Origin of the sequence: Dactylosporangium sp. CA-092794, assembly GCF_050948465.1 — a bacterium.
Taxonomy (GTDB): domain Bacteria; phylum Actinomycetota; class Actinomycetes; order Mycobacteriales; family Micromonosporaceae; genus Dactylosporangium.
Window position 1 is genome coordinate 1,602,569 of sequence record NZ_CP192044.1, and the last position, 112,658, is coordinate 1,715,226.

General features: G+C 72.7%; 100 protein-coding genes, 2 tRNA genes, 2 pseudogenes and 1 riboswitch (2 of these 105 running past the window's edge). Of the genes and pseudogenes, 74 read left to right on the top strand and 30 right to left on the bottom strand.

Features of this window, described 5'->3' with window-relative positions:
• From ACQPXD_RS07025 to gatA, 3 genes are all read left to right on the top strand, one after another.
• A protein-coding gene (locus tag ACQPXD_RS07025) for a putative bifunctional diguanylate cyclase/phosphodiesterase (protein ID WP_432835963.1) crosses the window boundary here: on the top strand, positions 1-1,226 show its 3' portion. Its footprint begins 856 nt before the window's first position; 1,226 of the gene's 2,082 nt are visible here — the last part of the coding sequence; its start codon lies beyond the left edge, outside the window; the stop codon is at positions 1,224-1,226.
• An 81-nt stretch (positions 1,227-1,307) separates the two neighbouring features.
• On the top strand, positions 1,308-1,607 hold the full coding sequence (gene gatC / locus ACQPXD_RS07030) for an Asp-tRNA(Asn)/Glu-tRNA(Gln) amidotransferase subunit GatC (RefSeq protein ID WP_432835965.1): 300 nt from the start codon (positions 1,308-1,310) through the stop codon (positions 1,605-1,607).
• A 3-nt stretch (positions 1,608-1,610) separates the two neighbouring features.
• On the top strand, positions 1,611-3,086 hold the full coding sequence (gene gatA, locus ACQPXD_RS07035; protein WP_432835967.1) for an Asp-tRNA(Asn)/Glu-tRNA(Gln) amidotransferase subunit GatA: 1,476 nt from the start codon (positions 1,611-1,613) through the stop codon (positions 3,084-3,086).
• Positions 3,087-3,125: 39 nt separating this feature from the next.
• On the opposite strand, the gene ACQPXD_RS07040 is transcribed toward gatA, so the two are convergent.
• Positions 3,126-3,302, bottom strand: a complete 177-nt coding sequence (locus tag ACQPXD_RS07040) for a DUF4236 domain-containing protein (protein WP_432835968.1) — start codon at positions 3,300-3,302, stop codon at positions 3,126-3,128.
• Positions 3,303-3,360: 58 nt separating this feature from the next.
• Here ACQPXD_RS07040 and gatB point away from each other — a divergent pair, with 58 nt between their 5' ends.
• Positions 3,361-4,857, top strand: a complete 1,497-nt coding sequence (gene gatB / locus ACQPXD_RS07045; protein ID WP_432835969.1) for an Asp-tRNA(Asn)/Glu-tRNA(Gln) amidotransferase subunit GatB — start codon at positions 3,361-3,363, stop codon at positions 4,855-4,857.
• A gap of 928 nt (positions 4,858-5,785) precedes the next feature.
• Here the strand turns inward: gatB and ACQPXD_RS07050 are convergent.
• On the bottom strand, positions 5,786-7,438 hold the full coding sequence (locus ACQPXD_RS07050) for a metallophosphoesterase family protein (RefSeq protein WP_432835970.1): 1,653 nt from the start codon (positions 7,436-7,438) through the stop codon (positions 5,786-5,788).
• Positions 7,435-8,622: a PQQ-dependent sugar dehydrogenase gene (locus ACQPXD_RS07055; protein ID WP_432835971.1), complete on the bottom strand. Its 1,188-nt coding sequence runs from the start codon at positions 8,620-8,622 to the stop codon at positions 7,435-7,437. The genes ACQPXD_RS07050 and ACQPXD_RS07055 overlap by 4 nt, the downstream gene beginning before the upstream one ends.
• Before the next feature lie 73 nt (positions 8,623-8,695).
• Between ACQPXD_RS07055 and ACQPXD_RS07060 the strand changes: the two genes are divergently transcribed.
• Entirely contained in the window at positions 8,696-9,613 is a 918-nt protein-coding gene (locus ACQPXD_RS07060; protein WP_432835973.1) for a 2-hydroxyacid dehydrogenase, read from the top strand.
• A gap of 272 nt (positions 9,614-9,885) precedes the next feature.
• Here ACQPXD_RS07060 and ACQPXD_RS07065 read toward each other — a convergent pair whose 3' ends face one another.
• Complete coding sequence (locus ACQPXD_RS07065; protein WP_432835975.1) at positions 9,886-10,314, bottom strand: PH domain-containing protein; 429 nt, start codon at positions 10,312-10,314, stop codon at positions 9,886-9,888.
• 271 nt (positions 10,315-10,585) lie between these two features.
• Between ACQPXD_RS07065 and ACQPXD_RS07070 the strand changes: the two genes are divergently transcribed.
• The gene (locus ACQPXD_RS07070; RefSeq protein ID WP_432835977.1) at positions 10,586-15,340 is read left to right on the top strand and encodes a hypothetical protein; all 4,755 of its coding nucleotides are present in this window, start codon (positions 10,586-10,588) and stop codon (positions 15,338-15,340) included.
• Between the two features lie 113 nt (positions 15,341-15,453).
• Here ACQPXD_RS07070 and glyA read toward each other — a convergent pair whose 3' ends face one another.
• Together glyA and ilvD are read right to left on the bottom strand one after the other, a co-directional pair.
• On the bottom strand, positions 15,454-16,716 hold the full coding sequence (gene glyA, locus ACQPXD_RS07075; protein ID WP_432835979.1) for a serine hydroxymethyltransferase: 1,263 nt from the start codon (positions 16,714-16,716) through the stop codon (positions 15,454-15,456).
• A gap of 25 nt (positions 16,717-16,741) precedes the next feature.
• Positions 16,742-16,824, bottom strand: a riboswitch (ZMP/ZTP riboswitch).
• A gap of 76 nt (positions 16,825-16,900) precedes the next feature.
• A complete protein-coding gene (gene ilvD / locus ACQPXD_RS07080; protein WP_432835981.1) occupies positions 16,901-18,754 on the bottom strand; it encodes a dihydroxy-acid dehydratase in 1,854 nt (617 codons plus the stop codon).
• A 218-nt stretch (positions 18,755-18,972) separates the two neighbouring features.
• Between ilvD and ACQPXD_RS07085 the strand changes: the two genes are divergently transcribed.
• The 3 genes from ACQPXD_RS07085 to ilvC are packed head-to-tail and all read left to right on the top strand — an operon-like array spanning position 18,973 to position 22,376.
• Positions 18,973-20,805, top strand: coding sequence for an acetolactate synthase large subunit (locus tag ACQPXD_RS07085; RefSeq protein ID WP_432835983.1), 1,833 nt, complete (start codon positions 18,973-18,975; stop codon positions 20,803-20,805).
• Between the two features lie 16 nt (positions 20,806-20,821).
• Positions 20,822-21,340: an acetolactate synthase small subunit gene (ilvN, locus tag ACQPXD_RS07090; RefSeq protein WP_344613581.1), complete on the top strand. Its 519-nt coding sequence runs from the start codon at positions 20,822-20,824 to the stop codon at positions 21,338-21,340.
• Positions 21,341-21,362: 22 nt separating this feature from the next.
• A complete protein-coding gene (ilvC, locus tag ACQPXD_RS07095; protein WP_432835985.1) occupies positions 21,363-22,376 on the top strand; it encodes a ketol-acid reductoisomerase in 1,014 nt (337 codons plus the stop codon).
• A 661-nt stretch (positions 22,377-23,037) separates the two neighbouring features.
• Here ilvC and ACQPXD_RS07100 read toward each other — a convergent pair.
• The gene (locus ACQPXD_RS07100; RefSeq protein WP_432835987.1) at positions 23,038-23,478 is read right to left on the bottom strand and encodes a TipAS antibiotic-recognition domain-containing protein; all 441 of its coding nucleotides are present in this window, start codon (positions 23,476-23,478) and stop codon (positions 23,038-23,040) included.
• A 62-nt stretch (positions 23,479-23,540) separates the two neighbouring features.
• Positions 23,541-23,753 (bottom strand): hypothetical protein, encoded by a 213-nt coding sequence (locus ACQPXD_RS07105; RefSeq protein ID WP_432835989.1) that lies wholly within the window; start codon positions 23,751-23,753, stop codon positions 23,541-23,543.
• A 275-nt stretch (positions 23,754-24,028) separates the two neighbouring features.
• On the opposite strand from ACQPXD_RS07105, the gene serA reads away from it, so the two are divergent.
• The 3 genes from serA (at position 24,029) to ACQPXD_RS07120 (ending at position 28,025) form a co-directional block, all read left to right on the top strand.
• The gene (serA, locus tag ACQPXD_RS07110; protein WP_432835991.1) at positions 24,029-25,639 is read left to right on the top strand and encodes a phosphoglycerate dehydrogenase; all 1,611 of its coding nucleotides are present in this window, start codon (positions 24,029-24,031) and stop codon (positions 25,637-25,639) included.
• A gap of 128 nt (positions 25,640-25,767) precedes the next feature.
• Positions 25,768-26,796 (top strand): 3-isopropylmalate dehydrogenase, encoded by a 1,029-nt coding sequence (locus ACQPXD_RS07115; RefSeq protein WP_432843691.1) that lies wholly within the window; start codon positions 25,768-25,770, stop codon positions 26,794-26,796.
• Between the two features lie 131 nt (positions 26,797-26,927).
• The gene (locus ACQPXD_RS07120; protein ID WP_432835993.1) at positions 26,928-28,025 is read left to right on the top strand and encodes a branched-chain amino acid aminotransferase; all 1,098 of its coding nucleotides are present in this window, start codon (positions 26,928-26,930) and stop codon (positions 28,023-28,025) included.
• 1,054 nt (positions 28,026-29,079) lie between these two features.
• Here ACQPXD_RS07120 and ACQPXD_RS07125 read toward each other — a convergent pair.
• Together ACQPXD_RS07125 and ACQPXD_RS07130 are read right to left on the bottom strand one after the other, a co-directional pair.
• The gene (locus ACQPXD_RS07125; RefSeq protein WP_432835995.1) at positions 29,080-29,349 is read right to left on the bottom strand and encodes a hypothetical protein; all 270 of its coding nucleotides are present in this window, start codon (positions 29,347-29,349) and stop codon (positions 29,080-29,082) included.
• 177 nt (positions 29,350-29,526) lie between these two features.
• Entirely contained in the window at positions 29,527-30,057 is a 531-nt protein-coding gene (locus tag ACQPXD_RS07130; protein ID WP_432835997.1) for a carboxymuconolactone decarboxylase family protein, read from the bottom strand.
• Positions 30,058-30,392: 335 nt separating this feature from the next.
• On the opposite strand from ACQPXD_RS07130, the gene cimA reads away from it, so the two are divergent.
• On the top strand, positions 30,393-31,991 hold the full coding sequence (cimA, locus tag ACQPXD_RS07135; RefSeq protein ID WP_432835999.1) for a citramalate synthase: 1,599 nt from the start codon (positions 30,393-30,395) through the stop codon (positions 31,989-31,991).
• 51 nt (positions 31,992-32,042) lie between these two features.
• On the opposite strand, the gene ACQPXD_RS07140 is transcribed toward cimA, so the two are convergent.
• Positions 32,043-32,528 (bottom strand): hypothetical protein, encoded by a 486-nt coding sequence (locus ACQPXD_RS07140; RefSeq protein ID WP_432836001.1) that lies wholly within the window; start codon positions 32,526-32,528, stop codon positions 32,043-32,045.
• A 315-nt stretch (positions 32,529-32,843) separates the two neighbouring features.
• Complete coding sequence (locus ACQPXD_RS07145; protein ID WP_432836003.1) at positions 32,844-33,857, bottom strand: endonuclease/exonuclease/phosphatase family protein; 1,014 nt, start codon at positions 33,855-33,857, stop codon at positions 32,844-32,846.
• Positions 33,858-34,624: 767 nt separating this feature from the next.
• Between ACQPXD_RS07145 and ACQPXD_RS07150 the strand changes: the two genes are divergently transcribed.
• The 6 genes from ACQPXD_RS07150 to ACQPXD_RS07175 all read left to right on the top strand — a co-directional run bounded on the left by ACQPXD_RS07150 (position 34,625) and on the right by ACQPXD_RS07175 (position 41,131).
• Positions 34,625-35,419 carry a prolipoprotein diacylglyceryl transferase gene (locus ACQPXD_RS07150; RefSeq protein ID WP_432836005.1) on the top strand — a complete coding sequence of 265 codons (795 nt, stop codon included), beginning with the start codon at positions 34,625-34,627 and terminating at the stop codon, positions 35,417-35,419.
• A complete protein-coding gene (locus ACQPXD_RS07155) occupies positions 35,416-35,796 on the top strand; it encodes a hypothetical protein (RefSeq protein WP_432836007.1) in 381 nt (126 codons plus the stop codon). Before ACQPXD_RS07150 ends, ACQPXD_RS07155 begins: the two co-directional genes overlap by 4 nt.
• On the top strand, positions 35,793-37,397 hold the full coding sequence (locus ACQPXD_RS07160; RefSeq protein ID WP_432836009.1) for a radical SAM protein: 1,605 nt from the start codon (positions 35,793-35,795) through the stop codon (positions 37,395-37,397). The genes ACQPXD_RS07155 and ACQPXD_RS07160 overlap by 4 nt, the downstream gene beginning before the upstream one ends.
• A 65-nt stretch (positions 37,398-37,462) precedes the next feature.
• Positions 37,463-37,768: a hypothetical protein gene (locus ACQPXD_RS07165; protein ID WP_432836011.1), complete on the top strand. Its 306-nt coding sequence runs from the start codon at positions 37,463-37,465 to the stop codon at positions 37,766-37,768.
• A 321-nt stretch (positions 37,769-38,089) separates the two neighbouring features.
• A complete protein-coding gene (locus ACQPXD_RS07170) occupies positions 38,090-38,818 on the top strand; it encodes a hypothetical protein (RefSeq protein WP_432836013.1) in 729 nt (242 codons plus the stop codon).
• A 21-nt stretch (positions 38,819-38,839) separates the two neighbouring features.
• Positions 38,840-41,131, top strand: coding sequence for a glycogen debranching N-terminal domain-containing protein (locus ACQPXD_RS07175; protein WP_432836015.1), 2,292 nt, complete (start codon positions 38,840-38,842; stop codon positions 41,129-41,131).
• On the opposite strand, the gene ACQPXD_RS07180 is transcribed toward ACQPXD_RS07175, so the two are convergent.
• Positions 41,128-42,465 (bottom strand): PQQ-dependent sugar dehydrogenase, encoded by a 1,338-nt coding sequence (locus tag ACQPXD_RS07180; protein WP_432836017.1) that lies wholly within the window; start codon positions 42,463-42,465, stop codon positions 41,128-41,130. The genes ACQPXD_RS07175 and ACQPXD_RS07180 overlap by 4 nt on opposite strands.
• A gap of 33 nt (positions 42,466-42,498) precedes the next feature.
• On the opposite strand from ACQPXD_RS07180, the gene ACQPXD_RS07185 reads away from it, so the two are divergent.
• The 4 genes from ACQPXD_RS07185 (at position 42,499) to ACQPXD_RS07200 (ending at position 45,696) form a co-directional block, all read left to right on the top strand.
• The gene (locus ACQPXD_RS07185; RefSeq protein WP_432836019.1) at positions 42,499-43,326 is read left to right on the top strand and encodes a 3-methyladenine DNA glycosylase; all 828 of its coding nucleotides are present in this window, start codon (positions 42,499-42,501) and stop codon (positions 43,324-43,326) included.
• An 83-nt stretch (positions 43,327-43,409) separates the two neighbouring features.
• Positions 43,410-43,865 carry a hypothetical protein gene (locus ACQPXD_RS07190; protein ID WP_432836021.1) on the top strand — a complete coding sequence of 152 codons (456 nt, stop codon included), beginning with the start codon at positions 43,410-43,412 and terminating at the stop codon, positions 43,863-43,865.
• 107 nt (positions 43,866-43,972) lie between these two features.
• Positions 43,973-44,893, top strand: a complete 921-nt coding sequence (locus ACQPXD_RS07195; protein WP_432836022.1) for an ABC transporter ATP-binding protein — start codon at positions 43,973-43,975, stop codon at positions 44,891-44,893.
• Positions 44,890-45,696, top strand: a complete 807-nt coding sequence (locus ACQPXD_RS07200) for an ABC transporter permease (RefSeq protein ID WP_432836024.1) — start codon at positions 44,890-44,892, stop codon at positions 45,694-45,696. Before ACQPXD_RS07195 ends, ACQPXD_RS07200 begins: the two co-directional genes overlap by 4 nt.
• 38 nt (positions 45,697-45,734) lie before the next feature.
• Here ACQPXD_RS07200 and ACQPXD_RS07205 read toward each other — a convergent pair whose 3' ends face one another.
• Positions 45,735-46,658 carry an FAD-dependent oxidoreductase gene (locus tag ACQPXD_RS07205; RefSeq protein ID WP_432836026.1) on the bottom strand — a complete coding sequence of 308 codons (924 nt, stop codon included), beginning with the start codon at positions 46,656-46,658 and terminating at the stop codon, positions 45,735-45,737.
• 140 nt (positions 46,659-46,798) lie between these two features.
• Between ACQPXD_RS07205 and ACQPXD_RS07210 the strand changes: the two genes are divergently transcribed.
• Entirely contained in the window at positions 46,799-47,674 is an 876-nt protein-coding gene (locus ACQPXD_RS07210) for a LysR substrate-binding domain-containing protein (RefSeq protein ID WP_432836028.1), read from the top strand.
• Between the two features lie 198 nt (positions 47,675-47,872).
• On the opposite strand, the gene ACQPXD_RS07215 is transcribed toward ACQPXD_RS07210, so the two are convergent.
• Positions 47,873-48,694, bottom strand: coding sequence for an alpha/beta fold hydrolase (locus ACQPXD_RS07215; RefSeq protein ID WP_432836030.1), 822 nt, complete (start codon positions 48,692-48,694; stop codon positions 47,873-47,875).
• Between the two features lie 399 nt (positions 48,695-49,093).
• On the opposite strand from ACQPXD_RS07215, the gene ACQPXD_RS07220 reads away from it, so the two are divergent.
• Together ACQPXD_RS07220 and ACQPXD_RS07225 are read left to right on the top strand one after the other, a co-directional pair.
• On the top strand, positions 49,094-49,870 hold the full coding sequence (locus ACQPXD_RS07220) for a lytic polysaccharide monooxygenase (protein WP_432836032.1): 777 nt from the start codon (positions 49,094-49,096) through the stop codon (positions 49,868-49,870).
• A 73-nt stretch (positions 49,871-49,943) separates the two neighbouring features.
• Complete coding sequence (locus ACQPXD_RS07225) at positions 49,944-50,501, top strand: DUF305 domain-containing protein (protein ID WP_432836034.1); 558 nt, start codon at positions 49,944-49,946, stop codon at positions 50,499-50,501.
• A 122-nt stretch (positions 50,502-50,623) separates the two neighbouring features.
• Here ACQPXD_RS07225 and ACQPXD_RS07230 read toward each other — a convergent pair whose 3' ends face one another.
• Positions 50,624-51,433, bottom strand: coding sequence for a hypothetical protein (locus ACQPXD_RS07230; protein WP_432836036.1), 810 nt, complete (start codon positions 51,431-51,433; stop codon positions 50,624-50,626).
• Positions 51,434-51,759: 326 nt separating this feature from the next.
• On the opposite strand from ACQPXD_RS07230, the gene ACQPXD_RS07235 reads away from it, so the two are divergent.
• The 4 genes from ACQPXD_RS07235 (at position 51,760) to ACQPXD_RS07250 (ending at position 54,073) form a co-directional block, all read left to right on the top strand.
• The gene (locus tag ACQPXD_RS07235) at positions 51,760-52,998 is read left to right on the top strand and encodes an FAD-binding protein (protein WP_432836038.1); all 1,239 of its coding nucleotides are present in this window, start codon (positions 51,760-51,762) and stop codon (positions 52,996-52,998) included.
• 9 nt (positions 52,999-53,007) lie between these two features.
• Positions 53,008-53,796: a fumarylacetoacetate hydrolase family protein gene (locus ACQPXD_RS07240; RefSeq protein ID WP_432836040.1), complete on the top strand. Its 789-nt coding sequence runs from the start codon at positions 53,008-53,010 to the stop codon at positions 53,794-53,796.
• 74 nt (positions 53,797-53,870) lie between these two features.
• Positions 53,871-53,942: transfer RNA gene (locus tag ACQPXD_RS07245), tRNA-Gln, on the top strand.
• Positions 53,943-54,000: 58 nt separating this feature from the next.
• Positions 54,001-54,073 (top strand) — tRNA-Glu (locus tag ACQPXD_RS07250).
• A gap of 1,270 nt (positions 54,074-55,343) precedes the next feature.
• Here the strand turns inward: ACQPXD_RS07250 and ACQPXD_RS07255 are convergent.
• Both ACQPXD_RS07255 and ACQPXD_RS07260 read right to left on the bottom strand, forming a co-directional pair.
• Positions 55,344-55,616 carry a hypothetical protein gene (locus ACQPXD_RS07255; RefSeq protein ID WP_432836042.1) on the bottom strand — a complete coding sequence of 91 codons (273 nt, stop codon included), beginning with the start codon at positions 55,614-55,616 and terminating at the stop codon, positions 55,344-55,346.
• Positions 55,617-56,616: 1,000 nt separating this feature from the next.
• The gene (locus ACQPXD_RS07260) at positions 56,617-57,303 is read right to left on the bottom strand and encodes an IclR family transcriptional regulator (RefSeq protein WP_392799587.1); all 687 of its coding nucleotides are present in this window, start codon (positions 57,301-57,303) and stop codon (positions 56,617-56,619) included.
• 49 nt (positions 57,304-57,352) lie between these two features.
• On the opposite strand from ACQPXD_RS07260, the gene leuC reads away from it, so the two are divergent.
• The 3 genes from leuC (at position 57,353) to ACQPXD_RS07275 (ending at position 60,106) form a co-directional block, all read left to right on the top strand.
• Positions 57,353-58,771: a 3-isopropylmalate dehydratase large subunit gene (gene leuC / locus ACQPXD_RS07265; protein WP_432836044.1), complete on the top strand. Its 1,419-nt coding sequence runs from the start codon at positions 57,353-57,355 to the stop codon at positions 58,769-58,771.
• Between the two features lie 16 nt (positions 58,772-58,787).
• The gene (leuD, locus tag ACQPXD_RS07270) at positions 58,788-59,375 is read left to right on the top strand and encodes a 3-isopropylmalate dehydratase small subunit (protein ID WP_432836046.1); all 588 of its coding nucleotides are present in this window, start codon (positions 58,788-58,790) and stop codon (positions 59,373-59,375) included.
• Between the two features lie 134 nt (positions 59,376-59,509).
• Positions 59,510-60,106 (top strand): HU family DNA-binding protein, encoded by a 597-nt coding sequence (locus ACQPXD_RS07275; RefSeq protein ID WP_432836048.1) that lies wholly within the window; start codon positions 59,510-59,512, stop codon positions 60,104-60,106.
• A gap of 63 nt (positions 60,107-60,169) precedes the next feature.
• Here ACQPXD_RS07275 and ACQPXD_RS07280 read toward each other — a convergent pair whose 3' ends face one another.
• From ACQPXD_RS07280 to ACQPXD_RS07300, 5 genes are all read right to left on the bottom strand, one after another.
• Positions 60,170-61,045 (bottom strand): NUDIX hydrolase, encoded by an 876-nt coding sequence (locus ACQPXD_RS07280; protein ID WP_432836050.1) that lies wholly within the window; start codon positions 61,043-61,045, stop codon positions 60,170-60,172.
• Positions 61,033-62,553, bottom strand: a complete 1,521-nt coding sequence (locus tag ACQPXD_RS07285) for a CHAD domain-containing protein (RefSeq protein WP_432836052.1) — start codon at positions 62,551-62,553, stop codon at positions 61,033-61,035. Before ACQPXD_RS07285 ends, ACQPXD_RS07280 begins: the two co-directional genes overlap by 13 nt.
• A 26-nt stretch (positions 62,554-62,579) precedes the next feature.
• Positions 62,580-64,796: an RNA degradosome polyphosphate kinase gene (locus ACQPXD_RS07290; RefSeq protein ID WP_432843693.1), complete on the bottom strand. Its 2,217-nt coding sequence runs from the start codon at positions 64,794-64,796 to the stop codon at positions 62,580-62,582.
• Between the two features lie 462 nt (positions 64,797-65,258).
• Entirely contained in the window at positions 65,259-65,456 is a 198-nt protein-coding gene (locus ACQPXD_RS07295) for a cold-shock protein (RefSeq protein ID WP_432836054.1), read from the bottom strand.
• Between the two features lie 5 nt (positions 65,457-65,461).
• A complete protein-coding gene (locus ACQPXD_RS07300; RefSeq protein WP_432836056.1) occupies positions 65,462-66,310 on the bottom strand; it encodes a 2-phospho-L-lactate guanylyltransferase in 849 nt (282 codons plus the stop codon).
• Positions 66,311-66,383: 73 nt separating this feature from the next.
• Between ACQPXD_RS07300 and ACQPXD_RS07305 the strand changes: the two genes are divergently transcribed.
• From ACQPXD_RS07305 to ACQPXD_RS07315, 3 genes are all read left to right on the top strand, one after another.
• Complete coding sequence (locus ACQPXD_RS07305; RefSeq protein ID WP_432836058.1) at positions 66,384-67,112, top strand: lysophospholipid acyltransferase family protein; 729 nt, start codon at positions 66,384-66,386, stop codon at positions 67,110-67,112.
• Positions 67,109-68,140: an NAD(P)H-dependent glycerol-3-phosphate dehydrogenase gene (locus ACQPXD_RS07310; protein WP_432836060.1), complete on the top strand. Its 1,032-nt coding sequence runs from the start codon at positions 67,109-67,111 to the stop codon at positions 68,138-68,140. Before ACQPXD_RS07305 ends, ACQPXD_RS07310 begins: the two co-directional genes overlap by 4 nt.
• Positions 68,141-68,211: 71 nt before the next feature.
• On the top strand, positions 68,212-69,330 hold the full coding sequence (locus ACQPXD_RS07315; RefSeq protein WP_432836062.1) for a cystathionine gamma-lyase: 1,119 nt from the start codon (positions 68,212-68,214) through the stop codon (positions 69,328-69,330).
• Between the two features lie 76 nt (positions 69,331-69,406).
• Here the strand turns inward: ACQPXD_RS07315 and ACQPXD_RS07320 are convergent, their stop codons facing one another.
• The gene (locus ACQPXD_RS07320) at positions 69,407-69,946 is read right to left on the bottom strand and encodes a DUF3515 domain-containing protein (protein WP_432836064.1); all 540 of its coding nucleotides are present in this window, start codon (positions 69,944-69,946) and stop codon (positions 69,407-69,409) included.
• The gene (locus tag ACQPXD_RS07325) at positions 69,946-70,179 is read right to left on the bottom strand and encodes an Lrp/AsnC family transcriptional regulator (RefSeq protein ID WP_432836066.1); all 234 of its coding nucleotides are present in this window, start codon (positions 70,177-70,179) and stop codon (positions 69,946-69,948) included. The genes ACQPXD_RS07320 and ACQPXD_RS07325 overlap by 1 nt, the downstream gene beginning before the upstream one ends.
• Before the next feature lie 144 nt (positions 70,180-70,323).
• Between ACQPXD_RS07325 and ACQPXD_RS07330 the strand changes: the two genes are divergently transcribed.
• Together ACQPXD_RS07330 and ACQPXD_RS07335 are read left to right on the top strand one after the other, a co-directional pair.
• Entirely contained in the window at positions 70,324-71,286 is a 963-nt protein-coding gene (locus ACQPXD_RS07330) for a thiamine-phosphate kinase (RefSeq protein ID WP_432836068.1), read from the top strand.
• Positions 71,287-71,338: 52 nt separating this feature from the next.
• The gene (locus ACQPXD_RS07335; protein ID WP_432836070.1) at positions 71,339-71,806 is read left to right on the top strand and encodes a GNAT family N-acetyltransferase; all 468 of its coding nucleotides are present in this window, start codon (positions 71,339-71,341) and stop codon (positions 71,804-71,806) included.
• Positions 71,807-71,886: 80 nt separating this feature from the next.
• Here ACQPXD_RS07335 and rpmB read toward each other — a convergent pair whose 3' ends face one another.
• Positions 71,887-72,078, bottom strand: coding sequence for a 50S ribosomal protein L28 (gene rpmB, locus ACQPXD_RS07340; RefSeq protein WP_223101777.1), 192 nt, complete (start codon positions 72,076-72,078; stop codon positions 71,887-71,889).
• Positions 72,079-72,271: 193 nt separating this feature from the next.
• Here rpmB and ACQPXD_RS07345 point away from each other — a divergent pair, with 193 nt between their 5' ends.
• The 11 genes and pseudogenes from ACQPXD_RS07345 to mutM all read left to right on the top strand — a co-directional run bounded on the left by ACQPXD_RS07345 (position 72,272) and on the right by mutM (position 84,514).
• Positions 72,272-74,047: a DAK2 domain-containing protein gene (locus tag ACQPXD_RS07345; protein ID WP_432836072.1), complete on the top strand. Its 1,776-nt coding sequence runs from the start codon at positions 72,272-72,274 to the stop codon at positions 74,045-74,047.
• A gap of 29 nt (positions 74,048-74,076) precedes the next feature.
• The gene (gene recG, locus ACQPXD_RS07350; protein ID WP_432836074.1) at positions 74,077-76,275 is read left to right on the top strand and encodes an ATP-dependent DNA helicase RecG; all 2,199 of its coding nucleotides are present in this window, start codon (positions 74,077-74,079) and stop codon (positions 76,273-76,275) included.
• 1,107 nt (positions 76,276-77,382) lie between these two features.
• Positions 77,383-77,961 carry a 16S rRNA (guanine(966)-N(2))-methyltransferase RsmD gene (rsmD, locus tag ACQPXD_RS07355; RefSeq protein ID WP_432836076.1) on the top strand — a complete coding sequence of 193 codons (579 nt, stop codon included), beginning with the start codon at positions 77,383-77,385 and terminating at the stop codon, positions 77,959-77,961.
• A 46-nt stretch (positions 77,962-78,007) separates the two neighbouring features.
• A complete protein-coding gene (gene coaD, locus ACQPXD_RS07360) occupies positions 78,008-78,493 on the top strand; it encodes a pantetheine-phosphate adenylyltransferase (RefSeq protein WP_432836078.1) in 486 nt (161 codons plus the stop codon).
• A gap of 90 nt (positions 78,494-78,583) precedes the next feature.
• Positions 78,584-79,084: a hypothetical protein gene (locus tag ACQPXD_RS07365; RefSeq protein WP_432836080.1), complete on the top strand. Its 501-nt coding sequence runs from the start codon at positions 78,584-78,586 to the stop codon at positions 79,082-79,084.
• A 98-nt stretch (positions 79,085-79,182) separates the two neighbouring features.
• Positions 79,183-79,746 (top strand): YceD family protein, encoded by a 564-nt coding sequence (locus ACQPXD_RS07370; protein ID WP_432836081.1) that lies wholly within the window; start codon positions 79,183-79,185, stop codon positions 79,744-79,746.
• Between the two features lie 5 nt (positions 79,747-79,751).
• Entirely contained in the window at positions 79,752-79,925 is a 174-nt protein-coding gene (rpmF, locus tag ACQPXD_RS07375) for a 50S ribosomal protein L32 (RefSeq protein ID WP_259861936.1), read from the top strand.
• Between the two features lie 13 nt (positions 79,926-79,938).
• Entirely contained in the window at positions 79,939-81,003 is a 1,065-nt protein-coding gene (locus ACQPXD_RS07380) for a phosphate acyltransferase PlsX (RefSeq protein WP_432836083.1), read from the top strand.
• Positions 81,004-81,053: 50 nt separating this feature from the next.
• A pseudogene (rnc, locus tag ACQPXD_RS07385) lies at positions 81,054-81,680 on the top strand (ribonuclease III); the annotation flags it as partial.
• Positions 81,681-81,939: 259 nt separating this feature from the next.
• The gene (locus tag ACQPXD_RS07390) at positions 81,940-83,649 is read left to right on the top strand and encodes a mannosyltransferase family protein (protein WP_432836085.1); all 1,710 of its coding nucleotides are present in this window, start codon (positions 81,940-81,942) and stop codon (positions 83,647-83,649) included.
• A gap of 10 nt (positions 83,650-83,659) precedes the next feature.
• Positions 83,660-84,514: a bifunctional DNA-formamidopyrimidine glycosylase/DNA-(apurinic or apyrimidinic site) lyase gene (gene mutM / locus ACQPXD_RS07395; protein ID WP_432836087.1), complete on the top strand. Its 855-nt coding sequence runs from the start codon at positions 83,660-83,662 to the stop codon at positions 84,512-84,514.
• Here mutM and ACQPXD_RS07400 read toward each other — a convergent pair.
• Both ACQPXD_RS07400 and ACQPXD_RS07405 read right to left on the bottom strand, forming a co-directional pair.
• Positions 84,450-85,229 carry a spherulation-specific family 4 protein gene (locus ACQPXD_RS07400; RefSeq protein ID WP_432836089.1) on the bottom strand — a complete coding sequence of 260 codons (780 nt, stop codon included), beginning with the start codon at positions 85,227-85,229 and terminating at the stop codon, positions 84,450-84,452. The genes mutM and ACQPXD_RS07400 overlap by 65 nt on opposite strands.
• A gap of 26 nt (positions 85,230-85,255) precedes the next feature.
• Positions 85,256-85,906: a CAP domain-containing protein gene (locus ACQPXD_RS07405; protein WP_432836091.1), complete on the bottom strand. Its 651-nt coding sequence runs from the start codon at positions 85,904-85,906 to the stop codon at positions 85,256-85,258.
• A gap of 300 nt (positions 85,907-86,206) precedes the next feature.
• Here ACQPXD_RS07405 and ACQPXD_RS07410 point away from each other — a divergent pair, with 300 nt between their 5' ends.
• From ACQPXD_RS07410 to ACQPXD_RS07420, 3 genes are all read left to right on the top strand, one after another.
• Positions 86,207-86,401, top strand: coding sequence for a hypothetical protein (locus tag ACQPXD_RS07410; protein WP_345124836.1), 195 nt, complete (start codon positions 86,207-86,209; stop codon positions 86,399-86,401).
• A 232-nt stretch (positions 86,402-86,633) separates the two neighbouring features.
• Positions 86,634-90,206: a chromosome segregation protein SMC gene (smc, locus tag ACQPXD_RS07415; RefSeq protein ID WP_432836093.1), complete on the top strand. Its 3,573-nt coding sequence runs from the start codon at positions 86,634-86,636 to the stop codon at positions 90,204-90,206.
• The gene (locus ACQPXD_RS07420) at positions 90,203-90,820 is read left to right on the top strand and encodes an HAD-IA family hydrolase (RefSeq protein WP_432836095.1); all 618 of its coding nucleotides are present in this window, start codon (positions 90,203-90,205) and stop codon (positions 90,818-90,820) included. The genes smc and ACQPXD_RS07420 overlap by 4 nt, the downstream gene beginning before the upstream one ends.
• A gap of 174 nt (positions 90,821-90,994) precedes the next feature.
• Here ACQPXD_RS07420 and ACQPXD_RS07425 read toward each other — a convergent pair whose 3' ends face one another.
• The gene (locus ACQPXD_RS07425; protein ID WP_432836096.1) at positions 90,995-91,477 is read right to left on the bottom strand and encodes a glutathione peroxidase; all 483 of its coding nucleotides are present in this window, start codon (positions 91,475-91,477) and stop codon (positions 90,995-90,997) included.
• Positions 91,478-91,688: 211 nt separating this feature from the next.
• On the opposite strand from ACQPXD_RS07425, the gene ACQPXD_RS07430 reads away from it, so the two are divergent.
• Positions 91,689-92,123, top strand: coding sequence for an NUDIX hydrolase (locus tag ACQPXD_RS07430; protein ID WP_432836097.1), 435 nt, complete (start codon positions 91,689-91,691; stop codon positions 92,121-92,123).
• A gap of 16 nt (positions 92,124-92,139) precedes the next feature.
• Here ACQPXD_RS07430 and ACQPXD_RS07435 read toward each other — a convergent pair whose 3' ends face one another.
• On the bottom strand, positions 92,140-93,783 hold the full coding sequence (locus tag ACQPXD_RS07435; protein ID WP_432836098.1) for an alkaline phosphatase D family protein: 1,644 nt from the start codon (positions 93,781-93,783) through the stop codon (positions 92,140-92,142).
• Between the two features lie 122 nt (positions 93,784-93,905).
• Here ACQPXD_RS07435 and ftsY point away from each other — a divergent pair, with 122 nt between their 5' ends.
• The 21 genes and pseudogenes from ftsY to ACQPXD_RS07540 all read left to right on the top strand — a co-directional run.
• Positions 93,906-95,093, top strand: coding sequence for a signal recognition particle-docking protein FtsY (gene ftsY, locus ACQPXD_RS07440; protein ID WP_432836100.1), 1,188 nt, complete (start codon positions 93,906-93,908; stop codon positions 95,091-95,093).
• A gap of 87 nt (positions 95,094-95,180) precedes the next feature.
• Entirely contained in the window at positions 95,181-95,969 is a 789-nt protein-coding gene (locus ACQPXD_RS07445; protein ID WP_432836102.1) for a phosphotransferase, read from the top strand.
• Between the two features lie 174 nt (positions 95,970-96,143).
• Positions 96,144-97,520, top strand: a complete 1,377-nt coding sequence (locus ACQPXD_RS07450; RefSeq protein ID WP_432836104.1) for an ammonium transporter — start codon at positions 96,144-96,146, stop codon at positions 97,518-97,520.
• A gap of 27 nt (positions 97,521-97,547) precedes the next feature.
• The gene (locus ACQPXD_RS07455) at positions 97,548-97,886 is read left to right on the top strand and encodes a P-II family nitrogen regulator (RefSeq protein WP_432836106.1); all 339 of its coding nucleotides are present in this window, start codon (positions 97,548-97,550) and stop codon (positions 97,884-97,886) included.
• Positions 97,887-97,913: 27 nt separating this feature from the next.
• Positions 97,914-100,169, top strand: coding sequence for a [protein-PII] uridylyltransferase (locus tag ACQPXD_RS07460; protein WP_432836108.1), 2,256 nt, complete (start codon positions 97,914-97,916; stop codon positions 100,167-100,169).
• A gap of 409 nt (positions 100,170-100,578) precedes the next feature.
• The gene (gene ffh, locus ACQPXD_RS07465; protein WP_432836110.1) at positions 100,579-102,117 is read left to right on the top strand and encodes a signal recognition particle protein; all 1,539 of its coding nucleotides are present in this window, start codon (positions 100,579-100,581) and stop codon (positions 102,115-102,117) included.
• Positions 102,118-102,289: 172 nt separating this feature from the next.
• Positions 102,290-103,387, top strand: coding sequence for an amidohydrolase family protein (locus ACQPXD_RS07470; RefSeq protein WP_432836112.1), 1,098 nt, complete (start codon positions 102,290-102,292; stop codon positions 103,385-103,387).
• Positions 103,388-103,593: 206 nt separating this feature from the next.
• Positions 103,594-103,953, top strand: coding sequence for a hypothetical protein (locus ACQPXD_RS07475; protein WP_432836114.1), 360 nt, complete (start codon positions 103,594-103,596; stop codon positions 103,951-103,953).
• 198 nt (positions 103,954-104,151) lie between these two features.
• Positions 104,152-105,095: pseudogene (locus ACQPXD_RS07480) on the top strand (IS110 family transposase); the annotation flags it as partial.
• A gap of 30 nt (positions 105,096-105,125) precedes the next feature.
• On the top strand, positions 105,126-105,266 hold the full coding sequence (locus tag ACQPXD_RS07485) for a hypothetical protein (RefSeq protein ID WP_432844386.1): 141 nt from the start codon (positions 105,126-105,128) through the stop codon (positions 105,264-105,266).
• A 332-nt stretch (positions 105,267-105,598) separates the two neighbouring features.
• Positions 105,599-106,249, top strand: a complete 651-nt coding sequence (locus ACQPXD_RS07490; RefSeq protein WP_432836115.1) for a DUF402 domain-containing protein — start codon at positions 105,599-105,601, stop codon at positions 106,247-106,249.
• Positions 106,250-106,278: 29 nt separating this feature from the next.
• Positions 106,279-106,902, top strand: a complete 624-nt coding sequence (locus ACQPXD_RS07495) for a DUF402 domain-containing protein (protein ID WP_432843695.1) — start codon at positions 106,279-106,281, stop codon at positions 106,900-106,902.
• A 207-nt stretch (positions 106,903-107,109) separates the two neighbouring features.
• On the top strand, positions 107,110-107,574 hold the full coding sequence (gene rpsP / locus ACQPXD_RS07500) for a 30S ribosomal protein S16 (RefSeq protein WP_432836117.1): 465 nt from the start codon (positions 107,110-107,112) through the stop codon (positions 107,572-107,574).
• Positions 107,549-107,806 carry an RNA-binding protein gene (locus ACQPXD_RS07505; RefSeq protein ID WP_033357826.1) on the top strand — a complete coding sequence of 86 codons (258 nt, stop codon included), beginning with the start codon at positions 107,549-107,551 and terminating at the stop codon, positions 107,804-107,806. Before rpsP ends, ACQPXD_RS07505 begins: the two co-directional genes overlap by 26 nt.
• A 4-nt stretch (positions 107,807-107,810) precedes the next feature.
• Positions 107,811-108,416: a ribosome maturation factor RimM gene (gene rimM / locus ACQPXD_RS07510; protein WP_432836119.1), complete on the top strand. Its 606-nt coding sequence runs from the start codon at positions 107,811-107,813 to the stop codon at positions 108,414-108,416.
• Positions 108,413-109,129, top strand: coding sequence for a tRNA (guanosine(37)-N1)-methyltransferase TrmD (gene trmD / locus ACQPXD_RS07515; RefSeq protein ID WP_432836121.1), 717 nt, complete (start codon positions 108,413-108,415; stop codon positions 109,127-109,129). The genes rimM and trmD overlap by 4 nt, the downstream gene beginning before the upstream one ends.
• 130 nt (positions 109,130-109,259) lie before the next feature.
• Positions 109,260-109,622 carry a 50S ribosomal protein L19 gene (rplS, locus tag ACQPXD_RS07520; RefSeq protein ID WP_432836123.1) on the top strand — a complete coding sequence of 121 codons (363 nt, stop codon included), beginning with the start codon at positions 109,260-109,262 and terminating at the stop codon, positions 109,620-109,622.
• A gap of 739 nt (positions 109,623-110,361) precedes the next feature.
• Complete coding sequence (lepB, locus tag ACQPXD_RS07525; protein ID WP_432843697.1) at positions 110,362-111,177, top strand: signal peptidase I; 816 nt, start codon at positions 110,362-110,364, stop codon at positions 111,175-111,177.
• A gap of 21 nt (positions 111,178-111,198) precedes the next feature.
• Positions 111,199-111,840: a signal peptidase I gene (gene lepB, locus ACQPXD_RS07530; RefSeq protein WP_432836125.1), complete on the top strand. Its 642-nt coding sequence runs from the start codon at positions 111,199-111,201 to the stop codon at positions 111,838-111,840.
• Between the two features lie 21 nt (positions 111,841-111,861).
• Positions 111,862-112,323 carry an NUDIX hydrolase gene (locus ACQPXD_RS07535; RefSeq protein ID WP_432836127.1) on the top strand — a complete coding sequence of 154 codons (462 nt, stop codon included), beginning with the start codon at positions 111,862-111,864 and terminating at the stop codon, positions 112,321-112,323.
• 2 nt (positions 112,324-112,325) lie between these two features.
• Positions 112,326-112,658 carry the 5' portion of a ribonuclease HII gene (locus ACQPXD_RS07540; protein WP_432836129.1) on the top strand. It continues 414 nt past the right edge of the window, so the window shows 333 of its 747 coding nt (coding positions 1-333); its start codon is at positions 112,326-112,328; its stop codon lies off the right edge, out of view.

Consider the following 112,658-nt stretch of genomic DNA (forward strand, 5'->3'; position numbering starts at 1 on the left):
TGCTGCTGCTCGATCTGGACGCGTTCAAGCAGGTCAACGACGCGCTCGGGCACCGGGTCGGCGACCGGCTGCTGGTCGAGGTGGGCGAGCGGCTCACCGCGGCCGCGCGCGCGTCCGGGCCCGGCAATCTCGTCGGGCGGCTCGGTGGCGACGAGTTCGCCGTGGTGGTACCCCATCTGAAGGACACGGCGGACGCCCGGCGCAGTGCCGCCGAGATCATGTCGGCGCTGGCCGAGCCGGTGCTGCTGGACGGGCTGCCGATCGACGTCGGCGCGTCGGTGGGGGTGGCGGTCTATCCCGAGCACGGCACGGACTTCGCCGAGCTGATGCAGCACGCCGACGTCGCGATGTACGACGCGAAGGGCCGCGGCGACAACCTCGCCGTCTACGCGCCCGAGTCCGACCACAACACGCCCGAGCGGCTCAGCCTGCTGGCCGACCTGCGCCGGGCGCTGGAGTCCGAGCAGGACGGCGGCATCGAGCTCTACTACCAGCCGCAGGTCGAGCTCGGCACCGGCGCCGTGGTCGGCGTGGAGGCGCTGCTGCGCTGGCGGCACCCGCAGCGCGGCCCGGTCGACCCGGAGGAGCTCATCCGGGTCGCCGAGCACAGCGCCGTGATGCGCCTGCTGACCCTGCGCATCGTCGACGAGGCCATCGGGCAGCTCGCCGCCTGGCGCGGCAGCTCACCGGCGGCCGAGGGGGTGCGCGTCGCGGTGAACGTCAGCGTCCGCGACCTGCACACCGGCGAGATCGCCGACCGGATCGCGGCCCGGCTGCACCAGATGTCGGTCGACCCGTCCCGGCTGGAGCTGGAGATCACCGAGAGCGCGCTGATGGCCGACCCGCGCCGCGTCCTCGCGACGCTCGCCCGGCTGGAGAAGCTCGGCGTCGCGATCGCGCTCGACGACTTCGGCACCGGCTACTCCTCGATGCTCCACCTGCGCCGGCTGCCGCTGGCCGAGGTGAAGATCGACCGCTCGTTCGTGCTGGGCGTGGCCACCGACCCCGACGACGCGGCGATCGTCCGCTCCATGATCGACCTGGCCCGGGCGCTCGGGCTGCGCGTGGTCGCGGAGGGCGTCGAGGACGAGCGCACCTGGCGCATGCTCGTCGAGGCCGGCTGCGACCTGGCCCAGGGCTGGTACTTCGCCCGCCCGATGCCGCCGGCCCAGCTGCTGGACTGGCTGGCGCGGCGCCCCCGGTCCACCGTCGCGCACAGCGGGTGACAGCCACGAAATAGACTCGTCGGGTCGACGCCGGCATGTCACGCTGCGTCGAAGCCGACGACCTGAAGGAGATGCGCGCCGATGGCCACGATATCCCGCGAGGAGGTGGCGCACCTCGCGCGCCTCGCGCGGCTTGCCGTCACCGATGAAGAGCTCGACACCTTCGCCGGGCAGCTCGACGTCATCCTGCAGGCCGTAGCCCAGGTGGGCGAGGTGGCCGCGGCCGACGTGCCGCCGACCTCCCACTCCGTGCCACTGACCAACGTGTACCGCGACGACGTCGTCGTGCCGGGCCTGTCGCGCGCGGACGCGCTGGCCGGCGCGCCCGACGCCGAGGAACACCGCTTCCGCGTCCCGCGGATTCTCGACGAGGAGGCCTGAGCCGTGTCCGACCTCATCAAGCTGTCCGCGGCCGAGCTCGGCCGCCGCCTCGCCGCGAAGGAGGTGTCGGCCGTCGAGGTCGCCACCGCGCACCTCGAGCGCATCGAGGCCGTCGAGGGCAAGGTCCACGCCTTCCTGCACGTCGACCGCGAGGGCGCGCTGGAGGCCGCCCGGGCCGCCGACGAGCGCCTCGCCCGCGGGGAGGCGGCCGGCCCGCTCGACGGCGTGCCGATCGGCGTCAAGGACGTCATCGCCACGCGCGGCGTGCCGACGACCGCCGGCTCGAAGATCCTCGAGGGCTGGCGCCCGCCCTACGACGCGACCATCACCGGCCGGCTGCGCGCCGCCGGGCTGGTCATGCTCGGCAAGACCAACATGGACGAGTTCGCGATGGGTTCGTCGACCGAGTATTCGGCCTACGGCCCGACGTACAACCCCTGGGACACCTCGCGCATCCCGGGCGGCTCCGGCGGCGGCTCGGCGGCCGCGCTGGCCGCCTACGAGGCGCCGCTGGCCATCGGGACCGACACCGGCGGCTCGATCCGCCAGCCGGCCGCCGTCACCGGCACCGTGGGCGCGAAGCCGACCTACGGCGGCACGTCGCGGTACGGCCTCATCGCCTTCTCCTCGTCGCTGGACACGCCCGGCCCGTGCGGCCGCACCGTCGAGGACGCCGCGCTGCTGCACGCCGTCATCGCCGGCCACGACCCGCGCGACTCGACGTCGGTCCCGCAGCCGGTGCCCGACGTCGTCGCGGCCGCGCGGCTCGGCGCCACCGGCGACCTGAGCGGCGTGCGCCTCGGCCTGGTGAAGGAGTTCGCCGGAGAGGGCGCGGAGCCCGGCGTCGCCGCGGCCTACCGCGAGTCGATCGACGCCCTGGTCAAGCTCGGCGCCGAGGTCGTCGAGGTGTCCTGCCCGAGCTTCAAGTTCGCGCTGCCCGCGTACTACCTGATCGCGCCCAGCGAGTGCTCCTCCAACCTGGCGCGCTTCGACGGCGTGCGCTATGGCCTGCGCACCGGCGACGACGGCAAGCGCTCGCTCGAGGAGGTCATGTCGCTGACCCGCGCCGCGGGCTTCGGCCCGGAGGTGAAGCGGCGCATCATGATCGGCACGTATGCGCTGTCCGCCGGCTACTACGACGCCTACTACGGCCAGGCGCAGAAGGTGCGCACGCTGATCACGCGCGACTTCACCGCCGCCTTCGAGTCCGCCGACGTGCTCGTCGCGCCGACGACGCCGTTCGTGGCGTTCCCGCTCGGCTCGCGCACGTCGGACCCGTACCAGATGTACCTCGCCGACCTCTACACGATCCCGTCGAACCTCTACGGCGGCCCGGCCATCTCGGTGCCGGCCGGCCTGTCGGAGGGGCTGCCGGTCGGGTTCCAGATCATGGCGCCGACGATGGCGGACGACCGGATGTACCGTGTCGCGGCCGCGCTGGAGTCCACCCAGCCGCCGCTGACGCCGCCCGCGCTGTAGACGGTGACCCCGGGGCCGTCGCCGGCCCCGGGGACCGGCTCAGCCGCGGCCGCCCTGCCGCCAGGAGAACGGGCCGGGCAGGTCGACGCGGTTCTTGCGGCTGCGGGAGTTCCACGACCAGGGGCCGAGCTTGAAACTCCACGAGGAGAAACCCTCCTGCGTGAAGTGGAAGATGAACGGGCCGAACTTCTTGTTCTTTCGAAACTGCACCGGCATGGGCGCTTGATACCCAATGTCGTGCATGGATACACCAGAGGCTGAAAGCAGGCAGATCATGAGCACCGTGACGCAGCTGACCTACGAGGAGGCGGTGGCCCGGTTCGAGCCGGTCATCGGCCTGGAGACGCACGTCGAACTCGGCACCAACACCAAGATGTTCTGCGGCTGCCCGACCACGTTCGGCGCCGAGCCCAACACCCAGGTCTGCCCGGTCTGCCTCGGCCTGCCCGGCGCCCTGCCGGTCGCCAACCGCGCCGCGATCGAGGCGACGATCCGCATCGGCCTCGCGCTGAACTGCTCGATCGCGCCGTGGGGCCGATTCGCGCGCAAGAACTACTTCTACCCGGACATGCCGAAGAACTTCCAGATCAGCCAGTACGACGAGCCGCTGTGCGTGGACGGCTACCTCGACGTGGAGCTCGACGGCGAACTGGTGCGCATCGGCATCGAGCGCGTCCACCTCGAGGAGGACACCGGCAAGACCCTCCACGTCGGCGGCGCGACCGGGCGCATCCACGGCGCGACCGAGTCCCTCGTGGACTACAACCGGGCCGGCATCCCGCTCGTCGAGATCGTCACCAGGCCGGTCCCCGGCACGGGCGCCCGCGCGCCGGAGATCGCCCGCGCCTACGTCACCGAGCTGCGCGACGTCATCCGCACGCTCGACGTCTCGGACGTGCGCATGGAGCAGGGCTCGCTGCGCTGCGACGTCAACACGTCGCTGAACCGCACGGGCGAGGCGTGGGGCACCCGCACGGAGACGAAGAACGTCAACTCCCTGCGCAGCGTCGAGCGCGCCGTCCGCTCCGAGATCATCCGCCAGGCCGGCGTGCTCGAGTCGGGCGGCAAGATCATCCAGGAGACCCGCCACTTCCACGAGGAGACCGGCGACACCACCTCGGGCCGCAGCAAGGAGACCGCGACCGACTACCGCTACTTCCCCGAGCCCGACCTGGTCCCGCTGGCCCCGCCGGCCGAGTGGGTCGCCGAGCTCAAGGCCGCGCTGCCCGAGCTGCCGCGCGTGCGCCGCGCCCGGCTGCAGGCCGACTGGGCCTTCTCCGACCTCGACATGCAGTCCGTGGTCAACGCGGGCGCCGTCGAGCTCATCTCCGCCACGGTCGAGGCCGGCGCCACCGCCGCCTCCGCGCGCAAGTGGTGGCTGGGCGAGCTGGCCCGCCGCGCCAACGAGACGGAGACCGAGCTCGACGCCCTGGGCGTCACGCCCGCCGCCGTCGCCGAGCTGCAGTCCCTGGTCGACTCGGGCAAGATCAACGACAAGCTCGCCCGCGTCGTCCTGGAGGGCGTCATCGCCGGGGAGGGCACGCCGGCGCAGGTCGTGGCCGCCCGGGGCCTCGAGGTCGTCTCCGACGAGGGCGCCCTGACCGCCGCGGTCGACGAGGCGATCGCCGCCAACCCGGACATCGCCGCGAAGGTCCGCGACGGCAAGGTGGCCGCCGCGGGTGCCCTGGTCGGCGCGGTCATGAAGGCCACCGGCGGCAAGGCCGACGCGAAGACGGTCCGCGAACTGATCATCGCCCGCCTGACCGCCTGACCGGCTGGGTTCGTCCAGGCCGCCGCGTGGTTTCGCGGCGGCCCGGCCGCCCCCGAGCCGGCGTTGCCGGTCCGCGCCGCGGACCGACCCGTGGCCGTACCCGAATTTTCGGAAATTCCGTATTACTCCGGTCCGTGCAACTCGCGACCGTTGCTCCCGTCAGACACCACTCGGGCCTGGCGGCCCTCCCTGCCAGGCCCGCGGTGCCAAGAGCGAATCGAAAAGTCGGGCGCTCCGCGCCACGACTTTTCGGACTTATACCCCGGCGGCCGACATATCCGCTGAAGTCACCATAAGACTGCTCGTGGGCCGGTCGTAAGTCTCCGTGATCATGCGCTCATCGCTGTCGACACCACGGTTTTTCATGATCGTGGAGACTTTTGGTACTGATAGGTACGTTTTGTCTCCGCGATCACGAAAAAGTCGGTGAACGGCGGCGGGTCGCGCATGATCGCGGAGAGTTGTGGTCGGGCGCCGATCGGTGCGGAGCACGCCGCGGTCTGGCTGGCGCCGGCGGCATGGTGCTCGGCGGGGCTTGCGGTGCGGAGCGCGCTGGGGTTCGGCCGGCGGCGTCCCTCACCGCGCGGCCTCGACGGGCTGCGTGCGTCGTCGGTCGCCCTCCACCGGCAGGTATGGTCCCCGCCGCCGAACGGTCGTGGCCCGGCTGGTCGAACGATCGGCCACCTCGCGCCCGCGCAGCACGGTGGTGGGTCGCGGAGCCCGTTCCTGGGGGCCGGCGCAGGCGTCGTGCTCGGCCGGGTTGCGGTGTCGGATGCGCGGTGGGGGCTTGGCACCGCGGACCTGGCAGGGCCCGGGCGCCCGTTCAGGGCAGGCCGGGCCCGGTGTCTGGCGGGAGCAACGGTCTGGAAGTGACGCGGCCCGAGTCATCTGATGCTTGGTCGGCAGGTGCCGCAAGTCTCCGTCGGGGCTAGGAGGAGGGGGACAGCGACGGCGCGGGGGCGGGCGTGGACGGCTCCGGGGTCGGCGGGGCCTTCGTGTCCTCGGGGACGATGTGCCGCTGCAGGGACACCTCGGTCAGGCCCGTGCCGCCGACCGTGATGTCGTCGTAGGCCGACAGGTGGCGGTCCTGGTCGAAGTACAGGATGGAGAGCGCCAGTGGCGTGGGCTTCTCGTGCTCGAGGCCGCGCAGGCCCGCGCCGCCCGTGGAGCCCTCCACCATCAGCAGGGTGCGCTCCCGCGCGGGGGGCTTCGGGGCGGGCGAGCCCGACGCCGACGGGACCGGGGCGGCCACGGGCGGCTTCGCGTCCAGGCGGGACACGGAGCGCTGGTGCAGGTGGCCGGCCAGGACGAGGGGGCACGCGCCGGCCAGCTCCTGCGCGGCGACCGGGTCGTGGACCAGCGCCACGTCGACCGGCTTGGGGCTGGAGCGGATCTTCTCGGCGAGCAGGTCGCCCGAGGCGACGACCTGCTGGTGCTGCTCCTCGTTGGTCGCGTCCGTGGACTTGTCGGGGGTGAAGCGCGGGTCGCCGATGCCGGCGAAGGTGAGGCCCTTGACGGTGGCGATGTTGTCGTCGAGGACGATCGCGTTGGGCTGCCGCGCGACCGCGGCCGCGGTGACCGTCGAGTCGTGGTTGCCGCGGATGTAGATGTACGGGACCTTCAGGTCGGAGATGACGTTGACGTACGACGCCTCGGGCTCGCTGCCCCAGTCGTTGATGTCGCCGGTGTCGACGATCATGTCGATGCTGAACTGGTCCGCGACCGAGCGCACCACGCCCCAGGCGGCCGGGTTGAGGTGCATGTCGGAGATGTGGAGGACCTTGGTGGCGCTGGTGTTCGGCTCGTACACCGGCAGCGCCGAAATCGTGCCGTAGAGCTTGCTGACGTTGAGCACCAGCTTCTGCAGCTGCGCCCGGTACTCCTCGTAGCGGTTGGCGATGCGCTGCGCGTCGCCGATGATGGCGGGGGCGTTGACGAGCAGGCCGCGGTAGGTCGGCTCCTGGATCGCCGCCGGCTTGAAGGTCAGCAGCGTCGCGGCGCCGGTCGACGCGAGGACGCCGATGACCACGAGGCCCGCGATCGCGGTCTCCCGGCGCGCGCGGAACACCAGCAGGACCAGGGCCATGCCGCCGAGGACGCCGCAGCCGGCGGTCTGCAACGCCAGCCGTCGCACGCCGAGGTTGAGCTGGTCGACGGCGTCGTGGCTGATCTGCTCGAGGTTGCCGGACTTCGCGGCGAACGCGCGGGTGCGCGTCTCGTCCAGCGACTCCAGCCGGATGCGCAGGTGCGCGGGCCCGTCGTGGCTGTCCAGCTCCAGCGAGCCCAGCGGCGGGATCTCCACCGACGTGTCGCCCACCCACGACGGGGTGAGCGACAGCTGCGCGCGGAAGGGGCCGATGTCCTGCGTCGTCGTGCCGCCGAGCTGGACGCCGATGAGCATGCCGATGACGGCCACCGCGACCACCAGCAGCAGGCGCGCGACCCGTCTCAGGCGTGGGTGCCCGGGCGCGGACGCGCGGGCGCCGAGCGGGTGGTGGCGCCGCCCGGCGGCCATGACGATCGCGCGGCGCCGCTCCCGTCGGGCGGCCAGCGCGGTACGGCGGGAAAAGGGCGAGATCAACTCTTGCCGGCCTCGCCGACGTTGCTGATGACCAGGCGCAGGAGGCGGTCGTCGTCGGGCTTCGGGTCGCCGCGACCGTCCTTGTTGGACGTCGACACCCACAGACTGCCGTCCGGCGCGACCGCGGCCGCGCGGAGGCGCCCGTACTCGTCCTGCAGCAGCGGCGTGGGCGCGCCGAGGAGGCCGCCGGTCGCGGTTACCTGCATCACGTACAGCCGGGCGCCCTTGAGGCAGGCGGCCACCAGGTAGCCGTCCAGATACGCCAGGCCGGAGCACGACGCGTCGGCCGTCTTCCATACCTGGATCGGGTTCGTGTACTTCGGGTCCGAACCTTTGCCCTCTACGGCGGGCCAGCCGTAGTCCTTGCCGGCCTCGATCACGTTGAGCTCATCCCAGTCGTTGGCGCCGTACTCGACGGCGTACATCCGCTTGTTCCCGTCCCAGGCGAACCCTTGCACGTTGCGATGTCCGTAGCTGTACACGGCGGTTCCGAACGGGTTACCGGGCGCCGGCTTGCCGTCGGGCTGGATGCGAAGGATCTTGCCGGCGAGGCTGCTGAGGTCCTGCGCCGACTCGGGCTTGCTCGCGTCGCCGGTGGCCACGTAGAGGAAGCCGTCCGGGCCGAAGCGGATCTGCCCGCCGTTGTGCACGGATGACTTGGGGATGCCGGTGAGGATCGGGGTCGGCTGCTGCCCGAGCGTGAGCTTCGAGACCCGGTTGTCCTCCTGCGTCGTGTAGTACACGAAGACTGTTTTGTCCGTGTCGTACTCCGGCGAAACCGCGATGCCGAGCAGCCCGCCCTCGCCCCCGGGCACCGCCGCGTCGATCTTCTGCAGCTCCGCCACGAGCAGCCCGTCCGACGTCGTCTCCTTGCCGACCTTCAGCAGCCGCTTGCTGTCGCGCTCGGTGACCAGCCCCGACCCGTCCGGCAGGAACGCGATGCCCCACGGCACCGCCAGGCCCTTCGCGAGCACCGTCACCGACACCTCGTTGCCGCCGTCGTCGCTGCCCCCCGAGCCGGACGGCGACGGATACGGCGAGAGCTTCGGCGGCGACCCCAGCTCGTCCGGCGGCGGCGGCCCGAACGAGCAGCCCGCCAGGGCCAGGGCGACCGCGGCCGCGCAGAGGGCGGCAACAGTCCGGCCGGCATGCCGGCCTGCGAATCGGTGCGTCCGGGCGCTCACCCGGCCAAGAGTAGCGTTGCCGAACAGTCCGGCATCTTTTCCCACGGTACTTCCCGGCCTGCATCATCGACCCATGGTCAAAATCTGGATCGCCCATGGCACGGGGCTGCCACTGCTGGGCCCGCTCCCGCGCGAGGGGGTGCGGGTCGAGGTCGCGAAATCCGTGGCCGAGCTGCCCTCCGACCCGTCCGGGGTGGTTTTCTGGGTACCCCCGATCCCGTCCGGCCCCGGCCTCACCGATCTGGCCGCGCGGATGCCCGACCTGCACGTCGTGCAGCTGCTCAGCGCGGGCGCGGACGCGTTCGCGGGTCGGCTGCCCGCCGGGGTGACCCTGTGCGACGCGCGCGGCGTGCACGACTCGTCCGTGGCCGAGTGGGTCGTGGCGGCCGTCCTGGCATACGTGCGTGACCTGCCGCTGTTCGTGCGGGCGCAGGAGCGGGGCGAGTGGGCGTACCGCGGCACCGGCGAGCTCGCCGGCAAGCGGGTCCTGATCGTCGGCGCGGGCTCGATCGGCCACGCGGTCCAGGCGCGGCTGCTGCCGTTCGGCGTGACGGTCACCCGGGTGGCCCGCCGCCCCCGCGCGGGCGTCCACGGGGTCGAGGAGCTGCCGGACCTGCTGCCCGCCGCCGACGTGGTGATCCTGCTGGTACCGCTCACGCCCGGCACCCTGGGCCTGGCGTCGGCCGGCTTCCTGGCCCGCCTGCCCGACGGCGCCCTGCTGGTCAACGCCGCCCGCGGCCCGGTCGTGGACACCGCCGCCGTGACCGCCGAGGCCCTGACCGGCCGGATCGGCTTCGCGACCGACGTCACCGACCCGGAACCGCTGCCGCCCGACCATCCCCTGTGGCACCTGCCGAACGTCCTGATCACACCCCACATCGCCAGCGCGGTCCCGGGCCTGCTCCGCCGCGGCTACTCCCTGGTCGGCGACCAGCTACGCCGCTACCTGGCGGGCGAGCCGCTCGACAACGTGGTCTCCGACGGCTACTGACCTTGCGCCTGCGCCTGCGCCTGCGCTTCCGCGCCCCGGCTCCCGCGCGACGCCCTGGTGCGGGCTCCCGGAGTGCCTTTCGCGCGGTCCGTGCGCTTCCGCGCGTGGTCCTTTCACGCTGGCGCGTTCGTGGGCGGCTTGGCGCCTCCGCGCGCTGTGTCCGCTTCGCGGCCCGATCCCTATTACTTCCGCATTACTTCCGCTTTGTTTCCGCGCCCCGCATCCCGCCCTTGTGACCGTGCGTCGCCCAGGAATGGCGGTTCGTGGCGGGGTCAGGCGGTGGGCCGGGCCGGTTCCGCGGGCTCCTCCGCGTCCGCGCGGTTGTCGGCCGGGCGGTCGGTCTCGAGGTCGCGGCCGCTGGCCTGCACGACGCGGGGGAGGTCCTCCGGGCGCACTGCGTCGAGGGTCACAAGGTGGCCGTTGGCGAGGCGGGCCTGCACGGTGCGGCCGTCGGAGACGAGGCCGTCCACCGCCGTCCACGGGACGGTGCGGCTGGCCAGCAGCGCCCGCACCGTGAAGCCGCGCGCATCCACGTCGGTGCCCGCCCGCCAGGCCCAGACGGTGGCGGCGAGCGGCACCAGGAGTACCGGAAAGAACCAGGCGCTCTCGGCGAGCAGCGGAACGGCGCCGATCACGGTGATGCCGGCCGCGACGGCGAGGGCTGCGCTGCGTCGGAACTTGACCTTGACCTGGTTGCTCACCCAGCCATCCTCCCACCTTCGAGGAACTGCCTCCGCGCGGTGGGACAGGCATACTGAGCGCCGTGGGGGATGGGAACTGGTGTCCGAGAGACGGCCTGGCCGCCTCTCGCTCACGCTGGCGGCCGGGGTTACGCTCGGTGCCGTGTTTGACGAGATCGCACCCGGACGGCGGGTCTGTCCGGACGGTCTGCGGAGATATGTCGAAGTTTGCCGGCTGCCGGCCGTGGCGGGAGGCTAGGACTTGACCACCGCATTCCGCCGCGACGCGCCCGTGACGTGGGCCGACGGCGTCAAGAGCAGCAGGCGGGTCGGGGTGCGCCCGACCGGCATCGTGGCGGGAGTGTTGCTGTGCGTGGCGACCGTGGTCGCCCTCGCGGTGGCCGGCTGGGGCATCACGGCGCTGAGCGTCCTGTGGGGCGCGGTCGCGATCGCCGCCCTCGCCGGTGTGGTGGTGCTCACTCTGCGCGGGTTCCCCCTGTTCGCCATCCTCACCGTGATCGCGGGCGCGGTCGCGTGGGGCGCGGCCACGCGCGGGCGCCTGCCGGAGAGCTGGTTCGACATCTTCGGCGTGCTGAAGTTCCTCGGCATCAATCTCGCTTTTGTGGTACCGCTCGCCGGCGCCTTCCTGTCCGCCCTGCTGCTCGACGCGCGCCGGGTCTCCCGCCTGGCCATCGACGAGTCGGTGAGCGGCCGCCGCTGGTGGGGCAAGCCGGACGACCAGCTCCCGCGCCTCAAGGAGCTCGAGGCGATCCCCAGCGCCCGCTTCTTCGCCCTCGGCGAGGGCGGCTGCACCCACCTCGTCGCCGCCGGCCGCCGCGTCGCGCTGTTCCTGCCCACGGTGTGGCCGCACGGCGAGTTCACGATGGACGCCGCGGGTCAGGTGCTGCGCGGGGGCCGCCTGTTCGTGCCGGGCTCGGAAGACGTCGACGGCCTCGCCGCCGAGGTCCACACGTGGCGCGAGCAGCTGGCCGAGGTTGGCGGCTCGGTGCGCGGCTACCTCGTGGTCGCCCCCTCGCGCGGCGACGTGAGCGGGGACCTCGTCATCTCCGTCGCCCCCGGCGAGCACCTGCACCTGGTCCACGCCCACGAGATGGTCGAGGCCGCCGGCCGCTGGCTGGCCGCCGAGCCGTACCGCGTGGATCTGCACGTCATGGAGCGCCTGCTGATCATCGCGGCCGGCAACAAGCTGCCCGAGCCGCTGTCGCTCCCGCGCACCTTCGCCCGCGAGGCCTCCGCGCCGTCCGCCGGCCGCACGGCCTCACCGACCGACGCCGCCTTCGCGGCCGCGGCCGGCGAGGAAGCCCCACCGCCCCTCATCGGCGGCGCCGCGGACGCGTCCGCCCCCACCACCTGGCGCCCCGGCAGCGGCGCGATGAGAGCCCGCCTGGGCCGCCTGGCCCGCGGCGCTCAGACCCGCGGCGACGCCCTCGACCACGACACCTTGCCCGCCGACGCCTCGGCCGACGACCTCCTGCCCGGCGACGCCTCGGCCTACGACCTGCCCGCCGACGCCTCTGACTACGACTTCCCGCGCGGTAGCGCTTCCAACTACGACGCGCTGCGCGGCGGCGCTTCCGAGCGTGACTCGCTGCGCGGGGGCGGCTCCGACTACGACGCGTTGGGCGGCGGCGCGTCCGACCGCGGCTCCTTGCGCGGGGGCGGCTCCGATTACGACGCGCTGCGTGGCGGTGCTTCCGAGCGTGACTCGCTGCGCGGGGGCGGCTCCGATTACGACGCGTTGGGCGGCGGCGCCTCCGACCGCGGCTCCCTGCGCCGGGGCGCCGTCGGGCCGACCGGTTTTGCCCGCGATGATTTCGGCCGCGAAGACGCGCAGACCGGCACGCGCGGGCGCGGCGGCCTGGGAGCCGAGTCCTGGGAGCGCGGCGACTTCGGCACCACCTTCGGCGACGAGGCGGCAGGGGCGGCGCGCGGGCGCGGCGGCGCGGGTGGCGACGGGTGGTCTCGCGGCGATGCCGGCGCGGGCCTGGGTGGCGACGTGGCGGAAATTGCGCGCGGGCGCGGCGGCGCGGGTGGCGACGGGTGGTCTCGCGGCGACTTCGGTGCCGACCCGCTCGGTGACGCCTCCGTGCGCGAACGCTGGGCACGGGACGACCTTGGCGGCGACCCGCTCGGTGACGCCTCCGCGCGTGAACACCGGGCGCGCGATGACCTTGGTGGCGACCGGCCGGCCGACCTGGGCGCGGACCGGGGCGACCGCACCGACCCGCGGCGAGACCCGTTCCGACCTGATCAGCTGGGTGGCGACGATTCGCGTCGTGGTTCGGGGTCGCCGCGCGATACGAGTTCTGAGGCCCGCGCGGGCGCGGATCGCGGCCCCGATGCGTCCTGGGAGGCCCGGTCGACCCGGGAGCTGGTCGGGAACTGGGACAACGACTCGGCCAGCCGACTGGCGGCGTGGGCGGCGGAGGGCAGCGCCTCAGCCGACGCATCCTACGATGCGCCGGCCACCCGCGCGACCGCGCCCGGTCGCGGGCGCGGCGACGAGGATGCCGCGCCCGCCGCGTGGTCGCCGAGCACGGGCGACACCACGCGCGGACCCGCATGGCCGCCGGCTTCGGCCGACGACCCGCGCGAGGACGCGTGGACGCCCGGCGGCGGTAGTGCGCGCAACGATGCGTGGTCGCCGACGGCGAACGGCGGCTTGAGGGACGACTCTTGGGCGTCCGCGTCAGGCAGTGGTTCGCGCGCGGAGGCGTCGGCGTCCGGCGCTGCGGATGACGTCCCGGCGGAGCGGTTCCGGTGGAGCAGCGGGGCCGACGACTTTCCGGTGACCTATGAGGCGGGTACCTGGTCCGGTAGCGCCGGAACCGCGTCCGAGCAGCCGGCGGAATCGCGGAGGGACGGCTCTGCGTCCGGGCGGTCGGTGGAGTCGTGGCGGGACGGTGCCGGGTCCGAGCGGCAGGCGGAGTCGTGGGAGCGTTCGGCGTCCGAGCGGGCGGGAGAGTCGTGGCGGGGCGGTTCCGCGGCGGAACAGCCGGCGGCGGCGTCCTGGAGCGGGGGCTCGGCGTCCGAGCCTGCCGCCGCGTCGGCGGATAGGGCGTTCGAGCGGGGCGCGGGCGCGCGGGACGGCGCGTTCGGGCGTGTGGATCGGGCCGGCGGTGACGAATCGGTTGCCGGTGGTCAGCGGCGAGCGTCTGGGCGGCCGGACGCGGCGTCGATCGAGTGGCGTAGCGCGGGCGATACGGCGGCCGGGGCGGTTCAGGGGCGGCCGAGCGCGTTCTTCTCGGATGCGGGCGGCCGCGCGGGTGGTTCGACGGAGCCCGTGCTTGGGGCCGACCGGCCTGCGAGCGACCGGCCTGCGAGCGACCGGACGGCGAGCGACCGGACGGCGAGTGAGCGGACGGCGAGTGAGCGGACGGCGAGTGAGCGGCTAGCGGGTGAGCGGCTAGCGGGTGAGCGGCTAGCGGGTGAGCGGGGCGCGCGGGAGCGGGGCTCTGCGGAGCGGGGTGCGGGGGAGCGGCCCTCGTGGGGTGGGAGCCTGTTCGACGGAGAGGCGCACGAGCTTGTGGCCAAGCCGCTGGAGTTGCGGCGGTCCTGGGAATCGGATCCGGCGGCGCGGTCGATTCGGCGGCGGGATCGGGCGCAGGAGGCGCCGGCGGATGCGCGCGGGAGCGTGGGTGAGGCTGGATCGGGCGTTGCCGGTCCGGATGGTGCTGGCGGTGGTCGTGACGACGCTTGGCCGAGCGCGCCGGAGGTGCGGGAGCAAGGGCGCACGGAGGCGTGGCCCCGGGTGCCGGCCGGCGACGGGTCGCTGGGGCGGGGCGAGCGGCGCGGGTCGTCCGGGGCCGGCACTGACGCCGGCTTGATTGCGGGCGCGGCCGCCGGGCCGGGGCGTGCGGATGCGGGTGCTGGGTCGGGGCGTCCGGACGCGGGTGCCGAGTGGGGACGTGCCGAGGCGGGTGCTGGGTCGGGGCGCGAGGACGCGTGGGCGGGGTCGTCGGAGGCGGCTGGGCGGGCGGCGAACTTGCCGGCGCAGGGCGCGGTTGACGAGGAGCCGTGGTGGGATGCGCCTGGACCGGCCTCGGGCAAGGCGGCGCCGGTCGAGGAGGTTGCGAAGCCGAAGCGGTCCCGGTGGGGGCGGAACAAGGGCGCTGGGAGCGACTCGGGCAAGCGTGGTAGCGGCGATGTCGGGGCGGGTGCGGAGCCGGCGGGGCAGGGTGGCGCTGCCGGCTGGGCCACCGAGCCGACCAGCCGGTGGGACCGGTCGGCGGAAAGACCGGGCGCCGGAGCGGCCCGCGCGGAAGCCGAGCAGTCGAGTGGTCGGGTGGGCCGCGAAGCGGAGTGGTCGGGCGGCGGGGTCGCCCGCGCGGAAGCGGAGCAGTCGAGTGGTCGGGCGGCCCGCGAGGCGGAGTGGTCGGGCGCCGGGGCTGCCCGCGCGGAAGCGGAGCGGTCGAGTGCTGGGGCGGGCCGTGAAGCGGAGTGGTCGAGTGGTGGGGCGGCGGCCCGCGAGGCGGAGTGGTCGGGCGCCGGGGCTGCCCGCGCGGAAGCGGAGCGGTCGAGTGCTGGGGCGGGCCGTGAAGCGGAGTGGTCGGGTGGCGGGGCGGCGGGCCGCGACGCGGAGAGGTTGGGCGGCGGGGTGGCGCGCGCGGAAGCGGAGCGGCGCTGGGACGCGGGGGCGGGGCGGGGCACGCTGCCTGGTCAGGGCGGGCAAGCGGGTCCGGGCGGGCAGTCGGGTCCGGGCGGGCAGTCGGGTCCGGGCGTGGAGGCGGAGGACGGAGCGGGGCGGAGTGGTGGCTGGGGGGACGGTGGGCGCGAATCGCGGTGGGAGCGGGCTCAGGCCAGCCGGGACGCCGTGCCGCAGCGGCCCGCGTGGGGTGGTGAGCCTGTTGCGGGGCCGGACCAGGAGCCGGAGGTCCGGGACCGGCGCAGCAATAGTGAGCCGGAGCGGATTCCCGAGCAGCGCAAGCATGATGCGGGGGCGTTCGACGATCTCGCGCCGCTTGAGCTGAATCTGGATGAGGAGCCCAAGGCTGAGCGGTCGCGGCGGTTCCTCCGGCGCAAGTGACCAGGGGAAACCGCGCGGAAGAGAGAACAGCAGAGACCAAAGAAACGCCGGAAAGTAGGGACCAACGGAAAGGGCGCCCGCTGTGGCGGGCGCCCTTTGTCGGAACGGCGAGGCTAGCGCCAGCCGGCCATCGGGTACGACGAGAGTAGTTCGCGGACCTCGCCGGCGATGGTGTCCAGGGACGGTTCGTCGTCCTTGAGGGCGGCGTCGACGGCGCGGGAGATCCAGTCGGCTACCTGGGGCATCTGGGCCTCGGTGAGGCCGCGGGTGGTGAGGGCGGGGGTGCCCAGGCGGACGCCGGACGGGTCGAAGGGCTTGCGGGTGTCGTACGGCACCGTGTTGTAGTTGGTCTCGATGCCGGCGCGGTCGAGGGCCTTCGCGGCCGGCTTGCCGCCGATGCCCTTGCCGGTCAGGTCCAGCAGGATCAGGTGGTTGTCGGTGCCGCCCGAGACCAGGTCGAAGCCGCGGTCGATGAGGGCGGCGGCCAGGGCCTTGGCGTTGGCGACGATCTGGTGGGCGTATGCCTTGAACTGCGGCGTCGACGCCTCGCCCAGGGCCACCGCGATGCCCGCCGTGGTGTGGTTGTGCGGGCCGCCCTGCAAACCGGGGAACACCGCCTTGTCGACGGCCTTGGCGTGCCGCTCGTCGGACATGAGCATCGCGCCGCGGGGGCCGCGCAAGGTCTTGTGCGTCGTGGTCGAGATGACCTCGGCGTGGCCGACCGGGGACGGGTGGGCGCCGCCGGCGATCAGGCCGGCGATGTGGGCGATGTCGGCGACCAGGACGGCGTCGACCTCGCGGGCGATCTCGGCGAAGCGCGGGAAGTCGATGGTGCGCGGGATGGCGGTGCCGCCGGAGAAGATGAGCTTCGGGCGCTCCCGCAGGGCGATGTCGCGGACCTCGTCGAAGTCGATCCGGCCGTCCTCGCGGCGGACGGTGTACTGCACGGCGCGGAACCACGCGCCGGTGGCCGAGACGTTCCAGCCGTGGGTGAGGTGGCCGCCCATCGGCAGCGCCATGCCCATGACGGTGTCGCCCGGCTTGGCCAGGGCCATGTACACGGCCAGGTTGGCCGGCGAACCCGAATACGGCTGGACGTTGGCGTGCTCGACGCCGAACACCGACTTGGCCCGGGCGACCGCCAGCTCCTCGATCGGGTCGATGAACCGCTGGCCCTCGTAGTACCGCTTGCCGGCGTAGCCCTCGGAGTACTTGTTGGTCAGGACCGTGCCGGTCGCTTCGAGCACGGCCTGGGAGACGTAGTTCTCCGAGGCGATCATCCGCAGCGTGTCGTGCTGCCGCTCGGCCTCGCCCTCGATCAGGGCGGCCAGCTGCGGGTCGGCCTCGGTGAGTGCGGTCAGGGCTGGGACGTGCATGCGCTTCCTCCTGGCAGATGCCACGATCGGGCACCCAGGCGCGCGGTGCCGGATTCCTTGGGAGCTCCCCGGTGGTCGGTTCCACCTTGTGTGCGCCAGTCGCAGATGACGCCGCCGATGGTAGTGGAACCGGGCGGCTGGTAGTGGAACCGGCCACCGGAAATGGCATTGTCGAACGGGTCGGTTACGGCACCAGGCGGTACGCCCCGTCGCTGGCGGAGGTGGCCATCGACGCGTAGGCGCGCAGCGCGGCCGAGACCGGGCGGTCGCGGTCGGCCGGGGTGTACGGGTGGTCGCGCTTCTCCTGGGCGATCCGCCGGGCGGCGAGCTGCTCCTCGGGCACCCGCAGCTCGAGCGAGCGGGCCGGGATGTCGATCTCGATCGGGTCGCCGTCCTCGACCAGGGCGATCAGGCCGCCGCCGGCCGCCTCCGGGCTGATGTGGCCGATGGAGAGTCCCGAAGTACCCCCGGAGAAACGGCCATCGGTGATCAGGGCGCAGGCGCGACCCAGGCCGCGGCCCTTGAGGAACGAGGTCGGATACAGCATCTCCTGCATGCCCGGCCCGCCCTTCGGGCCCTCGTAGCGGATGACCACGACGTCGCCGGGGACGACCTGCTTGGCCAGGATGCCGTCGACGGCGGCCTCCTGCGACTCGAACACCCGGGCGGGGCCCGCGAAGCGCAGGTTCTCCTCGGGCACGCCGGCGGTCTTCACGACGCAGCCGTCGGGCGCGAGGTTGCCGAACAGGATCGCGAGGCCGCCGTCGGCGGTGTACGCGTGCTCGACGCTGCGGATGCATCCCTCCGCGCCGTCCGTGTCCAGCGAGCTCCACCGGTTGGTCGTGGAGAACGGCTCGGTCGTGCGGACTCCGCCCGGCGCCGCGTGGAACAGGTCGATCGCCTCCGGCGAGGCCTTACCGCCGCGAATATCCCAATTGTCCAGCCACTCGCCCAGCGTCGGACTGTGCACGGAATACACCGACTCGTTCAACAGGCCCCCGCGCGACAGTTCACCCATGATCGCAGGAATGCCACCGGCGCGGTGGACGTCCTCCATGTGGTACTTCTGCGTGTTCGGCGCGACCTTGGCCACGCACGGCACGCGGCGGGAGATCGCGTCGATGTCGGCGACCGTGAAGTCCAGCTCGGCCTCGCGGGCGGCGGCCAGCAGGTGCAGCACGGTGTTGGTCGACCCGCCCATGGCGACGTCGAGCGCGACGGCATTCTCGAACGCGGGGCGCGACGCGATGGCCCGGGGCAGGACCGAGGCGTCGTCGCCGTCGTAGTAGCGCTTGGCGAGCTCCACGACCAGCGAGCCGGCCCGGGAGAACAGCTCCCGGCGGGCGGCGTGGGTGGCCAGCGTCGAGCCGTTGCCGGGCAGCGCGAGGCCGATCGCCTCGGTCAGGCAGTTCATGGAGTTGGCGGTGAACATCCCGGAGCACGAGCCGCACGTCGGGCAGGCGGAGCGCTCGATCTGGCCGAGCTGCTCGTCGCTGACGGCCTCGTTGGCGGAGGCGATCATCGCGTCGATGAGGTCGAGCTTGGCGTCCTGGCCGTGCACCACGCCCTCGATCGCGACCGTCTTGCCGGCCTCCATGGGGCCGCCGGAGACGAACACGGTGGGGATGTTGAGGCGCAGCGCGGCGAGCAGCATGCCGGGCGTGATCTTGTCGCAGTTGGAGATGCACACCAGGGCGTCGGCGCAGTGGGCCTGCACCATGTACTCGACGGCGTCGGCGATGAGCTCGCGACTGGGCAGCGAGTAGAGCATCCCGCCGTGGCCCATGGCGATGCCGTCGTCGACGGCGATGGTGTTGAACTCCTTCGCGACCCCTCCGGCCTCGGCAACCGCGTCGGCGACGATCATGCCGAGGTTGCGGAGGTGGACGTGGCCCGGCACGAACTGCGTGAAACTGTTGGCGATGGCGACAATCGGCTTGCCGAAGTCGGAGTCGGTCATGCCGGTGGCGCGCCACAGGGCGCGGGCGCCGGCCATGTTGCGACCAGAAGTAGAGGTCTTGGACCGCAGCTCGGGCATACCTGTCAGCATGCCACGGTCCGCATGATGGGATCGGTTGACTCAGGCGATGAGATGCGTCAGAGTGGGCTCATGTCGTCCAGGTCGCTCCGAGTACTTATCATCTAGCGCGCCGACGCCCCGCCGTCAGCGCGCTAGCCCCTCGTGCCCCGCACGTGGGGTTTTTTCATGTCCGGAGCTGGAGACCTAGACACCTTCGAGGGAAAGTGCGTACTGCGATGACGAGACCCACGCCAGAAGTCCTCGCCCACCGAGCGCATCCGACGCCGCCGGCGGCCGACAAGAAGCCTCAGTCCACCCAGGCGGAGCAGCTCACCGGGGCGCAGGTACTCGTCCGCTCGCTCGAGGCGCTCGGCGCCGACGTCGTCTTCGGCATTCCCGGCGGGGCGATCCTGCCCGCCTACGACCCGCTGTTCGACTCGCAGGCCGTCCGGCACATCCTGGTCCGTCACGAGCAGGGCGCCGGGCACGCGGCCACCGGCTACGCCCAGGCCACCGGCAAGGTCGGGGTGTGCATGGCCACCTCCGGCCCGGGCGCGACGAACCTGGTCACCCCGATCGCCGACGCCTACATGGACTCGGTCGCCGTCGTCGCGATCACCGGCCAGGTCGCCTCGCAGTACATCGGCACGGACGCCTTCCAGGAGGCCGACATCGCCGGCATCACGCTGCCGATCACCAAGCACAACTACCTGGTCAAGTCCGGCGAGGAGCTGCCCCGGGTGCTCGCCGAGGCGTTCCACCTGGCCGGCAGCGGCCGGCCCGGCCCGGTCCTGGTCGACATCCCCAAGGACGTGCTGCAGAAGCCGACGACGTTCAAGTGGCCGCCGGTGCTGGAGCTGCCCGGCTACCACCCGACGCTGCACCCGCACGGCAAGCAGATCCGCGAGGCGGCCCGGCTGATCGCCGCCGCCAAGCGGCCCGTGCTCTACGTCGGTGGCGGCGTGATCAAGGCGCAGGCCTCGGAGGTGCTGCTCAAGCTCGCCGAGCTGACCGGCGCCCCGGTCGTGACCACGCTGATGGCCCGCGGCGCGTTCCCCGACTCGCACCCGCAGCACCTGGGCATGCCCGGCATGCACGGCGCGGTCGGCGCCGTCTACGCGCTGCAGAAGTCGGACCTGCTCATCGCGCTCGGCGCCCGCTTCGACGACCGGGTCACCGGGGAGCTGTCCACGTTCGCGCCGAACGCGCACGTCATCCACGCCGACATCGACCCGGCCGAGATCGGCAAGAACCGCACCGCCGACGTGCCGATCGTCGGCGACGCCAAGCACGTCATCGAGGAGCTGATCGCCGCGGTGACGGCCGAGCACGCGGCCGGGCACCGGCCCGCGCTCACGGACTGGTGGACGTCGCTGGACGACATCCGCGGGCGGTACCCGCTGGGTTATGAGGAACCGGCCGACGGGACCCTTTCCCCGCAGTACGTCATCGAGCGGATCGGCCAGATCGTCGGGCCCGACGCCATCTACACCGCCGGCGTCGGCCAGCACCAGATGTGGGCCGCCCAGTTCATCAAGTACGAGCATCCGGCCACCTGGCTGAACTCGGGCGGGCTGGGCACCATGGGCTACGCGGTCCCGGCCGCGATGGGCGCCAAGGTCGGCATGCCGCACAAGACGGTCTGGGCGATCGACGGCGACGGCTGCTTCCAGATGACCAACCAGGAGCTGGCCACCTGCGCGCTGGAGGGCATCCCGATCAAGGTCGCCGTCATCAACAACGGCAACCTGGGCATGGTCCGGCAGTGGCAGACGTTGTTCTACGACCAGCGGTACTCCAACACGGAGCTCGGCACCCACAAGCACCGCATCCCCGACTTCGTGAAGCTCGCCGACGCGCTGGGCTGTGTCGGGCTGCGCTGCGAGAGCCGGCGCGACGTCGACGCGACGATCGAGGCCGCGATGAAGGTCACCGACCAGCCGGTCGTGGTCGACTTCGTGGTCGGCAAGGATGCGATGGTGTGGCCGATGGTCCCCGCCGGCACGAGCAACGACGAGATCTTGTTTGCGCGGGGCGTCCGCCCCGCGTTCGACCAGGACGACGTGTAGGAGACGACGACCGATCATGGCCAAGCACACCCTCTCCGTCCTGGTGGAGAACAAACCCGGCATACTGGCTAGGGTCGCCGGGCTGTTCGCCCGGCGCGGCTTCAACATCGACTCCCTGGCCGTCGGCGAGACCGAGCACCCCGAGGTCTCCCGGATGACGATCGTGGTCAACGCGGACGAATCGCCGCTGGAACAGGTCACCAAGCAGCTCAACAAGCTCGTGCAGGTCCTGAAGATCGTCGAACTCGACACCACCGCCAGCGTCCAGCGCGAGCTGCTGCTGGTGAAGGTGCGCGCGGAACGCCCGGTGCGCTCACAGGTCCTGGAGACCGTGAACCTGTTCCGGGCCCGCGTGGTCGACGTGGCCGCCGACGCCCTCACCATCGAGGCCACCGGCACGTCGGAAAAGCTGGACGCGCTGCTTCGTGACCTGGAGCCGTTCGGTATTAAGGAAATGGTCCAGTCCGGAGTCGTGGCCATCGGCCGCGGCTCGCGCTCCATCACGACCGGCCCGGCGCTCCGCGCCGCCTCTTGAAAACGTTGAAAGGAACTGACTGATGCCCGCCGAGGTGTTCTACGACGATGACGCCGACCTGTCGGTGATCCAGGCCCGCAAGGTGGCGGTGCTCGGGTACGGCAGCCAGGGGCACGCGCACGCGCTGAGCCTGCGCGACTCCGGCGTCGACGTGCGCGTCGGCCTGCCCGAGGGATCCAAGAGCCGCGCCAAGGCCGAGGAGCAGGGCCTGCGCGTCCTCACCCCGGCCGAGGCGAGCGCCGAGGCGGACGTGATCATGATCCTCGCGCCCGACACCGCGCAGCGCTCCCTCTACGCCGACCACGTCGCGCCCAACCTGACCGCCGGCAAGGCGATCTTCTTCGGCCACGGCCTGAACATTCGCTTCGGCCTGATCACGCCGCCGGCCGACGTGGACGTGGCGATGGTCGCCCCCAAGGGCCCCGGCCACCTGGTCCGCCGCCAGTTCGTCGACGGCAAGGGCGTGCCCTGCCTGGTCGCGGTGGAGCAGGACGCCACCGGCAACGCGCTGCAGCTGGCGCTGGCCTACGCGGCCGGCATCGGCGGCACCCGCGCCGGCGTGATCAAGACGACCTTCAAGGAGGAGACCGAGACCGACCTGTTCGGCGAGCAGGCCGTCCTGTGCGGCGGCGCGTCCGCGCTGGTCCAGACCGGTTTCGAGGTGCTCACCGAGGCGGGCTACGCCCCGGAGATCGCCTACTTCGAGTGCCTGCACGAGCTCAAGCTGATCGTGGACCTGATGTACGAGGGTGGCATCGCCCGGATGCGCTACAGCGTCTCCGACACGGCGGAGTACGGCGACTACACCCGCGGCCCGCGCGTCATCGACGCCCGGGTCAAGGAGGAGATGCAGCGCATCCTGGGCGAGATCCAGTCGGGCGAGTTCGCCCGCGAGCTGATCGCCGAGGACGACGCCGGCCGCCCGAACTTCACCAAGTACCGCGAGCAGGGCGCCAACCACCCGATCGAGGAGACCGGGCGGAAGCTGCGGGCTATGATGAGCTGGGTCGACCGGCCGATCACGGAAACCGCCTGATAAGCAACTCTTCGCTCCGGTCCGTGCAACTCGCGACCGTTGCTCCCGTCAGACACCACTCGGGCCTGGCGGCCCTCCCTGCCAGGCCCGCGGTGCCAAGAGCGACCCGAAAAGTCGGGCGCTCCGCGCCACGACTTTTCGGACTTATACCCCGGCGGCCGGCATATCCGCTGAAGTCACCATAAGACTGCTCGTGGGCCGGTCGTAAGTCTCCGTGATCATGCGCTGATCGCTGTCGACACCACGGTTTTTCATGATCGTGGAGACTTTTGGTACTCATAGGTACGTTTTGTCTCCGCGATCACGAAAAAGTCGGTGAACGGCGGCGGGTCGCGCATGATCGCGGAGAGTTGTGGTCGGGCGCCGATCGGTGCGGAGCGCGCCGCGGTTTGACCGGCCCCGGCATGGTGCCCGGCTGGGCTTGCGGTGCAGAGCGCGCCGGGGTCTGGCCGGCGTCGGCATGGTGCTCGGCTGGGGTTGCGGTGCGGGGTGCGCTGGGGTTGGCCGGCGCCGGCGTCGTGCTCGGTGGGGTTGTCGGTGTCGGGTGCGCGGTGGGGGCTTGGCACCGCGGGCCTGGCAGGGTCCGGCCGCCCGTTCAGGGCAGGCCGGGCCCGGTGTCTGGCGGGAGCGACGGTCTGGAAGTGACGCGGCCCGAGCCCGTCTATGGCTTGTTCTGCTGGCGGTCGGCGTTGGCGTGGATGGCGTCGCGGACGTACCGGGCCAGGCCCGGGTGTTCGGCGTCGTAGCCGGCGGTGAACCGCGGGTCGGTGACATACAGCTCGCCCAGGCCACGGTGCATCTCCGCCGGGCAGTCGTAGAACCACCGGCCGATGTGCCGCCGGTGCGCCTCGGCGAGGTCCATGGCGCGCGGGTCGCCGGCCGGCACCCCGCTGTCGAATGCCGCCGTGAACGCCGCGACGTTCGCCGCCGCCTCGGCCTTGATCGCCGCCCAGTCCTGCTTGGTGTGGTTCGCGGTCCGGTGGGCAGACTGCCGGTACGCCTCGGTGTCGCCCCACCGTTCGCGCGCCTCCTCGGCGTGCGCGCCGGGGTCGAAGTCCCCGAAGAGTTCCCATTTGTCCTCGGGGGTCAGGTTCGTCGTCATGCCCTCAAGCCTGGAGTCTCCAGCCGCTGGAGAGTCAAGGCCTGAGGGCGCGACGACGGGCATCAGGACCGGACGTATTCGCTGGCGTCGCCGTCGTAGTCCTTGTCGGCGTCGTCGTAGTTCTGGTCGGCGTCGTAGTGCGCGAAGTCGTGGACCCGCTCCTCGATGGCCTCGATCTGCTCGTGGATCCTGTCCTCGATCGACTCGAAGCCGTGGCCCTCGTTGACGTGCGGCTCGTAGCCGGGCTCGTGGCCGCCGTCGTAGTACTCGCTCATCGTGCTCTCCTCGCCGGGAAGGTGTCGCTGACGCCCGGGGACACGGCCCGTGCGGCGCGGCGGGTTCAGGACCGGCGGGTCAGGAGTGCGACACCCGGACGAGGGGCTGTGATCGCGGTCACGTCTTCGCGGCCTGCGGGGCACTGGAGCTGCGGGCCTACCATCGCGTGAAGAGGCCGACCGCCCGGCTTCCTTCGCCGTTTCCCCTGCGTTGGCGGGCAATGCCGCGCGCCCCGCAGCCGACGCCAACCGCAGCCTGGAAGTCGAGGACGCCGATGACCCTCCCTCCCGACCGCCCGGTGGTGCTCATCGCCGAGGAGCTGGCCCCGTCCGCTCTCGAGGTGCTCGCCGACGACTACGAGGTCCGCCACATCGACGGCACCGACCGGCCCGCGCTGCTCGCCGCGCTCGCCGACGCCAGCGCCGTGATCGTGCGCAGCGCCACCCAGATCGACGCCGAGGCGGTCGCCGCGGCGCCCCGGCTGAAGGTCGTCGCCCGCGCGGGCGTCGGCCTCGACAACGTCGACGTAACGTCCGCCACGGCCCGCGGCGTCATGGTGGTCAACGCACCCACCTCCAACATCGTCTCCGCCGCCGAGCAGGCCGTCGCCCTGCTGCTCGCGGTCGCCCGCAACACCGCCGCCGCGTCCGCCGCGCTCAAGGCGGGGGAGTGGAAGCGGTCGAAATACACCGGCGTCGAGCTGTCCGGCAAGGTCGTCGGCGTGATCGGGCTGGGCCGCATCGGTGTGCTGTTCGCCCAGCGCATGTCCGCTTTCGGGGTACGGCTGGTGGCCTACGACCCCTACATCCAGCCGGCGCGGGCCGCCGCGCTCGGAGTACGCCTGCTGGGTCTTGACGAACTGCTGCGGGAGAGCGACTTCATCTCGATCCATCTGCCCAAGACGCCCGAGACCATGGGACTCATCGGCGTGCGCGAGCTCGCGCTGGTCAAGCCCGGCATCCGGATCATCAACGCGGCCCGCGGCGGCCTGATCGACGAGCAGGCCCTCGCCGACGCGATCGCCGACGGGCGGGTCGCCGGCGCCGGCATCGACGTGTTCGCGAAGGAGCCGTGCGTCGCCTCGCCGCTGTTCGCGTTCGACAGCGTGGTCGCCACGCCGCACCTGGGCGCCTCGACGGTGGAGGCGCAGGACAAGGCCGGCCTCGCCGTGGCGCGCAGCGTCAAGCTGGCCCTCGACGGCGAGTTCGTCCCCGACGCGGTCAACGTGCAGGTCGGCGGCGTCGTCGCGGAGGAGGTCCGGCCGCTGCTGCCGCTGGCCGAGCGGCTCGGCGCCGTGTTCACCGCGGTCGCCGGCGGCGTCGCCTCGGCGGTGACCGTCGAGGTGCACGGCGAGGTGGCCAAGCACGACGTGTCGGTGCTCAAGCTGGCCGCGACCAAGGGTCTCTTCGGCGGCGTGGTGGCCGAGCAGGTCACCTACGTCAACGCCCCGCACCTGGCCGCCGACCGGGGCGTCGAGGTGGCCCTCGCGGTTTTCACCGACTCCACCGACCAGCCGGACCTGGTGACCGTGCGTGGAGCGCTGCCGGACGGGCGGGTAACCTCGGTGTCCGGCACGTATGTCGCCGGCCCGCGCGAGGCGCTGAAGCTCACCGAGATCGACGGCTTCAGTCTTGAGCTCGCGGCCGAGGGCGTGCTGCTGTTCTTCCGCTACGCCGACCGCCCCGGCGTGGTGGGCACGGTGGGGTCGATACTGGGCTCGGCGGGGGTCAACATCGCCGCGATGCAGGTCGCCCGGCGCGAGGCCGGCGGGGAGGCGCTCATGACGCTGACCGTCGACACCGCCGTGGAGGCCGACCTGCTCGGCGAGGCCCAGCAGGCCATCGGCGCGACCGCGGCGAGCACGGCGGACCTGTCCGCCGTCTAGGGACTTTCCTCACCGGAGGGCGGGGAGCGTGGCGGCGCTCCCCGCCCTCATTCTCATGTACTGGGACGCGCGTCCACGAGTTAGGACAGCGGCGTACCGTGGAGCGGTCGAGCGGAGAGGGGCCAATGGTGGCGAAGATCGCGGTTGTGGCCGGTGACGGCATCGGTACCGAGGTGGTGACGCAGGCGCTGAAGGTCCTGCGCGTCGTGCTTCCCGGCGTCGAGACGACCGACTATGACCTGGGCGCCGCCCGGTACAACCGCACCGGCGAGGTCCTGCCCGGCAGCGTGCTGGAGGAGTTGCGCGGCCACGACGCGATCCTCCTCGGCGCGGTCGGCGACCCGAGCGTCCCGCCGGGCGTGCTGGAGCGCGGCCTGCTGCTGAAGCTGCGGTTCGACTTCGATCAGTATGTCAACCTGCGCCCGTCGCGGCTGTGGCCCGGCACCACCAGCCCGCTCGCCGGCGTCAAGCCCGGCGAGATCGACCTCGTCGTCGTCCGCGAGGGCACCGAGGGCCTCTACGTGGGCGCCGGCGGAAACCTGCACCCCGGCACCGCCGCCGAGGTCGCCACCGAGGAGAGCCTCAACACCCGCCACGGCGTCGAGCGGGTCATCCGCGACGCGTTCGCCCGGGCCGGCCGCCGCCCCCGCCGCAAGGTGACGCTGGTCCACAAGACCAACGTCCTGACCCACGCCGGCGGCCTGTGGGCGCGCACCTTCAACGAGGTCAAGGCCGAGTTCGCCGACATCGAGACCGAGTATCAGCACGTCGACGCCGCCGCCATGTTCCTGGTGAGCAACCCCCAGCGCTACGACGTCATCGTCACCGACAACCTCTTCGGCGACATCCTCACCGACATCGCCGCCGCCGTCACCGGCGGCATCGGCCTGGCCGCCAGCGGCTCGATCAACCCGGAGCGGACGTTCCCGTCCATGTTCGAGCCGGTCCACGGCTCGGCGCCGGACATCGCGGGCAAGGGCGTCGCCGACCCGTCGGCCGCCGTGCTCTCCGCCGCGCTGCTGCTGGAGCACCTCGGCCACCCCGAGGCCGCGGCGCGGGTGTCGGACGCGGTCGGCGCCGAGGTGGCCACGCGGACCGCCGGCTCGCCGCTGTCCACCGAGGCGATCGGCGACCGCCTCGCCGCCGCCGTCGCCTGACCCTCTGACCGCAGCCCGGCGCGCCATTCGTCCGGCGCCGCGCGCGGTAGCTGCGGTTGAACGTCCGTTCGGGTAAGTTGCAGGCACGGCGCGCCGCATCGGTGTGCCCGCGCAACCAAGTGGAGGCATGCATGAGCGGCGGTGAAACGCTCGATTTCGAGATCCGTCCGAATCCGCAGCCCGTAGCCGCCGTGGAGCGGTCGGCGCTGATGACCAACCCCGGCTTCGGCCGGATCTTCACCGACCACATGGTCACCATCCGCTACGCCGACGGCAAGGGTTGGTACGACGCCCGCGTGGAGGCGCGCGCGCCGATCCCCATGGACCCGGCGACCGCGGTCCTGCACTACGCGCAGGAGATCTTCGAGGGCCTCAAGGCGTACCGTTCGGCCGGCGGCGGCGTCACCATGTTCCGCCCCGACGCCAACGCCGCCCGCTTCCGCGCCTCCGCCCAGCGCCTGGCCATGGCCGAGCTGCCGGAGAAGATGTTCCTCGACGCGCTCGACGCGCTCATCCGCACCGACCGCGACTGGGTCCCCGACGACCCGGAGGGCAGCCTCTACCTGCGCCCGTTCCAGTACGCGAGCGAGGTTTTCCTGGGCGTCAAGCCGTCCTCGGAGTACCTCTTCGTGATCATCGCCTCGCCCGTCGGCAGCTACTTCAAGGGCGGCGTCCAGCCGGTCAGCGTCTGGGTCTCCCGCGACTACAGCCGCGCCGCCCCCGGCGGCACCGGCGCCGCCAAGTGCGGCGGCAACTACGCCGCCAGCCTGGTGGCCCAGGCCGAGGCCATGGAGCACGGCTGCGACCAGGTCGTCTTCCTCGACGCGGCGGAGCAGCGCTACGTCGAGGAGCTCGGCGGCATGAACGTCTTCTACGTCTTCGACGACGGCTCGATCGCCACGCCCCCGCTGGGCGGCACGATCCTGCCCGGCATCACCCGCGAGTCGGTCCTGCGCCTGGCCGCCGACCGCGGCCACGAGGTCCGCGAGGAGCAGTATTCCTACGACCAGTGGCGCGCCGACGCCGCCAGCGGCCGCCTCCGCGAGGCCTTCGCCTGCGGCACCGCCGCCGTGATCACCCCGATCGGCACCATCCGCGACACCGCCGGCGAGTTCACCATCGCCGACGGCAAGGCGGGCGAGGTGACGATGGGGCTGCGCGAGCAGCTGGTCTCCATCCAGCGCGGCACGGCCCCCGACCCTTACGGCTGGGTCCGCCGGGTCCTGTAGCACCCACCGGCCCTCGGGGTCAGGGCCGTCAGCCACCGGCCGCGCGTCGGGGCCAGGGCCGTCAGCCGCAGGGCCACGGCCGTCAGCCGCGGGGCTCGTGGACCGGATGCCACGGCCGGCAGCCGCGGGGCGGCGCGTCGGGGTCACGGGCGGCGCTGGGGGAGGCGGTCGGTGGTCGCTGGTGGCGCGTTGGGCCGCAGTCGATTGGCGTCGGGCTGGTCGGCAGCTGCCGACGGCGTCCGGGGCTGCGGCTGGAAGTCACGCGGCCTCCGGGTATGGGGCGGGCAGCCGCAGTCACTTCGGCTTGGGCTACGGCCGGCACCGCTGCGGCTGTGGCCGTGGCCCGGGTGGCGTCCTGCGACCAAAAGTCTCCGTGATCATGCGCTATTCGCCGTTGGGGGGCGGGTTTTTCATGATCGCGGAGAGAAAACGTACACATGGGTACAAAATGTCTCCGTGATCATGAAAAACCCGTGATTCGGGATGGTTTCGCGCATGATCACGGAGACTTTTGGTGTAACTATTCAGGTCCTCCGAACGGAGGAGGGCGTGCTGGTCAAAGCCTTGCACTGGCGCTAGTCGGACACTCCACAGTGGACGACAAACCTACTCAATGCGGGAGATAGCGGTTGGCCATCTCCCCGATTCGCGAATTCCGACCGCCGCGTAGGTGCAGGTCAGCGAGATGGGCGGGGTACCTGAATAGTTACCTTTTGGTCGCTCCGGCGCCACGGGATGCGCCGCGCCTCGGGGCGCGCCGCGGGTCGGGGCGCGCCGCGGGTCGGGGCGCGCCGCGGGTCGGGGCGCGCCGCGGGTCGGGGCGCGGTGGGGCGGGACGCGCCGCGCGGTGGGCCGGGGGCGCGGTGGGCCGGGGCGGCGCCTGCGGTGCGGTGGGGCGGGGGCGCGGTGGGGCGGGGCGCGCGGTGAGGCGGGCGCGGTGAGGGGCGGCGAGGCGCCGCGGGGCGCGAGGCCGTGAGGGCGCGTGGTGTCGCCCTTCGCGGGCCGCGGCACATGGCATTTCCGACATTTCCGATTTATCGGAAATGTCCGATGACTACGCCGGCCAGCGGCCCAGGTTTGAGTTGCGGCCTGAGCCGGGGCGGAGCGGGCGCGGCGGCGGGCGGTCGTAGGCCAGGAGTAACGCCTCCTCCGCCAGGCGCGCGTCCGGGCAGGGCCAGAACGCCTTGCACTCGCAGAAGTTGTCCGTCCGCGGCCGGTGTGCCTGGTGCAACGCCCGCGCCACCCGCCACAGCAGCGGGTCCGCGCAGCCCGGCGGCGGATCGACCGGTGGCTCGCCCGGCTCCTGCGGCTCTCCGTCGATCATCTTGCCCCCAAGGTCAGGCCCGACGTGCAGAGCACACACGGTAGCCGCCCCAACCGGGCGATCGCAGACACGCTGTGCGCAACTTGCACAGGCGAGGTACCTCGGCAGGTAAAAGGTCCGGAAATGCGTACGGGTGCCGGAGCCGCCACTCCGACACCCGTACAAGAGGAAAGCTCTTTAGTCGAGAGCCGCCTCTACATCGAGGGTTACCGCCAACGCGTAAACCACCGCGGCGACGCGCAACACCTCGTCGATCACTTCGCGGGACACCCCTGCACCACGAAGTGATCTTTCGTGCGATTCCAGGCACACCCCGCACCCGGTGATCGCGGATACTGCCACTGACCACGCCTCGATGTCGGCCGGGCCGACGCCGGGCGTGGAGGTCACCTGGCGGCGCAGACGCGCGGGCAGGTGCTGATACGCCTCGTCACCGATGAGGTGCTTGGCGCGGAAGTACACATTGTGGATCGCCATCCGCGACGCCACCGCCTTGGCGGCCTCGGCCGCCTCCGGCTTGAGGTGGTCGCCGGCCTCGGCGGCGATGTTGCGGATCACGATGGGGCTGCGGGTCGTCATCGCGCACGCCAGCGCGGCGCCCCACAGCATCTGCTCGTCCAGCAGGTCGCCCGTGAACACCGAGTCGAGGTTCAGCTCGAGGTCCCGCGCGTAGGGCGGAAGGGCCGCCTTCAGCGTCGCGATGGACATCGAACTACACCTCCTTCACCAACGGTGATCAGAGCTCGCCGGGCGGCGCTCTCTTGACTGGCTCCAACCTTGCCGTGTCCGCGTTACAGGGACGTGACGAACTGGGTGAATCGTGAAGCAGATCACGCCCGATCTCAAAATTCGGAATCACGTGCCACACGATGCCCGTGCGTGGCAAGCTACCGACCGTGACTCGGCTGATTATTGGCCCCTAGCGCGCCCAGCATCTATCCGCTGGCCGCGCAGACCTCTCGCATCCGCGAGGGGTCTTTTTGTTGGTACCCCCAATTCCTGAGCAGCAGCTCAACCCCGCTCTTCCCGCCAAAGGAGAAACCATGCAGGTGTACGACACGACGCTGCGCGACGGGGCCCAGCGCGAGGCGATCAGCTACTCCGTCGTCGACAAGCTCGCCGTCGCGCGGTTGCTCGACGAGTTCGGCGTCGGGTTCATCGAGGGCGGCTGGCCGGGAGCGATGCCGAAGGACACCGAGTTCTTCCGGAGAGCCCGCACCGAGCTCAACCTCAAGCACGCGGTCTTCGTCGCGTTCGGCGCCACCCGCAAGGCCGGCGTGCGCGTCGAGGACGACCCGCAGGTGCGCGCACTGCTCGACGCCGACACTCCCGCCGTGACGCTGGTGGCGAAGTCCGACCTGCGCCATGTCGAGCGTGCCCTGCGTACCACGGCGGAAGAGAACCTGGCGATGGTCCGCGACACCGTCGAGTGCTTCATCAGGGAAGGCCGCCGGGTGTTCATCGACTGCGAGCACTTCTTCGACGGCTACCACTTCGACCCCGAGTACACCTCGAGCGTCGCCGCGGCCGCCCTCGCCGCCGGCGCCGAGGCCGCCGTCATGTGCGACACCAACGGCGGCATGCTCCCGTCGCTGATCACCCGCACCGTCACCGAGGTCCGCGAGCGCCTCGCCGTCGCCCTCGGCATCACGCCCGAGGAGGCCGTCGCCCGCCTCGGCATCCACTGCCAGAACGACACCTCGTGCGCGGTCGCGAACACCGTCGCCGCGGTCGAGGCCGGGGTACCGCACTTCCAGTGCACCGCCAACGGCTACGGCGAGCGCCCGGGCAACGCCGACCTCTTCGCCGTCGTCGGCAACCTGCAGCTCAAGCTCGGCCTGCCCGTCCTGCCGGACGGCTGCATCGAGCAGATGGTGCGCGTCTCGCACTCCATCGCCGAGATCGCCAACATCGCACCCGACACCCACCAGGCCTACGTCGGGTCTTCAGCGTTCGCTCACAAGGCGGGCCTGCACGCGAGCGCGATCAAGGTGGATCCCGTGCTGTACAACCACATCGACCCCGCCGTCGTGGGCAACGACATGCGGATCCTGGTCACCGAGATGGCCGGCCGGGCCAGCATCGAGCTCAAGGCCCGCGAGCTGGGCGTCGACCTGTCCGCCAACCCGGAGGCCCTGTCCCGGGTGACGAACCGGGTGAAGGAGCTGGAGGCGCGCGGCTGGTCGTTCGAGGCCGCCGACGCCTCGTTCGAGCTGCTGGCCCGCGCGGAGCTGGCCGAGGGTGCGCTGCCGCGGCCGTTCGCCTTGGAGTCGTACCGCATCCTCGTCGAACACCGCGAGGACGGCGCCGTGGTGTCCGAGGCGACGGTCAAGGTCCGGGTGCGCGGCGAGCGGGTCATCGCCACCGCCGAGGGCAACGGCCCGGTCAACGCCCTCGACGAGGCCCTGCGCGTGGCCCTGACCAGCCACTACCCGGAGCTGGGCCGCTTCCAGCTGGCCGACTACAAGGTGCGCATCCTGGAGGGCAGCCAGGGCACCGGCGCGGTCACCCGGGTCCTCGTGGAGACCCGCGCGACCGGCGAGGACTGGACGACCGTCGGCGTCCACGAGAACGTCGTCGAGGCCAGCTGGCAGGCGCTCGTCGACGCGCTCAGCTACGGCCTGTCCCGCGTGCGGGTCTGAGCCTCGTGCGGCCGGGGGCCGGGACGCGCCGGCCCCCGCCGCGCTCAGCGGCTACGGGCACTTGTTCTGCTTGTAGGCGGCCAGCGCCGCCGGGTCGGGCTCGAAGCGCCATTCACCGTGCTGGTACTTCACCGTGTTCGTCCCGGTCTGGTTCGCCGTGCTGCCGGCCGGCATGTGCGACCACTTGATGGTCGCCGTCGAGTCGTCGACCGGCGTCACGCTCGTCACCTGGTACTGCCCCTGCTGCCCGGTGCATGTCGCCACCAGGTCGATGTACGCGTCCTTGCCGATCGCCGCCTTCGCGCCGTCGGTCCACAGATCCCAGGCCCCGGCCCAGTCGCCCTCCGACAGGCTGTCGAAGACCTGCTCGGCCGCCACCTGTGCCGACTGCGCGTCTTGCGGCTGCGCGGTCACCTCCACCGTGGGCCGGTCGGACGAGGACTCGGCGCCGTCACTCTTGCCCGAGCAGCCGGCTGCGGTACCCAGGACAAGCGGCACGGCGATGGCGAGCGCGAGGCCGCGGAACGTTCGTGTCACCCATCTGCTCCAACGTGGTTCCCGATTCGGGCGGGAGCCCGATTCGTAGGTGAAGGTACTCCCGGCCAACGAACCGCGCATAGCCGGAGGTACGCCTTCGGTCCCTTCAGCCGGCGGCCGCTACCCGGCCGGCTTCGAGCTTGCTCCCAGCCGCCGTTGAGCTCCGGATCGCGCCCCGGCACGCCTTCGTCCGTGTACGGTTTCGCGGTTTCGCGGTGCTCAGGCAGCGTCGGTTCGCTTGAGGCGTTCTTGTCGGTTCGCTTCAGGCGGTTTGGCGGGGTCGGTTCCAGGCGGGTTTGGCGGGGTCGGTTCGCTTCAGGCGTCCTTGGGCAGCGTCAGCTCGGCGAAGACGGCCTTGTGGTCGCTGTTGGGAACCTTGTGCACGGTCACCTTGCGCACGCCCACCCGCTTGTCCGCCACCACGTGATCGAGCACCACGCCCGGGATGAACCACCGCTCGTCATACGGCCACGAGGCGTCGAACCCGGCCCCGGCCACGTCACCGGCGTCGCGGTACCCCTTGGCCAGCACCGCCCGGAACCCCTCGTGGTCCAGCGTGGCGTTGAAGTCCCCGATGAGCAGGCTCACCGCCCCGCCCGGCGTGGCCGCCGGCTCCTGCGCGATGTCCCGCTCCCAGCACGCGGCCTGGTCCGCCGAGGCCGGCGCGCAGGTGTGCACCGACTCCACCCGCAGCTCCATGGCCCCCGGCACCCGGACCTCCGCCCGCGCCTGCCCGAAGTCGGACACGAACCGCCGATAGCCCAGATCCGTCACGGGGAACCGGCTGTACACCGCCGACCCGGTAACTCCCGGCCGCGGATACGACACGGCGTTGGGCAGCAGGTCGTCCAGCCCCGCACTGCGCAGCGCGTCCTTGGCCTCCGGGGTGTACTCCTGCAGCGCCAGCAGATCCACGCCGTTGCCCCGCACCAGCCCCACGATCGTCGCCGGGTCCGCCCCGCCCTGGAGCATGTTGACGCTGAGCACCCGCAACGCCGGCCCGTCCCCCGGCTCCCCGCCGTCGTCGGAGATCCACCGCGGCAACACACACGCCGCCAACGCGATCGTGGCCACCGCCGTCACGACCGCCGGCCACACCCGCTTGGTGAGCAACGCCACAGCCAACGGCACCAACGACGCGAGCGCCACATATGGCGTGAACGCGATAAGTTGCACTGCGGGAAACCCGCGGTCGAGCCCGAACACCCTCGTCGCCGCCCACACCACGAACGGCGCCACCATCAGCCAGACCACCAGATTCCACCAGCGCCGCCGCGGCCGAACGGGCTTTTCGGGCAGCAACGGCAGGGTGTCCTCCGTGGTGACCATCCTGTCAGGGTAAGCGACCGCCGCAACCCCGCCGGCCGCGCCCGCGTGGCGATGTTCTCGGCCGTGCCGGCTTCCGTGCGCTTCGCCCGCTCTGCGCCCGCCGCACTCTGCCGCTTCCGCGCCCGCGCCTGGCCTCCTCGTTCTCGCACCCGCTTCTCGCACCCGCTTCTCGCACCCGCGCTTCCGCGCCCTGGCTTCTCTGTTCCGCGTCCGGGCCTCTGTTCCGCGTCCGGGCCTCTTTTCCGCGTCCGGGCCTCTGCGCCGCGTCCGGGCGCTGTCGTCGCGTCCGCACGTTTCCGCCTCACGCCCATTGGACCGTGCGCTCCCATGCCGCGCCCGCGCCTCCGCGCCCGCGCCTCCGCGCCCGCGCCTCCGCGCCCGCGCCTCCGCGCCCGCGCCTCCGCGCCCGCGCCTCCGCGCCCGCGCCTCCGCGCCCGCGCCTCCGCGCCCGCGCCTCCGCGCCCGCGCCTCCGCGCCCGCGCCTCCGCGCCCGCGCCTCCGCGCCCGCGCTGGGCCTCCGCGCCTCCGGGCCTGCGCGTCCGCGCCGCGTGCTGGCCCGGCGTGTGTGCCTGCGCCTCCGCGCGCCCGCGCGGAGGCGGTCCGGGCGCGCCCGGACCGCCGGACTTCGCCGGCGTCGGGCGGGGCGCCTCCGCGCGGGCGCGGCGGCGGTCGATCGGTGCGGCGGCGGCCGTCGATCCCCGTGGTGGCCGTTCGGCCAGCGTGGAAGAGCCGCACGACGTTGCGGACTGGCATTAGGCTCGGCATCCGTGCACCCGGTGATCGCGCGAATCGGCCCGGTGGCGATCCTGTCCCACGACGTGTTCGTGGCGCTCGGCATCGGGGTCGCCGCACTGGTGCTGCTCTGGGAGATCCGCCGCCGCCGCGCCCAGGACGACCGCCTCTGGTACGTGCTGGCCGGCGCCCTCGTCGGCGGCGCGCTCCTGGCCCGCCTGGGCACCTGGGCACAGCACCTCGACCCGAGGGACAACGCGCCTCTGCTGGAGCAGTGGGCGTACGGCAACCGCAGCATCCTCTCCGGGCTCGTCGGCGCCTACCTGGGCGCGCTGCTCGGCAAACGCATCGGCGGCTACCCGCACAAGACCGGGAACCTGTTCGCCCCGGCCGTCGCCGCGGGCATGGCGGTCGGCCGCATCGGGTGCCTGCTGGCCGAGCCACCGGGCACCCCCACCCGACTGCCGTGGGGCATCACCCTCGACGCCGAACACGCCGCCGCCATGCATGTCCCGGCCGGTGTCCCGCTGCACCCGTCGTTCGTGTACGAAATCATCTTCCACGTCGCGGCCTTCGCGGCGCTCCTCGCGTTGCGCGGCCGGATCACCGCGCCCGGGCGCCTCTTCACGCTCTATCTCGCCGCGTACGCCGCGTTCCGCTTCGGCGTCGAGTTCGTCCGCGGCAACGAGGTCGTCTGGGCGGGCCTGACCCGCTCGCAGCTGTTCCTGCTCGGCCTGCTGCCGCTCACCGCGGCCCGCCTCGCCTGGCGGCACATGCGCGGACGCGCGCGCGATCGTAAGGTACCGAATGAAGCGGAGGCGTTGACGTGAGCTTCCCGCCCCAGCACGGCTGGACGGTCCCCCCGCCCCCGCCGGGCCCGCAGCGCCCCATCCGCACGAGGCGCGTCTTCGCCGGCATCGGCCTGGTGTTCCTGGGCCAGGTCGTGGTCATCCTGCTGGGCGTGGTCGCGGTGGTCATCGGCAGCCAGAACGCCAACTCGGAGAACGCGGTTCTCGGCATCTACCTCGAACTGCTGCTGCAGGTCGCGCTGTTCGTCGCCTGCCTCGTCGTCGGCATTGTGTGGATCTCGCGCAAGGATCGCGGCATCGGCCTCGGCATCCTCATCGGCTGGGGCGTCAGTGTCCTGGTCTTCCCCGTCGCCGGCATCGGCGTCTGCCTCGCCCTCGTCAACCAAGGACAGCTATGACCTCCGGAATGCAGCTGCGCGGCGACCGTATCCACCGCTACGTCAACGCGTTCTGCCCCGACTGTGCCGCCGAGGACCCGGATCGTCCACTGGAGACGGTCCAGCGGCTGCCGGGCTGGCTCGCCGAGCGCGACGGCCGCATCTGGCTCGAGCGCGGCTGCCCCCGCCACGGCCTCGTCCGGAGCCTCTACGACGAGTCGCCGGAGATTCTGCGGTACCTCGAACAATGGACCGCGCCCACAAAGACCCACATCCCGGACGTGGCGGGCAATTTCGCCCCCGTCCCGTCCGCCTACCTGGCCGGCCTGCCCGAGATGCAGACCCAGCACACCTGCATCCTGCTCGCCGACCTCACCGACAGCTGCAACCTGCGCTGCCCGACCTGCTTCACCGACTCGTCGCCGGCCATCGAGGGCGCCGTACCGCTCGCCGACGTGCTGGCGAGCGTCGACACGAAGCTGTCCCGCGAAAACGGCCGCATCGACGTCCTCATGCTCTCCGGCGGCGAACCCACGCTGTACCCGTGGCTGGAGGAACTCCTCGACGAGGTCTCCAAACGCAACGTCGTCCGGATCCTCATCAACTCCAACGGCGTGCGTATCGCGCGCGAGGACGCGCTGCTGGACCTGCTCACCCGCCACCGCGAGCGCGTCGAGGTGTACCTGCAGTACGACGGCGTGTCCGAGCGCGCCGCCCGCCACCACCGCGGCGCCGACCTGCGCCGCCTCAAGGACCAGGCCGTCGACCGCCTCTCCGCGCGCGGCATCTTCACGACCCTCACCATGACCTGCGCCCTGGGCGTCAACGACGACGAGATCGGCGCGGTCGTCAAGCGCGCCCTGGACACCCCGTACGTCGGCGGCGTCTCCCTCCAGCCCCAGTTCGGGTCCGGACGTTCGGGCCCGATCGACCCCGCGAACCGCCTCACTCACACGGGCGTCCTCGCGCGCCTGGGCCCGCAGACCGGCGACCTGGTCACCTGGCGCGACCTCACCGCCCTGCCGTGCTCCCACCCGCACTGCTGCTCGGTGGGCTACATGCTGCGCGACGACGCGGGCCGCTGGCAGTCCATGACCGCCCTCATCGGCCACGACCGGCTGCTGTCCTTCCTGGACCTCGCCCCCGACCTCGTCGCGAACCGCATCGCCGACGTCCAACTGCCCGCCGCCCTGCGCACGGCGGTCAAGGACTCCCTGCTCGGCCTGCTGTCGGAACAGTCCTCGCTCTCCCACCCCGACGTGGGCTCCCTGTGGCGCGATATCTGCGAGAACTGCGACCTGGGCATCTCCACCCTGACCACCCTCGTCTCGTCGTCGCTACCGGGCGGCCGCAACCGCCTGCGCAAGATGCTCGGCGAACGCGTCAAACGCATCACCGTCAAGCCCTTCATGGACCTGCACACGATGATCGAGGAACGCCTGCTGCAGTGCTGCGTGCACGTCGCCACCCGCCGGGAGGACGCGTCCGGCCAGCACGACCAGTGCGCCCCGTTCTGCGCCGTGCAGGCCTGGCCCGCCCTCTCCGCCCAACGCTTGCCTCGAGCCACCCGCCCGCTGCTGCCCCTGGCCGCCCACCGCCCCGCGCCCGAGGCGACGCCATGACCCACGCTTCGTCCACCCCCACGCCTCATGCCGGGCCGACCCCTTCGCCCACGCTTCCGCGCGCCATGCCTCAAGTTCCCGCATCGGTACCCCCGGAAGCCGCCAAACCCGCGAACGCCCCCGCCCCGTACGACCCGCTCCGCCTCTGCATCTACGCCACGATTGCCGCTCTGGCCTGGCTCCTGGGTCCGATAGCCGTCGTCGGCTTCGCCTTGCTGGGCTTCGCCGGCTACGCGCGCGCCCGCCGCCGCGGCCTGACCCGATCGAAGTGCATCCTCCGCGACACCCGCCTCGTACTGACCTACCTCGCCGCCCTGGCCCTGGCCGGCGCGGCGGCCATCACCTGGCAGCTCTACCACCTCTTCACCTGATTCCGCGCCCCGCATCGCCCGGGCGCCCGCCGTGCCGCGTCCGCGCGTCCGCAACGACGTGCCCGCATGGCCCGCGTGCCCGGCGTCCGCGCGCCCCACGCTTCCGCGTCCGCGCCCCGTTTTCCCGTGTCTGCGCCGCGCCCGTGCGCCGTGTTCGCGCCCCCGGCCTGCGCCTGCGCTTCCGCGCGCCGCGCCTGGCGCTACCGCGGCCGCGGATCCGGGCGGGACCGGGCACGCTCCGGGGCGTCCGGACGGCCGACGGCGCGACATCCAGGAGTCCCGCTGACCCGGGCCCGCAGGGCAGGTCTACGGTTGGCTGCCGTGAGTGACCTGCCGCCCGCGCTGGACCTCGGAGCCAACGGCTCGCCCAAGCCGGGGAAGCTCGACGAGCTGCCCGGCTGGCTGCGCCGCACGGAGGCGGAGCAGCGCTGGCCCGCCGCGCTCGCCATCGCCGCGGCCATCGTCATCCACCTGGTCCTGCCGCCCGACCTCGCGCCGCGGCCGCGCTGGCTGCTCCCGGGCGTCGAGGGCGCCATGCTGCTCAGCATCGTCGTGGTCAACCCGCTGCGGATCAACCGGGAAACCCGCATCCTGCGGCCGCTGAGCATCGGGCTGGCCTTCTTGCTGACCGTGGTGACCGCCTGGTCGATCTGGCTGCTCGTACGCGCCCTGTTCGACCACAGCAACGGCGACCTGCTGTCGGCCCACCTACTGCTGTGGGGCGCCGCGATCTGGCTGACCAACGTCATCGTCTTCGCCGTGTGGTTTTGGGAGAGCGACCGGGGCGGCCCCGCCGCGCGCGCGGACGCGGACTGGCCGCATCCCGACTTCCTCTTCACCCAGATGCAGGTGCCGGACCTCGCCCACCGCGACTGGGAGCCGGGCTTTTTCGACTACTTCTACCTGGCCTTCACCAACGCCACCGCGTTCAGCCCGACCGACACGCTGCCCATGTCGACGTGGGCGAAGATGCTGATGGTCGCCGAGTCGGTCATGTCGCTGGTGACCGTGCTGCTGGTGGTGGCCCGGGCGGTCAACGTCATCGGCTGACGGCCGAGCAAGAGGAGCGAGATGTCGCAGCCCCACTTCCACGACCACGTCGCCTGTGTGGCCGCGCCGGCCGCGTGGCTCTCCGGCCCGTCCGGCCGGCTGGCCGACGGCGCCGACGGCCTGTACGTCGAGGGTCGCCGCGTTCTGTCCCGCCTTGTGGTCACGGTCGGCGCCGCCGAGCCGGTCCCGCTCACGTTCCGCCGCACGGGCGCCGCGTCGGCCCATTTCGCGGCGGTACCGCAGGTGCCGCGCCCCCGCACGGCACCGCCCGATGCGGCGCCGCCGACCCCTGGCGACGATCCCACGCTCACCCTGTCGAGCCGCCGCCTCGCCGAACCGTCGGGCGGCACCGAAACGATCACTCTGGCCAACGCCGCCGACACCCCCGTCGCGGTCGACCTGGCGGTGGACCTGGCCACGGACTTCGCCGGCCGAACGAGCCCTGTCGTCGACGCCCCCGAGCCGCTCGCCCCGGCGACGGACGCTGGGGCGGGCGAGGCCGCCGATCAGATCGAGTGGCGGGCCGCCGACGGCACGACCGTACGTATCCAAATGAACCCGCCGGCGCGCGTGGACGCGGGCGGCGGCTCACCCGCGGCGGGCATCCACGCGGCCGTGCTGCGCTGGCGGGTCGACGTGCCCGCGCACGGTACCTGGTCGGCCGAGCTGCGCATCACGCGCACCGACGTGCGGCCGATCGCCCGGTCCAGGCGCTTCAGCACCCTCCGCGTCACCGCCGCCGACCGGAGGCTCGATGGCCTGGTGCGTTCCGGGGTGCAGGACCTCGACGCGCTGCGCCGCACGGACGGCGCGGACGCGTACTACGCCGCGGGCGGCCCGTGGCACCTGACGCTGTTCGGCCGCGACGCCCTCTGGGCGGCCCGCCTGGCGCTGCCGATGGGCCATGACGTCGCCGCGGGAACGCTGCGCGCGCTCGCCGCCCGGCAGGGCACCCGCACCGACCCGCAGACGGGCGAGGAGCCGGGCCGCATCGCGCACGAGGTCGCGCGCGGGGGCGCCGACGCCCATCCGGCCGTGGTGGGCTACGGCGCCGTCGATGCGACACCGCTCTTCGTGAGCACGCTCGCCGACGCCTACCGGTGGGGGATGCCCGCCGCCGGGGTCCGCGCGCTGATGCCCGTCGTCCACCGCGCCCTCGCCTGGCTGGCCACGCACGAGGACTTCATCACCTGCGAATCCGGCGGCCACCAGGGTTGGAAGGACTCGGCGCACGCGATCCGGCACGCCGACGGCCGACCGGCCCGGGGGCGGCTCGCGCTGAGCGCGGTCCAGGCCTACGCCCACCGCGCCGCGCTCGACGGCGCCTGGCTCCTGGAGCAGTTCCCGGAGGCCGGCCCGGACGCCGGCCCGGTGAGTTCCCCCGGCCCCGCGTTCGCCTTCGCTCCCGCGCTGGACGCTCTCCTGGCCGCCTCCGCGCCCGCGCCCGCGCCCGGGTCCGGGTCCGCGCCCGGGTCCGCGCCCGGGTCCGCGCCCGGGTCGCGGGCGGTGTCGACCGACGCACCTGCGGCCGAGGCGGCACCGGGGGACGCCGCGTTGGCGGTGCGCGACGCGGCGTACGACGCCGCAGGGGAGGCGAAACGCTGGCGCGAGTGGGCGGACAACCTCGCCGAGCGCTTCCGCGCGGCGTTCTGGTGCCCCGGCGGGTACCCCGCGATCGCCCTGGACGGCGACGGCGAGCGGGTCGATCTTGTCGCATCCGACATGGGCCATCTCCTCGGCACCGGCCTGCTCACCCCCGCCGAGAGCGCCGCCGTCGCCGAGCGGCTGGCCGGGCTGCGATCACCCTTCGGCATCCGCACGGTGGCGCCCGGCTCGGCCGGGTACAACTTCCTCGCCCGGCATCTTGGCTCCGTCTGGCCGCACGACAACGTCGTCGCCCTGCGCGGCCTGGCCCGGGACGGTCACCGCGCGGAGGCGTCGGCGATCGTCGCGGCCCTGCTCGACGCGGCCGAGCGGTTCGATTTCCGGCTTCCGGAGTGGTACGGCGGCGACGACCTGCCCACCCCGCACCCGGCCGCGGGCCGTCCCCGGGCGTGGGCCGCAGCGGCCGGGCCGGCGATCCTGACGGTGCTGCTCGGGCTCGACGTCGACGTGCCGGCCGGGCGGATCACGTTCGACCCGCTCGTCCCGTCGCCGGTCGGCGCGTTCCGGGTGCGCGGCCTGAAGATCTCCGACGGCGAACTCGACGTGAGCGTCACCGCCGCCGGCGACCTCACCGTCCACAATGGACCTCTCGGGGTGACGTTCCACAACGCGGACGGCACCCTCGCCAGGATCGCCCGCCCGGACTAGGCGCCGCGCGGAGGCGTGAGCCGGTAGATGGTGCCGCTGCCGTCGTCGCTGACGAGCAGCGTGCCGTCGGTGTCCACGGCGGCGTCCACGGGCCGGCCCCACCACTTGCCGTCCGCGTCGACGAATCCGGTCACGAGGTCGACCGGATCGCCGGGGCCGGACGCGGTCCACGGAATGTACAAGACCTTGTATCCCGCGGGCTTCGTGCGGTTCCACGAGCCGTGCAGCGGCACGACGGCCGCGCCGTTGAAGAACGTCAGGCCCAGCGGGGCGCTGTGCGGCGGCAGGCCCAGGTCGATCGGATCCGCCTTGGTGCAGTCGGCCTTCTGCCCGTCGCGGTTGAGCTCGTAGTCGCGCAGGAACGGCATGTTGTGCAGGCCCCGGTCGCTGTCGGGGTTGCAGAACGGCCAGCCGTAGAAGCCGCCGTCGCGTACCTTGATCATCTCTTCGGGCGGGTAGTCGTCGACGAACTGCGCCATCCGCTTGCCCTTGTCCGACTTGCCGTCGCCGTCGACATCGCGGTCGTCGGGCACCAGCGTGTTGTCCCGGTTGTTGACGACGATCCACAGCTCGTCGGTGTCCGGGCGGAAGGCGAGGCCCTCCGCGTTGCGGATGCCACGCGCGAGGAGGCGCCCGGACGCGTCGGTGCCCGTCGCCGGGTAGGCGTAGATGGCGGCCCGTTGCGGGTCGCTGACGGTGTCCTGGACGCAGGCGTTGCAGGTGGAGGCGATCGAGACGTACAGCGTGTTGCCATGGACAGCGATGTTCTTGAGCACGTGTGCGTACGAGCCGTGCAGCTCCGGGGTGCTGGTGTCGGGCAGCCCGTCGACCACGACCTGCCCGTCGTGGGCCTTCAGGTCGCCGTTGACATACGGATAGCGCACGATCCGGTGCGATTCGGCGATGAAGAGGTACATCTGCCCGTTCAACGGCGCGAACACCATGTCGTGCGGCTGCCGCAGCCCCGTCGCGAAGTCCGATGCCGCGCCCGCGCGCAACAGCCGCACCTTGCCGGCGCCCGGCTGCGACACCAGCAGATCGCCGCTCGGCGTCAGCGCCAGGAAGCGCGCCTTGTCGACCCGCGCGTAGACCGACGCGGTCCAGCCGGCCGGCAACTGGAGGTACCGCTCCCGATCAAACGGCGCGGACGCGAGCGCGGGTGGCACCTCGACCTTGACCCGGGTCGGCCGGCCGAGCCCGGCCGCGGACGGCGGACCACCCGGGCTCGAAGGCCCCGGCCGCGCGGGCGCGGACTCCGCCGAGTCACCCGAACCGGACGAGCAGGCCGCGAGGGCCAGCGTGCAGGCGAGCGCGAAGGCCCAGAGCTTGCGCATAGAGCCGACGCTACCCTCTCCTAAGCTGGACGGGTGGAGCTCATCGTTCTGGACCGCCCGACCTGGGAGGCGCGCCGCGCCGCCCACGAGGCGCGCGTGGACGCGTGGATCGAGCCGCACCTGGCCCGGCGGCGGCGCGGCCGCAAGCATCCGGTCGAGGACTTCCTGTTCACGTACTACTCGTACCGGCCCGCACAGCTGCGCCGCTGGCATCCGGGCGCGGGCGTCGCCCTCGCCGGCGCCGGCACGGAGCCGGCCGCGGTGCCGCCCGGCCGCGCGGACGCGATCGCCTGGATCCGCGACCTGCTCGCCGCTACCGCCACGCGGGCGCCGCACCTGGGCTGCTTCGGCCTGCACGAGTGGGCGATGGTGTACCGGCAGACGCAGGACGAGCTGCGCCACAACGCGTGGCCGCTGCGCCTGGGCGCGCGCGGCACGGACGCGGTCGTCGAGGCCGGCCGGATCCGGTGCAGCCACTTCGACGCGTTCCGCTTCTACACCGCGCCCGCGCGCCCGCTGAACCTGCTGCAGCCGACCCGCGACACCCAGATCGCCAACGAACAGCCCGGCTGCCTGCACGCCAACATGGACCTCTACAAGCACGCCTACAAGCTCGCCCCGCTGGTGCCGGCCGAGCTCGTCGCCGCCTGCTTCGAGCTCGCCCGCGACATCCGCACGCTCGACATGCAGGCCTCCCCGTACGACCTGGCCGATCTCGGCTACGAGCCGGTCCGGATCGAGACCGTCGAGGGGCGCGCACGGTACGTCGAGGCGCAGCGCTCCTTCGCCGAGCGCGCCGCCCCGTTGCGCGGCCGCCTTCTCGCCGAGTGCGACAGGCTCCTGGCGGCTGCTGGCAACTGACCGCTGGGTGGAACCCGCGCGCGGGCGCCTAGTGTATAAGTCGGATTCATGTTGCGGCGGGAACTCGGGTCCGGGGAGTGGCGATGAGCGAGGTACGGCGGCGGTTGGGACCCTTGCTGGGCATGTGGGACACGACCGCCACCGTGAACGGGAAAGTCACCATGCGCGGCTGGACCAGCTTCGCGTGGGCCGACGAGGGCGAGTTCCTCGTCCAGCGCGCGGACGCGGACCCGCCGGGCGAAGACGTGCCCAAGGAATGGGTGACCGACTCGCCGTTTCCCACGACTTCAGTCATCGGCTACGACGAGGCCAGCCGGACATTCACGATGCTGTACTCCGACGCCCGTGGCGTCCTGCGGGTGTACGGCATGGATCTCGACGGCGGCCAGTGGCGGATCTGGCGCGCCGCGGAGGGGTTCAACCAGCGGTTCACCGGCAACGTCGAGGCCGGCGGCAAGCGCATCTCCGCCTCCTGGGAGATGTCGAAGGACGGCCTCAAGTGGACCAAGGACTTCGACGTGACCTACACGCGCGGCTGAGCGACCTCACAGGCTCTCAAAGCCCGGCCACAGCATCAATTCACTACCTTCCGCTGAGACGGTGCGCCCGCGCGGGGGCGGGCCGATCCCGGCGGAAGGAAACCACCATGATCGAGGCTGTCGGCCTCACGAAACGCTACGGCGAACGCATCGCCGTCGACCGGCTGTCGTTCACCGTCCGGCCCGGTCAGGTCACCGGGTTCCTCGGCCCGAACGGCGCCGGCAAGTCGACCACGATGCGCATGATCGTCGGCCTGGACGCGCCGACCGAGGGCACCGTCACGGTCAACGGCCGCCCGTTCGCACGCCTGGACAACCCGATGCGCGAGGTCGGTGCCCTGCTCGACGCCAAGGCCATCCACGGCGGGCGCAGCGCGTACAACCACCTGCTCTGCCTCGCGCAGAGCAACAACCTGCCGCGCGGGCGCGTCGACGAGGTGCTCGAGATCGTCGGCCTCACCGGCGTCGCGCGGAAGCGCTCGAACGGCTTCTCGCTCGGCATGGGCCAGCGGCTCGGCATCGCCGCCGCCCTGCTGGGCGACCCGAAGGTGCTCATGTTCGACGAACCGGTCAACGGCCTCGACCCCGAGGGCATCCTGTGGATCCGCAACCTGATGCGCTCCCTGGCCGCCGAGGGCCGCACCGTGCTCGTCTCCAGCCACCTCATGTCGGAGATGGAGCACACCGCCGACCACCTGCTCGTGATCGGCCGGGGCCGGATGATCGCGGACTGCACGGTGCGCGAGTTCATCGACCGCAACTCCGCACTCGCCGTCCGCGCGCGGACGCCCGACGCCGCGCGCCTCGCCGACCTCGTCACCCGCGACGGCGGCAAGGTCGCGCCCGAGCCCGACGGTGCGCTGCTCATCACGGAGCTGCCGCTGCCGCGCGTCGGCGACCTGGCCTTCGACAACGGCGTCCGCTTGCACGAACTCGCGCCGCTGCAGGCCTCACTTGAGCAGGCGTTCATGGAACTGACCAAGGACAGCGTCGAATACCAGGCGGCGATCCCGGGAGAACAACGATGACAGAGTTGGTACTTCCACGAGCCGGCCTCGCCGGCATGCTGCGCTCGGAATGGACGAAGCTGCGCACCGTGCGCTCCACGATGTGGTCGCTCGTCGCCATGGCCGGCATCGCCATCGGCCTGATGTCCCTCTTCGCGTGGGCGCTGATGCAGCAATGGAGCACCGCCGACGACGGCAGCCACAGCTACTTCACCCAGCACCCGCTCGAGATCGTCATCGCCCGGCCGGTCTTCATCGCCCAGCTCGTCATCGCGGTCCTCGGCGTGATGGTGATCTCCGCCGAATACACCACCGGGATGATCCGCTCCACCCTGCAGGCGCAGCCGCGCCGGCTCACCGTCCTCACCGCGAAGATCCTGGTGTTCGCGTCGCTCATGCTCGTCGTCGGCGAGGTGCTCGCCTTCGCCGCGTTCTTCCTCGGCCGCGCCATCATCGCCGAGCACATCCCGGTCTCGCTCGGCGATCCCGGCGTGGCCCGCTCGGTCGCGGGCGCGGGGCTGTTCATGGCGGTGCTGGGCCTGTTCTCGCTGGCGTTCGGCGCGATCATCCGCCACACCGCGGGCGCCATCACGGGCGTCCTGGGCCTGATCCTCATCGTGTCGCCGCTGACCGCGCTGCTGCCGGGCAGCTGGGGTGCCCACATCAATGCCTGGATGCCCACCAACGCCGGCCAGCTGATCTTCGAGCCGACCCTGTCCCCGGACGCCCTGCTGACCCAGTGGCAGGGCCTCGCGGTGTTCGGCGGCTGGACGGTGCTGCTGCTGGCCGTGGCGGCGTACTTGTTCAAGACCCGCGACGCCTGACCCGGCCCGGCATCGCGCGGATGCGGCGCGGGCGGGGCTCACGAGGCGAGCCGGACCACCTCGTCGGCGCAGCCCCACGACAGGGTGACGCCCGCGCCGCCGTGTCCATAGTTGTGGATGAGCCGGGTGCCGCGCGGGAGCGGTTCGGCGGCCGGCTCGACCCGCGGGCCGCCGTGCCGGGCGGGCCGAAGCCCGGCCGCCTGCCGCAGGGGCCGCGCGCCGGCCAGCTCCGGGACCAGGTCGGCGCACCGGCGCAGGATCGCCTCCGTCGTGGCCGGGTCCGGGGTCTCGTTCCAGTCGCCGGGCTGGAACGTCCCGCCGAGGACGACGTCGCGGGAGCGCGGGTGGATGTACGTCATGCCGTCCGGGTGATCCTCATCGCGGATCGACGTCACCAGGCCCGGGTTGGCCACGATGACGATCTGGCCGCGGGCCGGGAACACCGCCGGATCGTCGGCGAGGGCGCGGGCGGCCAGCCCCGTCGCGTTGACGAGCGTGCCCGCCTGCCCGGCCAGGTCGGCGAGACGGTCCACGCGCCCGCGCGCCAGCGTGCCGCCGAGGTGCTGGACGCGCTCGGCGAGCCACTGGAGGTACACCTCCATTTCGACCGATGGCACGGTGAAGCGCCACTCGCCCGGATGCGCCGCGAAGCCGGGCACCGCCGAGGACCACCACGGCGTGCCGGCCGGCGCGCGCAGCAGCATGCGGGTGGGGCGCCGGGCGGTGCCGGGAACGCCGTCATCAGCCTGCGTCATGAGCTCGTCGTAGGTGCGCTTCGCCCACGCGAGGACGCGCGGGTCGGCGTCGGTGTGCGTCGGGTACCACACCGCGGCCGCCAGGCGGGACACGGTCCGGGTGGGGTCGTCGGCGGTCAGCACGCGCACCCGCGCGCCGCTCTCCAGCAGTCGCACGGCGCTGGTCAGGCCGATGACGCCGGCGCCGAGCACGATCACGTCGTCCATGCCTCCAGGCAACCAGTGCCAGGCCGGAACGTCCAAGTCGCTTGCGCTACCGCGCGATAAGGCGCGCTTATGACCGGACCGTGGGCCGGCGACGGCCTCCGCGGCGCTGGCGCGTGATAAGCCGCGCTTATGCTCGGGCGATGGACCTGCGACGGCTGCGGTACTTCGCCGTGCTGGCCGAGGAACTGCACTTCACCCGCGCGGCCGCGCGGCTGCACATCGCGCAGCCGGCGCTGAGCCAGCAGGTCCGGGCGCTGGAGCGAGAGTTCGGCGCGCGGCTCGTCGAGCGCGGCGCGGGCGCGTGCACGCTGACGCCCGTCGGCACCGTGGTGGCCGCGGAGGCGACGCTGCTGCTGGCCCAGGCCGACGCCGCGCGGGAGCGCATCGCCGCGGCCGCGCGGGGACAGGGCGGGCGAATCCGCCTGGCATACACCCGATCGGCCCGCGGCGGCCGTGTGGACGCCCTCGCCGACCGCTTCCGCGCGCAGAACCCGCGCGTCGAGATCATCCCCGAGACCGGCTGGCACGCGCCGAACGTCGCGGGGCTGCTCGCCGGGCGGTACGACGCGGCGTTCGTCCGGCCGCCCCTGGACGAGCCCGGCATCGGCTGGCGGCTCGTCGACACCGAGGAGCTGCGCCTCGCCCTGCCCGCCGGCCATCCGCTCGCCCGCCTGCGTCGCGTGCCGCGCGAGGCGGTCGCCGGCCAGCCCGCGGTCATGTGGCCGCGGGAGAACGGGCCGGGCATGTTCGACCGCATCGTCGCGCAGGTGTGGCCGGCCGGCGGCTTCAACCTGGTCCGCTACGAGCCCGACGACGAGCAACTCCTGCGCGCGGTCGCGGCCGGAGGCGTCGTCGCGGCGGTGCCCGAGGGCCGGGCCCGGACGCTGCGTGTGCGCGGCGTGGTGCTGCGCCGCTTCACGCCGCCGGCGCCGATCGTGGACATCGGGCTGGCGTGGAACGAGCGGACCGCCACACCGGTCGTCCGGCGCCTCCTCGCGACCCTGGAGGAGCTCTGAGGAGGACGACGGCCCACCGGTGCGGCACGTTCGAGATCGCGTGGCGGCCGCGGGTGTTACGAGGCTTCGACCGCCGCGCGGCCGGGCACCCGGACGATGCCGGACGCATGGCACCGGCAAGATGGCGCGTCCGGGCGCGCCGCCCGCCGGTCGTCGCGGCGATGGCGTCGGTCCGTGGCGAACGCGAGCGAGGCCGCGTCAGTCAGTGACGAAGGCGAGCAGGTCGGCGTTGAACGCCGCCTCGTATGCGCCGTTGAGGCCGTGGGGCGCGCCCGGGTACACCTTGAGCTTCGCGTTCTTCAACAACTGCGCCGTCTTGGGCGCGGCCGCCTTGATGGGCACGATCTGGTCGTCGTCGCCGTGGCCGACAAGGACCGGGATGTCGATGCGCTTGAGGTCCTCGGTGAAGTCGACCTCCGAGAACTCTCTGACGCAGTCGTACGCGGCCTTGAGGCCCACCCCCATGCTCATCAGCCAGAATGCGTCGCGCAGGCCCTGCGACACGGTGTTGCCGGGCCGGTTGGCGCCGTAGAAGGGCGCGCTCAGGTCCCGGTAGAACTGGGAGCGGTCGGCCAGCAGGCCCGCGCGGAGGCCGTCGAAGGTCTCCATCGGGCTGCCCTCGGGGTTGGCGGCGGTCTTGAGCATCAGCGGGGGTACCGCGCCGAGCAGCACCGCCTTCGACACGCGGGACGTGCCGTGCCGTCCGAGGTAGCGGGTGACCTCGCCGCCGCCGGTGGAGTGCCCGACCATGACCGCGTCGCCGATGCCGAGGTGGTCGAGGAGTTCGCCGAGGTCGTCCGCGTACTGGTCCATGGTGTTGCCCGCCCACGTCTGCGTGGAACGGCCGTGGCCACGGCGGTCGTGGGCGATCGCGCGGAAGCCGTTGGAGGCCAGCAGCATCAGCTGGTTGTCCCAGGCGTCGGCGTTGAGCGGCCAGCCGTGGCTGAACACGACGGGCCGGCCCGATCCCCAGTCCTTGTAGAAGAGCTGGGCGCCGTCGGATGTGGTGATGAAGGGCATGACGTCTCCTCGCGGCTAGATCCGGGCCTGGTCGGGGTCCGGTTCGCGCTGGCCTGCCGGCCACGCTGCGGCCGGATATACCCCCGGCACGGACGGGAACCGGCGAAACGCGGCGTTCGGCCGCGCCCGCCGGGTGATTGCCCGGATGAGCCGCGTCCGCGCGGCAGGCTCCCGCGTCCGCGCGGAGGCGTGACGGGTCGCGGCGCGGGGCCTTCAAACACACTGGGCCGGCGGTCGCGCGGGAGGTCTGAGGGCGGGGCGCGGGCGCGTCGAGGAGGAGGCTGAACCCTACCTTAAGAGAGAGCGCTCCATTTACAGATATTCATAAAGGTTATTTACTGTTAACAATCCTTCCTTTACATTGGCGGCATTACCCCCACCGCTGGAAGGAGCGATTGGATGCGCAAAGCGATCGCTGCGGTACCCATCACGCTCGTCACCGTGGCCGCCGCACTGCTGGTGACGGCGTCCTCGGCGTCGGCGCACGGGTACATCTCCTCACCACCGAGCCGGCAGGCGATGTGCGCGCAGGGCCGCGTGGCCAACTGCGGCGAGATCGTCTACGAGCCCCAGAGCGTCGAGGGTCCCAAGGGGCTCACGAGCTGCAGCGGCGGCAACAGCCGGTTCGCCGAGCTCGACGACCCCAACAAGGGCTGGCCGGCCACCTCGGTCGGCAACAGCGTCACCTTCACCTGGGTGTTCACCGCGCGCCACGCCACGACGAACTTCGAGTACTTCATCGGCGGCACGCGCATCGCCGCCGTGGACCTCGGCGGCCGGCAACCCGACGCGACCGTCTCGCACACCGTGAGCCTCGGCGGCCGTACCGGACGGCTGCTGGTGCTCGCGCGATGGAACATCGCGGACACCACGAACGCGTTCTACTCGTGTGTCGACCTGCAGGTCGGCGCCGGCAACCCGACGCCGACGCCCACGCAGCCGTCGCCGAGCCCGACGCGTCCGAGCCCGTCGCCGACCCGGACGCCGTCGAGCTCGCCCACCGCACCGCCGACGACCACGCCGCCGGCGGGCACGACCACCTGGGCCGCCGGCACCGCGTACAAGGTCGGCGACCGGGTCACGTACAACGGCGTGACCTACCAGTGCCGCCAGGCGCACACCGCGATCGCGGGCTGGGAACCGCCCAATGTCCCGGCCCTGTGGCAGCGCGTCTGACCTCGGTACCGCTCGAACAGGGGTGGCGCCCCGGCTTCCGGGACGCCACCCCGCGCAAGGAGACCCACGGAACATGAAACGCTTCGCGCTTCTTCTCGCGGCGTTCCTCCTGGCGGGCTGCGCCGCCGCCCCGGCACAGCCCGCCCCCGCGGGCACCGAGCAACGCGTCTTCAACGACACCGACGTGATGTTCGGCCAGATGATGGCCGCCCACCACAGCCAGGCGCTGGAAATGGTCCGGCTGGCCCGCACGAAGGCGGTTCGCGAGGACGTGCGCATCCTCGCGGCCGCGATCGACGTCACCGAGACCGACGAGCTCAAGACCATGCAGGTGTGGCTGGGCGCATGGGGCCAGCCGCCCACCGCGGACGCGTCCGCGCACGCGGGTCACGGCGGCGCCCACGGCACGAACGCGGAGGACATCAAGGCGCTCGCGGCCACCAGCGGCACCGAGTTCGAGACCAAGTTCCTCAACATGTTCATCGCGCACCAGCACAACGCGATCGAGATCGCCCGCATGGAGACCGGCAGCGGAGTGAACCCCGGCGCGCTCGACCTGGCCCGGCGCATCGACGAGTCCCGGACCGCCGAGATCCAGCAGATGCTGGGGTACCTCAACGAGCCGGCCTGACCCACGGCATTCCCGACGCCCATGAGCCGCCGGGGCGCCGCGCCCGGACGCGCGCCGCGGCGCCCCGGCGGCACGGAGTTCGCCGCGAGGGGCGCCCTGGCGCGTCCGAGCGTCGGACCGGGCTACTCGCAGCCGATGCCGTCGCCGTCGCTGTCGAGCTTGTACGGGTCGCTGCCGATCACGTGGACGGGCCCCTGCACGTACGACGGGCCGTTGCCGCTGCCGCCCGCGCAGTCCACGTCGACCGGGTCGTTCGGCACACAGGGCGTGTAGTTCGGGTTGCAGTTCTGCGCGGGCGCCTTGGTCGGTGGCTTTGTGGTCGGAGGCTTCGTGGTAGGCGGCTTGGTCGTCGCCGGCTTGGTGGCCGGTCGCGTTCCCGCGCCCGCGCCGCCGCCGGCTCCGTTGTTGGCGCCCGCGTTGTTGCCGGCGGTCGTCGAGACCGTCGCCGGGGCCGCGGTGGTGGCCGGCGCGGGCGCGCTCGTCGTCTCGGGGAGCCCGGTGGCCGCGGGCGTCGGCGAAGCGGCGGGCGGCTCGTTCGGAGGCGCGGCGATGGCGCCGTTCCGCGCGACGTCCTCGGTCTTGGTCGGCCGGTCGCCGCTGCCGGCGGCGGCGACCACGATGCCGCAGAAGACGAAGACGCCCAGGACCCCGGCGGCCAGGACGAGATACCAGCCCCGTCGGCTTGGGCGGCCACTGCCTCCGCGCGCGGATGCGGGCGCGGGCCAGATCGGCGCGGCTTGCGGCGGTCCGAACGGCGGTGGCGGAGTGCCGGGGATGGGCCGGGTGCCGAAGGGCTGTGTGTCCGGGACCGCGTGGCCCGGGGGCGGCGGGGAGCCGGGGGTGGGGCGGGTGCCGAAGGGCTGTGCCGGATCGGGCGAGCCCGGGTGCCCCGGCCGCCGGGGATCGCTGCCGTGCGGTGGCTGAGAGGTCACGTGGCGAAGTCTGCGCGGGTGCCCGGGCTCGGGGGAGCGGCCGAACGGGCCCGTCGCGCCTCGTTCGGCCGCGGACAACCCTTCGTTCGGCGGTGAACGGAAGGCCGTTAAGGGCACCGCTCGGGCCGGTCGGCGACCGCGGGCGCGGATCGTCGCCATAGACTCGGCCGGATGGGTGCCGAGAGATGGCCGTGCGCGGGCGCGTTCCGGGTTTCGCCAGCCCGATGGGGTGCCGGACGTGCGGCCTGAGCTGCGGATCTGGTGGTGAGCTTGGCGAAGCCAGAGCGCGCGGGGGCGCGGGCGAGGCTACGAGGCTAGGAGGCGAGATGACCGAGCGGGTGCGGAACTGGGCCGGGAACATCGAGTTCGGGGCGGCGCGGGTGCATCGGCCCGCGACCGTTGAGCAGGTGCAGCAGATCGTGGCCGGGGCGGAGCAGGTGCGGGTGCTCGGTAGCGGGCACTCGTTCAACCCGATCGCGGACACGGACGGGGACCTGGTCAGCCTGGCGGGGCTGCCGGCCGACGTGCGCATCGACGCGGAGCGGGGGACGGTCAGCGTCGCGGGCGGGGTGCGGTACGGGGATCTGGCGCGGCAGCTGGACGCGGCCGGGTATGCGCTGCACAACCTCGGGTCGTTGCCGCACATCTCCGTCGCCGGCGCGGTCGCGACCGGGACGCACGGGTCCGGAGTGGGGCTCGGGAATCTGGCCACCGCCGTGGCCGGGATCGAGCTCGTCACCGGCGACGGCGAGCTGGTGACGCTGCGGCGCGGGGACGCGGACTTCGACGGCAGCGTCGTCGCGCTCGGGTGCCTCGGTGCCGTGGTGCGGGTGACGCTGGACATCGTCCCGGCGTACCAGGTCAGCCAGCACGTCTTCGAACACCTGCCGCGCGCGGAGCTGGACGCGCACTGGGACGAGATCGCCGCCGCCGGGTACAGCGTCAGCCTGTTCACCGGGTGGGCCGGCGACACCGTCGACCAGGTGTGGGTCAAGCGGCGCGACGGCGACGCGCCCGCGCCCGCGGAGCTGTTCGGGGCGGCGCCGGCGGCCGGGGCCCGGCATCCGATCGCCGCCCTGTCGCCGGTCAACTGCACCGAGCAGGGCGGCGTGCCCGGGCCCTGGCACATGCGGCTGCCGCACTTCAAGCTCGAGTTCACCCCGAGCAGCGGCGAGGAGCTGCAGACGGAGTACTTCGTGGCGCGCGCGGACGCGGTCGCGGCGTTCGCGGCCGTGGAGCGGGTGCGGCACCTGGTCGTGCCCGTGCTGCAGATCTCCGAGATCCGCACGGTCGCGGCGGACACGCTGTGGCTCAGCCCGCACTACGAGCGCGACAGCGTGGCGTTGCACTTCACCTGGGTACCAAATCTGGATCTTGTGCTTCCGGCGGTTGACGCGCTGGAGGAGGCGCTCGCGCCGTTCGGGGCGCGGCCGCACTGGGGCAAGGTGTTCCGGCACGCGCCGCGCTACCCACGGTCGGCCGACTTCGCCGCTCTGGCCGCGCGGCTGGACCCGCGGGGCGCGTTCCGCAACGCCTTTGTGCGGCGCCACGTGCTGGCGGAGTAGATTTCCAGCGTGCGTATCGCTCGCTTCGCCCACAGCAGTGGCATGTCGTTCGGGGTCGTGGAGGGTGAGCCGGCCGCCGGCGTCGCCGGCCTGACCGTCGCCGAGATCGAGGGTCACCCGTTCGGGGACCTGCGGTTCACCGGTCAGCGCTGGGCAGTCGCCGACGTGCGGCTGCTCTCGCCCATCCTGCCCAGCAAGGTCGTGTGTGTCGGGCGTAACTACGCCGACCACGCCGCCGAGCTCGGCAACGAGGTGCCGAAGGAGCCGCTGCTCTTCCTCAAGCCGTCGACGTCGATCATCGGGCCCAACGACGCGATCCGGCTGCCCCCGCAGTCGCAGCGGGTCGAGCACGAGGCCGAGCTCGCCGTCGTCATCGGGGTCACCGGCGCGCGCCGGGTCGACCGCGCGGGCGCGGCGGCGGCCATCTTCGGCTACACCTGCGCCAACGACGTGACCGCGCGTGACCTGCAGCGCAAGGATGTGCAGTTCACGCGCGCGAAGAGCTTCGACTCGTTCTGCCCGATCGGCCCCTGGATCGTCACCGGCGTCGACGTCGGCGACGTGGAGGTGCGCTGCGAGGTCAATGAGGAGGTCCGGCAGCTCGGGCGTACCAAGGACATGATCTTCGACGTGCCGACCTTGGTGTCATATGTGTCACACGTGATGACGCTCCTGCCCGGCGACGTCATCCTGACCGGCACGCCGGCGGGCGTCTCCCCGATCGTGGCCGGCGACGAGGTCGTGGTCTCGATCGAGAACGTCGGCGCGCTGAGCAACAGGGTCCTGACCTTGGATTAGGCGCGTTGCCGATAACCGATTTGGCGGGGGAGGGGACCTCCGGTAAAGTTCTCTTTCGGCGCGGTAAGCGCCGATGGGGTATGGGGTAATTGGCAGCCCGACTGATTCTGGCTCAGTTAGTCTAGGTTCGAGTCCTGGTACCCCAGCGCCGCAGCAAGATCGCGGTGCTGTAGTGTTTCACCGCACGCCAGCAGCACGTACTGGGGCCCCGTCGTCTAGCGGCCCAGGACGCCGCCCTCTCAAGGCGGTAGCGCCGGTTCGAATCCGGTCGGGGCTACAGCGCTTGGATCGGCTGTTCAGCAGGCTACACGCCGCTGGGCAGCCGATTTGGCGTTTCTGGGCCGTGTGCCGCCCGCCGGCGGAGCTGTTCAGCGGCAACCAGCCGCGGTTGACGAACGAGCCGCCACCGACAGCGCCGGCAGCCGGGGCATGGTCAGCGGCGACGGGTCGGCCCACAAGCTCCGGGCCACGCCGCGCTCCACGCGGATTCGGGTGGGCACGGCCAGGCGACCGGAGACCGGCACCCGGGGGCTGGCCGCGGTGGAGGTCGGCTGAAGGCACATGGCGATCGAGGCCGCCGGACGGCGTCCGCGCGGGCGCGGTAGGGCCGCGAGGGCGCGGCAGGGCCGCGAGGGCGCGGCAGGGCCGCGAGGGCGCGGCAGGGCCGCGCGGGCTGCGTGTTGCCTCCCGAGACCCTTCATGGTGCCTCGCGGCCGTCGGCGTCCGTGCGGGCGTGTCAGGGCCGCGACGGCGCTGTGGTGCCCCTGGGACCGCCTTGGATGCCGCGCGACGCCCGGGTCCGCGCGGGCGCGCCAGGACTGGGCGAGGGGCACGTCCGCCGGCGTGTTCGCCACGGACCGGCACCGGCACGGCTGTGATGCGCCGGGTGCGGTCCGGGGGTGCCGGCCCGCTGCGGCCGTGCTCCGCCCGCACCGGGGCACCGGCCTGCGCTGCCCGGGAGCCGGTGCCGCTGGCCGCGATGCCCGCCGGCGACCGAGCGGTGTCCGGCCCCCGCCCGCCCCAACGCCCCGGCGTGATCAGGTCCCAAACGGCGGGCGCTGCACGGTGCTGGGACCGGAAGTCTCCGTGATCATGCGTATCCGGGCGTCGACACCATCGGTTTTTCATGATCGTGGAGTGGTGATGTACCCCTGTGTACCGAAAGGTTCCGGGATCATGGCAAACCTGTGGTGCGGTCACCGCGGGCATCATGATCACGGAGACATACGGCCGGCCCGGCCGAGCAGATCGCAGGTTGCGCCCGGACGGTGCGACATGCGCACCGTCCGGGCGCGCCGCGCTGTCAACGGCCATGGCGATGTCGCCGCTGGTGGCCGCCGACGCCCAGCCTGCGACGGCCGCCTGGTGGTGATTGCTGGCGGCGGGGCTGCCGGCGTCCGGGTGCCTGATGGTGATTGCTGGCGTCCGAGCGTCCGGCGCGGCTGCCGCGTCCGGGCGCCGGGTGATAGCTGCTGGCGCCCGGGCGCCCGGGCGTGACTGCCGGCGTCCTGGTGCCGGATGGTCACCGCGCGGGCGCGACGGCGCCGCTACAGGTGGGTGGCGATGCCCAGGATCGCCGCGATGAACACGAACAGGCCGATCATCGCCGTCATGCAGCCGCCGCGGCCGCTGCCGCCCGAGGACGGGACGGTCGGGGCGACCTGTGGCTGCTGCGGCTCGGGGGCGGGCGGGGAGTCCGGCGCGTCCGGGCCGGCCGGGCCGTGGCCCGACGGCGAGGACGGCGTTCCCGCCGACGGGGTGGACTCGTGGTTCGCCGAGCCGTTCGGCTCGGGGCTGGCAGGTGTGGTCGAATCGGGCACTGGCGTTCCTTCCGGCTGATGCGCTCCGGGACCGCCCCCGGACCCGCCGATCGTAAGCGCGCCCGGGCGGTATGCAAGCCGTGGGTCACGTCCGCCGGCTTGGTGTAGGAGCTTGGCAGGTCCGCCACGGGCCGGCGCCGGCACAGCCGTGATGCGCCACGTGCGGCCGGGGGTGCCCGACTCGTAGCCGCCGTGCTTCGCCCGCACCGCGGCACCGGCCCGCGCCGTCCGGGAGCCGGCCCGCGCCGTCCGGGAGCCGGTCCGCGCCGCAAGGGAACTGGTCCGCGCTGCAAGGGAGCCGGCCCGCGCCGTCCGGGAGCCGGTCCGCGCCGCAAGGGAACTGGTCCGCGCTGCAAGGGAGCCGGCCCGCGCCGTCCGGGAGCCGGCCCGCGCCGCAAGGGAACTGGTCCGCGCTGCAAGGGAGCCGGGCCGCGCTGCCCGGGAGCCGGCGCCGCTGGCCGCGATGCCCGCCGGCGACCGAGCGGTGTCCGGGCTGCCGCCCCAACGCCCCGGCGCGGTCACGTCCCAGACGGCGGGCGCTGCACGGCGCAGCGGCCGGAAGTCTCCGTGATCATGCGCAACGCGGCGTCGACACCAAGGGTTTTTCATGATCCTGGAGTGGTGATGTACACCTGGGTACCGAAAGTCTCCGGGATCATGGCAAACCTGTGGTGCGGTCAGCGCGGGCATCATGATCACGGAGACATACGTCCGGCTCGGCCGCGCGGATCGCAGGTTGGGCCCGACGGGAGCGACATCCGTACCGTCCGCACCGCACCGGGGGTCGGCGCCGGTGGCCACCGACGCCCAGCTCTGTGGGGGCCGCCTGGCATCAAGCGGCACCATCGCTGGCCTCATGCGCAACATGACCCAAGCCGCGGGTTTGTTCTTGGCAGCGCGGACCTGGCAGGGCCCGGCCGCCCGTTCAGGGCAGGCCGGGCCCGGTGACTCGCGGGAGGAACGGCCGGTGAGTGACGCGGCCCGAGTCAAGCAATGGCTTTTACAGGCCCGACAGGCGCTGGCCGGCCCGCACCACGGCCATCGCGTGGCGGTCGCCCGGGCGGCGGCCCAGGCGCTCGATCGGGCCCGACACGCTGATCGCCGCGATCACCCGGCCCGTGCGGTCGCGGATCGGCGCGGAGACGCTCGCCACGCCCGCCTCGCGCTCGGCCACGCTCTGCGCCCAGCCGCGGCGGCGCACCTCCGCGAGGGTGCGGCCGGTAAACTTGCACCGCGGCAGCAGCGGCATCACCGCCTCCGGCGGCTCCCACGCGAGCAGCACCTGCGCGGCCGAGCCGGCGGTCATCGGCAGCACCGCGCCAATCGGCACCGTGTCGCGTAGCCCGCTGGCCCGCTCGGCCGCGGCGACGCAGAGGCGCTCGTCGGCGCGGCGCAGATACAGCTGGGCGCTCTCACCCGTCGCGTCGCGCAGCGCGGTCAGCATCGGCTCGGCCGCGGTGAGCAGAACATCGGGCGCGGCGTTGGCCAGCTCGCCCAGGCGCGGGCCCGGGCGCCAGCGGCCCTGGGCGTCGCGCACCAGCAGACGGTGGATCTCCAGCGCCTGCGCCAGCCGGTGCGCGGTGGCGCGCGGCAGCTTGGTCCGCTCGACCAGCTCCGCCAGGCTGGCGCCGTCGACGCAGGCGGCGAGGATGACCACCGCCTTGTCGAGCACGCCGACACCGCTCATACTGTGTCCCACAGACCGAAACATACCTCCCAAACTTTAGGATGTCCAGATGGTGGGAGAAGCACAGCAACAGCCGCGCACGCTGGCGGAGAAGGTGTGGGACGCGCACGTCGTGCGGTCCGCCGACGGTGAGCCCGATCTGCTCTACATCGACCTGCATCTGGTGCACGAGGTGACCAGCCCGCAGGCGTTCGACGGCCTGCGCATGTCCGGGCGCCCCGTGCGCCGGCCGGACCTCACGATCGCGACCGAGGACCACAACACGCCGACCGACAACCTGCTGACCATCAGCGACCCGGTGTCGCGCACGCAGATCGAGACGCTGCGGCGCAACTGCGAGGAGTTCGGCATCCGGCTGCACTCGCTCGGCGACGCGCAGCAGGGCGTGGTCCACGTCATGGGCCCGCAGCTGGGCCTCACCCAGCCCGGCCTGACCATCGTGTGCGGCGACTCGCACACCTCCACGCACGGCGCGTTCGGCGCCCTCGCGTTCGGCATCGGCACCAGCGAGGTCGAGCACGTCCTGGCCACGCAGACGCTGTCGCAGGCGCGTCCGCGCACGATGGCGGTCAACGTCGTGGGCGACCTCGGGCCCGGCGTCACCGCCAAGGACCTGGTGCTGGCGCTCATCGCGCAGGTGGGCACCGGCGGCGGGCGCGGGCACGTGGTGGAGTACCGCGGCCACGCGATCGAGCAGCTGTCCATGGAGGGTCGGATGACCATCTCCAACATGTCGATCGAATGGGGCGCCAAGGCCGGCATGATCGCGCCGGACGAGACGACGTTCGCCTACATCGAGGGCCGGCAGTACGCCCCGCAGGGCGCCGGCTGGGACCGCGCCAAGGCCTACTGGAGCAGCCTGCGCACGGACGAGGGCGCCAAGTTCGACACCGAGGTGACGCTGGACATCTCGCAGCTCACCCCGTTCGTCACCTGGGGCACCAACCCGGGCCAGGGCGCGCCCCTGGGCGGCTTCGTGCCCAGCCCGGACGACTTCACCGAGAGCGGGGAGCGCGTCGCGGCCGAGAAGGCGCTGGAGTACATGGCGCTCAACCCCGGCACGGCGCTGCGCGACATCCCGATCGACGTGGTGTTCCTGGGCTCGTGCACCAACGGCCGGCTCGAGGACCTGCGCGCCGCGGCCGATGTGCTGCGCGGGCGCAAGGTCGCCGACAGCGTCCGCATGCTCGTCGTGCCCGGCTCCGCCTCCGTGCGCGCGGCCGCGGAGCAGGAGGGCCTCGACAAGGTCTTCACCGACGCCGGGGCGGAGTGGCGCTTCGCCGGCTGTTCCATGTGTCTGGGTATGAACCCGGACACACTCAAGCCCGGCGAGCGCTCGGCCTCCACGTCCAACCGCAACTTCGAGGGCCGGCAGGGCCGCGGCGGGCGTACCCACCTCGTCTCACCCCCGGTGGCCGCCGCCACCGCCGTCACCGGCCGCCTCGCCGCCCCCGCCGACCTGAACTAAAAGGGACACGGACATCATGGAGAAGTTCACCGTCCACACCGGCACGGCGATCCCGCTGCGCCGGTCCAACGTGGACACCGACCAGATCATCCCCGCCGTCTACCTCAAGCGCGTCACCCGCACAGGGTTCGCCGACGGGCTGTTCAACGCCTGGCGTTCCGATCCCGCATTCGTGCTCAACAATCCGGTGTACGAGGGCGCCTCGATCCTCGTCGCCGGGCCCGAGTTCGGCACCGGTTCCTCGCGTGAGCACGCCGTTTGGGCGCTGCAGGACTACGGATTCCGGGCCGTCGTGGCGCCGCGTTTCGGCGACATCTTCCGGGGCAACGCGCTCAAGGGCGGGCTGCTGCCGGTCGAACTCGACCTCGCCGACATCGAGGTGCTGTGGGCCGCGATCGAGGCCGACCCGAAGCTCGAGGTAACGGTCGACCTCGAGGCGCGCCAGTTGCGCGCGGGCGCGCACGAATGGGCCTTCCCGCTGGACGATTTCAGTCGCTGGCGGCTGCTGGAGGGCCTCGACGACATCGGTCTCACCCTGCGCCACGAGGGCGCTATCACCGCCTTCGAACAAGGCCGTCCGGAGTGGACACCCGTCGTTCGCTAGCCCTCGCAGGGCGTCTCGATGAGCCGTCGGTCAAATCCGTTACTCCACAACGATTTCTTTTCCGTCATATGTTTGTATCCTGTGTGCGTTGGGATACCTTGCCCACAGGGACTTATTTCTGTACGGGAGGAAACGTGAACAAGGCCGAGCTCATCGAGGCGCTCAGCGCTCGCCTGGGCGACAAGAAGTCGGCAAACGCGGCGCTGGACGCGGTCCTGGCCGAGATCCAGTCCGCCGTGACCAAGGGCGACAAGGTCGCCATCACCGGTTTCGGTGTCTTCGAGAAGCGCATCCGCGGTGCGAGAACCGCCCGCAACCCGCGCACCGGCGAAGCGGTGAAGGTGAAGAAGACGTCGGTGCCCGCGTTCCGGGCCGGCGCCAGCTTCCGCGAGATGGTCGCCAGCGGCAAGGTGCCGAAGGTCGCCGCCGCCGCGAAGAAGACCGTCGCGACGAAGACCACCACGGCGAAGGCGGCGCCCGCCAAGGCCGCGGCGAAGGCCACGACGGCGAAGGCGACGACGGCGAAGGCCGCGCCGGCCAAGGCCGCCGCGACCAAGACCGCGCCGGCCAAGGCCGCGACCAAGACGGCGCCCGCGAAGAAGACCGCCGCCAAGACGACCCGCGCCGCGGCGTCGACGACGGCCCGCAAGACGGCGACCGCCACCACGGCGGCCGCCAAGACCACCACCGCCGCGAAGAAGGCGCCCGCCAAGAAGGCCGCCGCCAAGTAAGCGAGCATGAAAAAGGGCGGCGCCGCGATCGTGGCGCCGCCCTTTCGCGTTCTCTACAGTGGACTACCGCAGCGCCACCGGGGCCAGCGGGTCCCGCCCGGTCAGCCGGCCGTCGGCGAAGCACAGCACCCATCCGGCGCCCTTGCGGGTGCGGAAGTCGATGTCGGAGCGGCCCGTCAGCGCCTCCAGCAGCGGCGGCATGAGCTTGCCCTGGCTGCACACCACCGTCGTGCCGCCGAGCCGGGCCAGCTTGCCCAGCGCCTCGGCCGCCTCCTCGGGCGGCTGCCCCTCGTCGAAGATCGCGTCGACCGCGGTCGGCAGCCCCAGCGGCTCCACCGTCTGGCGGCACCGCAGGGGGGCGGCGGACACCACCCGGTCCGGCCGCAGCAGCGCCAGCAGCGCGCTGAGGGCCCGCGCGTCGCGTTCCCCGGCCGGCTCCAGGGGCCGCTCCCCGTCCGGGCCGGGCCAGTCGCGCCGCCTCCCGGCCTTCGCGTGCCGCACCAGCGCCACCACCGCGGTCACCGGCGGCCGACCCAGGAACGCCCGCACCACGCCCCGGTCGTGCGCGTAGCTCAGCAGCGCCTGCGCGTCGGCGGCCGGGACCCAACGCGCTTCCCCGATCTCGTCGTCGGCCGGCCGCGGCGCCCACGCGACCGCGCGCATCGACCAGTAGTCGACGCTCTTCTCCACGCCCGGCTCGCCGGTGAGGTAGCGGGTGGAGGGCAGCCGCAGCTGCGGCACCGCCTCCACCGAGGTCTCCTCGAACACCTCGCGGACCGCGGCGGCCAGCTCGTGCTCGCCCGGCTCCAGCTTGCCCTTCGGCAGCGACCAGTCGTGGTACCGGGGCCGGTGCACCAGCACGATCTCGGGCGCCCCGCCGGCGCCCGCGCGCCACACGACGCCCCCCGCCGCGCGGACCACCGAGTTCACTTCAGCCATGCGATGTTCTTTTCCTCCAGGACCGACTCCCACACGGCCGGAAACTCGGCGCGGGCGCGGGTGACCGCGGCCCGCTCCCGCTCGTACAGCCGCCCGGCGGTCACCGCCAGCGCGTGGTCGGCCGGCTTCGCCGCGGCGGCGGCCAGCCAGGCGTCCGCGGCGATCGCCGCGTCCTGGTGCTCGCCGAGCACACCCTGCGCCCGCGCGATCGCCTTGGCCAGCAGCACCGCGTCCGGGCCCACGATCGGCGACACCGCGTCGGCGGCGTAGCGGGCCCGCTTGGCCCGCTTGCGCACCTCGTGCCACTCGTCGTCGGGCAGGTCCGGGGTCAGCTCCCCGGCCCCGGGCATGCCGCCCCCGCCGAAGGCCAGCCGCCGCCACGGCTTGCGCACGATGCCCGGCAGCACCGCGTCCGCGCGCTCCCGCGCCAACGGCGACAGCTGCGGCGCCCGCACCGCACCGACCAGGGCATCGAGCAGCCGCACGTACCGCCGCGAGCGCAGCGCCGCGTCCATCGTGCGCAGCGCCGCCTCCTCACGCGCCGCCAGCGCCGCGTCGATCCGCGCCACCGCGGCCGGGTCCGGCGGCATCAGCGGGTCCGCGGCGGCGGTGCGGTGCAGCCGCTCCCGCAGCACCTCGACGTCCCGCGCGCCCCCGAGCGCGGCGGCCAGCCAGGACAGCTCGGCCCGCAGCCGCGCCGTCCACTCGGGGTCCAGCAGCGCCTGGAACGTCTGCAGGTCGCTGCGCAGCCGGCGGGTGCCGACCCGCATCTGGTGCACCGGCGTGTCGCCGTTGGGCATCGTCTCGCGCAGCCGGGCGAACGGGTCGTGCCGGAAGATCCGCGCCACGTCGCGGCGGATCGCGTCGGTCACCACGTCGCCGGCCCGGGCCTTGCGCCGCGGCGCCTCCGGCGCCACCAGCACCGCCGCGTCGAGCTCGCCCATCGCCCGCACGTGCTTGGGCACGAAGTCGCCGGTCGACGCGCCCGCGCGCAGCAGCAGCCGCTCGATGCGGTCCAGCACCCGCGGCTCGCCCGCCACCCGCTCGACCTCGATCTCGCGGAACCGCAGCGTGACCCGCCGCCCGTCGAGCACGCTCACCACGTCGTCGGCCACCTCGGCCAGCAGCGTGCCGTCCTTGGCCGCGACGTCGTAGACGGTCCGCACCGTGCGCAGCACCGCCGCCGGCCCCAGGGCGCGGCCGCGCCGGTACGCCGTCACGAGGTCCAGCAGCTCCGGCGGTACCACGCCCGCGCCCGCCGACGGCCGCGAGTACTCGTGCCGCACCCCCGCGCGCGTGGACGGCAGCTTGACGGTCCACACCTTCGCCGGGGTGTCGTGGCGGCGGTACCGCAGCGCTACCCCGTGCCGGGTGAGCAGCCGCTCGGGAGTGTCGTAGTACGTCGCCCGCAGCGTCACCGGCTCCCGCGCGCTCACCCGTCCGGCGGCGCTGAGATCCGGCATCGTGAAGCCCTCGTCGACCAGGTACTTGCGCTCTTCCTCCAGCATCCAGCCACCCTAAAGGTTGAACCGGCTCACTCCACCCGGTCGACGATGCGGCGCAGCAGCGCCTCCTGCGCGTTCTTGCCCGCCCGGCGGTGCCAATCGCCGTTGCCGGACAGCTCGAACGCGCCGGTGTCCTCGCTCATCATCAGGGTCAGCATCCGGTGCAGCTCCTCCGCGGACGCCGGGTCGGTGACCTGCACCAGCGCCTCCACGCGGCGGTCCAGGTTGCGGTGCATCAGGTCCGCCGAGCCGATCCAGTACTCCGCGCGGGCGCCGTGGCCGAACCGGAACACCCGCGAGTGCTCCAGGAACCGGCCCAGGATCGAACGGACCCGGATGTTCTCCGACAGGTCCGGCACGCCCGGGCGCAGCGCGCAGATGCCCCGCACGATCAGGTCGACCCGCGTCCCCGCGCGGCTGGCCCGGTACAACGCGTCGATGACCTCCTCGTCGACCAGGGAGTTCACCTTGAGCTGCACCAGGCCGCCGGCGCCGTAGGCGACCTCGCGCTCGATCCGCTCGATGATGCCGCGACGCACCCCGTGCGGCGCGACCAGCAGCCGGCGGTACGACGTCTGCCGGCTGTAGCCGGTCAGCACGTTGAACAGGTCGGTCAGGTCGGCGCCGACCTCCGGGTCGGCCGTCAGCAGCCCGTAGTCCTCGTAGAGCCGCGCCGTCTTCGGGTGGTAGTTGCCGGTACCGACGTGGCAGTAGCGGCGGATGTGGTTGCCCTCCTGGCGTACGACGAGGGCCGTCTTCGTGTGCGTCTTGAGCCCGACCAGGCCGTACACCACGTGGCAGCCGGCCCGCTCCAGCGTCCGCGCCCAGCCGATGTTGGCCTTCTCGTCGAAGCGCGCCTTCACCTCCACCAGCACCACCACCTGCTTGCCGGCCTCGGCCGCGTCGACCAGCGCGTCGACGATCGGCGAGTCGCCGCTGGTGCGGTACAGCGTCAGCTTGATCGCCAGCACGTTCGGATCCGCGGCCGCCTGCTCGATGAAGCGCTGCACGCTGGTGGAGAACGAGTGGTACGGGTGGTGCACCAGGATGTCGTGGTCGCGCAGCCGCGCGAAGACGCTGCGCGGCGTCTCGCCCTCGGCGAAGTGCGGATGCGTCGCCGGCACGAACGGCGGATCCTTCAGGTCCGGGCGGTCGACGCCGTTGTACACCTCCCACAGGGCCGTCAGGTCCAGCCATCCGGGCACCCGCAGCACGTCGTGCGAGTCCATGTCCAGCTCGCGGACCAGCAGCTCCAGCACGTGGTCGGAGATCGACGCGGCCACCTCCAGGCGCACCGGCGGGCCGAAGCGCCTCCGCGCGAGCTCCCGCTCCAGCGCCTGCAGCAGATCCTCGTCGCGGTCCTCGTCCAGCTCGACCTCGGCGTTGCGGGTCACCCGGAACAAGTGGTGCTCGAGCACCTGCATGCCGGAGAACAGCTGCCCGAGGTGGGCCGAGATCAGCTCCTCGACCGGCAGGAAGCGCATGACCCGCGCACCGTCGCGCGCGGCGTGCAGCGCGTAGAACCGGGGCACGTTGTTCGGCACCTTGATCCGGGCGAACAGCTCCGGCCCGCCGTCCTTCTCCCGCACCACCACGGCCAGGTTGAGCGACAGCCCGGAGATGTAGGGGAACGGGTGCGCCGGGTCCACCGCCAGCGGCGTCAGCACCGGGAAGATCTGCTCGCGGAACGCCGCGCGCATCCGCTCCCGTTCGGCCGGGTCCAGCTCCGTCCAGCGGACGATGTGGATGTGCTCCTCGGCCATCGCGGGCGCGATCTCCTCGGCGAACACCCGCGACTGCCGCGACATCAGCCCGGACGTGCGCTCGGCGATCTGCTCGAGCTGCTCCGTCGGCGGCTGGAAGCCCGGCCGGCGCACCGGCAGGCCGGTCTGCAGGCGCCGCTTCAGCCCGGCGACCCGCACCATGTAGAACTCGTCGAGGTTGCTGGCGAAGATGGCGAGGAACTTCGCCCGCTCCAGCAGGGGCGTGGCCTTGTCCTCGGCCAGCATCAGCACCCGGGCGTTGAAGTCCAGCCAGGACAGCTCGCGGTCGAGATACCGATCTTCCGGGAGCGGCTTCTCCTCATCCGGTACCCGCGGTGCGTCCTCTTCGGGGGCTTCGCCCCCCAGCCACCCGGCCGCCTCGTCCTCGAGGACGGTGTCAAGGTCACCGGCAGGCGCGTCCGCGTTGCTGTCGGTCGCTTGGCCGGGTGCGTGGTCGATGGCCGGGGCGTCGTCGGTCGGCACTGTGGCCTTTTCCTCGGCTTCCTCGGCGGCGGGCGCCTGGTCCGCCTCGTTCGCCTGTGCCGGTTCGTTCGCCTGTGGCGCCTCGTCCGCCGGGGCGGCCTCGCCGGTGGGCGTGGCTTTGGCCGGCGTGGACGCGGCGCGCGCGGGCGCGGGGGACTTGGGTGGGGTCTTCTGCGCCGGCACCCGCTCGGGCGCCGTGGACGTCTCTGTCGTGGCCTCGTTCACCGTGACCTCGCTCACCGTGACTTCGTCGGCCGTCGCCGGCCGCGCGACCTTTGTGGCTCGACGAGCGCGCGCCGGAGTCCCGTTGCCACCGGACCTCGTCGTCGTGGGCGGCGCACTGGCCTGGTCGGGCCGCGGGGCGGCGTTGCGCGGGCGGCTTCGACCGGTTGTGCTCTCGTCCACCGGATCATCATGGCCTGTTTGTGCCGGTCTGAACATGTACTTCCCGCTGCTTGGCCATCAGTGCAACGTCGGGAGTGTGACCTTCGTGATTGTGCCCACATCGTCGTGGTCGAGCCGGACCCGCTGACCGAGGCGCAGGTGCCGCAGCCCGGACGCGTCGAACGCCGCCGCCGGGAACGCGACCTCGGCGCCGTCGTCGAGCAGCACCGTGCCCGTGCGGCTCGCCTCGTCGAACGTCGCCACTGTGCCTTGCATGCCGATCACGCTACCGCGCAGAGAACTTGTCCGGTATGCGTGCCGAGTCCGAGCCTTGCCGCGGCATCGAGATCCGCCGCGGTGTCCACGTCGCGGCGGAGGCTCGGCCACGCTCCGTCGAGCCGCACCGCGCCCGAGCGCAGGTGTGCCGCCGCCGACCCGGGGCCGAAGTGCGGCGCCAGCGGCTCGCCGGCCGGCGCCGCGAGCAGCACGGTTCCGGTGCCCTCCAGGTCCGGCACGAACGCCCGCCGGCCCGTCCGCGCGGCCGCTACCAGGGCGGATTCGAGGTCGCAGGGTCGCATCGCGGGCAGGTCGGCCGTCAACGCGACCACGCCGACACGTTCCGTGCCCGGCCGCTGCGCCCCGTGGTCAGGGCGCGCGTCCGCGCGTGCCGCCTCAGGGCGGTGCGCCTGTGGGTCGTTTGCGCTGCTGGCGGCGGTGTCGGCGCGGTCCGATCGCGCGTCCGCGCGCGGCGGGCTGTCGGCCGGGTGGCCGTTAAACGTGGATCGCTCGCCGACGGCGTGCTGGGCGGCCTGGGCACCGTAGGACAAGGCCGCGTTGAGGCCTGCGGCGGGCGCGTCGGGCAGGCAGACCGCGCCCAGGGCGGTCAGCTCCGCGCAGACCGCCGGGTCGTCGCAGACCACGACGACGCGGGCGACCGCGCGGCAGGCGAGCGCGGCGGCTACCGTGTCGCGTGCCATGGCCAGGACCAGGTCGGGGTGAACGGCCTCCGGCACGGCGCCGCGGAGCCGCGTCTTGGCCGCTCGCAGCGGCTTGACCGGCACCACGGCGACCCAGGTGGCCGACCGTTGGGGAGCCGGCGGCTGGGTCGTCGACTGGCCGTGGCAGTGCATGAGCCATCCTGACACGGCCACCCGGCGCCCGGCAGTGGCATGATTCGCAGCAGAACCGTGAGGGGAGGGTGAGATGGCGCGCCGGAGGCTGGGCTTCTGGCGGCGTTTCGCCGCCATAACCGTCAAGCCCGCGATCAAGGTGCTGACTCGCCGCACCTGGCGGGGGATGGAGAACATCCCGGCCGAGGGTGGGGTGATCATCGTGGTCAACCACATCTCCCACGCGGACCCGCTGGCCGTCGCGCACTACGTCTACGACGCCGGGCGGTGGCCGTCGTTCCTGGCCAAGTCCAGCCTGTTCGAGGCGCCCGTGCTGGGATACCTGATGAAGGCGTGGCACCAGATCCCGGTCCGCCGCGGCACCACGGACGCCGTCAAGGCGCTGGAGGCCGCGCGGGCGGGCGTGCGGGCCGGCGAGGCCGTGATCATCTACCCGGAGGGCACCACGACGCGCGAGCCCGATCTGTGGCCGATGCGCGGCAAGACCGGCGCGGCGCGGCTCTGGCTGGACACCCGCGCGCCGATGATCCCGGTCGTCATGTGGGGCCCGCAGCGCATCTACGACCCGCGCACGAAGCGGTTCAAGCTGTTCCCGCGCGCGACCATGACGATCGTCGCCGACCCGCCGCTGGACCTGTCCGCCTGGGCGGATGCGCAACCGACCGCGCAGACCCTCGGCGAGATCACCGACCAGATCATGCTGCACCTGCGCGACATGGTGGCCGAGATCCGCGGCGGCACCCCGCCGCCGCTGTGGATCCCCAAGCGCGTCCCGCAGCGATCCGAAGAGCAGACGGCATGAGCGTCGAGCGCGCCGCGGTGCTGGGCGCCGGATCCTGGGGTACCGCATTCGCCAAGGTCCTGGCCGATGCCGGCACCCCGGCCGTCACGATCTGGTCGCGCCGGGCCGGGCTGGCCGCCGCGATCCGCGAGCGGCATCACAACCCGGACTATCTGCCGTCGGTGTGGCTGCCCGACGCGGTCACCGCGACGTCCGACGCCGGCGAGGCGATCGACGGCGCGGATCTCGTGGTCCTCGCGGTGCCGTCGCAGACGCTGCGCGCCAACCTGAGCGCCTGGAGCGGCGCGATCGGCGCGGACGCGACGCTGGTCAGCCTCATGAAGGGCATCGAGCTCGACTCCCTCAAGCGGATGAGCCAGGTGATCGTCGAGGTCGCGGGCGTCGAGGCGGACCGCGTCGTCGTGGTCACCGGCCCCAACCTGGCCCCGGAGATCGCCGCGGAGCAGATCGCGGGCACCGTGGTCGCCTGCCGCGACATCCGGCGCGCCGAGCTCGTCCAGCGCGCCATCAGCACGCGGTATCTGCGGCCGTACACCAACGACGACGTCGTCGGCTGCGAACTCGGCGGCGCGGTGAAGAACGTGATCGCCCTCGCCTACGGCATGGCCTCGGCGCTCGGGTTCGGCGACAACACGAAGGCGACGCTGATCACGCGGGGCCTCGCGGAGACCGCGCGCCTGGGCGCGGCCCTGGGCGCCAACCCGATGACCTTCGCCGGCCTGGCCGGCCTGGGCGACCTGATCGCGACCTGCTCGTCGCCGCTGTCGCGCAACCGGTCGTTCGGCGAGCGGCTCGGCCGCGGCGAGACCCTGGACCAGGCCCAGGCCGCGACGCGACAGACCGCCGAGGGCGTCAAGAGCTGCCTGTCGATTCGTGATCTTGCGCATAGCGTCGGGGTGGAGATGCCGATCACGGAGCAGGTCGAACAGGTCTGCCACGAGGGCGTCGACCCGCTCAAGGCCCTCGCCGCGCTCATGGCCAGGGAGACGAAGCCGGAGCGTCCGGGCGTCCCGTCGACGAACCAATGACCGCCGCGGCGCCCGAGCCGCCCGGGGGCGCGGCCGCGTCCGATCGTGGGGCTGGGGCTGGGGCTGGGGCGGTGGGTGGCGGGCGGGGTGACGGCACGCGCGTGGTGCATGCCGGGGTGCCGGCGCCGGTGCCGGGGGAGCCGTTCCTGCCCGGGCCGGTGTTCGGGGCGCCGTATCACCTCGATCCCGTCGCCGGGCCGAAACCGGGCGTGGACGGGTACGGGCGGACGGACAACCGGACGTACCGAGCCCTCGAAACCGCCATCGGCGAGCTCGAGGGCGGCGAGTGCGTCGTGTTCGCCTCCGGGATGGCGGCGCTCACCGCGGTCCTGCTGGCCACGCTGCGCGGGGGCGACACCGTGGTGCTGCCGGGCGACGGGTACTACCTGACCCGGGCGTTCGCCGGTGAGCACCTGCCCGGGCGCGGGGTGGAGGTGCGGACGATGCCGACCGCGGGGCCGTATCCGGCCCTCGACGGCGTGCGGCTGCTGCTGCTGGAGTCGCCGTCCAATCCCGGCCTGGACGTGTGCGACATCGCCGGCCTCGCCGCGCGGGTGCACGCCGGCGGAGGCCTGGTCGCCGTGGACAACACGACGCCGACGCCGCTCGGGCAGCGGCCGCTGGAGCTGGGCGCGGATTTCTCGGTCGCCTCGGGTACCAAGGCGCTGACCGGCCATTCCGATCTGCTCCTCGGCTACGTCTGCGCGCGGGAGCCGGAGCTGGCCGCCATGATCCGCGCCTGGCGCGCCCGGACGGGGGGCATTCCCGGGCCGTTCGAGGCCTGGCTCGCGCACCGTTCCCTGGGCACGCTCGACCTGCGGCTGGCGCGGCAGACCGCGAACGCGGCGGCCGTGGCGGACCTGCTGGCCGACCACCCGGCGGTCGCGTCCGTGCGGTGGCCCGGGCGCCCGGGCGACCCCGCCTACGCGGCGGCCGCCCGGCAGATGCGCCGCATCCCGGGCGTGGTGACGTTCACACTGGCGGACAAGGCGGCCGTGGACCGCTTCCTGACCGCGTCCGAGCTGGTGTTCGCGGCCACGTCGTTCGGCGGGCTGCACACCTCGGCAGACCGGCGGGCGCAGTGGGGCGACGACGCCCCCGAGGGGCTGGTACGCCTCTCCTGCGGCGTGGAGGACACCGCCGACCTCGTCGCGGACGTGCGGCGGGCGCTGGACGCCGCGCTGGCCTGACGCCTGCCGTTGCCGTTGCCGCTGCGCGCGGGCGCGGCATCACGCGCGGCAGCGGCGGGACGTGCCGGAGAGGGGGTCAGCAGTGCATCGGGCCGGGGGTCGTGGCGGGGACGGCGGCGACGATCGGCGCCGAAAGGTTCACGAGCCAGGAGCCGTCCGCGCCTTTCGGGACCACGACGCGGAGCGCGACCTCGCGGTCCACGGTCTGCCAGACGGTCTCGGCGGAGCGTTCGTCCGGGTACCAGCACACGTTGGACAGGCCGAGCAGCTGCGCGTCCGGGGGGATGTCGGGCTGCGGGACGCCGCAGCCCAGGACGATCGGGGGTTCGCCGTAGGCGGCGTTCTGCTCCGGGCCGGACGTCACCTGGCGGCGGGCGAGGCCGCCGAGCGGGTCGGGGAGCTGTGCGATCAGCGCGCGGCACACCGTGGCCGTGGACGGGGCGAGTTGCGGTGCCTCGGCCGGTACCGCCGCCAAGGTTTTTGGATCTTGCGGCCGGTCCGGAAATCCGCCCAGGCCCCAGAAGGCCAGCAGGCCGGCGACGAGCGCCAGGGGCAGTGCGGAGAGGGTGGCGATGCGGGCCGGGCCCGGGCGCGGGCGCGTCGTGTCGGCGGCCACTACAAGTGCACCACCGAGCAGGTGACCGTGCGGGTGATACCGGGCACGAGCTGGACCTTGCTCACGATGAGCTTGCCGAGCTCGTCGATGCTGCGGGCCTCTGTGAGGACTACCACGTCGTACGGGCCGGTGACGGCATCACACTTGACCACCCCGGTGAGGCCCTGGATGGCCGTCGCGACGTCGCGCGCCTTGCCGACCTCTGTTTGGATCAGGATGTATGCCTGGACCACGACACGACTCCCTCCCTATGCCGGACGAGCGCTGATCAGGCGCCAACGTACCGCAACAATGGATTCGGCAAATCAACCGCCGTGCGTGATCATGCCATGACACGCGGCTTCGGCGACACTATCGAGCATCAGGTTGGAGGACCGGTGACCGTAGCAACCGCCGGGGAGTTCGGGCTCATCTCGCGGGTGACGGCCCGGCTCGGGGCGGCGTCGCCGCTGGTGCTGCTCGGCCCGGGCGACGACGGGGCGGTCGTCGCGGCCCCGGACGCGCGCGTCGTGGCGAGCACCGACGTGCTGGTCGACGGGCGGCACTTCCGCCGCGACTGGTCCAGCGCGCGCGATGTGGGCCACCGCGCGGCCGCGGCCAACCTCGCCGACATCGCCGCCATGGGCGCGCGCCCGACCGCCCTGCTGGTGGCCTTGTGTACCCCGGCGAACCTGCAGATCGCCTGGGCCGAGGAGCTCGCCGACGGGCTGGCCGCGGAGGCGGCGAAGACCGGCGCCTCGGTGGTCGGCGGCGACACGTCGGCGAGCCCCACGCTGACCATCGCCGTGACCGCGCTGGGCGACCTGGAGGGGCGGGCGCCGCTGGTGCGCTCGGGCGCGCGTCCGGGCGACCTCGTGGCGGTGGCGGGGCGGATCGGCTACGCCGCGGCCGGGTACACGATCCTGTCGCGCGGGTTCCGCTCCCCGAAGGTGCTGGTCGACGCGCACCGGCGGCCGGAGGTGCCGTACCACTTGGGGCCGGTCGCCGCGCGGATGGGCGCCACGTCCATGATCGACGTTTCGGACGGCCTGCTCGCCGACCTCGGCCACATCGCGGCGGCCAGCGGCGTCGGGATCGACCTGCGCCGCGACGCGTTCAGCGTGCCCGAGCCGATGCGCGACGCCGCGACCGCGCTGGGCGTCGACCCGTACGGCTGGATCCTCGCCGGCGGCGACGACCACGCATTGGCCGCCACCTTTCCGGAAGGCACCTCGCTGCCGGCCGAGTGGCTCGTCGTCGGGTCGGTCATGCCGTCCAGTCTGTTCACGGCCGGTGACGGGGTGACCGTCGACGGGCGCAGGTACACGGGCGGTGCGCCCGGCTGGGATCACTTCCGGTAACTGTTTCCCGCCGAAGCGGTAAGGTGCTGAACGGCCCGTACCCTTTACGTTTGTGACCGAGATCGACATCCGAATGACCCGCTACGGTTCGCGGGTCGCCACCGAGCTCACCACCGCCGCGCTCGCCGACCTGGGCCGGCGCTACGGCGGCGAGGGGGACACCACCCCGATCCTGCCGGGCGAGTTCGATCCGCCGGAGGGGGCCTTCCTCGTGGCCTATGTGGACCATGCGCCGGCCGGCTGCGTCGGCTTCCGCACGTTCGCCGACGATGAGACGACGGCGGAGCTCAAGCGGCTCTACGTGGCGCCCGAGTTCCGCGGGCTGGGCGTGGCCAAGGCGCTCCTGGTGGCCGTGGAGGACACGGCCCGGCAGGCCGGGCGCCTGCGGATCTGGCTGGAGACAGGGACCGCCCAGCCCGAGGCGATCTCCCTGTACGAGCGGAACGGCTACGCGCGGATCGCCGACTTCGGGCACTACAAGGACTATCCGGACGTACGATCGTTCGGTCGCGATCTTTGACGCTCGGTCTCGCGCCTGGCCGTTTGCGGGCACGACAGCAGGCCCCGTGACCACGTCACGGGGCCTGCTGGCAGCCTGGATCAGCCGCGGACGACCTTGCCGGCCTTGAGGCAGGAGGTGCAGACCTGCATCTTCCGCGTGGTGCCGCCACCGGCCGGGGTGCGCACCGTCTGAATGTTGGGGTTCCAACGGCGGTTGGTCCGCCGGTGCGAGTGGGACACGTTGTGGCCGAAGCCCGGTCCCTTGCCGCAGACGTCGCACACGCTAGCCACGGGGATCTCCTGGGATTGATTGCAGTCTCGGGTTGGAACGGACCGCATCACGGATCCCGTCCCAGGCGTCACTCGCCGGGTGAGCGGCCGGGCAACCAAGCTAGGTTACCTGATCGGTACCCCCGACACCCAATCGGCCCGGTCGGGCGGCATCGGTGGGGGAATGACGGCGCTCACCGTTAGGCTCTGGCGCGTGCCAGACAGCGTGGACGCCGGGACCGTCCGCCGGTGGTGTGCCGCCGGCCTGACCGCGCTGCGCCGCCATCGGGCCGAGATCGACGCGCTCAACGTGTACCCGGTCCCGGACGGCGACACCGGCACCAACCTCGTGCTGACCATGGCCGCCGCGGTGGAGGCGATCACGCCCGCGACCGGGCGCCCGGAGGCGGGCGAGGCAGTCGGGGGCGTGCTGCGCGGCGCTGCCCGCGGCGCGCTGCTCGGAGCCCGCGGCAACTCCGGCGTGATCCTGGCGCAGCTGTTCAAGGGGCTGGCCGGCGCGCTGGCCGGCGTGGCGGCGGCGGACGGGGCGCAGCTGGCGGGGGCGCTGGACGAGGCCGCCCGCGGGGCCTATCGCGCGGTCGCCGCGCCCGTCGAGGGCACGGTGCTGTCCGTCGGCGCGGCCGCCGCCACGGCCGCGCTGCGGGCCGCCGGCGCCGCTGGCGTCGGCTCCGGCGCGGGCTCCAGCTCCGGCTCCGGCGCGGGTATCCACGGCGCGGGCGTCGTCGAGGTGGCGCGCGCGGCCGCGGACGGGGCGCGGGCCGCGCTCGCGCGGACGCCCGAGCAGCTGCCCGCCCTCGCCCGGGCCGGTGTCGTGGACGCGGGCGGGCGCGGCCTGGTGGTGCTGCTCGACGCGCTGGTGGAGACCCTGACCGGCGAGGCGCGCCCGGGCGACGACGGCCCGTCCGGCGGCGAGGACGCGCGCCCGGCCGGGCGGCCGGGACAGGTCATGGAGCGCGAGGCGGGGTCGGCGGAGTACGCCTACGAGGTGCAGTACCTCCTGGACGCCTCCGAGGACGGGGTCGAGTCGCTGCGCGGCGTCCTCGCCGCCCTGGGCGACTCCCTCGTCGTGGTCGGCGACGACCCGACCTGGCACGTCCACGTGCACGTCAACGACATCGGCGCGGCCATCGAGGCCGGCCTCGATGCGGGGCGGCCGAGCCGGATCACCGTCGTGCGGTTCGCCGACCAGATCGCCGCCCGCGCGGAGGCCCTGCCGGCGAGCCCGGTGCCGCAGCAGCGGGCGGTCGCGGCCGCGCGCGCCGGCGACGAACGGCCCGCCGTGCCGGGGGAGGGCGACGAGGACGCCACGGCGGTGCACGACGAGCGCGGCGTGGTCATGGTGTGCAGCGGGCCGGGGCTGGCCGAGCTGCTGCGCGGCGAGGGTGCCACGGTGCTCACCGGAAACCCGTCGACCGGGGAGTTGCTCGCCGCGATCCGGGGTACCGGGGCGGGGCGCGTCGTGGTGCTGCCCAACGACCCCAACGTGCATGCCGTCGCCGCGGCCGCCGCCGCGGAGGCGCGGGCGCTGGGCGTCCGCGCGGGCGTCGTGCCGACCCGGTCGGCGGTGCAGGCGCTCGCCGCGATGGCGGTTCGCGACGGTCAGCGGCGGTTCGAGGACGACGTGATCGCGATGGCCGAGGCGGCCGCGCGGTGCCGGTCCGCGGAGCTGACGATCGCGGGGCGGGAGGCGCTGACGGTGGCCGGGCGGTGCCAGCCCGGCGACATCCTGGGGATCGTGGACGGCGAGGTCAACCTGATCGGGCAGGACCTGTCGCAGACCGCCTGCCGGCTGCTGGACCGGATGCTCGCGGGCGGCGGCGAGCTCGTCACCCTCATCGCCGGCGAGGGCGCGCCGGCCGACCTGGGCGCCACGCTGTCCGCGCATGTCGAGGGGGCGTGGCCGTTCGTCGAGGTGCAGTGTTACGAGGGGGGCCAGCCGCACTATCCGCTGCTGGTGGGCGTGGAATAGCGGTACAGCCGGGTTGGGGGAACGAGCGAGTGGCCGACATCGATCTGTTCACGCCGCTGCAGAAGGTGCTCGGGGGCAACGGCGCGAAGCTGCTCGCCGAGCATCTCGACCTGCAATCGGTCGGCGATCTGGTGTACCACTTCCCGCGCCGCTACGAGGAGCGCGGCGAGTACACCGACATCCGGGCGCTGGAGATCGACACCGACGTGACGGTGTTCGGGCAGGTCAAACGCGTTTCGTCGCGGCAGTTCACGCAGCAGCGGGGCGCGACCCGGGGCAAGCGGGGCTCGCTGGTCGAGGCGGTGATCGGCGACGACAGCGGCGGCGAGATCAGCGTCACGTTCTTCAACCAGCCGTGGCGGGAGAACCAGCTGCGTCCGGGCCGGTGGGGGCTGTTCTCCGGCAAGGTGGGCCGGTTCAACACCAAGCTGCAGCTCAACCAGCCCGACTACGTGCTGCTGGACGCGGGTGAGGGCGAGGAGGCGGTGGAGGAGTTCGCCGGGGCGATCATTCCGGTGTATCCGGCGACCGCGCGCGTGCCGACCTGGCGCATCGCCACCGCCGTGCGCACCGTGCTCGACGTGCTGCCGCCCGCCCCGGACCCGGTGCCGGCGGGCATCCGCGCGAACCGCAAGCTGACCTCGCTGGACAAGGCGCTGCGCGAGATCCACCGGCCCGAGTCGCAGCAGTCGCTCGCGGTCGCGCGGAGGCGGCTCAAGTGGGACGAGGCGTTCGCGCTGCAGCTGACCCTGGTCCAGCGCAAGAAGCGGGCCGAGGACTGGCCGGCGGTGCCGCGCCCGCGCCGCGACGACGGGCTGCTCGCCGCGTTCGACGCCGCGCTGCCGTACGAGCTGACCCGTGGCCAGCGCGACGTCGGCGACGAGATCGCCGCCGACCTGGCGCGCCCGCACCCGATGCACCGCCTGCTGCAGGGCGAGGTCGGCTCCGGCAAGACGCTGTGCGCCCTCCGCGCGATGCTGCAGGTCGTCGACGCCGGCGGACAGGCGGCGATGCTGGCCCCGACCGAGGTGCTGGCGGCACAGCACCACCGCAACGTCATGGACCTGCTCGGCGGCATGGCCCGGGCGGGCGAGCTGGACGCCGCCCCCGAGGCCACCCGCGTCACGCTGCTGACCGGCTCCCTGGGCGCGGCCGCGCGACGTCGCGTCGTTGAGGAGATCCGCAGCGGTACCGCCGGCATCGTCGTCGGCACCCACGCGCTGCTCTACGAGGGCGTGGACTTCGCCGACCTGGGCCTGATCGTCGTCGACGAGCAGCACCGCTTCGGCGTGGAGCAGCGCGACGCGCTGCGCGGCAAGGCCGACCAGCCCCCGCACGTGCTGGTCATGACCGCGACCCCGATCCCGCGCACGGTCGCGATGACGGTCTTCGGCGACCTGGAGACGTCGGTGCTGAGCCAGCTGCCGCGCGGGCGCTCGCCGATCGCCTCACATGTTGTGCCCGCGGCGGAGAAGCCGGCGTTTCTCGACCGGGCCTGGCGGCGGCTGCGCGAGGAGGTCGGCAAGGGCCACCAGGCCTACGTCGTGTGCCCCCGCATCGGCGACGCCAAGTCCGACGGCGAGGACGTCCCGCCGGCCGGCGACGACGGCCGCCGTCCCCCGGTCGCGGTGCTGGACGTCGCCCCGTTGCTCGCCGACGGCCCGCTGCACGGGCTGCGCATCGGCGTCCTGCACGGCCGGCTCCCGGCCGACGAGAAGGACGGGGTGATGCGCTCGTTCGCCTCCGGGCAGCTCGACGTGCTGGTGGCCACGACCGTCATCGAGGTCGGCGTCGACGTGCCGAACTCGACGATGATGGTGATCCTCGACGCCGACCGCTTCGGCGTCTCCCAGCTGCACCAGCTGCGCGGGCGCGTCGGGCGGGGCAGCGCGCCGGGCCTGTGCCTGCTGGTGACCGAGTCCGGCGAGGGCACGCCCGCGCGGGGGCGCCTGGACGCGGTGGCCTCCACCACCGACGGGTTCAAGCTGGCCGAACTCGACCTGGAACAGCGGCGCGAGGGCGACGTCCTGGGCGCCTCGCAGTCCGGCCACCACTCCCACCTGCGGCTGCTCTCGCTGCTGCGCGACGCCGATCTCATCGGCGCGGCGCGCGCGGAGGCGACCGAGCTCATCGACGAGGATCCGGAGCTGCAGCGGCATCCGGCGCTCGCGGCGACGATCGCTCGGCTGGTGGACGAGGAGCGGGCCGAATACCTGGAGAAGGGCTGACGCCTCCGCGCGCCCGCCTCCGCGCCCCGGCCTCCGCGCCTGCGCCTTGCGCCCGCCTCCGCGCCTGCGCCTTGCGCCCGCCTCCGCGCCTGCGCCTTGCGCCCGCCTCCGCGCCTGCGCCTTGCGCCCGCCTCCGCGCCTGCGCCTTGCGCCCGCCTCCGCGCCTGCGCCTTGCGCCCGCCTCCGCGCCTGCGCCTTGCGCCCGCCGGCGTGGTGTATGAGCTTGGCGTGTTCGTCACGGAGCGGCACCGGTACGGTCGTGGTGTGCCGCGCGCGGTTGGTGTGCTGGCCCGCAGCCGCCGTGGTCTGCCCGCGCCCGGCATCGGCCAGCGCCGCGCGGGAACCGGCACCGCTGGCCGCCCTGCGCGCTGCCGACCAAGCGGTGTCCGGCCGGCTGCGTCCCAACCCCCCCCGGGTGGGCACGATCGGCGATCACGTCCTACACGTCGGGCGGCCGCACGCCGCGAGGCCCGGCGCAGGGACCGGAAGTCTCCGTGATCATGCACACCAGCGCATCGACACCAACGGTTTTTCATGATCACGGAGCGCTGATGTACCCCCGTGTACCACAAGTCTCCGGGATCATGCCAAACCAGTGTGCGGTCACCGCGGGCATCATGATCACGGAGACATACGTCCGGCCCGGCCGGGCAGATCGCAGGTTGCGCCCGACGGGTGCGGCATCCGCACCGGTTCGCTGCGCCACCCCGGGTTTGGCGTCGATGATCGCTGGTGCCCCGCCGGTGGCCACCGACGTCCAGCCTGCGGCGGCCGCCGGCGGCCGGCTGACATCAACTAGCACGATGCTTGGCTCATACACCACGCCACCGGACGTGACCCGCCCGCCTCCGCGCCCGCGCCTTGCGCCCGCCTCCGCGCCCGCGCCTTGCGCCCGCCTCCGCGCTGGCCTCCGCCTCAGGCGGCGCGCCCGCGCGTGGACGCGGCAGCGTCCAAAGCCACGAAGGGCGCGTCCGGCCCGCACGACCACGCCGTCCGCCGCGGCGGCGATCGGCTGGCCAGCGCGGAGGCGGGCGGGGTCCGATGCGCGACGACTTCGGACGGATGTCCGGATCGAGCGTGGCGTACGTCACCCCCTACGCTGGAGCTGTGACGCGCATTGTGGCCGGGGCGCTCGGCGGCCGGCGCCTGGTCGTGCCGGCCGGCCAGGGCACCCGGCCCACCTCCGACCGGGTCCGCGAGGCGCTGTTCAGCTCCCTGGACAACCTGCTCGACCTCGACGGCGCCCGCTTCGCCGACCTGTACGCCGGCTCGGGCGCGGTCGGCCTGGAGGCGTGCTCGCGCGGCGCCGCGCACGTGCTGCTCGCCGAGGCCGACGCCAAGGCGGCCCGGATCATCCGGGCCAACGTCGCGGCCCTCGGCGTCGCCGCGCGGGTGCGGCTGGTGACCGACAAGGTGGAGCGCCTGGTCGCGGGGGAGCCGGACGATGCGTACGACGCGGTGTTCATCGACCCCCCATACGCCCTGACCGACGAGCGCGTCCGCGCGGTGGTCGAGGCCCTCGCCCAGCGCTGGCTCGCGCCGGACGGCGTCGTGGTCGTCGAGCGCTCCAGCCGGGGCGCCCCGATCGCCTGGCCGGAGGGCCTGGGGCAGCTCGCCGAGCGCCGGTACGGGGAGACCGCGCTGTGGTATGCCCGACGCGAGACGGATGGCTCCCGCGCGGGTTAAGGAAAGCTTTGGTACGGTCCCCGCTCATGAGGCTTGGGCTGGTGCAATGAGGCGCGCGGTCTGTCCGGGTTCGTTCGATCCCGTCACCAACGGACACCTGGACATCGTGGGTCGAGCATCGCTGATGTTCGATGAGATTGTCGTCGCGGTACTGATCAATCAGAGCAAGGCGGGACTGTTCACGGTCGACGAGCGGCTGGAGATGCTGGCGACGGTGACCAAGCCGTACACCAACGTCCGGGTCGACGCCTTTCAAGGGCTCCTGGTCGACTTCTGCCGCGCCCATGATGTCACCGCGATCATCAAGGGCGTGCGGGTGGCCGGTGACTTCGACTACGAGTTGCAGATGGCCCAGATGAACTACGGCCTGAGCGGCATCGAGACGTTGTTCATGCCGACCAACCCGAAGTACTCCTTCATCTCCTCGAGCCTGATCAAAGAGGTCGCCAAATGGGGCGGCGACGTTTCGCCACATGTACCCGATCTCGTGGCGAAACGCCTGCAGGAGCGGTTCGCCGCGGCGCGAAAGTAGATGCAAAACCCGAGTGGCGATGGGGCGGCCCTGCGGTTCGGGCCGCATGATGGTTACGTCGTTCGACATTGGGAACAGGAGTGACCGCAGGTGGATCCGCTCGAAAGCATCGACCAGATCATTGCGCTGGTTGAGAGTGCGCGGTCGGCGCCTATGTCGCGGAGCAACTTCGTGTTCGACCGCGCCGAGATGATCAATCTGCTCGACCAGGTGCGCGCCGACCTGCCCGGAGAGCTGCGGCGGGCATCCGCGCTGCTCGACGAGCGGGACAAGATCGTCGACGCGGGGCGGCGTGAGGCCGAGCGGATCATCGCCGAGGCGGAGGCCGAGCACACCCGCCTGGTGTCGATCAACGAGATCGTCGTGTCGGCCGAGCACGAGGCGTCGCGGATGATCAACGAGGCGCGGATGGAGACGCAGCGGCTGCGCGACGAGGTCGACGACTACGTGGACACCGCCCTGGCCAACTTCGAGCAGTTCCTGACCAGGTCTCTCGCGTCGATCGAGCGCGGGCGCGACAAGATGCACGCGCTGCGGGAGATCGGCTCGTTCACCCCATCCGGCGAGGACGACCGGCCGCTACCCTTCTGACGGCCGCGCCCGGGCGCGCTAAGGTGGGGGCGATTCGACGGAAGATCTGCCGCTCGGGTAACCTTGTCCGTCGGCCCTGCCTGGCCGGAGTCTGAACGATGCCACACCAACCGCACCCGAACCTGGATCCCCGGTCGCCGCTGGTCCTCGAGACGAGAGACCTCCCACGCCGACCGGGCGCTCTGCATGCGGTCTCGCGGAAGGTGCCGGCGCCCGAGGACCTCGGCCTGGAGCTGATCGGCGTGCCCCATGGCGCCGAGCTCGACCTCCAGCTGCGCATGGAGTCGGTGTCCGAAGGCGTCCTCGTCTCCGGCACCGTCACCGGCCCGCTGGCGGGCGAGTGCGGGCGCTGCCTACGCCCGATCAGCGACACGCTGGACGTCCCGCTCCAAGAGTTCTATGCCTACGAGCACAGCACAACGGACGAGACGACGGACGAGGACGAGGTCGGACGGCTGCAGGGAGACCTGATCGACCTGGAGCCGGCATTGCGGGACGCGGTGGTGCTCTCCCTGGCCGCCAACCCCGTGTGCCGTGAAGACTGCCCAGGTCTGTGCCCCGGCTGCGGGGTTCCGCTCGACGAACTGCCCGAGGGCCACAACCACGAGCAGTTCGACCCGCGCTGGGCCGCCCTGTCCCAGATCAAGACGTCAGAGGAGTAAGTCCCGTGGCCGTTCCGAAGCGGAAGATGTCGCGCAGCAACACCCGGTCGCGCCGGAGCCAGTGGAAAGCCGTCGCGGTCTCCACGCAGCCGTGCCCGCAGTGTCGCTCGCCGAAGCTGCCCCACGCCGCCTGCTCGGTCTGTGGCACGTACAACGGCCGCCAGGTCATCGAGGTCTGACCACCGGATCCGGGTGACGCGATCCGACGGACCGGCGCGCGGCGGGGAGCTCTCGCCCGGCGTCGCGCGGATCGCCGTCGACCTCCTCGGCGGGGACGGGGCTCCCGCCGTCGTGGTTGACGGCGCTCTGCGCGCCTGCAGCGCCGATCCAGACCTCCATCTCGTCCTCGTCGGGCCGCGGGAGCCGGCCGGCGAGGTTCTTGGCGCGCTCCCGGTCGCCGACCGGGAGCGCGTCAGCGTGACAGTCGTCGATACCGTGGTCGGCATGGCCGAATCCCCGCTGCGCAACATCCGCCGGGAGACGACCGTCCGCGCGGCCGCCGAGGCCGTCTACACCGGCCGCGCGGACGCGATGGTCTCCGCCGGCTCCAGCGGCGCCGCCGTGGCCGCCTCCGCGCACGTGCTCGGGCGCCTGCGCGGCGTGCGTCGGCCCGGGCTCGCCGCGCAGGTCCCGACCGAGCGGGGCCCCGTGCTCCTCGTCGACGTCGGCGTCACCCTGGACGCCACCATGCTGGAGCTCGTCCAGCACGCGGTCCTCGGCACCGCCTTCGCCGCCGTCGCGCTCGGTGTCACGCGTCCGCGCGTCGGACTGCTGTCGATCGGCAGCGAGCCGGGCAAGGGCGACCGGCTGCGCCGCGCCGTGTCGATCGCCCTGTCGGACATCCCACTGCCCGCCGGTGGCCGCTACGTCGGCCTCGTGGAGGGCTTCGACGTGCCGCGCGGGGGCCCGGCCGACGTGGTCGTCACCGACGGATTCACGGGCAACATCCTGCTGAAGGGCATCGAGGGCGCCCTGGGTGCGGCAAGAGCCCGACAGTCCGAAATGTCCGCCCTATATGGTACTTCCGGAAAGCGGCCCCATGAGGCCGCCGCCGTGCTCCTCGGCGTCGCTGGCGACGTCGTCGTGTGCCACGGCTCGGCGAGCGGGGCCGAGGTTGCCGACGGCATCGCCCTGGCCGCGCGCCTGCACCGCGACCGCATCACCCCGGCGGTCGCAAGCCTCGCCGACGATCTGCTGACCGAACTCTCCTCGGCCGGCGGGCTCACCATCCGTGACGCACTGGGAGAGCGCTCGTGAAGAACCAGAATCAGCTCGAGGCCGCGTTCGGGGTCGAGTTCGACCCGGAGATGCTGCGCCGGGCCCTGACTCACCGCTCGTTCGCCTACGAGAACGGCGGCCTGCCCACCAACGAACGACTGGAGTTCCTCGGCGACGCCGTCCTGGGCGTGGTGATCACCACCGCCCTGTTCCAGAACCACCCCAAGCTCGCCGAGGGCCAGCTGGCCAAGCTGCGCGCCAGCGTCGTCAACATGCGCGCCCTCGCCGACGTCGCGCGCCGTCTAGGCCCCAGCGGCATCGGCCCCTTCCTGCTCCTCGGCCGGGGCGAGGAGGCGACCGGCGGCCGCGACAAGGCCAGCATCCTGGCCGACACGCTCGAGGCCCTCATCGGCGCGATCTACCTCCAGCACGGCCTGGACGCCACCGCCCAGGTCATCCACAAGCTGTTCGACGGCCTGATGGCCGAGGCCGCCCTCCGCGGCGCGGGCCTGGACTGGAAGACCAGCCTGCAGGAGCTCACCGCCGGCCGCGGCCTGGGCGTCCCCGAGTACCGCATCGACGAGGAGGGCCCCGACCACGCCAAGCGGTTCACCGCCTGGGTGATCGTGGCCAAGCAGCGCTACGGCGGCGCGCAGGGCGGCAGCAAGAAGGAGGCCGAACAGCGCGCCGCCGAGGCCGCGTGGCGCGAACTGTCCGGCCTCCAGGCGGACGGCACCCCCCTCCCGTCCACCGGCGGCGCCTCCGCACCGACTGCTACCCCCGCGCCCGCACCGTCGGCTTCCACGCCGCCGTCCACCTCCGCGTCGCCGGCTTCCGCGCCGCCGCCGTCCGCCTCCACGTCGCCGGCTTCCGCGCCGTCGTCGGCTTCGGCGCCGCCGTCCGCGTCCGCGCCGTCCGCGGAGGCGCCCGCCCACACCCCCGCACCGACCGACGCCGCCGAGGAACTGCCCGCCGATGACGACGCCCGCGGTCAATGACATCACGCGAGGAGGGCGCTCCTCGCTGATCGCGTTCCCCCTCGGGGTGTACGCCCTCAGCCGCCTCGTGCAGCTCGCCTTCCTGTGGGCGATGTCACCCGACGACCGCATCCGCGACCGGCTGCTGGCCTGGGACGGCGGCCATTTCGTCCGCGTGGCCGAGGAGGGGTACCCGACCGGGTACACCTACGACGCCGACGGCAAGCTGGTCGGCAACGGCCTGGCGTTCTTCCCCGGCTACCCGATGCTGGTGCGCCTCCTGCACCTGATTTCGCGCCTCGACTACGGCACCTCCGCGATCACCGTCTCCTGGCTGGCCGGCGGCGCGGCCGCGGTGCTGCTGTGCGCGCTGGGCACCCGCCTCTACAACGAGCGGGTCGGCATCGCCCTCACCGCCCTGTTCTGCGTGCAGCCGATGTCGATGGCCCTGTCCATGGGCTACTCGGAGGCGCTGTTCACCGCCCTCGTCGCCGGGATGCTGCTGTGCGCCCACCGCGGCGCCTGGCTGTCGGCCGGGCTGCTCGGCCTGAGCGCCGGCCTGACCCGCCCGACCGGCGCGGCCGCGGCGATCGCGCTCGCGGTGGCGGCGATCATGGCCATCTACAACGCCCGCTCCCGCTCCCGCGCCCCCCACCGCGCGGACGCGCCCCTGGCCCTGCGCTCGGAGGCAATCCCGAGCCGCCGCGCGGACGCCCGCATCACCACACGCCTGGACGCCCGCGCCCCGGCAGGCGCGGACGCCCGCAGCGTGGCACGCGCGGACGCGGGCGGCAGGGCGGACGCGGGCGGCTGGGCGGGCGCGGACGCGGGCGGCAGGGCGGGCGCGGACCCAGGCGGCGGCGCGGCGGGCGCGGACGCCCGCACCCCAGCACGCGCGGTCGCGAGCGCGCGCGCCGTGGCAGGCGCGGACGCGGACGGCAGCGAGGGCGCGGACCCGGGCGGCGTGGCAGGCCCGAACGTGATCGATGACGCCCCTGGCGCGGACGCGGATGCCGGCGGGCGAGAACGGCGCGCGGAAGCGGTCGAGGGCCAACGCGACGAAGCCGGCGAGGAACGACGCACGGAAGCGGTCGAGGGCCAACGCGAGGAAACCGGCGAGGAACGACGCACGGAGGCGGCCCCGGGCGGGCGCACGGGTGCGGGCGGAGGAGGCAGCCGTGCGGAGGCGGGCACACGCAGTACCACTCCCATCTGGAAACCCCTCCTAGCGGCCGCCATCGCGCTGGCCGGCGTGCCGGCCTACCTGCTCTGGGTCGGGCTGCGGGTCGGCAATCTCCACGCCTGGTTCGACATCCAGACCGCCGGCTGGGGCACCACGTTCGACTACGGCGACTCGAGCTGGCAGTTCGTGCGCACCGCGCTGCTGCAGGGCGACGGCTGGATACAGGTCAGCATCGCCTGGATGCTCATCGGCACCGTCATCCTCGCCGTGCTGGCGCTGCGCGGACGCGTGTGGCCGCCGCTGGCCGTGTACGGCGTGATCGTCCTGGTCCTGGTGCTGGGCCAGGCCGGCTACTACCACTCCAAGCCGCGGCTGCTCGTGCCCGCGCTGCTCATCCTGGTGCCGCCGGCGGTCGCGCTCGGGCGCGCGCGGCCGCGCACCGCGGCGCTAGTGTTGGCGGCCTGCGGTGTCTTCGGGCTCTGGTACGGCTCGTATCTCATCACCGTCTGGCACTACGCGATCTAGAGGATCTTCCATGCCTGAGCTGCCCGAGGTCGAGACCGTCCGCCGTGGGCTCGACAAGTGGGTGTCCGGCCGGCGCATCGCGACGGTCGAGGTGCTGCATCCGCGCGCGATCCGCCGCCACCTGCCCGGCGCCGAGCACTTCGCGGGCCTCCTCGCGGGGCGGCGCGTCGGCACGGTGATGCGCCGCGGGAAGTACCTCTGGCTGCCCCTGGACGACGAGGACGCGCTCATCGGCCACCTCGGCATGTCCGGCCAGCTGCTGCTGCAGCCGACCGGCGCGGTGGCGGAGATCCACCTGCGGGTGCGGTTCACGTTCGACGACGACGGGCCGGAGCTGCGCTTCGTCGACCAGCGCACGTTCGGCGGCCTGAGCGTCTCGGAGGGCGGCGCGGTGCTGCCGGCCGAGCTCGCGCACATCGCGCTGGACCCGGTCGACCCGCTGTTCGTGGACGACCTGTTCGTGGAGCGGCTGCGCCGGCGCCGCACCGAGGTGAAACGGGCGCTGCTGGACCAGACGTTGATCTCCGGCGTCGGCAACATCTACGCCGACGAGGCGCTGTGGCGGGCCGGCCTGCACGGGGGCCGGGACTCGTCGCAGCTGTCTCGCCCGGTGGCGCGCCGGCTGCTCGGGCACGTCCGCGACGTGCTCAACGAGGCGATCGGCCAGGGCGGCACGAGCTTCGACGCGCTGTACGTCAACGTCAACGGCGAGAGCGGCTACTTCGACCGCTCGCTGAACGCCTACGGCCGGGAGGGCCTGCCGTGCAACCGCTGCGGCAGCCCGATCCGCCGGGAGGCGTTCATGAACCGGTCCTCGTACTCCTGCCCGCGCTGCCAGCCGCGGCCCCGTCTCGCGCGGACGTGAGCTGCCAGTAGGGGCGCGGGCGGCGGGGCGCCGGGGTCGGCTTGCCCAGGTCGGCGCCGAGCTCGGCCAGGCCGGGCACGAGGCCGCACCAGGCGGGCAGGTCCGCGTAGGGGTCGGGCGCACCCAGATCGGTGACCAGCCCGAAGCCGGCGCCGCGGCTGACCTGCAGCCGGGCCGCCTCGTCCAGCTCCCACGGCGGCACCGCGTGCACCAGGTGCCCGTCGCCCGGCCGCGCCCCCGCGCCCGACCAGCGCCGGTACTCCCGCCAGCTGCCGTCGAACACGCACACCGGCAGCCCCAGGTCACGGTACGCGTCGTCGGGCGGCTCACCGGGGTTGAGGACCACCTCGGGCAGCCCGGCCCGCGCGGCCGCCTGCGCGATGACCGCGACCGGGCCGATCGCGTACGGGCTGACCGGCGTGCGGTCGAGGAACACGCCGCGCACCGGGTAGCCGGCCCACCGATAGACGTCCGCGCGGATGCGCGCGACCGGGCGCGTGCCGTAGTCGACGTCGACGTACCCGAGCAGCCGGACGCCGGCCGCGTCGAGGCGGCTCATGGCGGCCGTCCACAGCGGGTCCCGGCCGCTGCCGGGCCCGCCCGCGACGTCGACGACGACGGTGAATGCCGGACCGTGTCCAGCGACGATCTCCCACGCGTGTGGCCGGGCCAGCGGATGCGCCCGCAGTGGCAGGAGCGTCGGAACCCGGTCCACGACCGGACTAACGATGCTGGGCCCCCTCAAGCACGGCCGGTGTCCGCCGACCAGTAGGGCGTGCGGCCGCGCATCGCGGCCCCGACACCGATCGATGTGATGTCGCAGTCGACCAGCATGTTCTTGCTGTCGTCGTCGTGCATCCAGTGCTTGACGACGTCGCCGGGGTCGCCGCCCTTGGCGGTCAGCTCGTCGGCGAACGAGGCGTAGCCGGCCGCCTGGGCGCGTGCCGCCGGATCGCTGCCGTCGCTGCCCCGGGCGCCGGTGAAGTCGCGGGCGGCCATGTCCGCGGCGTGCGCCCGCGCGGCCGTGCGCAGTTTCGGGTCGACCCGCAGCGGGTCGCACTTCTCCTTGCGCCGTTCGTTGTTGATCAACTGTGCGACGCGGTCCTCGTAGCCGGTGTTGAAGTTCGCGGCCACGAGCGTCGTGCGGGCGGTGGTCGGGGCGGCGCTCGTGGGCTCCGGGTCGCTCGCGGGCGGGGGCGCGCTGGACTGGGCGGGCTCCGGGTCGCCCGCCAGGGGCGCGGCCGGCTGCTCGGCGGCGGAGGTGCTGCCGCCGTCGCTCAGCGCCGGAATGATCAACGAGCCGAGACCGAACAGGATCAGCACCCCGGCGACGAGCGCAGCAATCCCCGTGGGACCGAGCCGAGCGGCCAGACCGGGCCGCGGTGCCGTCATCGCACTCTCCCGGTCGTGTCGGTCCCCAGATTTCCCGGACAAGACGCTACTTTGCAGTGGCGCCGCTGAGCAACTGGTGGCACACTGCCACGATCGGCGCGGCGGTGCGGATCACGCACCCGGGTGAGTGGGAACACCCTGGCCAGGACGTTTGGCGTGCCGGTTGGCTTGACTAAGTCGCGCCTCGGACGGAACATAGAGGGGTCGCCAGTCGCGCCCATTCATGCCCTTGTGCTTCGGTCGCGGGTGCTGGGCGCGCGTTTGCCGGATTCGACCGGCTGCGCTTATCAAGGAGACGATATGGCTAAGGCCCTCTTCGGCCACGTAGGCAGCGCGCCCGATCGGCGCCTCGTCGACGAGGTCACCCAACTGCGCGCCAAGGTTCGGGCGCTCGAGTTCGAGGTCGTGCGGTTGCGCGCCGAGAACGACCGGCTCGCCGCAGCGGCTTCAGAGGCGGACCAACTGGTCCGGCTCGTCGAGCCGGCGATGGCCTGAAAACTTCAGGTCACCGTAACCAGCGCAGAACTGCACAGTAAACCCGCGCGCCGACATCCAATGGGTCTCGGCGCGCAGTCATGTAACGACCCGGTCGTCCGGTTGGTTGCGCAAGTGGCCTGAGTGGGCGGTGTGACCACGACACGCGCATTATGGTGTGCGGGGCTACGGGGGCGGGTACTCTCCCGGCGGTAGCCTGCCCGGTAACACACCTCGACCACCGTGGAGATCCGTGCACCTCAAGAGCCTGACGGTCAAGGGCTTCAAGTCCTTCGCGTCCGCCACCACCCTGAAGCTCGAGCCGGGCATCACCTGTGTTGTCGGGCCCAACGGCTCCGGCAAGTCCAACGTGGTTGATGCGATCGCCTGGGTGCTGGGTGAGCAGGGCGCCAAGGCGTTGCGCGGCGGCAAGATGGAGGACGTCATCTTCGCCGGGACCGCGAGCCGGGCCCCGCTGGGACGCGCCGAGGTCACCCTCACCATCGACAACACCGACGGTGCGCTACCGATCGACTACACCGAGGTGTCGATCACCCGCCGGATGTTCCGCTCCGGCGAGAGCGAGTACGAGATCAACGGCAATCAGTGCCGTCTGCTCGACATCCAGGAGCTGCTGTCCGACTCCGGCATCGGCCGCGAGATGCACGTGATCGTCGGCCAGAACCGCCTCGACGGCGTCCTGCACGCCCGCCCCGAGGACCGCCGCGCCTTCGTCGAGGAGGCCGCCGGCGTCCTCAAGCACCGCAAGCGCAAAGAGAAGGCGATCCGCAAGCTCGAGGCGATGCAGGCCAACCTCAACCGCCTCGGCGATCTCACCACCGAGCTGCGCCGCCAGCTCAAGCCGCTCGGGCGCCAGGCCGAGGTGGCCCGCCGCGCCGCCGGCATCCAGGCCGACCTGCGCGACGCCCGGCTGCGGCTGCTCGCCGACGACCTGGCCACGCTGCGCGAGACCCTCGACCGCGAGATCGCCGACGAGACCGCGCTGCGCGCCCGCCGCGAGGAGGTCGAGGCCGAGGTCGAGGCGATCAGCGAGCGCCTCGCCGCGCTGGAGGCCGAGCACGCCGCCGACGCGCCCGCGCTCGCCGAGGCCCAGGACACGTGGTTCCAGCTGTCGACGCTGCAGGAGCGGTACCGCTCCCTGCACCAGCTCGCGGCCGAGCGGCACCGCAACCTCGCCGCCGCGCCCGTCGAGGAGCGGCCCGGCCGCGACCCCGACCAGCTCACCGCCGAGGCCGAGAAGGTCCGCGAGCAGGAGGAGGAGCTGCGCGCCGCGCTGGAGGCCAGCCAGGAGCGCCTCGCCGAGGCCGTCGATCGCCGCCAGGACCTCGAGCGGCGGCTCGCCTTCGCCGAGAAGGCGATCGTGGCCGCGCACAAGGCCATCGCCGACCGCCGCGAGGGGCTGGCCAAGCTCACCGGGCAGGTCGAGTCCGCCCGCTCCCGCGCGACCGCCGCCGGCGACGAGATCGAGCGTCTCGCGGTGCAACTGGCCGAGGCCGAGGCCCGTGCGGAGGCCGCGCAGGCCCTCTACGACGAGGCGGGCGCGGGCGCGACCGTCGCCGACCACGCCAACGCCGACCTGGAGATGCGCCACCAGGAAGCGACCCGCGAGCTCGACGCGATCAACAACGAGGTGCGCCAGCACAGCGACGCCGAGCGCGCCGCCGAGAAGGACGCCGCGCAGTGGAAGGCCCGCGAGGAGGCGCTCGCCATGGGCCTGCGTCGCAAGGACGGCGCCGGCACCCTGCTGGCCCGCGCCGACCGCGTCCCCGGCCTGCTCGGCAGCGTCGCCGCGCTGCTGTCCGTCGAGGCCGGCCACGAGGCCGCCCTCGCCGCCGCGCTGGGCGCCCTCGCCGACGCCGTCGCGGTCTCCGGGGTCGACGGCGCGGTCGCCGCCGTCGAGATGCTCAAGCAGGACGACGCCGGCCGGGCCGCGCTGCTCATCGCGTCCGCGCCGATGCTCGACGCCGCCGCCGTGGAGCGGGTACCGCTGCCCCCGGGCGCCGCCTGGGCCATGGACCTCGTCCGCGCCCCCGAGGAGCTACGCCCCGCCCTGGAGCGCGCCCTCGGCGACGTGGTGTTCGCCCCCGACCTCGCGACCGCGCGGCGCATCGTCTCCTACGCCCCCGCGCTGCGCGCCGTCACCCCCGAAGGCGATGTCATCGGCGCCTACGCGGCCGCCGGCGGCTCCGGCAAGCAGCACAGCTTCATCGAGGTCCAGGCCGCCGTCGAGGAGGCCCGGCAGCAGAAGGTCGACGCCGAGCGGCGGGTCGCCGAGGCGCGGGAGCTGCTGACCCTGGCCCGCAACGCCGCGACCGGCGCCAAGCAGGTCGTCGCCGAGACCGCCGCGGCCAAGAAGGAGGCCGACAGCCAGCGCAACGCCGCCGCCCGCCGCCTCGCCGAGTTCGGCGCCGCCGCCAAGTCGGCCCGCGCCGAGGTCGAGCGGCACGCCGCGGCCAAGGCCAAGGCGGAGGCCGCCCGCGAGTCCGGCCTGACCAGCCTCGCCGAGCTCGAGGAGCGCCTCGCCCTGGCCGAGGAGATCCCGATCGACGAGGATCCGTCCACCCTGGAGCGCGACGACCTCTCCGCCGAGGTCCCCGTCGCGCGGCAGCAGGAGATGGAGGTCCGGCTCGCGGTACGCACCGCCGAGGAGCGCGTCGGCGCCCTCGCCGGCCGCGCGGACGCGTTGCTGCGCCAGGCCGCGGCCGAGCGCGCCGCCCGGGAGCGCGCCGCCGCCCGCAAGGCCACCCGGGCCCGCAGCGCGCGCGTCGCCGAGGCCGTCGCGACCGGCGCCGCGTTCGCCCTTGAACGGCTCGGCGAGTCCATCGCCGAGGCCCAGGAGACCCGCGACGTCCTCGCCGCCACGCGCGCCGAGCGCGAGTCCGCCCTGACCGAGGTGCGCGGCCGCGCCAAGCAGTTCACCGCCGAGCTGGAGCGGCTCACCAGCGCCGTGCACCGCGACGAGGTCGCCCGCGCCGAGCAGCGGATGCGCATCGAGCAGCTGGAGGCCCGCTCCGCCGAGGAGTTCGGCCTGGACGCCGACACCCTCGTCGCCGAGTACGGCCCGCACCTGCCCGTCCCCCCGACCGCGCCCGAGATCGCCGCCGCCGAGGCCGACGGCCGCCCCGCCCCCGAGCCGGTCCCGTTCGACCGCGCCACCCAGGAGAAGCGCGCCGCCAAGGCCGAGCGCGAGCTCAACCTCCTCGGCAAGGTCAACCCCCTGGCCCTGGAGGAGTTCGCGGCCATGGAGGAGCGCTACAAGTTCCTCTCCGACCAGCTCGAGGACCTCAAGGCCACCCGGCGCGACCTGCTCACCGTCGTCAAGGACGTCGACGACCGCATCCTCGAGGTCTTCACCAGCGCGTACCAGGACACCGCCCGCGAGTTCGAGCAGGTCTTCTCCGTGCTCTTCCCGGGCGGCGAGGGCCGCCTCGTGCTCACCGACCCCGACGACATGCTCACCACCGGCATCGAGGTCGAGGCCCGCCCGCCGGGCAAGAAGATCAAGCGCCTGTCCCTGCTGTCCGGCGGCGAGCGCTCGCTGACCGCCGTCGCGCTGCTCTGCGCGATCTTCCGCGCCCGCCCCAGCCCCTTCTACATCATGGACGAGGTCGAGGCCGCCCTCGACGACGTCAACCTGGGCCGCCTCATCACCCTCTTCGAGCAGCTCCGCGAACGCAGCCAGCTGATCATCATCACGCACCAGAAGCGCACCATGGAGGTCGCCGACGCCCTCTACGGCGTCACCATGCGCTCCGGCGTGACCGAGGTCATCTCCCAGCGCCTGCGAACGGAAGAGGCAGCGTGACCCAGCGCCCCACGGCCCTGCTCATCGACTTCGACGGGGTCCTGCGCACCTTCGACCCGTCGATCAATGCCAAGATCGAGCAGCGGTACGGCCTGGAGCCCGGCACGGTCCTCGACACCGCACTCGAGTGGAACCGCCTCCTGCCCGCCATCACCGGCCGCATCACCCGTCCCGAATGGCTCGCCACCGTCGCCGACGCCCTCGCCGACCGCGTCGGCGGCCCGCAGCGGGCGGCCGAGCTCATGGACGAGTGGGTGGTCTACCCGGGCGTCATCGACCCGGACGTCCTGCGCTTCGTCCGCGACGTGCGCGCCGCCGGCCACCCGGCGTGCCTGGCCACCAACGCCACGGTCGAGTTCCGCGAGGTCCTGGCATCCTTCGACCTGACCGACGAGTTCGACGCGGTCGCCAACTCCGCCGAGATCGGCGTGCACAAGCCCGCCAAGGAGTTCTTCGCCGCCGCCTGCTCCCTCGTGGGTACTCCGCCCCCGCGCTGCCTCCTCGTGGACGACACGGACCGCATGATCCGCGGCGCCCGCGCGGCCGGCCTGACCGCCTACCGCTACACCCCCGGCGACGACCTGTCCTACGCTCGCCGCGCCTTCGGCCTGTAGCTCTCCCGGCCCGGGCTCACTCTTTTCCAGGGCACTCCGTGCGTCCGTGCGTCATACGGCGGCGGCGAACCCGCTGCGTCATTGCGGCCGCGTCCGGGCCCCCGTTCCCGGGCGTTCGACCCTGCCGGTTTCCGCCCCCTGCGGTTTCCGCCCCTGGCGGACGCCGGGAGACCTTCAGAGCTGCGCCTCGATGGCCTGGACCACCTCGTCGGACTTCGGCGTGGTACGCGGCGAGAACCGCGCCGCCACCGTGCCGTCCCCGCTGACGAGGAACTTCTCGAAGTTCCACCGCACGTCCCCGGTGTGCCCTTCAGCGTCCGCGACCGGCGCCAGCAGGTCGTAGAGCGGGTGCCGCCCCTCGCCGTTGACCTCGACCTTCTCGGTCATCGGAAACGTGACACCGTAAGTGGTGCTGCAGAACTCGGCGATCTCCTCCGCCGTGCCCGGCTCCTGCCCGGCGAACTGGTTGCACGGCACCCCCAGCACCGAGAACCCCCGCCCGGAGTACTCCTTGTGCAGCGCCTCAAGATCGGAATACTGCGGCGTCAGCCCGCACCGCGAAGCCACGTTGACCACGAGCAGCGGATGCCCGCGGAACTGCCCGAGATCGAGGGGCTTGCCCTGCAGATCGGCGATCTCGACGTCATAAAAGCTCATGGAAGCGATCGTATGCCCGCTCCGCGCTCCGCCGGCCCACCCCGGTGAATGGCACTCACCACTTCCGCGCCGCGCCTCCGCGCCGCGCCTGGGCCTCCGCCTCCGGGCCTCCGCGCCCGTGGGTCGCGGCTCGTTCGCGTCCGTGTGGCTGGGGGCGGCATCCGCGCGGCTGGGTGGCGTCCGCGTCGAGGTGGGCGGCCTAAGGTGAGGCGTGACCGGTCACCAGCTCGCCGTCGGCGCTGTCGTGCGCCGGGGCAAGGACGTCCTGCTGATCAGCGACCCGCCGGACTGGGCGCTCCCGGGCGGCTCGGTGGACGATGGGGAGCCCCTGCTGGCCAAGGTGACCCACGAGGCCGGCTTCGCCTCAGTGCTGCCGGAGCGTCTCCTCTGGGTCGCCCGCTACCCGGCCGGTGGCGTGTCGTACGAGATGCTCGGCTTCGAGGTGACCGGTGTCGGGCCGCACGACGGTTCGGGTGCGTGGGTGCCGCTGCCGGAGGCGGTCGAGCGGCTCGGTCGCATGTGGTTCGCCCCGATCCGGGAGCCGGCTGTGGCGTATCTCACGGGCCGGGCCCGGGTGGCGACCCTGTGGACCTGGTCGGACCTCAACGAGCCGCCGGAGACTCACCCCGCGGTGCCACCGGACTGAAGGGGCGCGGGCCGGATCAGCTCAGCTTGAGGGCCGCGACCTCGCGCAGCGTCTTGTCCGGCAGGGTGCCCTGGATCGAGACGTGTGCGGTGCGGCCCTCGATGAGCAGCAGCCCCACCGCGTTGCCGAAGTACGGGTCGGCGATCTTGCGCCATCGCACCGCGGGGCGGCGCAGGCCCAGCGAGCGTGCCACCGAGCGCATCACCCGCGCGGCGGGCGGGTTCCAGCCGAACTTCATCGCCGGGCGGATGAGCTTCGGCATGTCGTTGTGGACCGGCGAGCAGGTGAGCTGGTGGACGGCGCTGACGACCTCTGTGCCCAGGAATGCGCGGGCCGCGTAGGAGTGGTGAACATCACCCGACAGGACGCTGATGGTGGCGGGCGCGGAGGCGCCGGTGCCGAGCTGGGCGATCAGGGCGCTGAGTGCGTCGAAGGAGCGGCCGAACGCGGCCCAGTGCTCCAGGTCCACGGCCTGGCGTAGCTTCTCGCCGAAGGCGCCGACCCAGCCGCGCGGGGACTCCGCCAGCCGCTCGGTCGCGGCCTCGAGGTGGTGGATGGCGGGCGGCAGGAGCCACGGCAGGGACGAGCCGATGAGCAGGTGGTCGTAGTCGCCCGGGAGCTGTCCGGTGAACCAGTTCCACTCGCTGTCGGGCAGCATCGCGCGGTGGCCCTGCTCGAGCTGCCGGGCGGCGCGGTTGTCGAGGACGACGAGGCGGGTGCGGTCGATGTTGAGGGCATAGCTCCAGCGGTACGACGCGCGGTCGCGGTCGGCGCGGGCGCCGAACTCGTCCAGGACGGCGGTCGCGTCGGGGGTGGAGGTGACCGCGGCATACACCGGGCACTCCGCCAGGGCGCCGGGGGACAGGTTGCCCATGTGCTGGTAGACCCAGTACGACGCCAGGCCGGCCTGGATGCGCCGGCCCCACCAGCTCAGGCCGGCCATCCGGTCGCGCCAGCGCTGGGAGGTGTTCCAGTCGTCGATGATCTCGTGGTCGTCGAAGATCATGACGCTGGGTACTGTTGAGAGCAGCCAGCGGATCTCCGGGTCGGTCCACGAGTCGAGGTACAGCTTCGTGTACTCGTGGAAGTCCACCACCTGGGTCGCGGGCGCGTCCGCGGGGCGGTGCCGGCGGCGCCCGTGCAGCCAGTGCTGGATCTTCTGCGGCGTCTCGTCGGCGTACACCTGGTCGCCTAACAGGACGAGCAGGTCCGGCCACTGCGTGGGCGCGTCCGAGCGGATGGAGTCGATGAGCCGCCCGGCGTAGGCGTCCAGCGCGTCCGGGGGATAGCGGGTGAGGCTGAGGGGGCTGGCCTTGCGGCAGGAGCCGAACACCAGCCGCACCGGCGCCCCCGCGCGGCGGGTGCGGATCACCGGCGGCGGGCAGGGGTCGTCCGGCAGCGGCCATACCACCGCGCCGTCGATCTTGAGGCGGTACGGCGTGGCCGCGTCGGGTGGGAGCCCGGCGACCACGACCAGGGCGTAGTGGTGGCCGTGGACGGCGAAGGTGCGGGCCGCGCCGCTTGCCGGGCCGGCGTCGACCTCGACGGTGCCCGGACGCGCCGTCTCGACCCAGACCGTCGCGCGGTCGCCCTCCACCCGCCGCAGCACCGGGCCGAGGACGAGCGGGCCGCGGTCGGTGTCGAGCTCGGCGCCAGGCATGGTGGGCGGGACCTCCGAGGGTGGGGTGACGGGTGCATCCGGATGCACCCCGAATGATCCTGCCGACCCGGACTGGGCGCCACCGCAGGCCGAGCGCCGCGTCGTCTGGGAGGATTCCTGCCATGCAGTCGTACATCGTCTTCGGCCTGGTGCTGCTCGTCGTGGTGGTCGGGGCCGTCCTGGCACTTGTCTCGCCCCGATTCGGCAAGCCGCCGACGCTGCCGCCGGCTCCGCCGACGGAGCGCGAGGCGCCCGAGCAGCCCGCGGAGCAGGCGCCCACTGCCGAGGCGCCCACGACGGTGCTGGAAAGACCGGAGGCGCCGCCGGTGGTCGAGCCGCCGGTGGTCGAGGCCCCGCCGCGGGTGGAGATCGAGGCGCCGGAGCCGACCGCCGGGCGCCTGGTGCGCCTCCGCGCGCGGCTGTCGCGGTCGCAGAACGTGTTCGGCAAGGGCCTGCTCGCCCTGCTGTCCCGGGACAAGCTCGACGACGACACCTGGGACGAGATCGAGGAGACGCTGATCGGCGCCGACGTGGGCGTACAGGCGACCACCGACATCGTCGCCAAGCTGCGCGAACGCGCCCGGATCCACGGCACCGCCACCGCGACCGAGCTGCGCGGCATGCTCTCCGACGAGTTGGTCGCGGCGCTCGAGCCGGCGATGGACCGCTCCCTCGCGGCGTCGCCGCGCAACGGACGGCCGGCCGTGCTGCTCATCGTCGGGGTCAACGGTTCCGGCAAGACCACGACCTGCGGAAAGATCGCGCGGGTGCTGGTCGCGGACGGTCACACGGTGGTGCTCGGCGCGGCCGACACCTTCCGCGCGGCCGCGGCCGAGCAGCTGACCACCTGGGCCGGGCGGGTCGGCGCCGACGTCGTGCGGGGCCCGGAGGGCGCGGATCCGGCCTCGGTGGCGTTCGACGCCGTCAAACGGGGTATTGATGCGGGTGTGGACACAGTGGTGATCGACACGGCGGGCCGGCTGCAGAACAAGGTCGGCCTGATGGACGAGCTGGGCAAGGTCAAGCGGGTCGTGGAGAAGCACGGGCCGGTCGACGAGACCCTGCTCATCCTCGACGCGACGACCGGCCAGAACGGGCTGGAGCAGGCGCGGGTGTTCACCGAGGTGGTCGACGTCACCGGCGTGGTACTCACCAAGCTCGACGGAACGGCCAAAGGCGGCATTGTCATCGCGGTCCAGCGCAAACTGGGCATTCCGGTGAAGCTCGTCGGCCTCGGCGAGGGCCCCGACGACCTCGCTCCGTTCGATGCCCGACAGTTCGTCGACGCCCTCGTTGGCGCGGACGCGTAATCTCGGACGGTACCTTGGGACGGTAAGTCCCCGGGGCCGCGACGCGGCCACAGGAAACCAGCAGCCAGGCCAACGAAGGACGATCACGTGACGCAGCAGGAGATCCCGCTCCACGGCGGGAACACCTCCGTCGTGGTGCGCTCGGGCGACACGGTGCGCCGCAATGCGGGCCCCTGGACGCCCGCGGTGCACGCGCTGCTGCGCCACCTCGAGTACGTCGGGTTCACCGGCGCGCCGCGCGCGTACGGTATCGACGAGCGCGGCCGGGAGGTGCTGCAGTACCTCGAAGGCGAGTGCGGGGAGTATCCGCTCGCTCCGCACTGGGTCACCGACGAGGCGATGGTCACCGTGGCGACGATGCTGCGGATGTTCCACGACGCGCAGGTCGGCTTCCGCCCCCCGCCCAACGCGGTGTGGCGCTCGTTCGGCCCCCCGCCGCCGGACACCGAGGTCATCTGCCACCACGACGCCGCTCCGCACAACGTCATCTGGCGGCCCGACGGCACGCTGTCGCTGATCGACTTCGACCTGGCCTCACCCGGCGCGCGGATCTACGACGTGGCATACGCCGCGTGGACGTGGGTCCCGCTGTTCTCCGATCGTGACTCGTACACCCTCGGCTGGAAACGCCCGAACCGGCCCCGCCGGCTGCGCATGTTCGCCGACGCCTACGGCCTGACCCCGCGGGACCGTCATCGCCTCGTGCGCGTCATCCGGAAACGGATCGTCGACCACATCGAGGGAATTCGACGGATGGCGGCCGCCGGCGATCCCGCGTTCGTGCGGATCGTGCACAAGGGACATCTCCGTCGCCCCGTGCGTGACCTGCGGCTTATCGACTACGAGCGGCATACTCTGGAATATGCACTCCGATAGGACGTATCCGGCGCGTGAGGGTTTCTTCACACGCTGGAAACATGCCGTGACGCGGTAGAAACCGCGCAGCGCCGGTGCGTGAAACGTGAGCCCTGGAAGCTCTCGCGCAACCGGCTGAAGGGCAACGCTGCCTCGAAGGTCGGGAGGGAGGAATCCGACTACTAGGAGGCCAGCGTGCCTGAAGCGACCATCGATACCGGCCACACCGCGTGGTTGCTGGTATCGACTGCGCTTGTGTTGCTCATGACGCCGGGTCTGGCGCTGTTCTACGGTGGCCTGAACCGTGCCAAGGGCACCCTCAACATGATGATGATGAGCTTCTCCACCATCGGGCTCGTCAGCATTCTGTGGCTGTTCTACGGCTTCTCGGCGTCGTTCGGCTCGGACAACTGGGGTGGTTACCTCGGTGACCTGGGCCAGTACTTCGGCTCCAAGACCTACATCGACCAGTTCTGGCTGTCGACCGCCGACAACCCCAGCGGCATCGGCATCCCGACGTACGTATTCATGGTCTTCCAGATGACGTTCGCCGTCATCACCGTCGCCCTGATCAGCGGCGGCATTTCGGACCGGGCGAAGTTCGGCGGATGGCTGCTGTTCGCATTCGGCTGGGCCACCCTGGTGTACTTCCCGGTCGCCCACAACGTCTGGGGCGGCGGTTTCATCTGGCAGAAGCTGCACCCGCTCGACTTCGCCGGTGGTACCGCGGTCCACATCAACGCCGGTGCGGCCGCACTCGGCGTCGCACTGGTGCTGGGCAAGCGCGTCGGCTGGCCGCGGGAGAGCATGAAGCCGCACAGCGTGCCGTTCGTCGCCCTCGGCGCCGGCCTGCTGTGGTTCGGCTGGTTCGGGTTCAACGCCGGTTCCGAGCTCACCGTCGATGGCGTCACCGGCCTGGCCTTCGTCAACACCCAGGTCGCGACCGCCGCCGCGCTGCTCGGCTGGGTCATCGTCGAGTGGATCCGCGACCGCAAGCCCACCCTGGTCGGTGCCTCCTCGGGTGCCGTCGCCGGCCTGGTCGCCATCACCCCCGCCTGTGGCTTCATCGACTCGTGGGCCGCGGTCCTGCTCGGCCTCGTCGCCGGCGTGGTCTGCGCGCTGGCGGTCAGCCTGAAGTACCGCTTCGGCTTCGACGACTCTCTCGACGTGGTCGGCGTCCACTTCGTCGGCGGGTGGATCGGCTCCCTCTGGCTGGGCTTCTTCGCCAACAGCAAGCTCAACTCGGCCATCACCGGCGGCCTCGGCTCCCACGACGGCCTGTTCATGGGCGGCGGCGCGAAGCAGCTCGGCGCGCAGGCCGCCGCGAGCGGCATGGTCTCGGTCTACTCGTTCGCCGTAGCATTCATTATCGCCTTCATCATCGAGAAGACGGTCGGCTTCCGGGTCAGCGCCGAGGCCGAGGTCGAGGGCATCGACATCGCCGAGCACGCGGAAAGCGCCTACGACCTGACCCCGGGCACCGGCGGCGGCGGCGCGTTCGCCCTGGCCGGCGTCGGCACGAGCAAGACCGCGCCGGCGGATGCGCCGGCGTCGGAAACGGTAGCCGGATAGCGTCGAGGGATGTCGGAGGGAATGGGCATGAAGCTTGTGACCGCGGTCATCAAGCCGTACCAGCTCGACGCGGTGAAGGAGGCGCTCCACGCGCTCGGCGTGGCGGGTCTCACCGTGAGCGAGGTTCAGGGATACGGCCGTCAGAAGGGCCACACCGAGGTTTACCGCGGTGCGGAGTACACGGTGGAGTTCGTCCCGAAGATCCGGGTCGAAATCGTCACCGACGAGCTCGATTTCGAAAAGGTCGTCGATGCCATCGTGACCGCTGCCCGCACCGGCAAGATCGGTGACGGCAAGGTGTGGGTCACCTCCGTCGAAGAGGTCGTCCGGGTCCGCACCGGCGAGCGCGGGCTCGACGCGCTCTAAGCCGACGCTGATCCCTATCCTCAACACATGACACAACCGTCGGCGCCCGCTCCGGTCCTTTCCACCGGGGCGGGCGCCGACGCGCGTGCCGAGCGTTCGGCCGCCATCGACGAATGGCTTTCGAAAGTCTTTTCAGATGCCGGCGGGGGTACTTCGGGTGCCGCGCTCGTCGCCGTCGGCGGGCTCGGCCGCCGCGAGTGCGCCCCCCGCAGCGACCTCGACCTCGTCCTCCTCCACGCGGGCGGCCCCGGCGACGAGGCGGCCGCGGACGAGCTCGGCAGCCGCATCTGGTATCGGATCTGGGACGCCAAGTTCGCCCTCGACCACTCCACCCGCAGCCCCGGGCTGGCCCTCACCCTCGCCCGCGAGGACCTCAAGGTCGCCCTCGGCCTGCTCGACGCCCGCCTCATCGCCGGCGACGCCGAGCTCCTGGCCACCCTGCACGCCGACGCTGTCGCCCAGTGGCGGCGCGAGGCCCGCCACCTGCTCCCCGTCCTGCGCCGCATCACCCAGCAGCGCTGGAAGGCTCACGGCGAACTGGCGTTCCTGCTGGAGGGCGACGTCAAGGAGTCCCGCGGAGGTTTGCGGGATTTCGGGGTACTGCGCGGCATCGGCTTCGCCGGCGTCGCCGACGGCCCGCGCCCCGCCGTCCGCGGCGCGCACCGCACCCTGCTCGACGTCCGCGACGCGCTGCACGCCGTGCGCGGGCGCCGCGTCGACCGCCTCCTCGCCCAGGACCGCGACGAGGTCGCCGAGCTGCTCGACCTGGGCGACCGCGACGAGGTGCTGCGGCGCATCGCCGAGGCGGCCCGCACCATCGCCTACGCCAGCGACGACGCCTGGCGCGCCGTCGAGCGCTGGGCCGCCCCGTCCGGCCGCGGCCACGAGGAACGCCGCCCCCTCGCCCGCGACGTCGTCGAACAGCACGGCGAGGTCGTCCTCGCCCGCGCCGCCGTCACCCCGCGCCCCGACCCGGCCCTGCCCCTGCGCGTGGCCGCGGCCGCCGCCCGCGCCGACCTGCCGATCGCCCACGCCACCCTGGAGTGGCTCGGCGGCTTCGCCGGCCCCGTCCCCGGCCCGTGGCCCGCCCCCGCGCGCGACGCTCTGCTCACCATCCTCGGCAGCGGCCCGTCCATGATCGAGGTCTGGGAGGCCTGCGACCGGTACGGCCTGGTCGTCAACTGGCTGCCCGAATGGGCTCGGGTGCGCAGCCTGCCGCAGCACAACCCGGTCCACCTGTTCACCGTCGACCGCCACCTGGTCGAGACCGCCCGCCAGGCCGCCGGCCTCGCCCGCGACGTCGACCGCCCCGACCTGCTCGTCCTGTGCGGCCTCCTGCACGACATCGGCAAGGGCCTGCCGGGCGACCACAGCATCGTCGGCGCCCCAATCGCCGCCCGGGTGGCCGCCCGCCTGGGCCTGAGCCCCGCCGACGTCGCCCAGGTCGAGAAGGTGGTACGGCTCCATCTCCTCCTGCCGGACACCGCCACCCGCCGCGACCTCTCCGACCCCCGGACGATCGCCACCGTCGCCACCGCCGTCGGCGACCCCTCGACCCTGGCCCTGCTGCACGCCCTGGCCCGCGCGGACGCGGCCGCGACCGGCCCGGCCGCCTGGTCGGACTGGAAGGGCCGGCTCATCGCCGAGCTCGTCCGCCACGTCGAACGCGCCCTCGACACCGGCGTGGTGGCCCCGCCCCCGTCCCCGGCCGTCGCCCTCGAGCTGCCCGACCGCCTCCCCGCCGTACGCCTCGACACCGACTCCGTCGCCGTCACCGCCCCCGACCGCCGCGGCCTCCTGGCCGCCGTGGCCGGCTGCCTCTCCCTGCACCGGCTCGACGTGGTCACCGCCGACACCGTCACCGTCGACGGCCTGGCCAAGATGGTCTGCGCCGTCCAGCCCCGCTACGGCGGCGACATCGACCGCGAGGCCGTCGTCAGCGACCTGCGCCGCGCCGTGACCGGCGATCTCCCGGTGGCCGAACGCCTGGCCGCCCGCGAACGCTCCACCCGCCGCGGCACCACGGCGCCCCCGCGCGTGGTCTGGCAGCCCGCCTCCGCCGCCACCGACGCCACGGTCCTCGAGCTGCGCGCCACCGACACCCCCGGCCTCCTGTTCCGGGTAGCGAGCGCACTGGAGGACGCGGGCGCCGACGTCCGCTCAACCCGCATCTCCACCCTCGGCGGCGACGTGGTCGACGCGTTCTACCTGGCCGGCACCTGGGACGCGGACGCCCGCGCCCGCGTGGAGGCCGCGGTCCTGCGCGCCGCAACGCCGTCCTGACCCCGTTCCCCGCGCCCGCGCACTTCCGCCGCCGCGTCCTCGGGCCCTGTTCCCGCGTCCGCGCCGCCCCGCGTCCGCGCCACCGTGGCCCGCGCTCGCGTCCGTGGCACTCAGCCACACGGCGTCCGGGATTGCGCCGACGCGTCCCGGGCCCGCGTCTCCGCGCCCCACGTCGTCGTCTCCGCGCCCGCGCCTCCGCGCGGCGGTGCCTCCGCGCGGCGGTGCCTCCGCGCGGACGCGGTGTTGATCTCGCGGGGCCGGGGTTCGGCGATGCGCGCGGAGGCGCTGAAGGTGCACGAGGCGGTCTTCCACCGGGCGGTGCGCGCGGAGGCGCCGCGCCGCGGGCCGCGACGGGGTGCGCGCGGTCGCGTACCCTTCAAGGGACTCCTACACCGAGGACGGATCCGTCGTGTTTGACACCCTGAGTGACCGGCTTTCCGGCATCTTCTCGAAGCTGCGGAGCAAGGGCCGGCTCACCGACGCCGACGTCGACGCCACCGCGCGGGAGATTCGGCTCGCGCTGCTCGAGGCCGACGTCGCCCTGCCCGTGGTCAAGGCGTTCATCGCCCGGCTGAAGGAGCGGGCCCGGGGCGCCGAGGTGTCGCAGGCGCTCAACCCGGCCCAGCAGGTCATCAAGATCGTTCACGAGGAACTCGTGGCGACGCTCGGTGGCGAGGCGCGGCGGATGCAGTTCGCCAAGAACCCGCCGACCGTGATCATGCTCGCCGGTCTGCAGGGTTCCGGTAAGACCACGCTCGCCGGCAAGCTCGCCCGCTGGCTCAAGGCGCAGGGCCACCAGCCGCTGCTCGTCGCCGCCGACCTCCAGCGCCCCAACGCCGTCAACCAGCTGCAGGTCCTGGGCGGCCGGGCGGGCGTGGAAGTGTATGCGCCCGAGCCCGGCAACGGTGTCGGCAACCCCGTCGAGGTCGCCCGCGACTCGATCGAGCACGCGAAGCGCCAGATGCGCGACATCGTGATCGTCGACACGGCCGGCCGCCTCGGTATCGACGCCGAGATGATGAAGCAGGCCGCCGACATCCGCGACGCCGTCGACCCCGACGAGGTCCTGTTCGTCATCGACGCGATGGTCGGCCAGGACGCGGTGACCACGGCCGAGGCGTTCCGCGACGGGGTCGGCATCTCCGGCGTCGTGCTGTCCAAGCTCGACGGTGACGCGCGCGGTGGCGCCGCGCTGTCGGTGCGCCACGTCACCGGCCAGCCGATCATGTTCGCCTCCACGGGCGAGAAGCTCGAGGACTTCGACGTCTTCCACCCCGACCGGATGGCCTCGCGCATCCTCGGCATGGGCGACGTGCTCACCCTCATCGAGCAGGCCGAGCAGGCGTTCGCGGACGACGAGAAGGAGCGCATGGCCGCCAAGCTCATGGGCGGCCAGGACTTCACCCTGGAGGACTTCCTCGAGCAGCTGCAGGCCGTGCGCCGCATGGGTCCGATCGCCAACGTGCTGGCCATGATGCCCGGCATGAACCAGATGAAGGACCAGCTCGCCGAGATCGACGACAAGCACTTCGACCGGGTCACCGCGATCATCCGCTCGATGACTCCCAAGGAGCGCACCAACCCGAAGATCCTCAACGCCTCCCGCCGCGTGCGCATCGCCAACGGCTCGGGCGTCTCGGTGACCGACGTCAACCAACTGCTCACCCGCTTCGCCGACGCGCAGAAGATGATGAAGCAGATGGGCGGCATGATGGGCCTGCCCGGCGGCCGTCGCAAGGCCACCAAGTCGCCGAAGAACAAGCGCAAGGGCAACAAGGGCGGCAACGGAGGCGGCGTGCGCCAGCCCCGCCTCGGCGGCGGCATGCCCCAGCTCCCGCCCGGCTTCGACCCGGCCGCGATGGATCCCAACGCCGCCGGTATGCCGCCCGGCTTCCGCCTGCCGAAGCTCGACTTCTCGAAGTTGCAGAAGCGTGACAAGGACGCCTGAGCCTCCCGCCGCGCCCGGAGGCGCGGCCGCCGTCCCAACCCCGGCCCCGACACAGGCCTCGCCGACGTCGCAACGCCCCGGGCATTCGCCTATGCCGTCCGTGCTCGGGCCGGCTCCGTCCGGGCCTGAGCCGTCGAAGTCCGCGCGGTCTGCGTCCGCGCTCGGGTCGTCCGTGGCCGGCGCGTCCGCGCCCGCGCTGCACGTTCGGGGGACGCTGTTGCCGTCGGGGGAGCGGCGCGACCTGTGGCTGGTCGGCGACCACATCACGTTCACGCCGGTCGCGGGCGCGCTGACGGTCGCCGACGAGGGGTACATCCTCCCGGGTCTGGTCGACGCCCACTGCCACCTCGGCATTCGCTACGGCGGGCGGCCCGCGGAGAGCGTGGACGAGGCGCGGTCGGTCGCCGTCGTCGACCGGGACGCGGGCATCCTGGCGATCCGTGACGCCGGGTCCCCGATCCCGTACCCGGACCTGGATGACGATCCCGGCGTGCCCCGCCTCGTGCGGGCCGGGCGGCACGTCGCGCCGCCGAAGCGGTACCTGCGCGACCTCGGGGTCGAGGTCGGCGAGGCGGACCTGCCGGGAGAGATCACCCGCCAGGCCGCCCTCGGCAACGGCTGGGTGAAGCTCGTCGGCGACTGGATCGACCGCGGCACCGGCGACCTCGCGCCCGGCTGGGACGTCGCCGCGATGGCCGGCGCGGTCGCGGCCGCGCACGCCGCCGGCGCCCGGGTGGCGGTTCACACGTTCGCCGAGGAGTCGGTGGCCGCCCTGGTCCGGGCCGGCGTGGACTCGGTGGAGCACGGCACCGGCCTGGCCGAGCCGGACATCGACGAGATGGCCCGCCGCGGCACGGCCCTGGTGCCGACCATGATCAACATCGCCACGTTCGGCGAGATCGCGCAGCAGGCGGAGGAGAAGTTCCCGGGCTACGCCCGGCACATGCTCGCGTTGCGTGACCGCTTCCCGGCCGTGGTCCGCGCCGCGCACGAGGCGGGCGTGCCGATCTATGTCGGCAGCGACGCCGGCGGCGGCATCCACCACGGCCTGGCCGCCGAGGAGATGCTGCTGCTGCACCGCGAGGCCGGAATGCCCGCGGAGGCGGTCCTGCATGCCGGCTCGTGGGGCGCCCGCGCGTGGCTCGGCTTCCCCGGCCTGGTCGAGGGCGGCCTGGCCGACCTGGTCGTCTACGCCGAGGATCCCCGGATCGACCTCACGACGCTCCTCCGCCCGCGCCGTATCGTGCTCCGCGGCCGGGTGATCCGCTGAGGCGTCCGCCCCTTCCGATGTCGCGTCCGCGCGCCTAGTCGCCTAGTCGCCTAGTCGCCTAGTCGCCTAGTCGCCTAGTCGCCTAGTCGCCTAGTCGCCTAGTCGCCTAGTCGCCCTGCGCCCGGGGACCGGCATCGCTGGCCCTGGCCGCATTGCCCGTCGGCGGCCACGCGGTGCCCGGGTCTCTCAGCGGCGGCGAGCAGCAGATGCTCGCGTTCGGCCGGGCCCTGATGAGCTCGCCCAAGCCAGGCCCGCCTGCCGGTGGCGGCGGGTCTGCGCGTCCCGGCACTGCGCTCGGCGATCACGTTCCACCCGTCCGGTGCGGCACGGCGCAGGGGCCGGAAGTCTCCGTGATCATGCGCATCCGGGCATCGACACCAACGGTTTTTCATGATCACGGAACAAACCTGTACACCCGTGTACCGAAAGGTTCCGGGATCATGGCAAACCGGTGGTTCGGTCAACGCGAGCATCATGACGCTTCTATAGGGAAGGTGATCGGGCCCGGGGTTCGTGATCCGCTAGGTTCGATGCCGGTGATCTTGGATGACTCTTCCGTGATCTGACCACCGTGTGGTGTGTCTTTCGCATGACGTGTCGACAAGGTCACCGGCGTCGGCCCAGCTCGCTGTCCCTTGGCCTGATCAGAAGCCTGTCCGTGCTCAACCACGTGACTCATCACAGATGTGCCATGGCCAGCACCGTGTTCCCGGGCCGACGCCGTTGCAACGGCAGCGCTCATGGAAGGAACCACCGTAATGACCATGGTGACAGATCGTCGGGGCCGGCGTCGCCGGGCAGCGCCCGCCGGCCAGGGCGGCCGGGCTGTGTCCACCGCGTGGGTGGTCGGGGTCGACACCCACACCGACACCCACACCGCGACCCTGGTCGACGAGGTGAGTGCGGTCCTGGCCCAGACCGAGGTCCCGGCCACCCCGGCCGGCTACGCGCAGGTGCAGGCCTGGGCGCAGCGGCAGATCCCGGCCGGGCAGCGGATGTTCTGGGCGGTGGAGGGCACCCGTTCGCACGGGCACGGCCTGACCCGGCACCTGCAGGCCGCCGGGTACCGGGTCGTGGAGGCCGTGAAACCCGAGCCGGCCCGCCGGCGGCGGGGCAAGTCCGACCCGATGGACGCCACCCACGCCGCCCTGGCCGCGCAGGCCGTGGAGCGGGACCCCGCCGCCCGGCACGCCGAACCCCGCGCCGACGGCCGGCGGGAGGCGCTGCGGATGCTGCTGGTCACCCGCCGGCACGACTCCGACGTGCGCACCGCCACGGTCAACCTGTTCAAATCGCTGCTGCTCGGCGCCGGGCAGCTGCGCGAGACGCTGCGCGGGCTGACTACCACCCGGCAGGTCCGCGCCGTGGCGGGCCTGCCCGACGACCCGGCCGCCGACCTGGAGACCCGGGTCCGGCTGCAGGCCCTGCGCCGGGCCGCGGCCACCATCGCCGAGCTGGACCGGGCCATCGCCGCGGCCGAGAAACAGCTCCGCGGGCTGGTCAAGCAGGCCTGTCCCGGCCTGCTCGACCAGCCCGGCGTCGGCCCGGTCACCGCCGCGACCCTGCTCACCGTCTGGTCCCACCACGGCCGTATCCACAGCGAGGCCGCGTTCGCCGCGATCGGCGGGATCAGCCCCTACCAGCCAGCTCCGGCCGGGTCGTCCGGCACCGGCTCAACCGCGGCGGTGACCGCGCCCTCAACACCGCCCTGCACACCATCGTCACCGCCCGCCGGCGGATGAAACACCCACCAACCAGCGACTACGTCACCCGCCGCACCACCGAAGGCCTCTCCAACAAAGAAATCCTTCGATGCCTCAAACGCTACGCCATCCGCCAGCTCTACCGCTTCCTGGAAGCCAACGCCGTCGACGCTTGACAAAACCCTTCACAGATCACGGAGACTTTCATCCGCCCGGGCCGGCCCGGCCGCACGGATCGGAGGTTGCGCCCGCCCGGTGCGACGTCCGCGCCGGTCCGCCCCGCCGCGCCGCCCAAGGGCCGGCGCCCAGGACCGCTCGGTGGCCATCGACGCCCAGCCTGCGGCGGCCGCTGGCGGCCGCATCATCAAGCCGCATCATCGACCAGCACGAACAGGAGCTGGCCACCGCAGACACCACGCCAGCGGACGTCACCGGCGATGCTGTTCATTCCGGCGCGCGGAAGCGGCAGGAAACCGCGGGGTGGTCGCGAGCCGATACAATCACAGCCGTGCCGCTGCGTCCCGGAAGACCGGTCCTGCACCGGCACTTCACTCACGACACGCTGGTCTGGGCGCCGTTGACCCGCGTCGTGTCCGACGACGAGCAGGGCACCCGGCTCTGGCTGGCCACCGGCAGTCCGATCATCCGTCAGGTGAGCGAGGACGGCCTGGGGCCGCGTGACATGCCGTTCCGGGACTGGATCGAGACGCCCAAGAAGATCATCCAGGATGTGTACCGCGGGCCGAGCACGCTGAAGTTCCATCCGCGCGGGGCCGCGTACTCGGTGTGGTGGCTCTTCGACCCGCAGGGCGGCTTCCGCGCGTGGTACGTGAACCTCGAGGAGAGCGGCGTCTCCTGGGACGACGGCGGGGTCGCCGGGATCGACCTCACCGACCAGGACCTGGACATCTGGGTGTGGCCGGACCGGCGGTGGGGCTGGAAGGACGAGGACGAGTTCGAGGAGCGGCTCGCCTTCCCCGACGCGTACTGGGTGAGCGACCCCGACGCCGTGTGGGCGCAAGGGCGCGCGGTCCTGCCGGCGATCGAGGCCGGGGCGTGGCCGTTCGACGGGACCTGGACCGACTTCCGGCCGCCGGCCGGGTGGACCATCCCCGAGCCCTTGACCGAGGGCTGGGACCGACCGAGGGAGCGCGGTTGAGCGTCGTGTTCACGCCCGGACAGGTGATCATGCACCGCAACGTGCGCCGGGGGCGGCTCGGCTGGGTGCGGCCGGCCCGCGTGGTGGTCGACGACGAGCGCGGGCTGCTGCTGTGGATCGCGCGACACACGCCGGTGGTCAGCGAGGTGTCCGGCGACGGGCGGGGAATGCGCGCGATGCCCTTCGCCGAGTACGTGACGCTCGGCACCAGCCTCAAGCACGGCGTCTGGAACGGGCCGGGAGTGCTCAAGCTGCACCGGCCCGGCGACCCCGCCCACTCCGTGTGGTGGTTCCGCGACGACGCCGACGGGTTCACCGGGTGGTACGTCAACCTCGAAAGGCCGGCCATCCGCTGGAGTGACCCGGGCGGCGCGGCGGGCGTCGACGTGACCGACGAGGACCTCGACATCCTCGTCGCGCCCGACCGCAGCTGGCAGTGGAAGGACGAGGACGAGTTCCTCGAGCGGCTGGCGATCCCGGAGCACTACTGGGTGGCTGACGAGGAAGCGGTACGCGAGGAAGGCCGCCGCGTCGTCAAGGAGATCGAGGCCGGCGTCTTCCCGTTCGACGGCACCTGGACGGACTTCATGCCGCCGGCCGGCTGGGAGATTCCGGGCCTGCTGCCCGGCTGGGACCGGCCGCCGCTGCGCTGAGTGAGCGCCCGGGGACGAAAACCCGGGTGTACCCCCCGCGTTTTTGCGCACGGTAGCGGGTCTGGCACAATGGACTGCTGGTATCCGGTGTGCGTCCGAGCCCTCTAACCCGGCGTCGCGCCAGTCCAACAGAGCAGCCGACGGCACCATCCCCACGGTGTCCGGGCGGTCGCTCGGCTTCCAACAGATCCAGGAGCGAGCAACCAAGTGGCCGTCAAGATCCGGCTCCTGCGGATGGGCAAGATCCGCAACCCGCAGTACCGCATCGTCATCGCCGACTCGCGCACCAAGCGTGACGGTCGGGCGATCGAGTTCGTCGGGCTCTACCACCCGAAGGAGGAGCCCTCGCGTATCGAGGTCAACTCCGACCGCGTCCAGCACTGGCTCTCCGTCGGCGCGCAGCCGAGCGAGGCCGTGCAGGCCATCCTGTCGAAGACCGGCGACTGGCAGAAGTTCAAGGGTCTGCCCGCCCCGGCCGAGCCGCTGAAGGTGGCCGCGGCAGCGCCCGACCGCCGTGCGGCCTACGAGGCCGAGGCGCAGGCCGCCGCCGGCCTTGCCGAGGCGCCGAAGGCGGCGAAGAAGGCCGCCGAACCGAAGAAGAAGGCCGAGGCCGAGGCTCCGGCCGCGCAGGCGGAGGAGCAGTCCGGTGCCGGCGCCGGCGAGGAGGCCTGACGTGCTGCGGCCGGCGCTCGAGCACCTGGTCAAGGGCATTGTCGACAACCCCGACGACGTCCGTGTCCGCATGGTCGACTCCCGCCGCGGTCAGCGGCTGGAGGTCCGGGTCAACCCGGAGGACCTCGGCACGGTGATCGGGCGCGGCGGGCGCACCGCCAAGGCGTTGCGCCAGGTCATCACGTCGATCGGCGGCCGCGGCGTGCGCGTCGAGATCGTCGACGCATACTGACCGCATGCTCCTCGTCGTCGGTCAGGTCATCCGCGCGCACGGCGTCCGGGGCGAGGTCGTCGTGGATGTGCGCACGGATGCGCCGGCAGAGCGTTTCGCCGTCGGGTCGGTCGTCCAGACCGACTCGACGGCGGTCCGGCACCTGCAGACCAGTGCCCAGGGTGCTGCGGCCCGTGCGAGGAGCGAGCTTGCGAGCCCCGCAGCCCAGGCCCCGGAAGCACAGTGGCCGCCGCCGACCCTGACCATCGAGTCGGTGCGCCCGCACCAGGGCCGCCTCCTGGTCGTCTTCGAGGGCATCTACGACCGCAACCTCGCCGAGGACATGCGCGGCGTCCTGCTGTGCGTGGACAGCGACTCGATCCCGGCCAGCGAGGATCCGGACGAGTTCAGCGACCACGAGCTGATCGGCCTCGACGTGGTCGACGCCGCGGGGGAGCGCATCGGCGAACTGCTGCGCATCGACCACGCGCCCGCGCACGACCTGCTCGTGGTGCGGCTCGCCGACGGGCGCACCGGCCTGGTGCCGTTCGTGCGCGAGATCGTGCCGCAGGTCGACGTGCCCGGGCGCCGCATCGTGATCACCCCGCCGGAAGGACTGTTCGACCTATGAGGGTCGACGTCGTCACGATCTTCCCCGACTACCTGGCACCGCTGGACCTGTCGCTGATTGGCAAGGCGCGCGCCGGCGCCACACTCGAGCTGGCCGTGCACGACCTGCGCCGGTGGACCCACGACGTGCACCGCACCGTCGACGACACCCCCTACGGGGGCGGGCCCGGCATGGTCATGCGCCCGGAGCCGTGGGGCCAGGCCCTGGACGAGCTGGCCGGCCCGGACACGCACCTGATCGTTCCGAGCCCGGCGGGTACACCGTTCACCCAGGCGACCGCGCGCGCCCTGGCCGCGGACGCGCACCTGCTCTTCGCCTGCGGCCGGTACGAGGGCATCGACCAGCGGGTCTTCGACCACGCCGCCGCGCGGATGCGGGTGAGCGAGATATCACTCGGCGACTACGTGCTCTTCGGCGGCGAGGTCGCCGTCCTGGTGGTGCTGGAGGCGGTCACCCGGCTACTCCCGGGCGTGCTCGGCAACGCCGACTCGCTGGTGGACGAGTCGCACGCCGACGGCCTGCTGGAGGCGCCGATGTACACCAAACCGCCCAGCTGGCGCGGCCTGGACGTGCCCGAGATCCTGCGCTCCGGCGACCACGGCCGGATCGCGCGGTGGCGGCGCGAGGAGGCGCTCAAGCGCACCGCCGAGCGCCGGCCGGACCTCATCGCGGCGCTGCGGGAGCGGGAACGCGGTACCGATCAAGGGGCCTGATTTCAGGTTCGGCGTGTCGATGTGGCAAAGTAGTGAGGTTGCCGCGGGCTGATGGGCCGGGCACCCATGATCACAAACCCTCGCGCGCCGCGGAGATCGGGCGTGCCTTGAGTGACGAGGAACAGCCGCGATGAACACGCTGGACGCGCTGGACGCACAGTCGCAGCGGACCGATATCCCGAGCTTCCGTGCCGGCGACACCATCAAGGTGCACGCCCGGGTCGTCGAGGGCAACCGGTCCCGGGTCCAGGTCTTCCAGGGCGTCGTGATCCGTCGCCAGGGCGCCGGCCTGCGGGAGACCTTCTCGGTTCGCAAGGTCAGCTTCGGCGTCGGCGTCGAGCGCACCTACCCGGTCAACAGCCCGGCCGTCGACCGGATCGAGGTCGTGACCCGTGGTGACGTGCGCCGCGCCAAGCTGTACTACCTGCGTGACCTGCGGGGCAAGAAGGCCAAGATCAAGGAGAAGCGCGAGACCAAGGTCAGCGCCAGCTGATCGTGTCGTCCGGTGGGTCTTCGGCGGGAAGGGTCGCGCGCGTTCCCTTCCCTCTGTCACGTCCCAGACCGGGTGATTCGGTCAAGCGGAGCTGGGCTCCCCAAAGTGGTCTTGTGCATCTAGGCTGACGCCAATGGCAAGCGACCCCTACGGACGCGATGGTTACGACGATCGCGCCGACGACATACACCCACGCAGCCGCCCCCTAGACCAGGCGGGCGATCAGCGTAGGCAACCTCCTTTCGGTGGCGTGAGCTACCCGGGGCACGACTACTGGGGCCCCACGGGCCCCACGGGCCGCCCGGACGCGCCGGAGGAGCAGCGGGACAACGACGGCGGCTGGACCCGCGGCGACGACCGCGACGTCTACGACCGCCGCGACGTGGCCCCCGGCCCCACCCCCGCCCCCGGCGCCTACGGCCGCCCGGGGCGCGACCGCGCCGGGGAGTACGACCGCGACTGGAACCGCCCGAGCCGCGCCTGGGACGACCCCTACGGCACCCGCCGCAACCGCTGGGACGCCGACGAGCCGCCGCTGGTGCGCGACCGCGCGTTCGAGGAGGACGGCGGCTACGGCGAGCCCGGCTACGGCGACCGCCGCGACCGGGGCGAGCGGCACGAACGCAGCTATGACCGAGGCGAGCGCGGCAGCGGGTCGGGCTCCCGCGCCCGGCCGCGCGGCTACACCGACGACTCCGCGTCGTCGTGGCGCAGCAAGGTCCGCCGCAAGCGCAAGAACATGCCGCTGTGGCAGGAGCTGCCGCTGCTGCTGATCGTCGCCTTCTGCCTGGCCGTGCTCATCCGCACGTTCCTGGTCCAGGCGTTCTTCATCCCGTCGGGCTCGATGGAGGAGACCCTCCTCGTCGGCGACCGCGTGCTGGTCAACAAGGTCCTCTATGACGTGCGGGAGCCCGAGCGGGGCGAGATCGTGGTCTTCACCGGCCCCGACACGTGGGCGCCGGAGAATCAGGTCGACAAGGACGCCGGGTTCTTCGCCGAGCTGGGTCGTACCGTCGGGGATCTGGTGGGTTTCTCGCAACCGGGCGAGAAGGACTTCATCAAACGGGTGATCGGGCTGCCCGGGGACACCGTCGCGTGCTGCGACGTCGACGGGCGCGTCACCGTCAATGGATATCCGCTCGATGAGTCGGCGTACTTGTACGAGGACTCGCCGCTGGACGCCGCCCCCAACCCGAAACAGTGCACGGCGCGCCGGTTCGGCCCGGTGAAGGTCCAGGCCGGCCAGATGTTCGTGATGGGCGACCACCGCGGCGTGTCGCAGGACTCGCGATGCCAAGGCCAGGTCCCGATCGCCAATGTGATCGGCCGGGCATTCGTGATCCTGTGGCCGAGCGGCAGGTGGGGCTGGCTGTCCGTACCGGATACGTTCAAAAACGTGCCGAAACCGGTGGCATTGGGGCCGCCCGGGCCGATTGTCGACCGCGCTCCGGTTGCGCCAATAGTCCCGGATATGATAGTTGCCCCTATCGCGATTTCCCTCACGCTTTCGACCCGTTCGGCGCGTCAGGAGCGGTTGAGGCGTCGCCGATGGTGAGGAACACGTACCCTTCAGGGCGTGATTGACGAGCAGACCAAAAAGCCCAGTACCTTCTGGCGCGAATTGCCGGTATTGCTGGGTGTGGCGATCATCGTCGCCGTCGTGGTGCGGGCCTTCGTCCTGCAGACGTTCTACATCCCGTCGGAGTCGATGGAGAACACGCTGCTGATCAAGGATCGCGTGCTCGTCAACAAGCTGGTGTACGACTTCCGATCCCCGCATCGCGGCGAGGTCATCGTCTTCACCGCCCCCGACTCGTGGCGCAACGACCCGTCCGAAGAGGACTTCATCAAACGGGTCATCGCCGTCGGCGGCGACCACGTCGTGTGCTGCGACGACAAGCAGCGCATCACGGTCAACGGCACCCCGCTCGACGAGTCCTACATCTACGCCAACCCCGACGGGCTGCAGGACCTGCCCAGCGAGGAACAGTTCGACGTCACGGTGCCCAAGGACCGCCTGTGGGTGATGGGCGACCACCGGTCGCGGTCGGGCGACTCGCGGTACAACTTCATCCGCACGAAAGATCCCAACCAGGCCACCATCGCCGAGGACGCCGTCATCGGCCGCGCCTTCGTGGTCTTCTGGCCCTTCTCGCGCGCGAAATGGCTCGGCGTGCCGGACACATACGACAAGGTGCCGGATCCGACGTCGAAGTGAGAACGCCGTAGTCTCGTCGGTATGACGGAGGCGGCGGCAGGCATCGACCGCACGGCAGCCCGGGTGCTGTTGCTCGACCCGTCCGGGCGCGTGCTGCTGCTGCGCGGATGGGACCCGGCCCGGCCCGAGCATCGGTACTGGTTCACCGTCGGCGGCGGCCTGGAGCCGGGCGAGTCGCTCGCCGACGCGGCCGTGCGCGAGGTGTTCGAGGAGACCGGGCTGCGCATCACCGCCGCCGACCTCGCCGGCCCCGTGCGCGCCGATGTCGTGCGATTCCCGTTCGACGGCCAGTGGTACTCCCAACGGCAATCGTTCTTCGTCGTGCGCGCGGACGCGGGGTTCACCCCGGAATTCACCTACCTCGGCGCGGAGGAGGCGGCCAGCGTCGACGAGGCCCGCTGGTGGTCGGCCGGCGACCTCGCCGCCACGTCCGACCGCTTCTACCCCGACGACCTCGGCGAACTGCTGCGGGAGGTGGGCTGAGCATGCTCGCGCCTCCGCGCACCGTCGTGCACCGCGCAGCGGGCCTGTGGGCCCTGGAGCGGGCTTTGCAGCGGCGCGGGTTCGCCCGGGTCGCCGGGGCCGACGAGGCGGGCCGTGGGGCCTGCGCGGGGCCACTCGTGGTCGCCGCCGTCGTGCTGCCGCAGGGCCGCCGCGGCGAGATCGACGAGCTCAACGACTCCAAGCTGCTCACCCCGGCCGCCCGGGAGCGCGTCTACGAGCAGGTCGTCCGGCGCGCGGAGGCGTGGTCCGCGGTGATCATCCCGCCCGGCGACATCGACCGCCGGGGCCTGCACGTGTGCAACCTGGCCGGCATG

What these genes read in the sequence shown, in the direction of transcription:
- gatC (WP_432835965.1), top strand. Translation starts at nt 1,308, where the DNA reads ATGGCCACGATATCCCGCGAGGAGGTGGCGCACCTCGCGCGCCTCGCG.
- ACQPXD_RS07040 (WP_432835968.1), bottom strand. Translation starts at nt 3,302, where the DNA reads ATGCCGGTGCAGTTTCGAAAGAACAAGAAGTTCGGCCCGTTCATCTTC.
- gatB (WP_432835969.1), top strand. Translation starts at nt 3,361, where the DNA reads ATGAGCACCGTGACGCAGCTGACCTACGAGGAGGCGGTGGCCCGGTTC.
- ACQPXD_RS07060 (WP_432835973.1), top strand. Translation starts at nt 8,696, where the DNA reads ATGGTCAAAATCTGGATCGCCCATGGCACGGGGCTGCCACTGCTGGGC.
- glyA (WP_432835979.1), bottom strand. Translation starts at nt 16,716, where the DNA reads ATGCACGTCCCAGCCCTGACCGCACTCACCGAGGCCGACCCGCAGCTG.
- ilvD (WP_432835981.1), bottom strand. Translation starts at nt 18,754, where the DNA reads ATGCCCGAGCTGCGGTCCAAGACCTCTACTTCTGGTCGCAACATGGCC.
- ACQPXD_RS07085 (WP_432835983.1), top strand. Translation starts at nt 18,973, where the DNA reads ATGACGAGACCCACGCCAGAAGTCCTCGCCCACCGAGCGCATCCGACG.
- ilvN (WP_344613581.1), top strand. Translation starts at nt 20,822, where the DNA reads ATGGCCAAGCACACCCTCTCCGTCCTGGTGGAGAACAAACCCGGCATA.
- ilvC (WP_432835985.1), top strand. Translation starts at nt 21,363, where the DNA reads ATGCCCGCCGAGGTGTTCTACGACGATGACGCCGACCTGTCGGTGATC.
- ACQPXD_RS07100 (WP_432835987.1), bottom strand. Translation starts at nt 23,478, where the DNA reads ATGACGACGAACCTGACCCCCGAGGACAAATGGGAACTCTTCGGGGAC.
- ACQPXD_RS07105 (WP_432835989.1), bottom strand. Translation starts at nt 23,753, where the DNA reads ATGAGCGAGTACTACGACGGCGGCCACGAGCCCGGCTACGAGCCGCAC.
- serA (WP_432835991.1), top strand. Translation starts at nt 24,029, where the DNA reads ATGACCCTCCCTCCCGACCGCCCGGTGGTGCTCATCGCCGAGGAGCTG.
- ACQPXD_RS07120 (WP_432835993.1), top strand. Translation starts at nt 26,928, where the DNA reads ATGAGCGGCGGTGAAACGCTCGATTTCGAGATCCGTCCGAATCCGCAG.
- ACQPXD_RS07125 (WP_432835995.1), bottom strand. Translation starts at nt 29,349, where the DNA reads ATGATCGACGGAGAGCCGCAGGAGCCGGGCGAGCCACCGGTCGATCCG.
- ACQPXD_RS07130 (WP_432835997.1), bottom strand. Translation starts at nt 30,057, where the DNA reads ATGTCCATCGCGACGCTGAAGGCGGCCCTTCCGCCCTACGCGCGGGAC.
- cimA (WP_432835999.1), top strand. Translation starts at nt 30,393, where the DNA reads ATGCAGGTGTACGACACGACGCTGCGCGACGGGGCCCAGCGCGAGGCG.
- ACQPXD_RS07145 (WP_432836003.1), bottom strand. Translation starts at nt 33,857, where the DNA reads ATGGTCACCACGGAGGACACCCTGCCGTTGCTGCCCGAAAAGCCCGTT.
- ACQPXD_RS07160 (WP_432836009.1), top strand. Translation starts at nt 35,793, where the DNA reads ATGACCTCCGGAATGCAGCTGCGCGGCGACCGTATCCACCGCTACGTC.
- ACQPXD_RS07165 (WP_432836011.1), top strand. Translation starts at nt 37,463, where the DNA reads ATGCCTCAAGTTCCCGCATCGGTACCCCCGGAAGCCGCCAAACCCGCG.
- ACQPXD_RS07175 (WP_432836015.1), top strand. Translation starts at nt 38,840, where the DNA reads ATGTCGCAGCCCCACTTCCACGACCACGTCGCCTGTGTGGCCGCGCCG.
- ACQPXD_RS07180 (WP_432836017.1), bottom strand. Translation starts at nt 42,465, where the DNA reads ATGCGCAAGCTCTGGGCCTTCGCGCTCGCCTGCACGCTGGCCCTCGCG.
- ACQPXD_RS07190 (WP_432836021.1), top strand. Translation starts at nt 43,410, where the DNA reads ATGAGCGAGGTACGGCGGCGGTTGGGACCCTTGCTGGGCATGTGGGAC.
- ACQPXD_RS07195 (WP_432836022.1), top strand. Translation starts at nt 43,973, where the DNA reads ATGATCGAGGCTGTCGGCCTCACGAAACGCTACGGCGAACGCATCGCC.
- ACQPXD_RS07200 (WP_432836024.1), top strand. Translation starts at nt 44,890, where the DNA reads ATGACAGAGTTGGTACTTCCACGAGCCGGCCTCGCCGGCATGCTGCGC.
- ACQPXD_RS07205 (WP_432836026.1), bottom strand. Translation starts at nt 46,658, where the DNA reads ATGGACGACGTGATCGTGCTCGGCGCCGGCGTCATCGGCCTGACCAGC.
- ACQPXD_RS07210 (WP_432836028.1), top strand. Translation starts at nt 46,799, where the DNA reads ATGGACCTGCGACGGCTGCGGTACTTCGCCGTGCTGGCCGAGGAACTG.
- ACQPXD_RS07215 (WP_432836030.1), bottom strand. Translation starts at nt 48,694, where the DNA reads ATGCCCTTCATCACCACATCCGACGGCGCCCAGCTCTTCTACAAGGAC.
- ACQPXD_RS07220 (WP_432836032.1), top strand. Translation starts at nt 49,094, where the DNA reads ATGCGCAAAGCGATCGCTGCGGTACCCATCACGCTCGTCACCGTGGCC.
- ACQPXD_RS07225 (WP_432836034.1), top strand. Translation starts at nt 49,944, where the DNA reads ATGAAACGCTTCGCGCTTCTTCTCGCGGCGTTCCTCCTGGCGGGCTGC.
- ACQPXD_RS07235 (WP_432836038.1), top strand. Translation starts at nt 51,760, where the DNA reads ATGACCGAGCGGGTGCGGAACTGGGCCGGGAACATCGAGTTCGGGGCG.
- ACQPXD_RS07260 (WP_392799587.1), bottom strand. Translation starts at nt 57,303, where the DNA reads ATGAGCGGTGTCGGCGTGCTCGACAAGGCGGTGGTCATCCTCGCCGCC.
- leuC (WP_432836044.1), top strand. Translation starts at nt 57,353, where the DNA reads ATGGTGGGAGAAGCACAGCAACAGCCGCGCACGCTGGCGGAGAAGGTG.
- leuD (WP_432836046.1), top strand. Translation starts at nt 58,788, where the DNA reads ATGGAGAAGTTCACCGTCCACACCGGCACGGCGATCCCGCTGCGCCGG.
- ACQPXD_RS07280 (WP_432836050.1), bottom strand. Translation starts at nt 61,045, where the DNA reads ATGGCTGAAGTGAACTCGGTGGTCCGCGCGGCGGGGGGCGTCGTGTGG.
- ACQPXD_RS07285 (WP_432836052.1), bottom strand. Translation starts at nt 62,553, where the DNA reads ATGCTGGAGGAAGAGCGCAAGTACCTGGTCGACGAGGGCTTCACGATG.
- ACQPXD_RS07295 (WP_432836054.1), bottom strand. Translation starts at nt 65,456, where the DNA reads ATGCAAGGCACAGTGGCGACGTTCGACGAGGCGAGCCGCACGGGCACG.
- ACQPXD_RS07300 (WP_432836056.1), bottom strand. Translation starts at nt 66,310, where the DNA reads ATGCACTGCCACGGCCAGTCGACGACCCAGCCGCCGGCTCCCCAACGG.
- ACQPXD_RS07305 (WP_432836058.1), top strand. Translation starts at nt 66,384, where the DNA reads ATGGCGCGCCGGAGGCTGGGCTTCTGGCGGCGTTTCGCCGCCATAACC.
- ACQPXD_RS07310 (WP_432836060.1), top strand. Translation starts at nt 67,109, where the DNA reads ATGAGCGTCGAGCGCGCCGCGGTGCTGGGCGCCGGATCCTGGGGTACC.
- coaD (WP_432836078.1), top strand. Translation starts at nt 78,008, where the DNA reads ATGAGGCGCGCGGTCTGTCCGGGTTCGTTCGATCCCGTCACCAACGGA.
- ACQPXD_RS07370 (WP_432836081.1), top strand. Translation starts at nt 79,183, where the DNA reads ATGCCACACCAACCGCACCCGAACCTGGATCCCCGGTCGCCGCTGGTC.
- ACQPXD_RS07390 (WP_432836085.1), top strand. Translation starts at nt 81,940, where the DNA reads ATGACGACGCCCGCGGTCAATGACATCACGCGAGGAGGGCGCTCCTCG.
- mutM (WP_432836087.1), top strand. Translation starts at nt 83,660, where the DNA reads ATGCCTGAGCTGCCCGAGGTCGAGACCGTCCGCCGTGGGCTCGACAAG.
- ACQPXD_RS07405 (WP_432836091.1), bottom strand. Translation starts at nt 85,906, where the DNA reads ATGACGGCACCGCGGCCCGGTCTGGCCGCTCGGCTCGGTCCCACGGGG.
- ACQPXD_RS07410 (WP_345124836.1), top strand. Translation starts at nt 86,207, where the DNA reads ATGGCTAAGGCCCTCTTCGGCCACGTAGGCAGCGCGCCCGATCGGCGC.
- ACQPXD_RS07425 (WP_432836096.1), bottom strand. Translation starts at nt 91,477, where the DNA reads ATGAGCTTTTATGACGTCGAGATCGCCGATCTGCAGGGCAAGCCCCTC.
- ACQPXD_RS07435 (WP_432836098.1), bottom strand. Translation starts at nt 93,783, where the DNA reads ATGCCTGGCGCCGAGCTCGACACCGACCGCGGCCCGCTCGTCCTCGGC.
- ftsY (WP_432836100.1), top strand. Translation starts at nt 93,906, where the DNA reads ATGCAGTCGTACATCGTCTTCGGCCTGGTGCTGCTCGTCGTGGTGGTC.
- ACQPXD_RS07455 (WP_432836106.1), top strand. Translation starts at nt 97,548, where the DNA reads ATGAAGCTTGTGACCGCGGTCATCAAGCCGTACCAGCTCGACGCGGTG.
- ACQPXD_RS07460 (WP_432836108.1), top strand. Translation starts at nt 97,914, where the DNA reads ATGACACAACCGTCGGCGCCCGCTCCGGTCCTTTCCACCGGGGCGGGC.
- ACQPXD_RS07475 (WP_432836114.1), top strand. Translation starts at nt 103,594, where the DNA reads ATGCTCGCGTTCGGCCGGGCCCTGATGAGCTCGCCCAAGCCAGGCCCG.
- ACQPXD_RS07485 (WP_432844386.1), top strand. Translation starts at nt 105,126, where the DNA reads ATGAAACACCCACCAACCAGCGACTACGTCACCCGCCGCACCACCGAA.
- ACQPXD_RS07495 (WP_432843695.1), top strand. Translation starts at nt 106,279, where the DNA reads ATGCACCGCAACGTGCGCCGGGGGCGGCTCGGCTGGGTGCGGCCGGCC.
- rimM (WP_432836119.1), top strand. Translation starts at nt 107,811, where the DNA reads ATGCTCCTCGTCGTCGGTCAGGTCATCCGCGCGCACGGCGTCCGGGGC.
- trmD (WP_432836121.1), top strand. Translation starts at nt 108,413, where the DNA reads ATGAGGGTCGACGTCGTCACGATCTTCCCCGACTACCTGGCACCGCTG.
- rplS (WP_432836123.1), top strand. Translation starts at nt 109,260, where the DNA reads ATGAACACGCTGGACGCGCTGGACGCACAGTCGCAGCGGACCGATATC.
- lepB (WP_432843697.1), top strand. Translation starts at nt 110,362, where the DNA reads ATGCCGCTGTGGCAGGAGCTGCCGCTGCTGCTGATCGTCGCCTTCTGC.
- ACQPXD_RS07535 (WP_432836127.1), top strand. Translation starts at nt 111,862, where the DNA reads ATGACGGAGGCGGCGGCAGGCATCGACCGCACGGCAGCCCGGGTGCTG.